This window comes from Paraburkholderia sacchari (genome assembly GCF_000785435.2).
In the GTDB taxonomy this organism is placed as follows: domain Bacteria; phylum Pseudomonadota; class Gammaproteobacteria; order Burkholderiales; family Burkholderiaceae; genus Paraburkholderia; species Paraburkholderia sacchari.
In genome coordinates this window covers 796,599-909,798 of the sequence record NZ_JTDB02000001.1, presented here as the reverse complement: position 1 = coordinate 909,798, position 113,200 = coordinate 796,599, and the positions used below count along the sequence as shown (strand labels likewise).

The 113,200-nt window shown below is 64.9% G+C and carries 109 protein-coding genes and 7 pseudogenes (1 of these 116 running past the window's edge); 62 read left to right on the top strand and 54 right to left on the bottom strand.

All coding sequences use genetic code 11. The features are described 5' to 3' along the window. The first annotated feature begins 179 nt into the window (after positions 1–179). The 3 genes from NH14_RS04170 (at position 180) to NH14_RS04160 (ending at position 4,538) form a co-directional block, all read left to right on the top strand. Entirely contained in the window at positions 180–1,817 is a 1,638-nt protein-coding gene (locus tag NH14_RS04170; RefSeq protein WP_052147738.1) for a benzoate-CoA ligase family protein, read from the top strand. Between the two features lie 316 nt (positions 1,818–2,133). Beyond that, the gene (locus NH14_RS04165; RefSeq protein ID WP_237179506.1) at positions 2,134–3,504 is read left to right on the top strand and encodes a sensor histidine kinase; all 1,371 of its coding nucleotides are present in this window, start codon (positions 2,134–2,136) and stop codon (positions 3,502–3,504) included. After that, positions 3,501–4,538, top strand: coding sequence for a response regulator (locus NH14_RS04160; RefSeq protein ID WP_035521307.1), 1,038 nt, complete (start codon positions 3,501–3,503; stop codon positions 4,536–4,538). The genes NH14_RS04165 and NH14_RS04160 overlap by 4 nt, the downstream gene beginning before the upstream one ends. 79 nt (positions 4,539–4,617) lie before the next feature. Here the strand turns inward: NH14_RS04160 and cqsA are convergent, their stop codons facing one another. Further along, positions 4,618–5,916 (bottom strand): alpha-hydroxyketone-type quorum-sensing autoinducer synthase, encoded by a 1,299-nt coding sequence (cqsA, locus tag NH14_RS04155; protein ID WP_052147739.1) that lies wholly within the window; start codon positions 5,914–5,916, stop codon positions 4,618–4,620. Between the two features lie 1,069 nt (positions 5,917–6,985). On the opposite strand from cqsA, the gene NH14_RS04150 reads away from it, so the two are divergent. From NH14_RS04150 to NH14_RS04140, 4 genes and pseudogenes are all read left to right on the top strand, one after another. Then, positions 6,986–7,336: a response regulator gene (locus tag NH14_RS04150; protein WP_035521309.1), complete on the top strand. Its 351-nt coding sequence runs from the start codon at positions 6,986–6,988 to the stop codon at positions 7,334–7,336. Between the two features lie 21 nt (positions 7,337–7,357). Continuing rightward, positions 7,358–7,489 (top strand): hypothetical protein, encoded by a 132-nt coding sequence (locus tag NH14_RS33830; protein WP_269151809.1) that lies wholly within the window; start codon positions 7,358–7,360, stop codon positions 7,487–7,489. A gap of 123 nt (positions 7,490–7,612) precedes the next feature. Continuing rightward, the gene (locus NH14_RS04145) at positions 7,613–8,407 is read left to right on the top strand and encodes an SDR family NAD(P)-dependent oxidoreductase (RefSeq protein ID WP_035521311.1); all 795 of its coding nucleotides are present in this window, start codon (positions 7,613–7,615) and stop codon (positions 8,405–8,407) included. Positions 8,408–8,479: 72 nt separating this feature from the next. Then, positions 8,480–8,736, top strand: a pseudogene (locus NH14_RS04140) (M20/M25/M40 family metallo-hydrolase); the annotation flags it as partial. Between the two features lie 27 nt (positions 8,737–8,763). On the opposite strand, the gene NH14_RS04135 reads toward NH14_RS04140, so the two are convergent. Continuing rightward, positions 8,764–9,645: an alpha/beta hydrolase gene (locus NH14_RS04135; protein WP_152617040.1), complete on the bottom strand. Its 882-nt coding sequence runs from the start codon at positions 9,643–9,645 to the stop codon at positions 8,764–8,766. Between the two features lie 314 nt (positions 9,646–9,959). On the opposite strand from NH14_RS04135, the gene NH14_RS04130 reads away from it, so the two are divergent. Beyond that, a complete protein-coding gene (locus NH14_RS04130) occupies positions 9,960–10,397 on the top strand; it encodes a hypothetical protein (RefSeq protein WP_035521313.1) in 438 nt (145 codons plus the stop codon). Between the two features lie 153 nt (positions 10,398–10,550). On the opposite strand, the gene NH14_RS04125 is transcribed toward NH14_RS04130, so the two are convergent. Further along, positions 10,551–11,213 carry a collagen-like triple helix repeat-containing protein gene (locus NH14_RS04125; protein ID WP_052147740.1) on the bottom strand — a complete coding sequence of 221 codons (663 nt, stop codon included), beginning with the start codon at positions 11,211–11,213 and terminating at the stop codon, positions 10,551–10,553. Between the two features lie 404 nt (positions 11,214–11,617). Here NH14_RS04125 and NH14_RS04120 point away from each other — a divergent pair, with 404 nt between their 5' ends. Beyond that, a complete protein-coding gene (locus NH14_RS04120; protein ID WP_035521315.1) occupies positions 11,618–12,409 on the top strand; it encodes a hypothetical protein in 792 nt (263 codons plus the stop codon). Between the two features lie 108 nt (positions 12,410–12,517). On the opposite strand, the gene NH14_RS04115 is transcribed toward NH14_RS04120, so the two are convergent. Then, positions 12,518–14,803 carry an NADP-dependent malic enzyme gene (locus NH14_RS04115; RefSeq protein ID WP_035521317.1) on the bottom strand — a complete coding sequence of 762 codons (2,286 nt, stop codon included), beginning with the start codon at positions 14,801–14,803 and terminating at the stop codon, positions 12,518–12,520. Between the two features lie 103 nt (positions 14,804–14,906). Between NH14_RS04115 and NH14_RS04110 the strand changes: the two genes are divergently transcribed. After that, entirely contained in the window at positions 14,907–15,908 is a 1,002-nt protein-coding gene (locus NH14_RS04110) for a LysR family transcriptional regulator (protein WP_202031567.1), read from the top strand. 28 nt (positions 15,909–15,936) lie between these two features. On the opposite strand, the gene NH14_RS04105 is transcribed toward NH14_RS04110, so the two are convergent. Next, entirely contained in the window at positions 15,937–17,259 is a 1,323-nt protein-coding gene (locus tag NH14_RS04105) for an MFS transporter (protein WP_035521829.1), read from the bottom strand. Positions 17,260–17,583: 324 nt separating this feature from the next. Here NH14_RS04105 and NH14_RS04100 point away from each other — a divergent pair, with 324 nt between their 5' ends. The 6 genes from NH14_RS04100 to catC all read left to right on the top strand — a co-directional run bounded on the left by NH14_RS04100 (position 17,584) and on the right by catC (position 22,940). Further along, positions 17,584–18,327, top strand: a complete 744-nt coding sequence (locus NH14_RS04100) for an IclR family transcriptional regulator (protein ID WP_035521322.1) — start codon at positions 17,584–17,586, stop codon at positions 18,325–18,327. 61 nt (positions 18,328–18,388) lie between these two features. Continuing rightward, positions 18,389–19,441, top strand: a complete 1,053-nt coding sequence (locus NH14_RS04095; RefSeq protein ID WP_035521324.1) for a cyclase family protein — start codon at positions 18,389–18,391, stop codon at positions 19,439–19,441. Positions 19,442–19,484: 43 nt separating this feature from the next. Continuing rightward, entirely contained in the window at positions 19,485–20,186 is a 702-nt protein-coding gene (locus NH14_RS04090; RefSeq protein ID WP_035521327.1) for an SDR family oxidoreductase, read from the top strand. After that, a complete protein-coding gene (locus NH14_RS04085; protein ID WP_152617041.1) occupies positions 20,186–21,202 on the top strand; it encodes a 3-hydroxyacyl-CoA dehydrogenase in 1,017 nt (338 codons plus the stop codon). Before NH14_RS04090 ends, NH14_RS04085 begins: the two co-directional genes overlap by 1 nt. A 75-nt stretch (positions 21,203–21,277) precedes the next feature. After that, a complete protein-coding gene (locus NH14_RS04080) occupies positions 21,278–22,606 on the top strand; it encodes a short-chain fatty acid transporter (RefSeq protein WP_035521329.1) in 1,329 nt (442 codons plus the stop codon). Positions 22,607–22,655: 49 nt separating this feature from the next. Continuing rightward, a complete protein-coding gene (gene catC / locus NH14_RS04075) occupies positions 22,656–22,940 on the top strand; it encodes a muconolactone Delta-isomerase (protein ID WP_035521331.1) in 285 nt (94 codons plus the stop codon). A 115-nt stretch (positions 22,941–23,055) separates the two neighbouring features. On the opposite strand, the gene NH14_RS04070 is transcribed toward catC, so the two are convergent. Then, positions 23,056–24,216, bottom strand: coding sequence for a porin (locus NH14_RS04070; RefSeq protein WP_035521333.1), 1,161 nt, complete (start codon positions 24,214–24,216; stop codon positions 23,056–23,058). An 806-nt stretch (positions 24,217–25,022) separates the two neighbouring features. Between NH14_RS04070 and NH14_RS04065 the strand changes: the two genes are divergently transcribed. Next, a complete protein-coding gene (locus NH14_RS04065; protein ID WP_167556468.1) occupies positions 25,023–25,163 on the top strand; it encodes a hypothetical protein in 141 nt (46 codons plus the stop codon). A gap of 49 nt (positions 25,164–25,212) precedes the next feature. Next, positions 25,213–26,871 (top strand): NRAMP family divalent metal transporter, encoded by a 1,659-nt coding sequence (locus tag NH14_RS04060; protein WP_035521335.1) that lies wholly within the window; start codon positions 25,213–25,215, stop codon positions 26,869–26,871. Positions 26,872–26,913: 42 nt separating this feature from the next. Here NH14_RS04060 and NH14_RS04055 read toward each other — a convergent pair whose 3' ends face one another. Further along, positions 26,914–27,867 carry a LysR family transcriptional regulator gene (locus tag NH14_RS04055; RefSeq protein ID WP_035521337.1) on the bottom strand — a complete coding sequence of 318 codons (954 nt, stop codon included), beginning with the start codon at positions 27,865–27,867 and terminating at the stop codon, positions 26,914–26,916. 192 nt (positions 27,868–28,059) lie between these two features. Here NH14_RS04055 and NH14_RS04050 point away from each other — a divergent pair, with 192 nt between their 5' ends. Then, on the top strand, positions 28,060–29,265 hold the full coding sequence (locus tag NH14_RS04050; RefSeq protein WP_035521339.1) for a sugar transporter: 1,206 nt from the start codon (positions 28,060–28,062) through the stop codon (positions 29,263–29,265). Between the two features lie 21 nt (positions 29,266–29,286). Here the strand turns inward: NH14_RS04050 and NH14_RS04045 are convergent, their stop codons facing one another. From NH14_RS04045 to NH14_RS04020, 6 genes are all read right to left on the bottom strand, one after another. Further along, positions 29,287–30,459, bottom strand: coding sequence for an NAD(P)/FAD-dependent oxidoreductase (locus NH14_RS04045; protein ID WP_035521341.1), 1,173 nt, complete (start codon positions 30,457–30,459; stop codon positions 29,287–29,289). Positions 30,460–30,482: 23 nt separating this feature from the next. Beyond that, the gene (gene amaB / locus NH14_RS04040; protein WP_035521343.1) at positions 30,483–31,982 is read right to left on the bottom strand and encodes an L-piperidine-6-carboxylate dehydrogenase; all 1,500 of its coding nucleotides are present in this window, start codon (positions 31,980–31,982) and stop codon (positions 30,483–30,485) included. Between the two features lie 401 nt (positions 31,983–32,383). Further along, positions 32,384–32,683, bottom strand: a complete 300-nt coding sequence (gene fliT, locus NH14_RS04035) for a flagellar protein FliT (RefSeq protein ID WP_035521345.1) — start codon at positions 32,681–32,683, stop codon at positions 32,384–32,386. A gap of 14 nt (positions 32,684–32,697) precedes the next feature. After that, positions 32,698–34,287: a flagellar filament capping protein FliD gene (gene fliD / locus NH14_RS04030; RefSeq protein WP_035521347.1), complete on the bottom strand. Its 1,590-nt coding sequence runs from the start codon at positions 34,285–34,287 to the stop codon at positions 32,698–32,700. Between the two features lie 165 nt (positions 34,288–34,452). Next, positions 34,453–35,994, bottom strand: a complete 1,542-nt coding sequence (locus tag NH14_RS04025; RefSeq protein WP_035521349.1) for a flagellin N-terminal helical domain-containing protein — start codon at positions 35,992–35,994, stop codon at positions 34,453–34,455. A 359-nt stretch (positions 35,995–36,353) separates the two neighbouring features. After that, entirely contained in the window at positions 36,354–37,796 is a 1,443-nt protein-coding gene (locus NH14_RS04020) for a sialidase family protein (RefSeq protein WP_035521350.1), read from the bottom strand. On the opposite strand from NH14_RS04020, the gene NH14_RS04015 reads away from it, so the two are divergent. The 4 genes from NH14_RS04015 (at position 37,795) to NH14_RS04000 (ending at position 41,456) form a co-directional block, all read left to right on the top strand. Beyond that, on the top strand, positions 37,795–38,058 hold the full coding sequence (locus tag NH14_RS04015; protein WP_152617042.1) for a hypothetical protein: 264 nt from the start codon (positions 37,795–37,797) through the stop codon (positions 38,056–38,058). The two genes, NH14_RS04020 and NH14_RS04015, sit on opposite strands and share 2 nt — an antisense overlap. Before the next feature lie 144 nt (positions 38,059–38,202). Beyond that, a complete protein-coding gene (locus NH14_RS04010; protein ID WP_035521352.1) occupies positions 38,203–38,421 on the top strand; it encodes a DUF4148 domain-containing protein in 219 nt (72 codons plus the stop codon). A gap of 111 nt (positions 38,422–38,532) precedes the next feature. Continuing rightward, the gene (locus NH14_RS04005; protein WP_035521353.1) at positions 38,533–39,774 is read left to right on the top strand and encodes a LysR family transcriptional regulator; all 1,242 of its coding nucleotides are present in this window, start codon (positions 38,533–38,535) and stop codon (positions 39,772–39,774) included. A 98-nt stretch (positions 39,775–39,872) separates the two neighbouring features. Then, complete coding sequence (locus tag NH14_RS04000; RefSeq protein ID WP_035521354.1) at positions 39,873–41,456, top strand: alpha/beta hydrolase family protein; 1,584 nt, start codon at positions 39,873–39,875, stop codon at positions 41,454–41,456. Positions 41,457–41,605: 149 nt separating this feature from the next. Here NH14_RS04000 and NH14_RS03995 read toward each other — a convergent pair. Both NH14_RS03995 and NH14_RS03990 read right to left on the bottom strand, forming a co-directional pair. Further along, positions 41,606–41,878: pseudogene (locus tag NH14_RS03995) on the bottom strand (penicillin acylase family protein); the annotation flags it as partial. A 188-nt stretch (positions 41,879–42,066) separates the two neighbouring features. Further along, positions 42,067–43,611, bottom strand: coding sequence for a methyl-accepting chemotaxis protein (locus tag NH14_RS03990; RefSeq protein ID WP_035521359.1), 1,545 nt, complete (start codon positions 43,609–43,611; stop codon positions 42,067–42,069). A gap of 331 nt (positions 43,612–43,942) precedes the next feature. Here NH14_RS03990 and NH14_RS03985 point away from each other — a divergent pair, with 331 nt between their 5' ends. Both NH14_RS03985 and NH14_RS33825 read left to right on the top strand, forming a co-directional pair. Then, the gene (locus NH14_RS03985) at positions 43,943–44,155 is read left to right on the top strand and encodes a hypothetical protein (RefSeq protein ID WP_244143455.1); all 213 of its coding nucleotides are present in this window, start codon (positions 43,943–43,945) and stop codon (positions 44,153–44,155) included. 38 nt (positions 44,156–44,193) lie between these two features. Then, the gene (locus tag NH14_RS33825; RefSeq protein ID WP_269151807.1) at positions 44,194–44,325 is read left to right on the top strand and encodes a hypothetical protein; all 132 of its coding nucleotides are present in this window, start codon (positions 44,194–44,196) and stop codon (positions 44,323–44,325) included. A 14-nt stretch (positions 44,326–44,339) separates the two neighbouring features. Here NH14_RS33825 and NH14_RS03980 read toward each other — a convergent pair whose 3' ends face one another. From NH14_RS03980 to NH14_RS03970, 3 genes are all read right to left on the bottom strand, one after another. Beyond that, positions 44,340–44,930: a lipid-binding SYLF domain-containing protein gene (locus NH14_RS03980; protein ID WP_035521361.1), complete on the bottom strand. Its 591-nt coding sequence runs from the start codon at positions 44,928–44,930 to the stop codon at positions 44,340–44,342. Between the two features lie 237 nt (positions 44,931–45,167). Continuing rightward, positions 45,168–46,457 carry an ATP-binding protein gene (locus tag NH14_RS03975; protein ID WP_035521363.1) on the bottom strand — a complete coding sequence of 430 codons (1,290 nt, stop codon included), beginning with the start codon at positions 46,455–46,457 and terminating at the stop codon, positions 45,168–45,170. 140 nt (positions 46,458–46,597) lie between these two features. After that, entirely contained in the window at positions 46,598–46,897 is a 300-nt protein-coding gene (locus tag NH14_RS03970) for a YXWGXW repeat-containing protein (RefSeq protein ID WP_035521365.1), read from the bottom strand. A 259-nt stretch (positions 46,898–47,156) separates the two neighbouring features. Between NH14_RS03970 and NH14_RS03965 the strand changes: the two genes are divergently transcribed. Continuing rightward, complete coding sequence (locus NH14_RS03965) at positions 47,157–47,516, top strand: hypothetical protein (RefSeq protein ID WP_035521367.1); 360 nt, start codon at positions 47,157–47,159, stop codon at positions 47,514–47,516. 185 nt (positions 47,517–47,701) lie between these two features. On the opposite strand, the gene NH14_RS03960 is transcribed toward NH14_RS03965, so the two are convergent. After that, the gene (locus NH14_RS03960) at positions 47,702–48,385 is read right to left on the bottom strand and encodes a response regulator (RefSeq protein WP_052147796.1); all 684 of its coding nucleotides are present in this window, start codon (positions 48,383–48,385) and stop codon (positions 47,702–47,704) included. A 433-nt stretch (positions 48,386–48,818) separates the two neighbouring features. Between NH14_RS03960 and NH14_RS03955 the strand changes: the two genes are divergently transcribed. Genes NH14_RS03955 through NH14_RS03945 form a run of 3 tightly spaced genes read left to right on the top strand, consistent with a single transcriptional unit; the run spans position 48,819 to position 51,668 of the window. Further along, positions 48,819–49,415: a TetR/AcrR family transcriptional regulator gene (locus NH14_RS03955; protein ID WP_035521370.1), complete on the top strand. Its 597-nt coding sequence runs from the start codon at positions 48,819–48,821 to the stop codon at positions 49,413–49,415. A gap of 41 nt (positions 49,416–49,456) precedes the next feature. Continuing rightward, entirely contained in the window at positions 49,457–50,776 is a 1,320-nt protein-coding gene (locus NH14_RS03950; RefSeq protein ID WP_052147742.1) for a nucleotide disphospho-sugar-binding domain-containing protein, read from the top strand. A gap of 19 nt (positions 50,777–50,795) precedes the next feature. Continuing rightward, positions 50,796–51,668, top strand: coding sequence for an arylamine N-acetyltransferase family protein (locus tag NH14_RS03945; protein WP_244143456.1), 873 nt, complete (start codon positions 50,796–50,798; stop codon positions 51,666–51,668). A gap of 11 nt (positions 51,669–51,679) precedes the next feature. On the opposite strand, the gene NH14_RS03940 is transcribed toward NH14_RS03945, so the two are convergent. After that, on the bottom strand, positions 51,680–52,792 hold the full coding sequence (locus tag NH14_RS03940; RefSeq protein WP_035521374.1) for an NAD(P)H-dependent flavin oxidoreductase: 1,113 nt from the start codon (positions 52,790–52,792) through the stop codon (positions 51,680–51,682). A gap of 178 nt (positions 52,793–52,970) precedes the next feature. On the opposite strand from NH14_RS03940, the gene NH14_RS03935 reads away from it, so the two are divergent. Then, entirely contained in the window at positions 52,971–53,123 is a 153-nt protein-coding gene (locus NH14_RS03935; RefSeq protein ID WP_167556470.1) for a hypothetical protein, read from the top strand. Here NH14_RS03935 and NH14_RS03930 read toward each other — a convergent pair. Further along, on the bottom strand, positions 53,111–54,088 hold the full coding sequence (locus NH14_RS03930; RefSeq protein WP_052147743.1) for an NADP-dependent oxidoreductase: 978 nt from the start codon (positions 54,086–54,088) through the stop codon (positions 53,111–53,113). The two genes, NH14_RS03935 and NH14_RS03930, sit on opposite strands and share 13 nt — an antisense overlap. Before the next feature lie 137 nt (positions 54,089–54,225). Between NH14_RS03930 and NH14_RS03925 the strand changes: the two genes are divergently transcribed. Continuing rightward, positions 54,226–54,432: a hypothetical protein gene (locus tag NH14_RS03925; protein WP_035521379.1), complete on the top strand. Its 207-nt coding sequence runs from the start codon at positions 54,226–54,228 to the stop codon at positions 54,430–54,432. A 21-nt stretch (positions 54,433–54,453) separates the two neighbouring features. Here NH14_RS03925 and NH14_RS03920 read toward each other — a convergent pair whose 3' ends face one another. After that, complete coding sequence (locus NH14_RS03920) at positions 54,454–54,744, bottom strand: hypothetical protein (protein ID WP_035521381.1); 291 nt, start codon at positions 54,742–54,744, stop codon at positions 54,454–54,456. A gap of 140 nt (positions 54,745–54,884) precedes the next feature. Here NH14_RS03920 and NH14_RS03915 point away from each other — a divergent pair, with 140 nt between their 5' ends. Both NH14_RS03915 and NH14_RS03910 read left to right on the top strand, forming a co-directional pair. Next, positions 54,885–55,136, top strand: a complete 252-nt coding sequence (locus NH14_RS03915) for a hypothetical protein (protein WP_035521383.1) — start codon at positions 54,885–54,887, stop codon at positions 55,134–55,136. Between the two features lie 150 nt (positions 55,137–55,286). Continuing rightward, on the top strand, positions 55,287–55,859 hold the full coding sequence (locus NH14_RS03910; RefSeq protein ID WP_035521385.1) for a DUF6496 domain-containing protein: 573 nt from the start codon (positions 55,287–55,289) through the stop codon (positions 55,857–55,859). 83 nt (positions 55,860–55,942) lie between these two features. Here the strand turns inward: NH14_RS03910 and NH14_RS03905 are convergent, their stop codons facing one another. Both NH14_RS03905 and ku read right to left on the bottom strand, forming a co-directional pair. Further along, positions 55,943–56,764 carry a CHAD domain-containing protein gene (locus NH14_RS03905; protein ID WP_035521386.1) on the bottom strand — a complete coding sequence of 274 codons (822 nt, stop codon included), beginning with the start codon at positions 56,762–56,764 and terminating at the stop codon, positions 55,943–55,945. Between the two features lie 71 nt (positions 56,765–56,835). Continuing rightward, positions 56,836–57,702, bottom strand: coding sequence for a non-homologous end joining protein Ku (gene ku, locus NH14_RS03900; protein WP_084225058.1), 867 nt, complete (start codon positions 57,700–57,702; stop codon positions 56,836–56,838). A 141-nt stretch (positions 57,703–57,843) separates the two neighbouring features. Here ku and NH14_RS03895 point away from each other — a divergent pair, with 141 nt between their 5' ends. Together NH14_RS03895 and NH14_RS03890 are read left to right on the top strand one after the other, a co-directional pair. Beyond that, a complete protein-coding gene (locus NH14_RS03895; RefSeq protein ID WP_035521388.1) occupies positions 57,844–58,227 on the top strand; it encodes a DUF3175 domain-containing protein in 384 nt (127 codons plus the stop codon). 109 nt (positions 58,228–58,336) lie between these two features. Next, positions 58,337–58,594 (top strand): CsbD family protein, encoded by a 258-nt coding sequence (locus NH14_RS03890; RefSeq protein WP_035521390.1) that lies wholly within the window; start codon positions 58,337–58,339, stop codon positions 58,592–58,594. 33 nt (positions 58,595–58,627) lie between these two features. On the opposite strand, the gene NH14_RS03885 is transcribed toward NH14_RS03890, so the two are convergent. The 3 genes from NH14_RS03885 to NH14_RS03875 form a co-directional block, all read right to left on the bottom strand. Beyond that, complete coding sequence (locus NH14_RS03885; protein WP_035521391.1) at positions 58,628–60,994, bottom strand: PAS domain S-box protein; 2,367 nt, start codon at positions 60,992–60,994, stop codon at positions 58,628–58,630. 57 nt (positions 60,995–61,051) lie between these two features. Then, complete coding sequence (locus NH14_RS03880) at positions 61,052–62,413, bottom strand: cation:proton antiporter (protein WP_052147746.1); 1,362 nt, start codon at positions 62,411–62,413, stop codon at positions 61,052–61,054. A 116-nt stretch (positions 62,414–62,529) separates the two neighbouring features. Beyond that, complete coding sequence (locus NH14_RS03875; protein ID WP_035521395.1) at positions 62,530–62,691, bottom strand: DUF1328 family protein; 162 nt, start codon at positions 62,689–62,691, stop codon at positions 62,530–62,532. A 274-nt stretch (positions 62,692–62,965) separates the two neighbouring features. Between NH14_RS03875 and NH14_RS03870 the strand changes: the two genes are divergently transcribed. The 12 genes and pseudogenes from NH14_RS03870 to phaP all read left to right on the top strand — a co-directional run bounded on the left by NH14_RS03870 (position 62,966) and on the right by phaP (position 70,277). Further along, positions 62,966–63,118 carry a hypothetical protein gene (locus NH14_RS03870; protein ID WP_161790825.1) on the top strand — a complete coding sequence of 51 codons (153 nt, stop codon included), beginning with the start codon at positions 62,966–62,968 and terminating at the stop codon, positions 63,116–63,118. A gap of 212 nt (positions 63,119–63,330) precedes the next feature. Beyond that, the gene (locus NH14_RS03865; protein ID WP_035521397.1) at positions 63,331–63,537 is read left to right on the top strand and encodes a hypothetical protein; all 207 of its coding nucleotides are present in this window, start codon (positions 63,331–63,333) and stop codon (positions 63,535–63,537) included. A 34-nt stretch (positions 63,538–63,571) separates the two neighbouring features. Further along, the gene (locus NH14_RS03860; RefSeq protein ID WP_035521399.1) at positions 63,572–64,201 is read left to right on the top strand and encodes a D-glycero-alpha-D-manno-heptose-1,7-bisphosphate 7-phosphatase; all 630 of its coding nucleotides are present in this window, start codon (positions 63,572–63,574) and stop codon (positions 64,199–64,201) included. Beyond that, a complete protein-coding gene (locus NH14_RS03855; RefSeq protein WP_035521401.1) occupies positions 64,198–64,530 on the top strand; it encodes a glycosyltransferase family 9 protein in 333 nt (110 codons plus the stop codon). Before NH14_RS03860 ends, NH14_RS03855 begins: the two co-directional genes overlap by 4 nt. Further along, a pseudogene (locus NH14_RS03850) lies at positions 64,521–64,676 on the top strand (NAD-dependent epimerase/dehydratase family protein); the annotation flags it as partial. The gene NH14_RS03855 and the pseudogene NH14_RS03850, both read left to right, overlap by 10 nt. A gap of 488 nt (positions 64,677–65,164) precedes the next feature. Next, positions 65,165–66,121, top strand: a complete 957-nt coding sequence (locus tag NH14_RS03845) for an alpha/beta fold hydrolase (RefSeq protein ID WP_244143457.1) — start codon at positions 65,165–65,167, stop codon at positions 66,119–66,121. Then, positions 66,118–67,587 (top strand): hypothetical protein, encoded by a 1,470-nt coding sequence (locus tag NH14_RS03840; RefSeq protein WP_084225004.1) that lies wholly within the window; start codon positions 66,118–66,120, stop codon positions 67,585–67,587. The genes NH14_RS03845 and NH14_RS03840 overlap by 4 nt, the downstream gene beginning before the upstream one ends. A gap of 9 nt (positions 67,588–67,596) precedes the next feature. Beyond that, positions 67,597–68,205 carry a DUF3005 domain-containing protein gene (locus NH14_RS03835; protein WP_084225006.1) on the top strand — a complete coding sequence of 203 codons (609 nt, stop codon included), beginning with the start codon at positions 67,597–67,599 and terminating at the stop codon, positions 68,203–68,205. Beyond that, the gene (locus NH14_RS03830; RefSeq protein WP_035521404.1) at positions 68,202–68,462 is read left to right on the top strand and encodes a DUF1488 family protein; all 261 of its coding nucleotides are present in this window, start codon (positions 68,202–68,204) and stop codon (positions 68,460–68,462) included. Before NH14_RS03835 ends, NH14_RS03830 begins: the two co-directional genes overlap by 4 nt. Positions 68,463–68,776: 314 nt before the next feature. Further along, the gene (locus NH14_RS03825) at positions 68,777–69,469 is read left to right on the top strand and encodes a hypothetical protein (RefSeq protein WP_152617043.1); all 693 of its coding nucleotides are present in this window, start codon (positions 68,777–68,779) and stop codon (positions 69,467–69,469) included. Between the two features lie 140 nt (positions 69,470–69,609). Then, on the top strand, positions 69,610–69,804 hold the full coding sequence (locus NH14_RS03820; RefSeq protein ID WP_035521849.1) for a hypothetical protein: 195 nt from the start codon (positions 69,610–69,612) through the stop codon (positions 69,802–69,804). A 20-nt stretch (positions 69,805–69,824) separates the two neighbouring features. Beyond that, a complete protein-coding gene (gene phaP / locus NH14_RS03815) occupies positions 69,825–70,277 on the top strand; it encodes a TIGR01841 family phasin (RefSeq protein WP_052147748.1) in 453 nt (150 codons plus the stop codon). Between the two features lie 76 nt (positions 70,278–70,353). Here the strand turns inward: phaP and NH14_RS03810 are convergent, their stop codons facing one another. The 3 genes from NH14_RS03810 to NH14_RS03800 all read right to left on the bottom strand — a co-directional run bounded on the left by NH14_RS03810 (position 70,354) and on the right by NH14_RS03800 (position 72,895). Next, positions 70,354–70,509, bottom strand: a complete 156-nt coding sequence (locus NH14_RS03810; protein WP_035521407.1) for a DUF3309 family protein — start codon at positions 70,507–70,509, stop codon at positions 70,354–70,356. 162 nt (positions 70,510–70,671) lie between these two features. Next, on the bottom strand, positions 70,672–71,688 hold the full coding sequence (locus tag NH14_RS03805; protein WP_237179505.1) for an MFS transporter: 1,017 nt from the start codon (positions 71,686–71,688) through the stop codon (positions 70,672–70,674). 169 nt (positions 71,689–71,857) lie between these two features. Further along, positions 71,858–72,895 (bottom strand): SDR family oxidoreductase, encoded by a 1,038-nt coding sequence (locus NH14_RS03800; protein WP_035521409.1) that lies wholly within the window; start codon positions 72,893–72,895, stop codon positions 71,858–71,860. Positions 72,896–73,309: 414 nt separating this feature from the next. On the opposite strand from NH14_RS03800, the pseudogene NH14_RS03795 reads away from it, so the two are divergent. Beyond that, positions 73,310–73,729, top strand: a pseudogene (locus NH14_RS03795) (enolase C-terminal domain-like protein); the annotation flags it as partial. Positions 73,730–73,761: 32 nt separating this feature from the next. On the opposite strand, the pseudogene NH14_RS03790 reads toward NH14_RS03795, so the two are convergent. The 4 genes and pseudogenes from NH14_RS03790 to NH14_RS03775 all read right to left on the bottom strand — a co-directional run bounded on the left by NH14_RS03790 (position 73,762) and on the right by NH14_RS03775 (position 79,537). Next, positions 73,762–77,848 (bottom strand): annotated as a pseudogene (locus NH14_RS03790) (CheR family methyltransferase). Between the two features lie 240 nt (positions 77,849–78,088). Further along, a complete protein-coding gene (locus NH14_RS03785) occupies positions 78,089–78,661 on the bottom strand; it encodes a chemotaxis protein CheB (RefSeq protein WP_052147750.1) in 573 nt (190 codons plus the stop codon). A 99-nt stretch (positions 78,662–78,760) separates the two neighbouring features. Next, positions 78,761–79,042, bottom strand: a complete 282-nt coding sequence (locus NH14_RS03780) for a hypothetical protein (protein ID WP_035521411.1) — start codon at positions 79,040–79,042, stop codon at positions 78,761–78,763. Positions 79,043–79,174: 132 nt separating this feature from the next. Next, positions 79,175–79,537, bottom strand: coding sequence for a DUF3564 family protein (locus NH14_RS03775; protein ID WP_035521412.1), 363 nt, complete (start codon positions 79,535–79,537; stop codon positions 79,175–79,177). Positions 79,538–79,862: 325 nt separating this feature from the next. Between NH14_RS03775 and NH14_RS03770 the strand changes: the two genes are divergently transcribed. Beyond that, entirely contained in the window at positions 79,863–80,132 is a 270-nt protein-coding gene (locus tag NH14_RS03770; RefSeq protein ID WP_052147751.1) for a hypothetical protein, read from the top strand. Positions 80,133–80,182: 50 nt separating this feature from the next. On the opposite strand, the gene NH14_RS03765 is transcribed toward NH14_RS03770, so the two are convergent. Then, complete coding sequence (locus tag NH14_RS03765) at positions 80,183–80,464, bottom strand: hypothetical protein (RefSeq protein ID WP_035521414.1); 282 nt, start codon at positions 80,462–80,464, stop codon at positions 80,183–80,185. A 300-nt stretch (positions 80,465–80,764) separates the two neighbouring features. Between NH14_RS03765 and NH14_RS03760 the strand changes: the two genes are divergently transcribed. The 3 genes from NH14_RS03760 to NH14_RS03750 all read left to right on the top strand — a co-directional run bounded on the left by NH14_RS03760 (position 80,765) and on the right by NH14_RS03750 (position 83,611). Continuing rightward, the gene (locus tag NH14_RS03760; protein WP_035521416.1) at positions 80,765–81,019 is read left to right on the top strand and encodes a hypothetical protein; all 255 of its coding nucleotides are present in this window, start codon (positions 80,765–80,767) and stop codon (positions 81,017–81,019) included. Between the two features lie 45 nt (positions 81,020–81,064). Continuing rightward, positions 81,065–83,101, top strand: a complete 2,037-nt coding sequence (locus NH14_RS03755; RefSeq protein WP_035521418.1) for an ATP-binding response regulator — start codon at positions 81,065–81,067, stop codon at positions 83,099–83,101. 90 nt (positions 83,102–83,191) lie between these two features. Then, positions 83,192–83,611 (top strand): hypothetical protein, encoded by a 420-nt coding sequence (locus NH14_RS03750; RefSeq protein WP_152617044.1) that lies wholly within the window; start codon positions 83,192–83,194, stop codon positions 83,609–83,611. 31 nt (positions 83,612–83,642) lie between these two features. On the opposite strand, the gene NH14_RS03745 is transcribed toward NH14_RS03750, so the two are convergent. After that, on the bottom strand, positions 83,643–84,254 hold the full coding sequence (locus NH14_RS03745) for a recombinase family protein (RefSeq protein WP_035521422.1): 612 nt from the start codon (positions 84,252–84,254) through the stop codon (positions 83,643–83,645). Positions 84,255–84,866: 612 nt separating this feature from the next. On the opposite strand from NH14_RS03745, the gene NH14_RS03740 reads away from it, so the two are divergent. After that, on the top strand, positions 84,867–85,793 hold the full coding sequence (locus NH14_RS03740) for a glycosyltransferase family 2 protein (RefSeq protein ID WP_237179504.1): 927 nt from the start codon (positions 84,867–84,869) through the stop codon (positions 85,791–85,793). Here NH14_RS03740 and NH14_RS03735 read toward each other — a convergent pair. Both NH14_RS03735 and NH14_RS03730 read right to left on the bottom strand, forming a co-directional pair. Continuing rightward, positions 85,790–86,515, bottom strand: a complete 726-nt coding sequence (locus NH14_RS03735; RefSeq protein WP_052147752.1) for a PIG-L deacetylase family protein — start codon at positions 86,513–86,515, stop codon at positions 85,790–85,792. The two genes, NH14_RS03740 and NH14_RS03735, sit on opposite strands and share 4 nt — an antisense overlap. Before the next feature lie 110 nt (positions 86,516–86,625). Then, the gene (locus NH14_RS03730; RefSeq protein WP_052147753.1) at positions 86,626–86,970 is read right to left on the bottom strand and encodes a GNAT family N-acetyltransferase; all 345 of its coding nucleotides are present in this window, start codon (positions 86,968–86,970) and stop codon (positions 86,626–86,628) included. Positions 86,971–87,082: 112 nt separating this feature from the next. Here NH14_RS03730 and NH14_RS03725 point away from each other — a divergent pair, with 112 nt between their 5' ends. The 6 genes from NH14_RS03725 (at position 87,083) to NH14_RS03700 (ending at position 93,711) form a co-directional block, all read left to right on the top strand. Next, positions 87,083–87,610 (top strand): PRC-barrel domain-containing protein, encoded by a 528-nt coding sequence (locus NH14_RS03725; RefSeq protein ID WP_052147754.1) that lies wholly within the window; start codon positions 87,083–87,085, stop codon positions 87,608–87,610. Positions 87,611–87,676: 66 nt separating this feature from the next. Beyond that, positions 87,677–87,829: a DUF6496 domain-containing protein gene (locus tag NH14_RS03720; protein ID WP_167556472.1), complete on the top strand. Its 153-nt coding sequence runs from the start codon at positions 87,677–87,679 to the stop codon at positions 87,827–87,829. A 382-nt stretch (positions 87,830–88,211) separates the two neighbouring features. Then, positions 88,212–89,342 carry a cytochrome c oxidase subunit II gene (gene coxB / locus NH14_RS03715; protein ID WP_407947116.1) on the top strand — a complete coding sequence of 377 codons (1,131 nt, stop codon included), beginning with the start codon at positions 88,212–88,214 and terminating at the stop codon, positions 89,340–89,342. Between the two features lie 12 nt (positions 89,343–89,354). Then, positions 89,355–91,997 (top strand): cytochrome c oxidase subunit I, encoded by a 2,643-nt coding sequence (ctaD, locus tag NH14_RS03710; protein WP_084225010.1) that lies wholly within the window; start codon positions 89,355–89,357, stop codon positions 91,995–91,997. Next, positions 91,994–92,410, top strand: coding sequence for a hypothetical protein (locus tag NH14_RS03705; protein ID WP_152617046.1), 417 nt, complete (start codon positions 91,994–91,996; stop codon positions 92,408–92,410). Before ctaD ends, NH14_RS03705 begins: the two co-directional genes overlap by 4 nt. Next, positions 92,404–93,711 (top strand): c-type cytochrome, encoded by a 1,308-nt coding sequence (locus NH14_RS03700; RefSeq protein ID WP_084225012.1) that lies wholly within the window; start codon positions 92,404–92,406, stop codon positions 93,709–93,711. Before NH14_RS03705 ends, NH14_RS03700 begins: the two co-directional genes overlap by 7 nt. 77 nt (positions 93,712–93,788) lie before the next feature. On the opposite strand, the gene NH14_RS33165 is transcribed toward NH14_RS03700, so the two are convergent. Then, positions 93,789–94,208 (bottom strand): hypothetical protein, encoded by a 420-nt coding sequence (locus NH14_RS33165; protein WP_052147755.1) that lies wholly within the window; start codon positions 94,206–94,208, stop codon positions 93,789–93,791. 223 nt (positions 94,209–94,431) lie between these two features. On the opposite strand from NH14_RS33165, the gene NH14_RS03690 reads away from it, so the two are divergent. Beyond that, positions 94,432–95,151, top strand: a complete 720-nt coding sequence (locus NH14_RS03690) for an MgtC/SapB family protein (RefSeq protein WP_035521428.1) — start codon at positions 94,432–94,434, stop codon at positions 95,149–95,151. 114 nt (positions 95,152–95,265) lie between these two features. Here NH14_RS03690 and NH14_RS03685 read toward each other — a convergent pair. From NH14_RS03685 to NH14_RS03670, 3 genes and pseudogenes are all read right to left on the bottom strand, one after another. Further along, positions 95,266–96,550: pseudogene (locus tag NH14_RS03685) on the bottom strand (catalase); the annotation flags it as partial. Positions 96,551–96,776: 226 nt separating this feature from the next. After that, positions 96,777–97,154: pseudogene (locus NH14_RS33345) on the bottom strand (DJ-1/PfpI family protein); the annotation flags it as partial. Positions 97,155–97,256: 102 nt separating this feature from the next. After that, entirely contained in the window at positions 97,257–97,691 is a 435-nt protein-coding gene (locus tag NH14_RS03670; protein ID WP_152617047.1) for a hypothetical protein, read from the bottom strand. 103 nt (positions 97,692–97,794) lie between these two features. Here NH14_RS03670 and NH14_RS03665 point away from each other — a divergent pair, with 103 nt between their 5' ends. Next, positions 97,795–98,289 carry a PRC-barrel domain-containing protein gene (locus tag NH14_RS03665; RefSeq protein ID WP_035521434.1) on the top strand — a complete coding sequence of 165 codons (495 nt, stop codon included), beginning with the start codon at positions 97,795–97,797 and terminating at the stop codon, positions 98,287–98,289. 64 nt (positions 98,290–98,353) lie between these two features. On the opposite strand, the gene NH14_RS03660 is transcribed toward NH14_RS03665, so the two are convergent. The 4 genes from NH14_RS03660 to NH14_RS03645 all read right to left on the bottom strand — a co-directional run bounded on the left by NH14_RS03660 (position 98,354) and on the right by NH14_RS03645 (position 102,206). Continuing rightward, entirely contained in the window at positions 98,354–98,629 is a 276-nt protein-coding gene (locus NH14_RS03660) for a hypothetical protein (protein ID WP_052147757.1), read from the bottom strand. 16 nt (positions 98,630–98,645) lie between these two features. Continuing rightward, entirely contained in the window at positions 98,646–99,197 is a 552-nt protein-coding gene (locus tag NH14_RS03655; RefSeq protein WP_035521439.1) for a ferritin-like domain-containing protein, read from the bottom strand. Between the two features lie 91 nt (positions 99,198–99,288). Beyond that, a complete protein-coding gene (locus NH14_RS03650) occupies positions 99,289–100,014 on the bottom strand; it encodes an endonuclease/exonuclease/phosphatase family protein (RefSeq protein WP_035521441.1) in 726 nt (241 codons plus the stop codon). Continuing rightward, the gene (locus NH14_RS03645) at positions 100,011–102,206 is read right to left on the bottom strand and encodes a VTT domain-containing protein (protein WP_035521443.1); all 2,196 of its coding nucleotides are present in this window, start codon (positions 102,204–102,206) and stop codon (positions 100,011–100,013) included. Before NH14_RS03645 ends, NH14_RS03650 begins: the two co-directional genes overlap by 4 nt. Positions 102,207–102,396: 190 nt before the next feature. Between NH14_RS03645 and NH14_RS03640 the strand changes: the two genes are divergently transcribed. Further along, positions 102,397–102,849, top strand: a complete 453-nt coding sequence (locus NH14_RS03640; protein ID WP_152617048.1) for a cation diffusion facilitator family transporter — start codon at positions 102,397–102,399, stop codon at positions 102,847–102,849. 14 nt (positions 102,850–102,863) lie between these two features. Here NH14_RS03640 and ligD read toward each other — a convergent pair whose 3' ends face one another. From ligD to NH14_RS03600, 8 genes are all read right to left on the bottom strand, one after another. Next, positions 102,864–105,452, bottom strand: coding sequence for a DNA ligase D (gene ligD / locus NH14_RS03635; RefSeq protein ID WP_035521445.1), 2,589 nt, complete (start codon positions 105,450–105,452; stop codon positions 102,864–102,866). 77 nt (positions 105,453–105,529) lie between these two features. Next, a complete protein-coding gene (locus tag NH14_RS03630) occupies positions 105,530–106,399 on the bottom strand; it encodes an alpha/beta fold hydrolase (RefSeq protein ID WP_035521874.1) in 870 nt (289 codons plus the stop codon). A gap of 64 nt (positions 106,400–106,463) precedes the next feature. Further along, the gene (mhpT, locus tag NH14_RS03625; RefSeq protein ID WP_035521447.1) at positions 106,464–107,711 is read right to left on the bottom strand and encodes a 3-(3-hydroxy-phenyl)propionate transporter MhpT; all 1,248 of its coding nucleotides are present in this window, start codon (positions 107,709–107,711) and stop codon (positions 106,464–106,466) included. Between the two features lie 93 nt (positions 107,712–107,804). Beyond that, positions 107,805–108,839 carry a 4-hydroxy-2-oxovalerate aldolase gene (dmpG, locus tag NH14_RS03620; protein ID WP_035521449.1) on the bottom strand — a complete coding sequence of 345 codons (1,035 nt, stop codon included), beginning with the start codon at positions 108,837–108,839 and terminating at the stop codon, positions 107,805–107,807. Positions 108,840–108,843: 4 nt separating this feature from the next. Continuing rightward, positions 108,844–109,794 (bottom strand): acetaldehyde dehydrogenase (acetylating), encoded by a 951-nt coding sequence (locus tag NH14_RS03615; RefSeq protein ID WP_035521451.1) that lies wholly within the window; start codon positions 109,792–109,794, stop codon positions 108,844–108,846. Between the two features lie 13 nt (positions 109,795–109,807). Beyond that, positions 109,808–110,596, bottom strand: a complete 789-nt coding sequence (gene mhpD, locus NH14_RS03610; RefSeq protein ID WP_035521453.1) for a 2-keto-4-pentenoate hydratase — start codon at positions 110,594–110,596, stop codon at positions 109,808–109,810. Positions 110,597–110,624: 28 nt separating this feature from the next. Next, entirely contained in the window at positions 110,625–111,569 is a 945-nt protein-coding gene (locus NH14_RS03605; protein ID WP_035521455.1) for a 3-carboxyethylcatechol 2,3-dioxygenase, read from the bottom strand. A gap of 2 nt (positions 111,570–111,571) precedes the next feature. Then, positions 111,572–113,200 carry the 3' portion of a bifunctional 3-(3-hydroxy-phenyl)propionate/3-hydroxycinnamic acid hydroxylase gene (locus NH14_RS03600; protein ID WP_035521457.1) on the bottom strand. The gene runs 231 nt beyond the window's last position, so only the last 1,629 of its 1,860 coding nucleotides appear in the window; its start codon lies off the right edge, out of view; its stop codon occupies positions 111,572–111,574.

Genomic DNA, 113,200 nt, shown 5'->3' with positions numbered 1-113,200 from the left:
CTTCATAACGACCGAAGATCGCCGGGGCCGTGCGCCCGCGAGGCCCATCGCCTGCAAGGCCACGCGATCGAGGCAGACAGAGCGGAGACAGCATCGTGGATACCCAAGCAGCGTCGCCGGCCCTTACCGTAGCATCGGCGGCCACCGCGGCCCCGCCGACATCGAGTGCGCCGGCCGCCATGCCGCCGCCCGCGCAACTGAACTTCGCGGCGCATCTGTTCGCGCTCAATGCGGCGCGCGCCGGCAAGCCCGCTTATATCGACGACACCTGCACGCTTGCTTACGGCGAACTCGAAACTCGCGCGCGGCGCTTCAGTACCGCGCTGCATGCGCTGGGCGTGCGCGCCGAAGAACGCATCCTGCTCGTGATGCTCGACACCGTCGATCTGCCCGTGGTTTTTCTCGGCGCGCTCTATGCGGGCGTCGTGCCCGTGATCGTCAATACGCTGCTCACCTCCGCCGACTATGCCTATATGCTCGCGCATAGCCGCGCACGGCTCGCAATTGCGTCGGGCGCGGTGCTGCCCGCCGTGAGCGACGCGCTGGAGCCGGTACATGCCCCTTCCCCGGCCGACGGCGAAACCCGCGGCGAGCATTGCGCGCTCGTGGTTTCAGCGCCGCTCGCCGACGCGCTTCAAGGCACGCAGGGCACGCGCGGCACACAGGGTGCCCGAATTCTCCATGACCTGATCGACCACGCCGGGCCCGCCGCGCACGCAGCGCAAACGAGCGCCGACGACATCGCCTTCTGGCTCTATTCATCGGGATCGACAGGCAAGCCCAAGGGCACAGTGCATACCCACGCCAATCTCTATTGGACCGTGGAAACCTATGCGAAATCCGTGCTCGGCATCCGCGAAAGCGACGTGGTGTTTTCCGCCGCCAAGCTGTTCTTTGCCTACGGCCTGGGCAATGCGCTGACGTTTCCGCTCTCGGTGGGCGCGACCACCGTGCTGATGGCCGAGCGCCCCACCGCCAACGCCGTGTTCGCGCGCCTCGTCAAGCATCGCCCCACAATCTTCTACGGCGTGCCCACGCTGTACGCGAGCATGATGGCTTCGCCCGGGCTGCCCGAGCGTGCGGACGTCGCGCTGCGCATTTGCACGTCGGCGGGCGAGGCGCTGCCGCGCGAGACCGGAGAGCGCTTCAAGCGTCATTTCGGCAGCGACATTCTCGATGGCATCGGATCCACCGAAATGCTGCACATTTTTCTCTCGAACCGTCCTGGCGAGGTCGAATACGGCACCACGGGCCGCCCGGTGCCTGGCTACGACATCGCGCTGCGCGACGAGTCGGACCGGCCCGTGCCCGATGGAGAAATTGGCGACCTCTATATTCGCGGCCCGAGCGCGGCCTTGATGTACTGGAACAATCGCGATAAGTCGCGCGCGACGTTTCAGGGCGAGTGGGTCAAGAGCGGCGACAAATACCGGCGCCTGCCCAACGGCTGCTATGTCTATGCGGGCCGCAGCGACGACATGCTCAAAGTGAGCGGCCAATACGTCTCGCCCATCGAGGTGGAGATGGTGCTCGTGCAGCACGAAGCGGTACTCGAAGCGGCCGTGATCGGCGTGGATCAGGACGGGCTCGTGAAGACCTGCGCGTTCGTCGTGCTCAAGCAGGAAGCACATGCGCAAGCGGACGCCGCGCCAGACGGCCACGCGGCGCTCGCCGCGGCGCTGAAGGCCTTCGTCAAGGCGCGGCTCGCGCCGCACAAGTATCCGCGCGAGATTGTTTTCGTCGACGACTTGCCGAAGACCGCAACGGGCAAGATCCAGCGCTTTCGTCTGCGCGAACAGTTCCAGTCTCTCGCGTAGCACCAGCGCCCCGCCATTGTTCCCGGCGCGCCGCCCGCGCGGCGCGCGCCAAGATCATCGCCCGGTTCGCTCCCACACCTCGCTCCCACACCTCGCTCCCACACCTCGCTCCCACACCTCATTCGCGCCGCCCCCGCTCGGCCGCATGTGATGATTGCCCCCCTGCCGGCCGCGTCGGCGCAGCCCATTGATGGTATTGTCTTTACTAGCTACGGAAGTCGCAACGTGCATGCCCTGGGACCGCTTCGCAGCAGGGCCTGCATGAGCCTGGAGACACATGCGCAGTCAAGGCCGGCGGTCAATCCGGCATCGAACAATGAGCGATTCCACCCTGATGAACGTATCGAGAATCACGATGCGCGCGCGCCGCGGATGGGCGGCGCTCAAGCCGCGCATGGTGCGGGCATTCGCGCCCGCCATGCGCAACCTCCAGTATGTGAAGCGCCGCATGCGGCCGCTCGCCGTGATCGCGGCCATTGGCTTTCCGCTTTACTACTATGTCTGGAAGGACCTCTTTCCGCAGCCTTATGAAAATCTCACGCTGCGCGTGATTGGCTCCGCGCTGTTCGTGCCGATCCTCGCATTCGAGCGCTGGCCCGCCTCCCTCAAAAAACTGCTGCCGTGGTACTGGTACATCGCCACGCTCTATGCGCTGCCGTTCTTCTTCACCTTCATGCTGCTCAAGAACAATGGCAATGAGGTCTGGGTCGAAAGCGCGCTGATCGCCGCGTTCGTCATGGTGCTGCTGCTCGACTGGCTCATGCTGGTGCTGCAGTTTCTCGTGGGCATCGGGCTCGCGCTGCTTGCCTATGTGCTCACCACCGACCCCATCGCCCTCGATTCCATCTATCTGACCCACCTTGCGATTTTCTCGTTCGCGGTGGCCATCGGCGCGTTGGCGAACTACGACCAGGACCGCATCCAGATCGAACAGGAGCGCGCCATGCTGGCCACGGCGGGCAGCGTCGCGCATGAACTGCGCACGCCGCTCGTTGCGATTCGCGTGGGTGCAGCCGGCCTCATGCGCTACTTGCCCGCCCTGCTCGACACCTATGCGCTTGCCCAGCGCAACCGGCTGCCGGTGCCGAAAATACGCACTGCGCATCTGTATTCGATGCAGGGCGTGGTGAGCCGCATCGAGCAGGAGGCGCTCCATTCGAACGCGATCATCGACATGCTGCTCGCCACCGCGCGCTTCTCGGGCACGAACATGCAAAACGCAACAACGTGCTCGATTGCGCATTGCGTGGAAACCGCGCTTGCGCGCTATCCATTTCGTGAAGGCGACCGTGCGCGCGTGCATTGCAATTTGCGCCCCGATTTCGAATTCATCGGTTCTGAAATGCTCACCGTGCACGTGCTGTTCAATCTGCTGAAAAATGCGTTTCGGCACATGGGCAGCATCGAAGGCGCGCATATTTCGATCCGGCTCGAACCGGCCAATCGCGAGAACCGTGCGCATCGCCTGATTTTCAGCGACACCGGCTCCGGTATTTCGCCTGAAGTCTTGCCGCACATCTTTACCCGCTTTTATACTTCATCCACCACCACCGATGACGTGTCGCTCGGAGCAGGAATCGGGCTGGCTTTTTGCCACGATGTCATGCAAGCGATGGGGGGAGCAATTGCCTGCTCTTCGGTGAAAGGCAAGTACACCGAGTTTGTTTTGACATTCCCAGCGCCATGACGAAAGCCACTCCAAAAGCCATTCAGCCGTTTTTCTGGCCGACCACCGCCGCGTTCGTCGACGACAGCGCGGCGTTTCTGTCGAATCTGAGCCTGCAGCTCGATCCCGAACTCGCGTTCCGGCTGTTCAGCTCACCCAACGAAGCCCTGAAATTCCTGAACGTGCGCGCGGCACAGGACCGGCCCGCCTCGCCCATTTTCAGCCCCTATCTCGACCGCACCGAAGAAAACGATGCGCATCAGGTCATTGCCATGCGCGTGGACGCCATTCGCTCGCTCGTGCACCGGCCGGAGCGCTTCGAATCGGTCTCGGTCGTGGTGGTCGACTACGACATGCCCGAGCTCAACGGCATCGAGTTCTGCCGCCGCCTCGCCAATCCTGCGCTCAAGAAAATCGTGCTCACCGGCAAGGCCGACGAGCATGTGGCCGTGAAGAGCTTCAACGAAGGGCTGATCGACCGTTTCATCCGCAAGCACGAAATCGAAGCAGTAGAAACCCTGAATCAGGCGATTCACGACATGCAGGCCGCGTATTTCGACAAGGCCAGCGGCTCGGTGCTCGACGCGCTCGCCGTTTCCGAGTATGCGTTTCTCAACGATCGCGCGCTCGCCGAGCATGTGCAGGGCATCTGCGAATCGCTCGGCATTGTCGAACGCTATCTCTCATATCAGCCGCACGGCCTGCTCATGCTCGATGCGCAGGGCACCGCCTACCTGCTCATCATCCACACCGATGAGACGCTGCGCGGCGTCCAGGAAATCGCGGTCGAGCAAGGCGCGCCCGCGTCGTTTCACGCCGAGCTCGACAGCCATCGCAGCCTGCCCTATTTCTGGCGCACCGAAGGCTACTATCCGGCGCAATGCGAGCAATGGCAGCCGTATATGCATCCGGCATCCGAATTCGTGGGCGAGCGCCGCTATATCTACGCCGTCGTCAAGCAGCCCGCAGGACTCTCACTCGACAACGTGCTGCCCTACGACACCTGGCTGCATCAGCTCGACCGTGAAGTCCAGGCGGCGTGGGATTCGCGCTGAATGTACTGAATCGCGCTGAATCGCGCACGCCGCTTGCTCCTCGCCCTCGCGCCACTTTCATGCAAGGCTCACGCCGTCGTCACGCCGCCACCTGCAGGTCGGCAAGCGCGCGCGGTTGACGCACGCGCATGCGCGTGGCGCCGCGCTCCATGAGGCGGCGCGTCGAGGGCCAGTTCCACATTTGCACTTCGTCGCGGATTGCTTCGCAGACCTCCACAATCCGTTCGAGCTCCGGTTCGCTGAGCATCGCGTTGATTGACAGGCGCACGAGCGAGCGATTCTGCGCCGTAGCGGGCGCACAGAACACCGACCCGAAAATGCCGCGCGCTTCGAGCGCATCGCGCAGCGCGATGGTTTGCGGCTCCGGCCCGGCCTCGAGAGCGATGATCTGCGTTTCGCTGCCGTTGAGGTTGTAGCCAAGCTCCGCGAGGCTCATGCGCAAATAGCGCGCATTCGCCGCCACCCGCGTGCGGCGCCAGTCGTCGCGCTCGATCACGTCGAGCGTGGCCGCGAGGCCCGAGGTTTCGTGCGGCAGCAGCGTCGAGCTGAAGATCGCCGGCAAGGCCTCGCACTTGAAATACTCCTGGAAGCGCCGCGAACAACTGATGATGCCCGCGCGGCCCGCAAACGCCTTCGCGAGGCTCGCGGTGCGAAAGTGCACGCGGTCGGTGAGACCCAGTTCCGCCACCAGCCCCGCGCCATGCGGACCGTGCGTGCCGAGCGAATGCGACTCGTCCACCACGAACACGCAATCGTGCTCGGCGCACACCTCCGCAAACGCCTGCAGCGGGCAGACGCTGCCATTCGTGCTGTACACCGAATCGACGATCACGATGCCCGGCCCGTAGCGCTGGATGCGTTGTTCGAGATGCTCGACGTCGTTGTGGAAAAAGCTGATGGCCTTGGCCCCGGCGGCGCGGATGCCTTCCCAGAGCGACATGTGCGCCATCATGTCCACATACACGGGCGTCTGTGCGTTCGCGATCGACTGGATCAGCCCCGTATTGGCCGCGAACCCCGACTGGCACAGCACGCTCGCCTCGGCGCCCATGAAGCGCGCGAAACGGTGTTCGAGATTCAATTGCGGGCAATCGTCTCCATGCAGGAACACACCCGACATCAGCAGGCCGTTTCCTTCGGAGCGGATGCTCATGCACATGGCATCGAGAATCTCGGGGTGACGGGCAATCGACAAATAGTCGTTGCTCGAAAGATGTAAAGCGTCGGCATCCGGAACGCGTCCCTTCATGATGTGACCTCCCGCCCAACTCTGCTGCACGCGCTCCGTGTAATAGCGGTCGACGCGTGCGGCCAGAAAGGCCGGCAGTGCGGCGTCGTTGTTTTGTGCATTCCGCCAATTGTTATTGCCAACTTTCATCTCGGACTCCCTATGGTTAATGGCAGCCGCCCGGTCTGAAAAGCGATTTCCCCCCGGAAATCCCGGGGCGGCTGACCGATGGTTGGCCCGTGCCGGAAAGCCATGCGCAAAGCGGCATGGGAATTCCGTTAGCGGACCTATGAATGCGATTACGAATACGGGTGGATCGAAGCCTGGCGAGCGCGCGCAGGACATGCCCGGCACGCGGTGCAAGGCGCGGGGCAAGGCGAGAGGCAATGCCACGGGCAAAACAAGGTGTACGGCAAGGGGCAAAACAAGGGGCAACGCGCAGACGGCGCGAACGCGCGTCGGGTTACCCGCGTCTTGCGATGCGAACCCGGCGGCACGACCCCGTATCGATGCGTCTGCCATGTGCTTGCCCGTGCAAAAGGGGCAGCGGATTCGAAGGCGGATGAAGGCGCACGGCGCCGTGAGCGGGCGCCTCGACATCCGCACATTTCCCGCCTGGCGTGATCGCCACTGGTTACCAAGGAAGAAACGCCTGCCCGAAGAAAGCCGTGTCTATTTCCCGCGGCGCGCGCACAGCGGCGCTGGGCCGGTGCAATGAACGGAATATGAACGCCTCCCTTCTGGGAGTGATTATCCTTTAAAAACATCGATGTGGCTTATCCGAATTGCATCGTGGCGCGTTATGCATGCCGAAATGACCGCGAATGTGCGACCTATCTCAAGGAAATATTTTCCAGATATTCAATACGCATAATCCCCGGTAAATGAGACACGGTGACGAATTAAATCCGGCGGGCACGAAGAAAGGAAACGTCACGGCTCGAAAGTGTTTTGCTGTGAATCGCTCCAGGAACGCCAACTGCGATCCTGGTGATAGGTCGTTCAAGCGGCTCCAAGGCACCTGCCCCGGTTCGAGGCCAAAGCCACCGGCACTGCTGGGCACGGGAAATGCGCGATCAAGCTCTTGACCAATGCAGGGGCAAGCGTCGGAGTACGCCTGCCCGGGCGGTGCAGGGGGCGGAGGACCGCGAAAACACGGGCGCACGGCGTGAGCGCCGTGCCAACACCAGCAAGTGCGCGTTGCACAGGCAAACGAAGTATGGCTACCGTATTACTCGTCGACGACGACATCAATGCACTGAACGCGCTCAAGGAGCTAGTCGGTCAGGATGGATATCGGGTCAAGACTGCCGGGGATGGGACGGATGCGCTCAAGACCGCGCTCGCCGATCCGCCCGATGTCGTGATTTCCGATTGTATGATGCCGCATATGGACGGCATCGCATTGATGCGGGAAATGCGCCGCAACCGCAAGCTTGCACGCGTGCCGATGGTGCTCGTCTCCGCGCTCGTCTCGCCGCCCGCCGATGCGGATCTGGTGGGCTTCCTGCGCAAGCCTTTCGCCGTCGCGCAGTTGCTCGACATCCTGCATCGCGTCGCCATGCCCTGAATACGGCCAACGTGGCATATCGTGATCTTCAGGCAGGAAAACCGCTCGTTCGACCTCTATCCCGGCGCCCTGCCCGGCCTGCGCCGCTTCGCTGGGCGAAGGGAAACCTGCAAGGACAGCATCAGCGACCCCGAAATGGGCATCGCGCGCTGACCGGCATGCGCGCAAGCGAGCAACCCATGCCCGCAGTACACTGCCGGTTCCTTCACGCCGGTCATCGCCCCGTGTGTCGACGCGGCGCGTTTCACCCACCCTTTGCATGAGACAGGAGCAACGATGAAAATCGATTTGTCAGGAAAGCTCGCGCTAATCACCGGATCGGCGGCGGGCATCGGACTCGCCACGGCAAAGGGGCTTGCTGACGCCGGCGCCAGCGTGATTGTGAGCAGCCGTCACGAGGACAACGTGCGGGACGCCGAAGCGGCAGTGCGCAAAGCCGTGCCGGGCGCGCAGGTGCAGGGTTTCGTCGGCGACCTCTCGAACGACGCGGGCTGCGAGGCGCTCGTGAAAGCGCATCCGCGGGTGGACATTCTCGTGAACAATCTCGGCGTTTTCGCGCAGGAAGACTTCTTCGAGATTCCCGACAGCGAATGGCTGCGCTTTTTCGAAACCAACGTGATGTCGGGCGTGCGGCTCTCGCGCGCTTACGCGGGCGCCATGGTCAAGCAGGGTTGGGGGCGCATTGTATTCATTTCGTCGGAGTCGGGCCTGAATATTCCCGCCGACATGATCCACTACGGCATGACCAAGACCGCCCAGATCGCCGTGGCGCGCGGCCTCGCAAAGCGGCTCGCCGGCACCGGCGTAACGGTGAATTCGGTACTGCCCGGCCCGACACTTTCGGAAGGCGTGGCAGCGATGCTCAAGGACGAAGTCGCGAAAACGGGCCAATCCATCGAGGAAGTCGCGGCGGCTTTCGTGCAGCAGCACCGCGCCTCGTCCATCATCCGCCGCGCTGCGAGCGTGGACGAAGTAGCGAACATGGTGGTTTACGCATGTTCGCAGCAGGCCTCCGCCACCACCGGTGCGGCCCTGCGCGTGGACGGCGGCGTGGTCGACACCATCGCCTGATATCGATCCTGCAACAGCCGCTCAGCCCTCGCCCTCGTCCAATGCGAGCGGTGCAAGAGGCATGAGCGGCATTTCCAGCCCGCCGAAGAGCATGGCCGTGGCGCGAAATCGATGATGGCGAACGGCCTGTTCGAGCGCTTTCCTGTAGACGCGATTTTCGGCGCGCACAATATGCCCGGAATGCACGCCGGCACCTTCGCCACGCGCGCGGGCGGCATCATGGCGATGCGATGATAATTTCGTTATCCATATCAAGTGGCACGCACGCGGCGCACCCGCACATGGGCGCGGGCCCCATCGTCATCGCCTCGCAAATCGTGCTCGCCTTGCTCGCTGAAGCGTGAGCCGAATCGGCATCAGACTTGCCGCGCGGGCGGGTGCCATCCGTTATGCCGGAACGACGTAGCGAAAAACAAAACCTGATAACGGATGGCATTCGACCAATACGGCCACGTATGTCCACCAGGGCGCTCGGCGTAATCGTGCGGCACGCCTAGCGCAATCAGCTTGTCGTGAAGCACGCGGTTCGATTGCACGAAATAATCGCTCACGCCGCAATCGATCGTGAGCGCGATATGCGCATGCTCGAAACCGCCCGCATCCTCCACGATGGCATTGCGGGTCCAGAAGTCGGCGTGGCGCGCGGGATTGCCGAATACGCGGTCGATGCCGGGCTCGTCCTCGCAGTTGCGCGGGTCGACCGCGCCGCTGATGCTGCCGGCCGCGCCAAATGTCTCGCGATGATCGAGCGCGATGCGCAGCGCGCCGAAACCGCCCATGCTCAGCCCCGTGATCGCACGCGTCTCGCGCGCGGCGAGCGTGCGGAAATGCGCGTCGATATACGACACCACCTCGGTGCCCACATAGGTTTCGTAGCGGCTCGCGGGATCGAACGGGCTGTCGATGTACCAGCTTTCACGGCCGCCGTCGGGCATCACGAGAATCACGTGATAGCGGTCCGCCAGCTTGCCGATATGCGTATTCGAGGTCCAGTCCGCGTGATTGCCGCCCGAGCCGTGCAGCACATAAATCACCGGATAGCGCGCCGCGCCGCTGCCGCGCGCGTAGTCGTCGGGCAGCACCACGGTGGCGCCGAATGCGCGATTCATCGCCGCGCTGGGGATCGAGACGATTCTCGTCTGGAAGGCCCAGCCGGACGCGCTCAGGCCCAGCGCGAAAAGCGAGGCCAGAAGTAGCGCGAGAGACTTGAAGGGCCGAAACGCGCGGGCTGTATGCATGAAGTGGTCGATCTGGTTCGGACTGCCACGGAAGGCACGACGCCTGAGACGACTCTAGCAGCGGTCACTTACAGCCATATTTCTGTGAACCCTACAACTCCATTCACAACGACGCTAATTTCAGCGCTTTCATCTGAGCAATACCGGCCTCAGTTTCAGCCTGATTATTTCGATGCGCGCAATGCCCTGTCGCTGCGTTACGAAAGCCGGGATTATTTTTGTTACACGTCTTACCCCGCGAACCCACGTTTGTTACAGAGGCCTTTCATGTTGATCGCTATACTCAGCACCGTCTTAAAACAAGTGGGTTATCCATGTCGAAAAAATTCATCCCGATGGTTGCGATTGCGGCGCTGGCCGCTGCGGTTTCGTTGCCCGCCACGGCTGGCGACATGAACAACGCGCTGGGCGGCGGGCTCGGCGGCCTGGCCGGCGCGGCAATCGGCGGCGCGGTGGGCGGTCCCACGGGCTCCGTGATCGGCGGCGCGGTGGGCGGCGGCGCAGGCGGCGCAGTCACGTCGAACCGCCGCGAGCGCACGGGCGCCATCATCGGCGGCGCGCTGGGCGGCGGTGCGGGCACGGCAGCGGGCAACGCCATGGGCGGGCGCGGAGGCGGCCTCGTTGGCGCGGCGTTGGGCGGCGGCGCCGGGGCAGCGCTCGGCGGCAACATCTCGCGCTCGAACTCCTATTCCAACGATTACCGCTACGGCGGCGGCCACCATCATCACGGCAAGCATCATCATTGGGATTAAGCCCGGAGGGGGATTAATCCCGTCATTGGAATCAGAGGGTTAATCCCCCGGTCGGCTTGAACGGCTCGCGGCTCATGCGAGCCTGAATACTCCCACCGCCTCACACGCGTTACTTCTTCGCGACACCTCCCAGCAGACCACCGGCCAGCGACGTCACCACGCCGAGCGGATTCGCCGTGGCATCCGTGCTTGCGCTCGCGCCATTACCAGCGCCATTACCAACACCATGTCCCGCAGCAGCCCCGTGAGCGGCGCAACCGGACTCGCCGGATTTGTCCGATTGGCACCCGAACCGCTCGCAAGCAAGCTGCCCGCAGTGGCAACCGTGGCAACCGTGGCGCCCGTCGACGAAACCACGCCGCCCAGCCCCGTTGTCACCGGATTGCTTCCCGTCGCGCCAATCGCCTTGCCGGTCTGGTTCAATGCGCCGCCCGCCGTGGTCAACAGGTTGTTGACCGGCGCGCCGAGACCTGTGGCAGTCCAAACCGTTTGGATCGTGCCCGCGAGCGTCGATGTGATCGGCGTGACCGCCGTGCTGAGCGATAGCGTGACCTGCTGCGCCGCTGTGCTGGCGAGCACGGAGCCGCTAGCCGCGCCCGCTTGCGTCACAGCGCTGCCGAGCTCAACGACGATGGCGCCCGCCGGCGTGGTCACGGCCGAGAGCGGCGCGAGCGGTCCGCTCTTGCCCAGACTCGTCACGAGGTTGACGGCACCGGTGACTGCGTTGCCGGCCCGGACCACCGTGGGAGCGACGCTCTGCAGGGTGACGCCCACCGGGTTCGACGTGGCGCCGAGTTTCCCGAGCCCTTGGGACAAGCGGGTTGCGGGACATGGCAATGCAACAGTAATGCCTGTTTCAACTCGGCATATTCGAGAGTCCCTTCAAATTACGCGGCGGCCACCGCGAATAAGGCGCTCGCGCTTTCCCGCGACGCGCGATAAAGCGTTTGAGAACATCTTGCGACGAACGCTAATGCGAGACGTAACGTAGCGCGCAATCGCATTGTTACGACGAAAACGCGTAACGCGGCAGAGGCTCGACGCAAAAGAAATGGCCGGATTTGCGGCAGCCAATGCGCGCTAATGAACAGTCGCCCCTCGTGGCAGACATGCAATATCCCGACACTACCGATGCATGGACGAAGAACGACTCAAAGCATCGCGAACGTACATCGATAAAACGTTAAGCGAACGCCGTCGAAACGGCGCAGGAGTCTGGAATGCAGACAATTTCTTTCGGGGAATGCGTCGCCGGGGCATGGCGCGATGCGTGGAACATGGCGCTGCAGCGGCCGCTATTCATTGCTGTATGCACCACTGCGATTTTTTTCACTCGCTTCATTCAGGTCTCGCTGGGCGACCTTCCCGCACCGCATTCGAGGCAGGTGATGCTAATGATCGGCGCATTGTGGCTGGTAAAGCTCCTGCTCACGAATGCCGTTGTCGTGCAGGCGATGCGCTACGTCGTACTCGGCAATGAAGCCGGCGCCATCGACGCATTTGCTGGCCGGGACTACTGGCGCTATTTGGGGCTCACCTATGGTCTGACGGCGGCAATGATCGTCGCGATAGTGGCCTGCGCCATGCTCGTTGCAATAGCATCGCGTTTCATTGGCATGCCCGGGCACGTGCGTGCGCTGGCCATGACAAGCGCTTGCGCCATGGCGATAGCCGCAATCTGGGTGAATGTGAGGCTATGCCTCCTGTCGAGTCACGTCGCGAGCGGCCGGCCGCTAAGCTGGCGCGCCGCCTGGCGCGACACTCACGGGCATGCCATGACCATCATCGGCACCTGGCTCACGATCGCCCTGACGGTATGCGTTGCCGCTGTCCTGGTCATGGGAATCGCCGCGTTAATCGCTCACGCCTTTCGCGACGGCCGACACGGCCCTATGATCCAGTTCGCGCAGATTCTGGTTCTGGTAGCCGCGTTGAGCATCTCCGGCGCCGGTTCGGGCTGGATCTACCGGCGCTACGCGATGGGCTTGATCACCCCGCCCCGAGGTCTGTGAACCGGTCCGTGCGACACAATCCTCGCCAAAGCAAAAAAGGCAGTAGCCCTTGCGGACCACTGCCTTTCTTCATCGATTGCGCCTGTTCAGTCGCGGGGCAGTCGCACTTCAGTCGCGATTGGCCTGAAGCACCGTCAACGCCGTCATATTGATGATGCGTCGCACCGTCGAGCTCGACGTGAGCACGTTCACCGGCGCATTCACGCCGAGCAGGAACGGCCCCACCGCCACATTGCTGCCCGCACCGGTCTTGAGCAGGTTGTACGCGATGTTCCCCGAGTCCACGTTCGGGCACACCAGCAGGTTCGCCGCGCCCTTGAGCTTCGAATGCGGGAGGATGCGCTGGCGCAGCGCTTCGTCGAGCGCGCAGTCGCCGTGCATCTCGCCGTCCACTTCCAGATCGGGGTTCTGCTCGGTCACGAGCTTGAGCACTTCGCGCATCTTCGCACCCGATGCCGAGCTGCCCGAGCCGAAGTTCGAGCGCGAGAGCAGCGCGACCTTCGGTGCGAGATTGAGCCATTCCATCTGGCGCGCCGCCGCGAGCGTGAACTCGGCAATCTGCTCGGCGTTCGGATTGTCGTTCACGTGCGTGTCCACGATGGCGACCGTGCGCTTGTCGAGCAGCAGGATGTTCATCGCCGCGTAGGTCTTCGCGCCGCGGCGCATGCCGATCGCTTCGTCGACGAAGCGCAGGTGATCGTGATACGCGCCCACCGTACCGCAGATCATGCCGTCCGCGTCGCCCAGGCGCACCATCATCGCGCCGATCAGCGTGAGGCGGCGGCGCATTTCCACGCGCGCCATCTCCTTCGAAATGCCGTCGCGGCAACGCAGTTCCCAATACGTGGTCCAGTACTGGTGGAAACGTTCGTCGTACTCAGGATTGGTCACTTCCACGTCTTCGCCGAGCTTCAGGCGCAGGCCGAACTTCTCGATGCGCGCCAGCAGCACTTCGGGGCGGCCAATCAGGATCGGACGCGCGAGCTTCTCGTCGACGATCACCTGCACCGCACGCAGCACGCGCTCTTCTTCGCCTTCCGCGAACACGATGCGCGCCTTCGCGCCATCGCGCACGAACTGCTTGGCCGCCGCGAAGATCGGCTTCATGAACGCGCCCGAGTGGTACACGAACTGCTGGAGCTCGTTTGTGTAGGCGCCGAAGTCGTCGATCGGACGCGTCGCCACGCCGTCTTCCATTGCGGCCTTCGCCACCGCCGGCGCGATACGCACGATGAGGCGCGAGTCGAACGGGCGCGGAATCAGATAGGTCGGACCGAAGCGCAGATCGTAAGCGCCGTAGGCCGCGGCCACCGAATCATTGACTTCTTCTTCGGCGAGCTTCGCGATCGCGTGCACCGCCGCGATTTCCATGTTGCGCGTGATGGTCGTTGCGCCCACATCGAGTGCGCCGCGGAAAATGTACGGGAAGCACAGAACGTTGTTGACCTGGTTCGGGAAGTCCGAGCGGCCCGTGGCGATCACCGCGTCCGGACGCGCTTCGAGCGCGACTTCGGGGAAGATTTCCGGCGTGGGGTTGGCAAGCGCGAGAATGAACGGCTGGTCCGCCATCTTCTTGACCATTTCCGGCTTGAGCACGCCGCCGGCGGAGAGGCCGAGGAACACGTCGGCGCCTTCGATCACTTCGGCCAGCGAGCGCGCGGACGTGTCCTGCGCGAAGCGCTCCTTGTCCGGATCCATCAGCTCGGTGCGGCCCTGATAAACCACGCCCGCGAGGTCGGTCACCCAGATGTTCTTGAGCGGCAGGCCCAGATCCACCATCAGGTCCAGACATGCAAGCGCCGCCGCGCCTGCGCCCGAGGCCACGACCTTGACCTTCGAAATATCCTTGCCCACCACTTTCAGGCCGTTCAGAAACGCGGCCGAAACGGTGATGGCGGTGCCGTGCTGATCGTCGTGGAAGACCGGAATCTTCATGCGCTCGCGCAGCTTGCGCTCGACCGTGAAGCAGTCCGGCGCCTTGATGTCTTCCAGATTGATGCCGCCGAAGGTCGCTTCGAGGCTCGCGACGATGTCCACGAGCTTGTCCGGATCGCTTTCGGTGACTTCGATGTCGAACACGTCGATGCCGGCGAACTTCTTGAACAGCACCGCCTTGCCTTCCATGACCGGCTTGGAAGCGAGCGCGCCGATATTGCCGAGGCCCAGCACGGCCGTGCCGTTCGTGATCACGCCCACCAGATTGCCGCGCGCCGTGTAGCGGAACGAGTTCTGCGGATTCTCGACGATCTCCTCACAGGCGACAGCCACGCCCGGCGTATAGGCGAGCGCGAGATCGCGCTGGGTGACCAGCGGCTTGCTGGCCGTGACCGAAATCTTGCCCGGGGTGGGGAATTCGTGGTACTCGAGGGCGGCCTGACGTTCGGTCTTGTTCATGTTCCTCACTCCAAGATGGTGCCGGTCGCCATGGCGGCGCGCCGGTTGTGTTCGAATGAGGGCATTCTAGAGAGCCGGCATAACGGCCCCATTTTGATTTAGTATGGGGCCATTATTTTTTCCTGATACCCCCCAGGCCGTGTCATTCAGTACCGAAGAAGTCACGAGGCGCCTGAACGCGCGCCTGAAAATGCGCCATCTGGTGCTGCTGCTGCAGATCCGCCAGCACGGCTCGCTCACGCGGGTGGCCGAGCACATGGCCACCAGCCAGCCGGCGGTAACCAACGCGCTGGCCGAGATGGAGAGCCTGTTCGGGGCGCCGCTGTTCGATCGCTCGCCGCGCGGCATGACGCCCACGGCGCTAGGCAATGTCGTGCTGGCCCGCGCGCAGGCCATGCTGCACGACCTCGACCACCTCGCGCGCGACATCGAAGCGGTGCATGCGGGCCATGCCACGCGCATGCATGTGGGCGTGATTCCGTTCATTTCGGGGCGCACGCTTGCCGCGGCCATCCGGCTCGCGCAGTCGCGCCTGCCGCAGCGCGTGACCATGACGATCCACGAAGGCACGACCGACACGCTGCTGCCGCGCCTGCGCGACCATACGCTCGACCTCGTGATCGGGCGCGCGTCGTCCACCGCCGATGTCAACCAGGTGCGCTTCGACGTGCTGTATCAGCAGACGCCGCGCTTGATTGCGAGCCGGCGACTCGCCGCGCGGCTCGGGCGCAGCAAGTCGAGCTGGCAGAAACTCGCGGAACTCGAATGGATTTTGGGCGCGCCGAACACGCCCATGCGCGAGCAGATCTCCGACCTCTTCCTGCACGCGGGCGTGGCGCCGCCGGTGCCGATCATGGAGAGCTACACGTCGCGGCTGATCGGCGAAATGATCGCGACAAACGAGAACGCGGTGTCGATCGTGCCCGCCGATATTGCCGAGGAACTCGTGCATATCGCGGGCGTGGCGATCGTGCCGTACACCTTCGACTGGACGCTGCCGCCCATCGCGCTGTTCACGCGCGCGGGCGTGCAGCGCGAGGTGGATACCGTGTTCGGGCAGGCGTTGCGCGAGCTTTATCTGGAGGTGGAGGCGGGGCGGCGGTGAGGTGCGCCTTGCGCCCCGCCCTTCACCGTCAAACCCGCTGCGCCACCGCGCTGCGCTCGGGCATCGCTTCCTGGCTGTGCATGCGCGACACCAGCATCAGTGCGCACACCAGCGTGATGATCACGTGCACGACGCCGAGCGCGACCACCGAAAGTATGCTTCCCGTGGCGCCCAGCAGGAACTGGCCGAGGATCGGCGTCGTGCCCGCGAACACCATGCCGCAGATCTGGTACGAGAGCGAGATGCCCGTGTAGCGCACCTGCGCCGGGAAGGCCTTCGCGAGCATGCCGGCCATGGCCGCGTAGTAGAGCGAATGCGGAATCGACGCCAGCGCCATGCCGAACATCGCGAGCTTGGTCGAGCCTGTGGCGATCAGCATGAACATGATCGGCAGCGCCACGATCTCGGGCACCAGCATGTAGATAATCGCCTTCCTGAGATCGAGCTTCGTGGCGAGCACCGCGCCGAACGGCTGCACGATCAATTGCACGACGATCGCGAACGTGATGACACTCAGGAATTGCGTGCGGTCGAACCCAATCGAGGTCACGGCCCACGACAGCGCGAACGTGGTCTTGAAGTAAGTGGCCGAAAGCGCGATCACGCACGCACCCACGCCCATCGCCACGAGCGACTTGTGGTGGCGCAGCACTTCGCCAATCGGCAGTTTCACCACCTTGTTCTTCGCCTGCAGCTCCTTCATGGCCGGCGATTCGTCCACGCTCATGCGGATGAACATGCCCACCACCACCAGCAGCGCCGACATCAGGAACGGCACGCGCCAGCCCCACGTCATGAACTGATGGTCAGGCAGCATCGAGATCACGAGAAATGCGACCGTCGCGAGCAGGTTGCCCGCGGGCGAGCCCTGTTGCGCGAAGGCCGAATAGAGAATCTCCTTGCCCTTGGGCGCGTGCTCGGATGAAAGCACCACCGCGCCGCCCCACTCTCCGCCCATTGCAATGCCCTGCAGCAGCCGCAGGAAGATGAGCAGCACCGGCGCGGCCACGCCCGCCTGCGCATAAGTGGGCAAAAAGCCCATGGCCGTGGTGCAAAAGCCCATCAGCATGAGCGTGATGATGAGGGTCTTCTTGCGGCCCACTTTGTCGCCAAGGTGACCGAACACGATGCCGCCGATCGGGCGCGCGAGAAAGCCCACCCAGAACGAAGCGAATGCCGCGAGCGTGCCGACCATCGGCGAGCTCGACGGGAAAAACAGCTTGCCGAGCACGAGCGCCGCCGCCGTGCTGTATGCGTAGAAGTCGTACCACTCGATCGTCGTGCCGACGAACGAGGCGATGCCGGCCTTGCGGGCCTGGTGATGCGGGTTGTCGAGAGAGGAAGCTGCCACGTTACGTCTCCAGAAATCGATTTCAGCCGCCGCGTTTCTGATGCGAAACGCGCCGAACCCGGGGCCTTTCCGATGCGAAACACGCCGCTTCGAGGCAGGTGGCAGGCGCATCATCAATGTTCGATTGACGTTCGATTAACGAACAACCTTTCATTTATCGAACAGCCGCCGAGCGGTGCGGACTATGAAGCGCTCGCTTTATAGCGTCAACCAAGGGATAACCCGAATCCGCGTCGTCCCCAGGCTGGGCCGCAAGTCGCGCGATTTAGGTGTTTACCCGTAATCATATTGTCAGCATATTATCGATATGCCGATAATGCTGTCATGGATGTGAAAACTGCAGTGCGCGTCTTCGACGTGATCAACCTCTTTGCCGAAGTCCGGCAACCGATGATCTACAGCGAGATTGCGCGTCGAACCGAGATCCCGCTATCGAGCTGCCACGCGCTATTGCAGACGATGGTGGCCAAGGGCTATCTCTACGCTCCGGGCGTGAAGGCCGGCTATTACCCCACGCAGCGCCTCTTGCATGTCGCGCGCGACATCTGCAGCGAAGACCCGCTGACGCTGATGTTCCAGCCGCTGCTCGCCACGCTGCGCGACACCACCGGCGAGACCGCCGCGCTCGCCACGCTCGCGGGCAACCGCGTCGTCTATCTCGAGGTGGTGGAGTCGCGCCAGAAGATCCGCTACAGCGACGAACCGGGCGGCTTCATGTCGGTCACGAGCGCGGCCGGCAAGGCGCTGCTCGGGGCGCTTGCGCCCGCGCCGCGGCGCAAGCTGCTCGACAGTTGCGAGCCGTTGACGATAGCGCCCGGCGGTTCGTTCGTTGATCGCGCAACCTTCGAGCGCGAGATCGAGCAAGGCGTGGCGGACGGCTGGCATCGCTCGACCGGCGAAAGCATCGAAGACGTGGCCGGTCTCGCGCGCGGTTTTCTGATTCACGGCGAAGCGTTCGCGCTCGTCATCGGCGCGCCCAAGGCGCGCCTCCTGAGCAATGAGCAGCACGCGGTGCAGGCGCTGCTCGAGGTATTCGCGCAAATCCCGCCGTCGCTGCTGGCCGCCTGAGGGCCCGGCGCCGGCGACAGCCATGGCGCAACCGTCCAGCAGGGACGGAGAGGAACAGAACATGCGTTGGAAGAACCGGCCGGAAGGCTCGAACTGGGGCGACTTCGGCCCCGACGATCAGTTGGGCCGCCCCAATCTCATTGGCGCTGAGCAAGTGCTCAAGGGCGCGCGCGAAATTCAGGCGGGGCTCAGCTTCACGCTCTCGCTGCCGCTCGACTTTCCCGGCGAGAGCAAGCTCAATGTGCGCCGCCATCCGCCCGTGCTGCGGCCGACCTTCCGCGACGGCCTGCCCTATGTGAACTTCCCGTTCGCGCGCAACCAGCCCGGCGCCACCGATGTCGTGAGCGACGACCAGGTGCTGCTCTCGCTACAGTATTCGACGCAATGGGATGCGCTCGCGCACGTGGGCGCGCGTTTCGACGCCGATGGTGACGGCGTGGCCGAAAGCGTCTATTACAACGGCTACCGCGCGAACCGGGACATCGTCGGCCCAATGCAATACCGCGCGGAAAACGGCTTCGCGCCGCACGCCTGCGGCGGCGAGCACAGTCACGCCGATATGCTCGGCATCGAAAATCTCGCGGTGAAGGGCATGCAAGGCCGTGGCGTGCTGATCGATCTGGCCGCGCATTTCGGACGCGAATGCCGCACGGTCGGCTACGACGATCTCATGCGCGTGATGCAGGCCGACCGGATCGAAGTCGAGCGCGGCGACATGCTCGTGCTGCGCACCGGCTTCGCCGAAATGGTGCTGGAGATGAACCGCCAGCCCGACGAAGCCGTGCTCGCGAGCCATTGCAGCGCGCTAGACGGCCGCGACGCACGCCTGTTGCAGTGGATCACCGACTCGGGCATTGCCGCGCTCGCCGCCGACAACTACGCGGTCGAGCGCTACCCCGCGCGCGAGCCCGCTACGGCTGGCGAGCACCCGCTCATGCCGCTGCATCACCACTGTCTCTTCAAGCTGGGCCTGCCGCTCGGCGAGCTTTGGTATTTGCGCGATCTCGCCGAATGGCTGCGCGAGCACCAGCGCTCGCGCTTCATGCTCACCGCGCCGCCGCTGCGGCTACCGGGCGCGATGGGCTCGCCGGTCACGCCGGTCGCCACCGTTTGAATTCAATCAGCAATCCAAAACTATCTCGATTCGTATTCCCGACATGGCTAAAAAACGAGTTTTGATCACCGGCGGCGCCGCCGGCATTGGCGCCGCCTGTGCAGCCCGCTGCGAGGCAGACGGCTACGAAGCGGTCGTGATCGACCGCGTGGGCGACGGCATCATCGCCGACCTCTCCGACGTCGAGGCCACGGCGCACGCGCTGTCGCGCGCGCTTGCGGACGGACCCATCACGCGCCTCATCAACAACGTGGGCATCGTGGTCCCGGCGGACGCCGAACACCAGACGCTCGAAGAGCTCGAACAAGCGTGGGCGCTCAATGTGCGCTGCGCACAGCAGTGCATGCAGGCGCTGCTGCCGGGCATGAAAGCCGCGGGCTTCGGGCGCATCGTGAACATGTCCTCGCGCGCGGCGCTCGGCAAGGAATTGCGCACCGCGTATTCGGCCACCAAGGCAGCGCTCATCGGCATGACGCGCGTCTGGGCGCTGGAGCTGGGCGCTTTCGGCATTACCGCCAACGCCATCGGACCGGGCCCGATCCGCACCGAGCTGTTCGATCGCGCCAACCCGCCTGGCGCGCCGCGCACGCAAGCCATCGTCAACGCGGTGCCGGTGAAGCGCGTGGGCACGCCCGACGACATCGCGCACGCCGCGTCGTATCTGCTCGACGCGCGCAGCGGCTTCGTCACGGGCCAGGTGCTCTATGTATGCGGCGGCATGACGGTCGGCGTCGCGGGAGTCTGATGATGCAACCCGCCGGCCAACTTGAAGCACATAGCGGCACGACTACAACGGTCCCCGGCGCGCGGCGCGCGGGCATCGTCGGCGTGGGCAGCATCGGCGTGGCGTTCGCGCTTCAGTTCGCACGCGCGGGCTGGGGCGTGCGCCTCTTCGACCCCGACGCAGCGCGACGCGCGGCAGCGCCCGCCGAACTCGCCGCGCGTCTCGCGGACCTCGCGCGGACCGGCCCGGGCCCGGAGCTGATCGACGAAAGCGCAGCGCTGATCGCCGCGCGCGTGGAAGTGGTCGCCACGCTGGAAGCCGCGGCCGCCAACGCCGATCTCGTGCAGGAATGCGCGCCGGAGCGCGCCGAGCTCAAGCGCGAACTCTTCGCCCAGATCGATCGCGCCGCGCCAGCGCATGCGATTCTTGCAAGCGCCTCGTCGTTTCTCGCGGCGTCGAAATTCGTCGATGAAACTTTGCCGGGCCATGCGCGCTGCCTCGTGGCGCATCCCGGCAATCCGCCTTATCTCGTGCCCGTGGTGGAGATCGTGCCTGCGCCGTTCACGTCGCCGGCCGCCATCGCGCGCGCCAACGCGCTCTACACCGAAGCGGGCCTGCTGCCCGTGCACGTGAAGAAGGAAGTGACCGGCTTCATCTTCAACCGGCTGCAAGGCGCGCTGCTGCGCGAAGCGTATTGCCTCGTGCGCGACGGCGTGGCCTCGGTCGACGACATCGACACGGTGGTGCGCGAAGGACTCGCGCCGCGCTGGTCCGTGATCGGCCCGTTCGAGACCGTCGACCTGAACACGCGCGGCGGCATCGCTTCGCATGCGCTGAAGATGGGGCCGTCCTATGAGCAGATGGGCGCCGAGCGCGGCCAGCACGACCCGTGGACGCCCGAGCTCGTCGCGCAAGTGGAAGCCGCGCGCCGCGCGGCGCTGCCGCTCGATCAATGGGAGGCGCGCGTGGCGTGGCGCGACCGCCAGCTCATGCGGCTCGCTAAACATCGCAAAAGCGCGCCGCCCAACGAAGATTGAAGCGAACGCTCGCGCAAGCGCGACGTCGCCGCAAGAGAGACCACACGACTATTACGACTGAGAAGAGACAGACCCATGCAACGAATCACCGCGTTTTTCACCGAGCTGATGCGCCGGTACTTGCCCGATCCCTTTGTCTTTGCGATCGGCCTCACCTTGCTCACGATGGTGCTGGCCGTAACCGTGCAAGGCCAGGCCATCAGCGCGCTCACCACGAGTTGGGGCAAAGGCTTCTGGGCGCTGCTCGCCTTCACGACGCAAATGGCCGTGATTCTCGCAATGGGCTACGTGCTCGCCACTGCGCCGCTCACCGACCGGTTTCTCGACCGCCTCGTTTCGCACGTGAACTCGCCGCGCACGGCGATTATCGTGGCCACGCTGGTGGGCGGCATCGGTAGCTGGCTCAACTGGGGCTTCGGCCTCGTGGTGGGCGGCATTGTCGCGCGCAAGCTCGCGCTGCGCGTGAAGGGCGTGCACTATCCGCTCATCATCGCGTCGGCATACAGCGGCTTCACGCTCTATGGCCTCGGACTTTCCGCCAGCATTCCCGTGCTGATTTCGACCAAGGGCCATCCGCTCGAAGCGCAGATGGGCATCGTTCCGCTCTCCGAAACGATTTTCTCCCCCACCATGCTGATCACGAGCCTCGTGACCATCGTGACTCTGCCGCTCCTGAACGCGTGGCTGCATCCGAAAGCGGGCCAACCGGTGAAGGAGATCGACCGAGCGCTCGACGCGGCACCCAAGGCCGCCGCTCCCGTGCTCGACACCGAAGAAAGCGGCACGCTCGCCCATCGCTTGAACAACAGCCGCTTGTTGAGCCTCGTGATCGGCGCAATCGGCATGGGTTATGTGGCGCTGCACTTCGTCAAGGGCGGCTCGATCGACCTGAATCTCATCAACTTCTTTATTCTGTTCCTCGGCATTCTGCTGCTGGGCACGCCCATCCGCTACGTCGAGAAACTCAATGAAGGCATTCGCACGATCAGCGGCATCATTCTTCAATATCCGTTCTATGCGGGCATCATGGCGATCATGGCGTCCTCGGGACTCGTCGAGACGCTTTCCGCGGCCTTCGTCAAGGTTGCCACGCCTGCCACGCTGCCGTTCTGGGGCTTGGTCAGCTCGTTCGTCATAAACTTCTTCGCGCCCTCGGGCGGCGGCCACTGGGTCATCCAGGGCCCGTTCATGATCGAGGCCGCCAAGACGATTGGCGCATCCGTGGGCCACACCTCCGTTGCCGTGATGCTCGGCAACGCCTGGAACGATCTCGTGCAGCCGTTCTGGATTCTGCCGGCGCTCGCGCTCTCGCGGCTCAAGCTCAAGGACATCATGGGCTATACGGTCATCATGATGTTCTGGATCGGCATCGTCTATTCGGTGGCGATTCTCATTTGGGGCTAATCCCGGCAACGCTTTAAAACCCACACTCACTATTAACCGGAGACCGAACGTGCTCTATCTAGTGCATATGCAGGTGCAAATTCCGCATGGCACCGACGCCGCCTGCGTCGATGCATTGAAGGCAGAAGAGAAAGCGTTCTCGCAAAGGCTGCAACGCGAAGGCAAGTGGCGTCACTTATGGCGCGTCGCGGGCGAGTACGCGAACTACAGCGTTTTCGACGTGGAGTCGAACGACGAACTGCACACGCTGCTTGCCGCGCTGCCGCTCTTCCCGTTCATGAAAATCGCGGTCACGCCGCTGGCCCAGCATCCCTCGGCCATCGCGCCGAATTGAACCGGCGCAGCCAGCCCGGGAAATACACACGGCCCGCTGGCGAAATGCACCTCATGAGCGCATTTCGCACAGCGGGCCGAATGTCCGATCGGATAACCGGACGATCAGGCTTCGATTAGAAGCGGTGACGCAGACCCACCGTTGCGGCGACCTGGTTCGGCGTGGTCGACGGCGACAGCGTGTTGATCATGGCAACGTTCGAAACGCCGTTCAGCTGGCCCGAAGCGTGTTGATAGACGCCTTCGACATAAACGTCGGTGCGCTTCGAGAGCGAGTAGTCGGCCTGCAGCGAAACCGTGTGCCACTTCGGATCGGCCGAACCCACGTTGCTCGTGAGCTTGCCGTCCGTGTAGGTGTACGAGGCGTCGAGGCTCAGTGCCGGCGTCAGCGCATAGCGGCCGTTCAGTTCGAAGTTGTCAAGGCGCAGGCCCGTGTTCGGTTGCGTGAACACGATTTGCGTATTGCCGCCCTGGCCGCCCGACATCAAGCCCTGGTATTGCGTGTGGGTCCACACGAAGCCCACCGTCGCCGGGCCATACGTGTAGTTCAGGCCAGCACCAAAGGTGCGCTGCGTTTCCGCCGCCAGGTTGAAGTTATTGCCAGCGCCCGCCGAGTTCGCGCCATTCGCGTTGCTGTTCGTGCGCGAGTTGTTCATCTGCAGGTAAGCCGCCGCGAAATTCAGCGGGCCATTACCGTACGATGCGCCAAGGCTCCATGCGCGGTTGTTCGCGAACTGGCCCGCGTCGTTGCTGAAGCCATACAGTCCGCCGAACTTGAAGCCTGCGTAGTTGGCGCTCGAATACTTGACCGAGTTCTTGATCGAGAACGAGTGATCGAGGTTGTCGTTATCGAACGGGTGAGCGGCCATGTTGTTGCCGTAGCCCGAGCCGGCTTCCGAAAGCGGCGACAGATAATCGACCATCGAATCGTACTGGCGGCCCAGCGTCAGTGCGCCGTACTGGTCGCTTTGCAGACCGACATAGGCCTGGCGGTTGAACATCGTGCCGGCTTCCGTGTCGCGGCCGTTGTTCAGGTTAAAGCCGTTTTCCAACCTGAAGATGGCATGCAAGCCGCCGCCCAGGTCCTCACTGCCCTTCAGGCCGAAGTACGTATCGGACAGCGCGCCGCTGCCCTGATTCCAGGCGGCGTGGCCGCCTGCGTTGTTCGCATAGACGATACCCGCGTCCAGTGCGCCGTACAGCGTAACGCTGCTTTGTGCGTGAGCCGAAACTGCGAATGCGCTCAGGACGCCCGCAATAATCAAAGTGTGCTTCATGACTTTCCTTTGTGACATTCAGACCGAGCTGAAGTGGCCCGGGTACTGGAACCACTCCGTCAATCCCGGAGCGAAGTTTAAGTGCGCATATCCGGGCAATGGCGCGCCCTCACGCTGGAACAGTCAATTGCGAAATATGGAAATATCGGAATTTCCGTGCTTAAAACCCTGTGCAATAAGGAAAATTTGATAATCGCACTGTCATCGGCGCGTCATGGCCGTGTGGCAATCGCGCGACGTTACGATCGAATCGGTGAATCAGATTATTGTGGAATTCGACTCCCTTTCTTTCAGTTACCTGTACAGCACGATGCCTTTTTGCTCCGCCTCGAAAAACGTGTTGACGCGCCGCAGGTCCGCTACCTAGAATTTGAAAATCGTCACAAAAGGGGCTAACGCCTTGGACACCAGCAGTTGTCGATCTTCGAATTGTTTCGCTGCCTGACCGGCAGGACGTCCGCGCTCCCCTTTCACAGCCGCCGTCCTGCCCGCAGGCAGACGGTGCGCGCCGCAGCAATACTCCCCGTGCACCCCAAAATTTAGCGCCGTATGGGCAGCGCTTTCGCGCGTCCGCACGGCAGACGTTGCGAGCCTGCGCTCGCAACGGCGCTCGTACGCGCCTCACGCATGAAGGAGCCGCCATGCCGGATAGTGACAGTCATCCCATACGTCCGACCATTTTGAATTTTCTATTTCTGAACACGGAAAGCGAGTAGACCTCCGCCGCCCTGCGCTCCGCGCGCATGGCCCGCCGGGCCTGCTGGCTTTTCGCCGAACGCGTCGAGCCAGACGCCCGGAGCAACACCATGTCATTCGCACTCCTGCTTTCCAGCCTGCCTCGAATCGAACTGGCGCGCAGCCATTACACCAGCCTGCTCGCGCTGCACGAACCCGCGCCGAGCCTGATCGCGCGCCTCTGGCAACGCCTCAAGCATCTCCGCTCGTAAACGGCACGCCCTCGCCATTTACCCAGACAACTCAAAAGACGAGAACGCCATGTCCACTCCGACCAACTTCACCCAGGCGAACGTATCGCCGCCACGCAGCGCGGTGCTCGACGAGGCCCACCTCGGCGACATCAAAGGTGCGCTCGGCACCATCTCCCACTACGACCTGGCCCCGCGCTCGGGGTGGTGGGCGCGCCTGCGCACGCTGCTTGCCATCCTCGGGCCCGGCCTCATCGTGATGGTGGGCGACAACGATGCGGGCGCCTTCGGCACCTATACGCAAGCCGGCCAGAATTACGGCACCACCCTGCTCTGGACGCTGCTGCTGCTCGTTCCCGTGCTCTACGTGAACCAGGAAATGGTGCTGCGCCTTGGCGCGGTCACCGGTGTGGGCCATGCACGCCTGATCTTCGAGCGCTTCGGCAAGTTCTGGGGCGCCTTCAGCGTGATCGACCTGTTCATCCTCAATGCGCTCACGATCGTGACCGAGTTCATCGGCATTACGTTCGTGCTCGATTTCTTCGGCATCCCGAAGATCATGGGCGTGTGTATTGCCGCGGCTCTAACCATGGCGGCGGTCAGCACGGGTGACTTCAGACGCTTCGAGCGATTCGCCGTCGTGCTGTGTGTGTTGAGTCTGCTGCTCGTGCCCGTGCTCGTGACGATTCATCCACCCGTCGGGCAGATGGCGCGCGACTTCTTTATCCCTGGCTGGCCGGCCCATTCGAAGCTTTCGGATGTGATGCTGCTCGTAATCGGCATCGTCGGCACTACCGTAGCGCCGTGGCAATTGTTCTTCCAGCAAAGCTACGTGATCGACAAGCGCATCACGCCGCGCTTCATGAAGTACGAAAAAGCCGATTTGTGGATCGGCATCTTCTTCGTGCTGATTGGCGCCGTGGCCATGATCGCGTTCTGCTCGCAGCTATTTGCCGGCAAGCCCGAGGTCGGCGGCTTCACCGACGCGGGCGGCGTGATCGCCGGCCTCGAAAAGTATGCGGGGCACACCTCGGCCGTGCTGTTCGCGATCGCGCTGTTCGATGCGGCCATTATCGGCGCGGCGGCGGTGTCGCTTTCGACGGCATACGCAATCGGCGACGTGTTCAAGATCCGCCACTCGCTGCATCGCGGCGTATCCGACGCGAAGGGCTTTTATCTGGTCTATTTCGGCATCGTGGCCGCCGCTGCCGCCATCGTGCTGATTCCGGGCAGCCCGTTGGGCCTCCTGACAGAAGCTGTGCAAACCCTCGCGGGCGTGCTGCTGCCGAGCGCCACCGTGTTTCTGCTGCTGTTGTGCAACGACCGTGCGGTGCTCGGCCCGTGGGTCAATTCGAAGGCGCTCAATCTGTTCACGGGCGCGGTCGTCTGGGTGCTGGTGATGCTGTCGATCATCCTCACCGCTTCGGTCATGTATCCCGACATGAGCGGCGAAACGATCATCGACATCCTCGCGGCCGGCACGCTGCTTGCCGTGGCCGGTCATGCCGTCGTGCTTGCGTGGCGCTGGCTGCGCGGCGAAAGCCCAGCCGCGGCCCAAAGCTGGCCCGCGGGCGCGCGCGATATGTGGCGCATGCCGCCGCTCGCCGAATTACCGCCGCCTAACCTCACGCTCGCCAAGCGCGTGTGGATGGGCGTGCTGCGCGGTTATCTGCTTATCGCGGTGATTCTGGTGATTGTGAAGGTCGTGCAAATGATGCTGATGCACTGAGCGCCAAGGTGGCCGCCTGAATAGCGGCCACCGCGATTCCCCCTACGCCGCCCGCGAGCAATGAGCCGGCATCTTCAGTGCCGCCTCGTCGGCCATGAGCGCCTGCGGAATGAACTCCTTGAGAAAGTCGACGAAGGTTCTGATCTTCGCGTCGAGATATTGCCGCGATGCATACATCGCGTACACCGTGAGCTTCTGCAGCAAATAATCGGGCAATACCCGCAGCAAGGAGCCGCTGCGCAGCGCGGGCACCGCGCTCGACATGGGCAGCGAGCCAATACCCACGCCCTCGCGCAACGCGCCGGCGAGTGCATCCGCAACGTTCACCTGAAACGTCGAGGGCGGCAATTCGAATGTTTCCGCGCCATCCGGCCCTTCGAGATGCCAGCGATCACGCGGGAAAACCGGCGTGATCAACTGAAGACACGCGTGGCCCACCAGTTCGGCGACACTGTGCGGCGCGCCGCGCTCGCTCAGATAACCGGGCGAAGCGCACAGCACGCTATGCACCCAGCCCAGCGTCTGCGAAACGAGCGCCGAATCGGGCAACTCCGCCGAACTCAGTTGAAGCGTCACGTCATACCCTTCGTCGAGCAAATCGGGAACGTGCTGCGAGAGCGTGAGTTCCACCGCAACCGAGGGGTAGCGCTTCTGGTACTGCATGATGGCGGGCACCAGATAGGCCTGCCCGAAACTCGTGGTGGCATGAACCCGCAGTCTCCCGGACGGCAGCGCTTGCGCATCGCCCGCCTCGGCTTCCGCCTGATCGATGTACGCGAGAATCTGCTCGCAGCGCCGCAAATAGCGCTCGCCGGCTTCGGTGAGCGCCACGCGGCGCGTGCTGCGGTTGAGCAAGCGTGCTTGCAGATGCGTTTCCAGGCTCGCCACTGCGCGCGACGCGAATGCGGTCGTAATGTCGAGGCGATGAGCGGCGGCCGTAAAGCCGCCTTCTTCGGCAACGCGGACGAAAATCCGCATGCAGTTGAGCGTATCCATCTGATGAAAGAAACAGGGTGGGCGTGGGCGCGGGACTGTCCGGACCCGGCGATCTGACACCGGCAAGCTTACCATTCATGCCCGCGCGACGTGCCAGATCGCTTCAGATCTCATCCCTGCGCGCGGCGGCACGAAGTAAACATCTAAATACGCGCGATAATTCGCCTTCGTCGTTTTTTTGCCGAGCCGGGTATGCCCAAGCCTGAACTGGCGCCTTCCGAACATGCCTGGTGGGGTGTGATCGCATTGGCGCTTTCCGCTTTCATTTTCAATACCACCGAATTCGTGCCCGTTGCGCTGCTCAGCGCGATTGGCGACAGCCTTCACATGCAGGCCACCAACGTCGGCCTCATGCTGACGATTTATGCGTGGACGGTGGCAGTGGTGTCGCTTCCGCTAACCGTGCTCACGCGCGCCGTCGAGCGCCGCAAATTGCTGATCGGCGTGTTCGTGCTGTTCATCGGCAGTCACATCGTCACTTCGGTCGCCTGGAACTTTCCCGCGTTGATAGCGGGCCGCCTGGGCATTGCCTGCGCGCACGCGATCTTCTGGTCGATCTCGGTCTCGCTTGTGGTGAGAATCGCGCCGCCGTCGAAGAAAGGCCAGGCGCTCGGCCTGCTCGCCATGGGCACCTCGATTGCGATGGTGGCCGGCATCCCGCTCGGGCGCGTGATTGGCGAAACGCTGGGCTGGCGCGTCACGTTCCTGGCGATCGCGGGCGCGGCGGCCGTCGTCTTGCTGATGCTGCGCGCCACCCTGCCCGAGCTTCAGAGCGTGCAATCGGGTTCGCTCAGGAACCTGCCCACGCTATTCAGAAAGCCGACGCTCGCCCTGCTCTACCTGATCACGATTCTCGTCGTCTCCGCGCACTTTACGTCGTACACGTATATCGAGCCCTTCATTCAGAGCGTCAATCACGCGAGCGAAAGCCGCATTACCTATATTCTGGTGTTGTTCGGCAGCGCCGGCATTCCCGCCGCAATTTGTTTTAACCGCATTTTCCCAAGGCATCCGAACCAATTTTTGCTGGCGTCGATCGTCACGCTGGCTTCGTGCCTGCTGGTCCTGTTTCCGTGCGCGCTCGGCATCGTCACGCTCTCCGTGCATACCGTGGTCTGGGGCGGCGCGATCGTGTGTTTCGGTCTGGCGATGCAGGCCTGGATCCTGAAACTCGCGCCCGAAGCAACGGATCTCGCCGTGTCGATCTATTCAGGCTTGTATAACGTGGGCATTGGCGCCGGCGCGCTGCTGGGCAACCATATCGCCCAGGATTTCGGGCTGCCGTGGACCGGCACGTTTGGCGGCCTCGTGGGCGGGCTGGGCGTGGGAATCTGCTGGCTGGCATTGCGCTTCAAGCACGAGGAAGCGTCAAGAAGCGCCAGCCAGCCGGTCCGGTAAGGAAGGGGAAATACGCCGGAATTACACGACGTTCTTTTCAACGATGGGACGGTTCTCCAGCACGCGGGCCCAGCTCAGCGAAGACAGATCGAGACTCGCATACTTGCCGCGGATAATGAGCTCGCTCACGCCGCGCCCCGTTGCCGGACCCTGCTGCAAGCCGTGGCCGCTATAGCCATTGGCGAACACGCAGTTTTCGATCGCCGGGTGATAGCCGATGATCGCGTTGTGGTCGAACACGTTGTATTCGTAGTAGCCGGACCAGCAATGCTCGACGCGCAGCGCTTCGAATCCCGGCACCCGGTGAGCCAGCGTGGGCCAGATGACTTCGTCGAACAGATTGTGATCGACTTCGTCGAGCGGCAAATCGTTCGGGTCGTTCTCTTCGCCCGGCGAGGTCCCGGTGATGTACGTCGCGCCTTCGGGCCGGAAATAGACGCCGGTGGGATCGATCAGCAGCGGGCTATTCGCAAGCCGCGCCGGCGACGACACATTGAAAATACTGCGTCGACGCGCGTACACGGGAATGTCGATGCCCATCATCTCGGCGATGCGGCGCGCCCACGCGCCCGCGGCGTTCACAAGCGTATCGCAGGCATAACGCTCGCCGTTGCTCGCCAGCACCTGTGTGACCTTGCGGCCATCGAGTTCGAGACCGTTCACGTCCGCAGCCACATAACGCGCGCCCAGCGACTGCGCCTTCTTGCGCAACGCCTGCACGAGCCCATAGCCGTCGAACCAGCCTTCGCCGCTAACGCCATAGGCGCCCGCAGCAATATCGTCCACGTTCAGCCACGGAAATTTTTGCTTCAGCGCGTCCGGCGAGAGCAACGCGATATCCGCGCCGAGGCGCGTTTGCAGCGCATGGTTCTCGCGCAGCGTGGCCTCGCCCGAGGGCGTGGCAAGAAACAGATAGCCGCCCTCGTGCAGGTCGATGGACGGCTTGTGGCCGTCCACCGCGAGCCGCTCGCCAATGTCGCGAAGAAATTCGATGCCGTACAGCGACATCTGAATCGACAGCGGCGTGGAGAACTGCTGCCGGATCGAGGCCGCCGACAACGCCGACGACGACCTCGCATAGCTCGGATCCCGTTCGATCACCGTCACGCCAATCGTCGGGTCCGTTGCGCGCAAGAAGTACGCAATAGAACTACCGATCACCCCGCCGCCAACGATTACGACTTTTGCGCTCACGACTCGCTCCAGATTGCGATTTTTTAGTCGATGTTGAAGTCGATGCCTTGCGCGAGCGGCAGCGCCGACGAGAAGTTCACCGTGTTCGTCGCGCGGCGCATATAGGCCTTCCATGCATCCGAGCCCGACTCGCGGCCGCCGCCGGTTTCCTTCTCGCCGCCGAATGCGCCGCCGATTTCCGCGCCGCTCGGGCCAATGTTCACATTGGCAATGCCGCAATCGCTGCCCGATGCCGAAAGGAAACGCTCGCTCTCGCGCAGGTCGGTCGTGAACACACACGACGACAGGCCGTGATGCGCGGCGTTGTTGGCTTCGATGGCGTCCTCGAAACGGCTGTACTTGAGCACGTAAAGAATGGGCGCAAAGGTCTCGGTGAGCACGACCTCGGTTTGCGCGGGCATCTCGACGATGGCCGGGCGCACATAGAAGCCCTTTTCGTTGCCCGCGACCACGTGGCGCTCGCCGCCGAAGACCTTGCCGCCTTCGCTGCGTGCCTTTTCCAGCGCAGCCTGCATGCGATTGAACGATTGCTCGTCGATGAGCGGTCCCATCAGCGTGCCCTGCTCCAGCGGGTTGCCGATCGACACCTTGCCGTAGAACGTCTTCAGGCGCTCCACGGTCTGCTCATAAACGCTCTCGTGCACGAACAGGCGGCGCAGCGACGTGCAGCGCTGGCCCGCGGTGCCGACCGCAGAGAACAGAATGCCGCGCAGCGCGAGCTCCATGTCCGCGGTGCCCGAAACAATACCCGCGTTGTTGCCGCCGAGTTCCAGAATCGTGCGGCCAAAGCGGCGCGCGACTTCCACGCCTACCGCGCGGCCCATTTCGGTGCTGCCCGTCGCGCTCACGATATTCGAACGCGGATCGGCCACCAGCTTCGCGCCCACGTCGCGCCCGCCGTTCACGAGGCTCGTGAGACCTTCTGGCGCGCCGCCGAACTCCTTGAGCGCGTCCTGCAGAATCTTGTCGACGGCCAGGGCGGTCAGCGGCGTCTTTTCCGAAGGCTTCCAGATCACCGCGTTGCCGCACACGAGCGCGAGCGCGGCATTCCACGACCACACGGCCGCCGGGAAATTGAATGCCGAGATCACCGTGCACACGCCCATCGGATGCCAGCTTTCGGCCATGCGGTGGCCCGGGCGCTCCGAAGCGATGGTCAAGCCATACAGCTGACGCGACAGGCCCACGGCGAAGTCGCAGATGTCGATCATCTCCTGCACTTCGCCCAGCCCTTCCTGAAGGATCTTGCCGGTTTCGAGCGTGATGATGGCGCCCAGCGCGGCCTTGCGCTCGCGCAGCTTGTTGCCGAGCACGCGCACCAGTTCTCCGCGGCGCGGCGCCGGCACGTTGCGCCAGACCTTGAATGCCTCGTGAGCCTTCGCCAGCGCGGCGTCGGCTTCAGCGACCGACTGGCTCGCCACGCGGCCAATCAGCTCGCCATTGATGGGCGAATGCACGGCGATGTCGCCGGCCTCGGCGAGATGGGAAATGCCAAGTTCCGAAAGGATGGTGGATGCGTTCACTGGGAGACCTCGTCGATGTTTCCGATAGGAAATTTTGTTGCTGAAACAGACTATACACGCAGACCGATGCCCGGGCAATGTTCCAGGCAAGGCAAGCCGCAGCCGCTGCTTTCCGGAAAATTTCGTATCGGAAACTGATGTGTTTTGAAGTTGCAGTGGCATTGTCGGCAGCCACTGGAGCGGCATCAACCGATATCTATGCACGACCTGATGCGCTTTAGTCATCAAGCCCAAGGAAATGGGGGATTCAACGAGGTGCTGCAGAGAGGGCGAGGTATCGGGAGATACCCCATTGGCGGGGGGCGTGCGGCGAATTGGGCGAATTCGGGAGACGAATCGATGGCGGCTGTAACCGATCGATACCGATCGGAGCCGATTGGGGCGACGGCCGCCGCCCGCGCTCAGAACTGAGCGATGCGCTGATACTGATTGGCGTTGCTGGTGGCCTGCATGGCCGTGCGGTATTCCGTGCTCAAGGATTCCTGCGCGGCTTGCGCGGCTTGTGCGACGCGCAGATCAATCGCCTGGATTTCCCTGAGCGTGGCGAGCGCGCCGGCCGATTGCTGCACAGGAAGCGACATAAGCAGCGGCGAGCGCTCGCTCGCGAGCTGCGCCGCGCGCTCCCATTCGCCCACGGCGGCCGCCTGCTCGATGTCTTTCGTGAACTGCCGGATGCGTTCGATCTGCGCCAGTGCTTGCATGACCCATGACCTCGTCAGTTCTTGTTGGTGGCCATCGCGCCCGCGCTGTTCTGGCCGCCGAATAGCTGGGTGAGATATTGCTGGTTATTGCTCATCGTCGCCATCAGCGTATTGAGCGCCGTGAATTGCGCGGTGTACATGCTCGTGAGCTGCGACCGATACGTCGCCAGCGACGACTGCTGCGTCGAGAGATTCGTCAGGTCTGTGTTGAGCGCCTTGGTGCGCGTCTGGATCGCGCCGCTGCTCGACAGATAGCTCGTGATATTGGTGTTCAACTGCGCGGCCACGCCGTTGGTCGAGCTGAACAACTTGGCCACCGTAGCCTGGTTGTTCTGCAGCGCGCTGCTCAATGTGCTGCTGTCGACCGCGAGCGAACCGTCGGCGTTCAGCGTCACGCCGATTGTCGCGAGACTCGTGGTGGTGTTGCCGTTCTTCACGCCGGTCGCGACGATCGAGGCCAACTGGTTGCGCACGAGGTTCAGCGTGGAGTCGCCGAGCAGCACGCCCTGCGAAGTCGCGGTCGAACTGTATGCGGTGAGAGTGCCCATGGTCGTCACGAGCGTGTTGTAGAGCGTGACGAAATTGTTGATCGCATTCGACTGCGAGCTCGTGTCCTGCGCGATCGTGAGCGTTTGCGGCGAAGAGCCCGTGGTGTCCACCGATGCGGCGCTCAGGCTCAGCGTGACGCCCGCGAGCGCGGAAGTCACCGAGTTCGTCGCGTTGGTCACGCCGGTGCCGTCGAGCGTGAAATAGGCGTCCTGCGCCGCGGTCGTCTGGGTCCAGTTGGGTGTGGCCGGCGAGCCGGAAGACTGCACGTTGCTGAGCGTCGACTGGTTGGCCTTGAGCTGCGCGCTGGTCGCGCTCGCGTTGCCGCTGAGCGACGTGCCGGGATTGCCGGTCACCGCCAGGCCGTTCAACGGGTCGCCCGAGGCCGTATCGCTGACCTGGATGCTGATGGCGTTCTGCGATCCGGTGGCGTTCGCGTGCAGCACGAGGTGCGCGCCATCGGCGCCATTCACGACCGTGGCCGTCACGCCGGGATTGTTGCTCGCGCTATTGATCGCCGCCGCAATGCCGGAAACCGTGCTATTGCTGCTGTTCAGCGAAATCGTGGTGCTCGCGCCGCCAATCGACAGCGTCATCGTGCTCGGCACCGAAGCGAGCGGCTGGCTCGCGCCATAGCCCCTCGACGTGAGGACCTGCGCGGTCGCGATCTGCGCGACGTCGATCGAATACGTCCCAGCCACCGCTCCGGTGGTCGCGGTGGCCGCGATGCCGGTGCCGCTCGTGCTCGCCTTGAAGGCGTTGACGGTCGTGCCGTCCGAGAGCGAGCTGAGGCCCGCCTGCAGCGCCGAAAGCGCGGCCGAGAGCGTGCCGTATGCGGAAATCTGCGTGTTGTCCAGTTGCGCCTGCGAGGACAGTGTCGCGGCCTGGCCCGCGATCTTGCTATTGACGAGCGCCGTGACGAGCGAGCTCACGTCCATCGACGAATTGCCGGTCGAGCCGCTGATGACCGACTGCGCGGCTTGCTGCAGCGCGCTGTTGGCCGATGCTGCGGCGCTGGAGGCCAGATTCGCGTTCGAGGTACCGGATACGGTGGACATGAAGGAGCTCCGTGCGTCGGCGATGCCGGGTGAATCGGTTCAAATACGGTTCGGGTTTAAAAACGCCAAACGGGAGGCGATCCTCCCGGTTGGCAAGCGCCGCGCGCCCCGGGTATGGCGGGCGGAACGCGCGGCGCGTACTGCTTGACTCACATGAAGCGCTTGTTACTGCAGGAGCTTCAGGATCTGCTGCGGCTGCGAGTTTGCTTGCGCGAGCACCGAGATGCCGGCTTGCTGGAGCACTTGGGCTTTGCTCAGGGCAGCGGTTTCCGCTGCGAAGTTGGCGTCCTGGATTTGCGACTGCGCTTGCGACAGGTCGGTCGACTGGGCTTGCTGCGTCGTGCTGATTGCCGAGAACCGGTTTTGCGCTGCGCCGAGGTTTGCCTGCATGTTGTTAACCGTGTTCAGCGCGCTGTCAATAGACTGGATGGCCTGGTTCGCGCCGGTCTGGGTGCTGATGTCGATGGTGGACACTTTGCTAACGGTATTGTTAGCGTCGATCGACGTCGTCGTAGTGGCATTGTTCTGGAAGCTTGCCGGAACGGAGAACGCACCTGCTTGGGCCAAGGTACCGCCCCCGGTGATTGACAAGAGGTCGCCATCGGTTGCGGTCCCGTTTGCCGTGTCGGTCAAGCCGAGCGTGGTTAGCACGCCGCTCGAAAGCTGGTTAGGCGTTTGCGTAACGTCAGAATTGTTCGCCGCAAAGCGGTAGCCACCGCTACCGTCGGTGTAGACCTGGATCGAAGTGATCGCTGCGCCCGATTGCGCGCCCGTATTGAGCGAACCGTCGGCGTTCAAGTTCAGGCCGGTCAACTGGCCGACCAACTGGTTCGGCGTGGTGAGACTTGTCTTTGCCTGGCCCGAATTCGTCGCGCTGATCGCGCCAATAGCCTGGTTAGCGGCCGTGACCTGGGCCGCCTGGTAGCTTGCGCCATTGTTCGCTGCGAGTGCGCCGCTGGTCGTCAGCGTCAGAGCGGTGCCGGTACCCGTAGTGACGCCGCTGAACAGGGTTGATTGTGCGCCCGCGCTCAGCGCCGTGTTGTTCTGGTCAGTGAACTGGAACCCACCGTTGCCGTCAGCGATAACGTTGATGGAGGTGACCGACGCGCCCGTGCCGCTGTAAGCGCCGCCCGAAGTGGGATCGAGACTCAGGCCAGTGTAGGTGCCGAGCACAGTGCCTTTCGCCGCGAGTCCACCGCCGAGCGAGGCAGCCGAAACGCTTTGCGAGAGATTCATGTTGATCGTCTGGCCGACGTTCGCGCCGACCTGAAACGAGACGTTGCCCAGCGAGCCGTTCAGCACGTTCATGCCGTTGTATGTCGTTTGCGACGCAATACGGTTGATTTCCGAAACCTGCTGCGAGACTTCCTGTTGCAGCGCTTGGCGGTCCGTATTGGTCATGCTGCCGTTCGACGCTTGCGTCGCCAACTGACGAATCCGCTGCAAGCTATTCGTCAGCGACGACAGGCCGCTCGATGCCGTTTGCACCATCGACACGCCGTCATTAGCGTTCGACACGCCCTGATTCAGACCGTTGATCTGGGTCTGCATGATGTTCGAGATCGCAAGACCCGCTGCATCGTCCGCTGCGCTGTTGATGCGCTTGCCAGACGACAGGCGCGTAATCGCTTGCGAAAGCGCGCTACCCGAGCTGGTCAGGTTCTGTTGCGCGACGAGCGAGTTGATATTGCTATTGATTCCGAGCATGGAAATTCTCCTGATTGGGACTGAGCCCGTTTGCGCCACGGCGACCGTGGCGTCGGCGGACTTTCAAACGCGTAGTTCCGACCGCCATGCTTGGGGTAACGACCGTCCACCAGGGAACTTTAGAGGGACGTATGCAAAAAATCTGATTTTATGCCAGTCGAGGGATGGAAAAGCGCTCTGGGAATGGCGCGCGAATTGCCGAAAAAAACATGCTAAATATTTGATTTTTATTAGCAATCTAGCCGGCGCCTCAGCCCGCGCCCTGCAAGCGATCGCAGGCGATCATAGGCGCGCGGATCCGCGCGCTCCAAAATGGTTTTGGGGTCTTGCGGATCCGCGTAATTGACCAGCCGAGCTATTTACGGCGCGGGCGCAACAAACACATCGGTGGGATTGTTTACATTGCCGGTCGTTTGCACGAAGAACGGCACGAACGCCGTATCGGTTGCACCCAACCCTTCATAGTCGCCGACAAAATACCCTTCGGCATAGGGCGCGGTTTTCATATCGAAGGACCCCGCGATATGCAACTCGTTGCCGAAATTCTGGCCCCCGCGCGGCGAGGTAGTACGCCAGTAATCGGTCGGCAGCGTGGTGTCCGTGGACTTGAGATTGCGGAAGTCGTAATACGTGACGGCCACCGTTCCAGCCGGGTTGACGCGCACAGCAGGATTAAACGCCGGCCGTCCCGAAGGCGTATTCACCCGGATAGGCGCGCTCCACGTCTTGCCGCCATCGGCGGACGTCGATAGCGCAACCTCGTCGTACTTCCCGCCATTGAAGCGCGAATCCTGCCAAACGACATAAAGCTGCCCCGTCGCCGGATCGATCGCGGGTTCGGGAATGATGTCCCCGGTGCGTACCGGCGTGCCGGAATTGGGATCAAAAACCGAGACCGTTTGCAGCGTCGAGATGATCTTCGGTTGGGTCCACGTGGCGCCATCGTCGGTGGATTTGATGAACGCTACCCTGCCTGCGCCTTTATTGAATGGCGGCGTGATCAAATCGAAAAAGTCGTAAAGCGTACCGTCCTGCTGATTAACCACGATCTGATTGCCGATCGTCTGTTGCCGCGAGGGTACCTTCACGATTTCTGCGGGAGAACTCCAGGTCTTGCCGCCATCCACGGTCTTCGAGAACAATGTCGGGCCCCTGTAAGCGGCCGTATGCAAATTCGCGTAGGGATTGCCGTTCGGCAGTTCGAGCCGGTCCCATACCGCATACGCCACGCCGGCCTTGATCGGATTCGCGGTCACCGACTCCTTGTCGTTGAAGAACTGCAAGGTAGGCTCGTTGTTGGCGATGATCACGCTGAGGTTGCCCCAGGTCTGACCGCCATCGCTGGAAACCGCTGCGGCCACGGCATTGCTGTTATTCGAGTTGTTGAACGAGATGGAAACGGCATAGGCGGTGCCGTCCGGACCGATGGACACCCATGGGTCGGAGGCGCGCTCGTACCCGAGCCCGTTCGCGCATGCGCTAAACGGCAGAGACGTTTGCCCCCATGTGTGGCCGCCGTCGAAGGAGAAGCCGGCAACGAGCCCATGAGAGCCGCCATCCGACCAGCGGTCCTGCTGCCAGGCGCCGATGAGGTTGGAAGTGTTTGTCGGGTTCACTGCCACCCACGGCTCGACCTCGCTATTGACAAAGACCGTACTGCTCGGTGATCCGCCAATGGTGCAAGTGGCAAAAGGGCTTGGACCCGAGACCAGTGTGGGGCCGGCCGAGGCCGGTGAGCTAACCGCGAGCGTGGCAGCCGCCGAGACTCCAAGCAGCATGACCCGAGATTTGTTGCGTCGCATGGAAGGATTCCTTATCAATATGCGGCCCGCAACAGCCATGGGCCGTCAGCACGGGTATCGCCAGCGCGACGGTCACGCAATTGCACGACTTGCTATCAGCCTTTTCCGCTGGCTACCTGGTCACACCAATTTGATAACGCCGTACTCCGGCTCCGTCGATCGGCAGGGAGTGCATTTGAATTTAGATCACACGAAAGCACTTGAACTGAAATTTTTTGTAACAAACCTGCCCAGGCGTTCACTCATTCCTGAACGTTTGTGAATTAGCAGCTCGGGCATTTTTACTCCACCGGGAAAAGTGAATTGAGCCGGAGGGCATTTATTACCTCGCCGTCCGATCCTAAGCTTCACTCAACGACCGCAATACAGGCCGGTCGTTTCGCTCCATGTTCCCGAGGTAGTCGTCATGAAAACCCTGATTCAAGCCATTGCCGTCGCTTCGGCTCTCGCTGTGCCGGCGCTCAGTTTCGCCGCGCAAAACCAGCCTTTGACCCGCGCGCAGGTTCGTAACGAGTATGTCCAGCTCAAGCAGGCCGGGTACGAAGCAACGGACTACAACTACGAGGCCAGCATGCGGGCCGCCGAAGCGAAACTTGCGCATAAGTCGGAAGCCCCGGCACATTGAGGGCTTTTCCCCGGCCACGTGCCGATAAATAAAATCGATGCCCGCGTAAACACCTCGCAAGCTTGAGTATTGGCGTTCCGGTAAAGTCGACGTCCATGGAACACCGCTGACATGGACGACAACGACCTTCCCAATCTCGCGTGTCTGTATGCGGTACTGCGCGTGGCCGAAATGGGCAGCGTGAGCCGCGCGGCCACGGCCCTCTTTCGTGCCCAGTCGGCCATTACGCGGGCCGTGCAGCAGGTAGAAACCACGCTGGACGCGCCGCTGTTCGACCGCAAGCCATCGGGCATGGTCGCGACGCCCGTGGGCCGGGCGGTGCTCAAGCGCAGCGAGCGCGTGTTCACCGAACTCAACGAGCTGGCAAGCTGGTGTGCGATGCGCCAATCGCGCAAGCGCGCCACGCCGCAAGGCGGCTTGCCGGCCTACCTGCTCAACACCCGCCGGCTGCAGTTGTTTTCAACGCTCGCGCGCTACCGGCACATGCCCAGTGCGGCGCGCGCGCTGAACGTCACGCAGCCCGCGGTCAGCAGCGCAGTGCGCATACTCGAAACCGGCGCGGGGTTTCCGCTGTTCCATCGTCATCCGCGCGGCCTGCTGCTGACGACCGACGGCGAAACCTTCCTGCTGCACGTGCGCCGCGCGTTGAACGACTTGCGCCACGTCCCCGATGATGTCGCCGCGCTGCATGGCAGCGTTCAGGGCGTCGTCACGGTGGGTGCGCTGCCGCTCGGCCGCACGCTGATCCTGCCGGAAGCGGTCGCGCGCGTCGTCACGCGGTTTCCCAAGGTGCGCGTGATCACCGACGAGAGCGCCTATGAAGCGCTGGTCGCGGGCGTGCGCGCGGGCGACATCGACTTCATCCTCGGCGCGCTGCGCGCGAACGACGCCACGAGCGGCCTGGAAAACGAAAAGCTGATGTCGGAGAATCTGGTCATCCTCGCGCGGCACGACCATCCGCTCGCCAAGGTGAAAGATCTCTCCATCAAAAATCTCGGCGACGCGCAGTGGGTGCTGCCAAGCAGCCACTCGCCCACGCGGCGGCTGTTCGAGGCGCTGTTTCGCCGCGCGAAAATCAAGCCGCCGATGCCCACTGTCGAAACGGCGGACCTCGCCATTATTCGGGGGCTGCTGCTGCATACCGACATGATTGCTGTGCTCGGCGCGCAGCAGCTGCATTACGAGTGCGCTTCCGGCATGCTGGCCGTGCTCGATGTGCCCATGCGCGACACGACCCGCGATATTGGCTTGACCACGCGCACCGGCAGCCCGCCCTCTCCGGCCGCGCACGAGCTCATCAACGCGATACGCCTCGTCTCGACCGAGATCGCCCGCACGCCGCGCCCGCAATAAAAAATTGGCTGCTCGCGCGTTTAATTTGGTTCACCCATACTCGTTTCACTCTGAAAAGCAGCCCCGTTTTCCGAACACCAACAAAGATGGAGCGTGCGATGCCAAGGGTCATGCGAAACGCGGGTCTGGCACTGCTGACGTTTTATTTGGCGAGCGCCAGTGTTCTCGTCCAGGCCGGTTCGGCCTGCAATGGCGCGAACTGCTCTTCCCGGGGCCAGTTGATCGAGCAGCGCACAACCTTGCGCCTGAGCGCGAACGACTTCACGAAGCTGCTGGCCGCCAACGCGACGGGCCAGCAATTGCTGCAGGTGGCCAGCATGCCGCGTTGCGATATCGAAATCCGGTATTTCCGTTACGCCACGATCGGCGGCGCGGGCGAACCCACGATGTCGAGCGCGGCCCTCATGATTCCCGGCGGCGGCGCGTCCTGCACCGGCCCGCGTCCGCTCATGCTATACGCCCACGGAACCACGACGTACCGCCACTACAACATCGCCGACATTACCCAGACCGACAAGGCCAATGGCGACGGCGCCGGCGAAGGCATTAGCGTGGCGGCAATCTACGCCGCGCAAGGTTATATCGTGGTGGCGAGCAACTATGCGGGTTACTCTGGCTCGCCATTGCCGTACCACCCGTATCTGAACGGCGACCAGCAATCGGGCGATGTCATCGATTCATTGCGCGCGGCCCGCACCGCGATGGCCCTTCCGGGCCTGGGAAGCGCGACGCGCGAAAACGGCAAACTGTTCGTCACCGGCTATTCGCAGGGCGGCTATGTGGCGCTCGCCGCGCACCGCGCACTGCAGGCGGCGGGCGTCAGCGTCACCGCCTCCGCGCCCGGTTCGGGCCCCTACGCACTGGGCGCCATGGCCGACGCGCTAGTCCAGGGCGAAGTCGACCTCGGCTCCACGATCTTTACGACCCTGGTGACCACGAGCTACCAGCGCGCGTATGGAAACATCTATAACCGGCCCGGCGATTTTTACGAGGCGGCTTATGCGCCCGGCATCGACAATTTGCTGCCGAACATGGTGCCAATCGATGCGCTGATCGCCAAAGGAAAATTGCCCGAGACGCAGCTCTTCAGCAGCACTCCGCCCGCGCCGCAATTCGCGTCGCTGACGCCGCCTCAAACACCGCATTTCGCGCCGGCTCAATTGACGCCGCTATTCGCGTCGGGATTCGGCACATCGAATCTGGTGCGTAATGCCTATCGTCTGAACATGCTTCAGGACCAGATTGCCAATCCCGATGGCGCTTACCCGACGCCAACCGTTGCGATGGCGCCCGCTGCCCACCCGGCTCAACCGTTGCGCCAGGCATTCATGCGCAACGATCTGCGCAACTGGGTGCCGCGCGCACCGGTGCTGCTCTGCGGCGGCCACCTCGACCCAACCGTGTACTTCGCCAACGCGACGATCGAACAGGCTTATTGGAGCAACGCCCATATCGCGCCGGGTCTGACGAGCGTCCTCGATGTCGATTCCGCGGCTGGCGTGAATGATCCGTTTGCCTCGGTCAAAACGGGCTTCGCGCAGGCAGAAGCGCAGGTCGCCCAGCAGGCGATTCAGGCCGGTGCGACCGATAACGGTTCCAATGCCATCATGCAGGCTTACCACGCTGAACTCGTCGCGCCGTTCTGCATGGTCGCGGCGCGCGGCTTCTTCGGCAACTTCTGATTCAATGTTCGCGGCGCTGAATATACGAACACCTGCGCGCAGGGCTCCAAGGCGCTCTGCGCGTTTCGCTTTCTTCCGCAGCCATCGAGCCACATTTGCGCGAGGTCGCGATAATGCGGACTGTCCGGGTCGCCTGATTCGCCGGACAGCGTGGCCTTGTCCTGCTCCACGTAGGCCGGGCCGAATACTTCGCCGAGCTGGCCGAGGCCGCGCCGCCGCCACAGATCGATCTGGAACAGCCGGTCGCGCGCGGCGTTGAAACCCTGCACGAAAAAGGCGTCGCTTTCGTTGTCCGCGAAAATATGCGGTACGCCCCAATGATCGATCAGAATATCGACCGGATGCGCGAGGCCTTCGACTGTGATCGATTCCATCGGCGCATCGGTTGCGTGCGCAACGACACTGCCGAATGCGGCGAACACCGCAACTGCGGCGCACGTGATGCAGAGTAAAAGCTTGCGAGATCTGAATGCGGGCACGGCTTGTCTCCTCCGGGGCTTTCACTGGGCGGTGATACCTGGCGGCGCACCGGTGCCGTGAGGCCCGGTGCAAGTGGAGTCATTAAGCGATTACTTTCAATCGGGCAAGCACGGCATGCCCGAGCCAGCCGCTAGCGGAACACGCTCACGGCTTCTACGAGGCGCGCGGCTTGCTGCTTGAGACTGTCCGACGCCGCCGTGCTTTGCTCGACTAGCGCGGCGTTTTGCTGGGTGATCGTATCGAGGTCGCTCACCGCGCGGTCGACCTGCGTAACGCCGCTGCTTTGCTCCTCGGTAGCAAAGCGGATTTCGGCAATCAGGTCGGACACCCGTTTGACCTGCGCGACGATATCGTCCATCGTGCGCGCGGCTTCATCGACCATTTTTGAACCGGCTTCGACTTTTCCGACGCTTTCACCGATGAGATCCTTGATCTCCCTGGCCGCATTCGAGCTGCGCTGTGCGAGCGCGCGAACTTCCCCCGCGACGACAGCGAATCCGCGCCCCTGCTCGCCCGCGCGCGCGGCCTCCACGGCTGCGTTCAGAGCCAGGATATTGGTTTGAAACGCAATCCCGTCTATGACGCCGATGATATCGGCGATCTTTTTCGAACTGCCGGTGATCTCGTTCATCGTCGTGATCACATGCGATACGGCCTCTCCGCCCTTCGCGGCGGCGTCACTGGCCGACGACGACAAGGTGTTGGCTTGCAGGGTCGTCTCGGCATTGCTCTTGACGGTGGCCGTCATCTGCGTCATCGAGGTCGCGGTCTGTTGAACGTTGGCGGCCGCCTGCTCGGTGCGCTTGCTCAGGTCGTCGGTACCCTGTGCAATTTCGTTGATGGACTGCTGTACGTTGATGACCTGTTCGCTGACATCGTCGATCAGCCAGCGGAACATCAGCCCAAGCTGACTGACCGTGCGCAGCGTCATGCCGATTTCATCGACGCGATCCATGTGGACGGCCTTCTGACTTTCCCCCGATGCAACGCGCAGCGCTTGCTCGAGCACCTTCTCGAGCGGACGCGAAATCTGGCTTTCGAGCCAGAACGCCACCAGCAGCGAGGCCAGCAAAGCCGCCCCCGTAATGCCGCCGAGCGCGTAGGTCCGCAAACCGAGCAGCCAGGCCGCCACGCCCATCAACGGCACGAGCGTCAACAACGCAGAGCGGATACGCCAGCGCACGCGCATGGTCTTGAATGCGCTGGTCCAGCCCATGAGGCCGCTGCGCACGATAAGTCCCTTGTGGAAGCGGCGGCTACCGGCCTTGCCTTCCCTGAACTCGCGATACAGCGCTTCCGCAGATGCGATCTCTTCACGCGACGCCTTGGTGCGCACCGACATGTAGCCCACCGGCTGACCATTGCGCACGACAGGAGTCGCGTTCGCCCTCACCCAGTAATGATCGCCGTTCTTGCGTCTGTTCTTGACCAGCGCGCTCCAGGGCTCACCGCCTTTGAGCGTCGCCCACATGTCCGCAAAGGCTTCCTTCGGCATGTCGGGATGCCGCACCAGATTATGGGGATGCCCCTGAATTTCCGCGTGCGAAAAACCGCTGACATGGATGAAAGCCGCATTGGCATACGTGACGTAACTTTGCGTGTCGGTCGTCGACATCAAGGTTGCGTCGTCGGGAAATTCGTATTCGTTTTGCGTGACAGGCTGGTTGTTGCGCATGGACCTTCCTCTTGATGCAAGATGAATATTCGCAGTGCAATCCATGCGGGCGGTCACAACATCGAAGTGGCATTGCGACAGAGCACGACACTGCGGACACGACCGGCACAACAACCACGATGTCGGCAATCTCGGGCCAAAACTTTAGCGGCATCGCTTGCGTGGCCGATGTGTCCAGGCCATTGCGTCTTCATGCAATAGAAGAAGGTCCCCCTAAAGAAATCATGGACAGCGCCGTAATACCTCGCCAGATGACTTGTTCGTTACGGCCAGGCTGTTGCCCAAGCATGGACATGAAAGCGCAAACGTTTGCGCCAACCAGGAGGTGCATGTGGACATCGTGAAAACAGAAATCGGGCAACTGGAAAAGGTGCTGGACGCCCTGATTCGCCGCCCCCGGCTGATCCGTCGTGAGTACTGGATCTCGCAGATCGAGAATCTGCTCGAAAAACCGAGACTGTCGCCGCTGGACCGGCAGCGACTGCACGCGCTGCGCGACCTGCTCGGCGACTCGCCAGCGGACAGCGGTTCCACATACGCCTGATATGCCTGATGCATCTAATGCGGTAAAGAAGAGGCCTTGTGAGCGCCTTCGAATTGTTTCGAGAGCTTCATAAGACGGCCGATTCCGCCGCTGCAAAGGTCGTTCCAGATGCCGTTGCGGTGCACGGCTCAATCGTGTTCCGAAAATTGGCATGGCTCGTGATCCTGTGATGCCGGGTTGCGCGTCACGAACCGAGCCGCGTGATTTTCTGGCCCTGCACGCCCAGGCCCGCCATGAGCCCGGTCTGCCCGAAGATGAACGCATAAACATCCGGACGCAGGGTCGTCGTGGAAAGGTCCCGCCCCATGCCAGAGTCCGCGAGAACCACGCTCGGGCCGCCGCCAATCGACCAGCCAGCGCTGCTATCGAGGTAGCGCATTGCATCAGCCTTCGTGAGGAACATCGCTTCGGAAAAGCTCTGCGCGCCGGCTTGAAGCCCATACGAAAGTGCGCTCGTGTTGTAGTAACCGAGCACCTTTCCCGCGCGTGAAAACAGCACGCCATTGCCGCCTGCGCCGCCGAACATCAGCCCCGCTTTCAGGATGTCCGGAAAGACCAGGATTGCAACGGAATGGGCACCCAACGCTTTGGCGCGAGGCGTGCTCGAATATAGCCGCGCCAGCGCCGCGCGCGCATCTTGCTCGAGCTTCGCGTGAGACGCGTCACTGGCCGAAGATGATGAAGAGGAGGAAGCGGCCTGCGCACCCAAACTGAAATAACCACCCACGAACAGGCCCGAAAGCACTGCGGCCAGGCGCATGACTTTAAAAGACATCTTTGATTCTGACTTCGATGAACACGGTAAAGAGTGGCGCTCGTTGCACGCGGAACAACGCGGCTGGCAGCGCCTTCGAACTCAATTTACCGGCATGCGGCATTACAAGCTGCTCAAAACTTGTTTCAACGCATGTCAGAATCGTGCGGCGCGGTTTGTGATTGGACCCGCGCCCGATTTGCCTGGCAGTACAAATTAATTGATGGAGACGTTGCGCAACACCGCTACGTCACGCGTTCAGCGAAGCGGCAAGCGCACGCGCGCCACGAGGCCATGCGGCCGGTTCGGCAACAGATCGAGCGCACCGTCATGCTGCGTCGCAATCCGGTCCGCAATAGCCAGACCGAGCCCCGAACCGCCGCGCTGATCGCTCTGCGGCCCCCGCCTGAACGGCTGCTTCATCAACGGCAACAGTTCCACCGGCACGCCGGGGCCCTGGTCCTCCACGTCGATGATCACGTATCCGCCCGCCATCCGCGTCCTGACCGCAAGCCCGACTCGGCCGTGTACGGCTGCGTTATGCATCAGGTTCATCAACAAGCGCTGCATCCCGGTGGGCCGGAACGAAAACTCGGGCAGCGCCTCCAGCGACAAATCGAAGACATACTCGAGCCCGACATAGTCGGCAGCGAGACGCTCGATCAACGCATTGAGGTCGCCGCGCCGCGCGGGTTCGCTGTCCCAACCGCGCGCGAAGTCGATGAACTGCTGCACGATCAAGTCGATTTCCTCGACGTAACGTTCGGCGCTGTCGGCCGGCGCTTCGACGGACTCGGGCGCCAGCAGCACCATGCGCAGCTTCGTGAGCGGCGTGCGGATGTCGTGAGAGATGCCCGCCAGCATCTGCGCGCGAGTCGTCTCCAGTTCCTGAAGCGACGCAGCCATGCGATTGAATGCATCCGCAACCATCGCCAGCTCGTGCGCGCCTCCTACGGGCACCGCCTCGGGCCACGCGCCCTGCTCGATCGTCTCGGCCGAACGCGCGAGACGCATCAGCAGCCGTTCGACCGGACGGTGTATCAGGAACGCCACGAGAGGCGGCACCGTGGCGATACACAGCAGCAGACTGATCAACGTCCACGGCAGGCCCGGAATCGCGTGCGGCGCCCCCGCCAGCAGCATCCAATAATACGCGTCATCCACCTGCAGGCGGACCCAGACGCGTTGCGCGCCGCCGCGCTCGAAGCGCATCTGCTCGCCCGCGCCCAGTTCGCTCGCCATCCGCGCAACGAAATACCGGGCCGCCAGGCCCTGCGGCTGCGAGTCGGTGGCGCTCGCGCGAGGCACCTCGCTTTGCGAAACACCGTTGATCGCCAGAAGCTGCTGCTCCCGCACCGCCGGCGGCAGCGTGGCGAGCAGCCGGCTCACCGTGCGGATTTGCGTCGCGACGAGCGAAGCCGCTTCGTCGATGCGCGGACGCTGAACGAAGAACACATACACGGTGCCCGCAAAGATCTGACTGGCCAGCACCAGCACGATCAGCGCCAGCACGTTACGCACCAGTAACGAGCGATACCAGCCGAACATGGTCCTCCCCAATGAATGCCAGGCGGTGAACCAAGACCCGATGCAATGCCGCCAGCCGGGTCGTGGATTGATCCGAGGTTATACAACGCAGCGAGGCCATTATCCATGGCGGCCATTGCAACAATCATTGCACCGCGCGCTCAAGCCCAGTGACCGGGCACCCAGTACCAGGTCCCGCGCTGCGCGACCCAGTGCCCCGGAATCCAGCGATAACCGGTCCGCACGACCAGCCAATGCCCGGGCACCCAGGCATACGCACCCGCCCGCCATATCCAGTGGCCGGGGTCCCAGACATAGCCGGGCCGCGCAACCGGCACCGCTTCGTAGCGAAGCGGCGGAGGGGGCGCAGTCGCAATCACGACCGTCTGTGAGAATACTGCCGCCGCGTAAAGCACCGCCAGCACCGCCGCGCCCGCGCGAATGAAATCCAGTTTTTTCATGCGAAGTTACTCTTTCTTCGATCAAGACCGGCACGCAATATAAGCGCTCGCATCAATACAGCGTGCAACGAGTCATGTCATCCGGTTACATCGCGCGGATTGCAACTTCGTGACACAAGTTTCCAACAGATCGTCATCCAATGGCCGGTTAGAGTGCCATGCATGTTTCGCCGGCCTGGTGTGCTTCGTTTGACGCGCCGGCCGCTCGAAACCGTGTCGAGCCGTACGGACGACATGCCTCGAAACACCAGGTCTTCCGATGCAATACGCCTTTGAAATCGTGACTCGCCAGATCTCCCGTGCGTTGGCAATCGCCGCCGCAGCAGCGATGCTCGCTGGCTGTGCGCCGCCGCAAGCCCCGTGGTCTATCACCGCGAAGCCATCGCCCTTGCTTGTGCCGGCCCTGCCCGACCTGCCCGCGCCAACCGAAGCGTTGCCGTCGCAATGCGCCCCAACCTATGCGGGTCTGCTGGATCTTGCCTTGCTCGCAAAACGGTATGGCCGATCGTCCGGCATCTTCATCGACGCATTGGGCAATATGGCTAGCCAGTTGGGTGCGTGCCTCGATAAATACCCGCCCCGCAGTGCGGCCATCCTGCGCGCAACCGAGCAGATCTGAGCGTGGGTGGCATAGCGCGGCGGCGCGGGCAAAAAAAGACCCGCGCGATGCGGGTCCGGTCGTGCGGCAACCAATTAGATTGAGATTCAGATTGAGATTCACAATGCGCACCGACGCAATATGAACAAGAAACCCTTCATTTGAAAATGATTGGTAAAAGTAATTGATACCCAACAATAACGCCTTCACACCTCAAGCTTCGCAACAAGCATATAACCGACACCCCACACCGTGCGGATATGGCGAGGCGAAGAAGCATCCGCCTCGATAATCTTGCGCAGACGCAGCACCTGTACATCAATGCTGCGCGCGTTCGCCTCATAGTGCCGCCCGTGCGCGCGCTCGATCAGATTCTCGCGGCTGACCGGCCGGTTCGGCGTTTCGGCCAGCGCGCACAGCAGCCGCATTTCCGCCGCGCCAACTTCGACCTGCGCGCCCGCCAGCATCAGCTCCTGAAGATGAGGCTTGAGCAGATAGTCCCCAATGCGGAGCACAGGCTTTTCATCATCGCCCGCCATACTGCCCAACGCGCCATGCTGGCGCGCAAACACCTGCTGGCGACGCAGCATCGCGCGCACGCGCGCGACCAGCTCGCTCGGCAAAAACGGCTTGCCGAGATAATCGTCGGCGCCCATTTCCAGTCCGACAACGCGGTCGATCGGGTCGCCGCGCGCGGTCAGCATCAGAATGGGGATCATCTGCCCCTGGCTGCGCAGGCGTCTGCAAATAGACAGTCCGTCTTCGCCGGGCATCATGATGTCGAGAATCACCAGGTCGAACGGATGCCGCTCCAAAAACGTATCGAACTGGTTGCTGTCCCTCGCCGCGCGCACGTCGAAACCTTGCGCGGTCAAGAAGCGCTGCAGCATATTGCGGATCTCGAGATCGTCGTCGAGCACGAGAATACGGCCTCGGGGTGCCTGATTCAGCGCCGGATTCTGTGCATCTTTGTCGGCCGGGTCGTGTGGTGGCATGTTCGGGACGCTTTCAATATCGGAGATGAATTCGAGTGTAGATCTCGACGCCGCGCGGTGTCGCACGCGCGTACGCGGAAGCAGCCATCAATGCGGCGGCCAACATCAGACAAATGCGTTTCATCTTCTCTTCACGAATGACGAGGCCACGATTCAGGCCCCGCCGGGAACGCAAGTGTAGGCGCTGGCTCCGGCTGGCAGGTTACGGAATCGTTAGAAATAGATGTCAAGTTATGTCATGCCGACTGCCCGGCTCCATCGTAAACCCGTGGTGACATCTCCTCAATTTCGCGTTACCGTGAGTAACATCAAATTGAGGAACAACGCCATGTCTCCGCGAGCCTATCGCCAATCGGCGCGCGCCAACGCGGTTCAGGATACCGAGCAGCAGATCGTCGACGCCTTGTTCGCGCTTCTCGCAGCGCGCTGGTTCGACGAGATCACGCTCGACGACATCGCCGCAGCGGCCGGCACCACGCGCCAAACCGTGATACGGCGTTTCGGCAGCAAGACCGGCGTGCTCAGCGCCATGGCGGCACAGATGGATGCTTCGATCCGCGCCCAGCGCTGGGGCGCGCCCGTAGCAAGCGTGGCCGACATCGTCGCGCTCCTCACGGCCGACTATGAACGCACTGGCGACATCATCGTGCGCACGCTCGGGCAGGAGGCGCGCATTCCCGAATTCGCGGCTGTCCTCGATCGCGGACGCAAAGGTCACCGCGAATGGATCGAGGACATGTTCGGGCCCTGGCTCGACAAGCTCGACGGCCAGGCCCGCAAGGACCGGCTCGCGCAGTTGCTGGCCCAGACCGATGTCTGGATCTGGCATCTGCTGCGGCGGGCACAGGGGCATTCGGCGGCAAAGACTCACCGGCTGATGACGCAGGCGATCGAGCGCCTGCTGCGCGAGGACAACGCGAACTGATCCGGTCTCCATCCGCTCTCCTGCGAGAAAGGAACAAGGCGATGATAAAGACGACCCATGCGGGGCCGCATCTGCGCATCCTGGCAGTCTGCTGGGAAGGCGGCGGCAACGTGCCGCCGACGCTCGCGGCCGTGCGCGCCCTCGCCGGCCGGGGCCACGACGTGCGCCTGATCGCCGACGACACCATGAGCGCGGAAGCGATCGAGGCCGGCGCCCGATTCCTGCCATGGAAGCGCGCCCCGAACCGTCCGGACCGCTCATCCGAAAGCTGCTTCTTGCGCGACTGGGAAAACGCCGATCCGCTGACCTGCTTCCAGCGAGCGTGCGAACGGATCTTCGTCGGGCCCGCGCAATCCTATGCCGAGGATATTCTCGATGCGCTGGCAACCGAGCCGGCCGATATCCTGCTCGGCTCGGATCTGCTGTTCGGCAGCATGCTCGCAGGAGAAGTGGCGAAGATTCCAACGGCCCTGCTCGCAAGCAACATCTCGCTCTGGCCGCTTCCCGGACATCCGCCGTTCGGTCCGGGCTTTCAACCCGCGCGCTCGGCGGCGGACAGAGCGCGCGACGCAGAGGCTTGCGCCATGGCCGAGCAAGGATGGGATGTTTTCCTGCCTCGCCTTAATGCCGCCCGCGCGCATTTCGGCCTCGCACCGCTGGCCCATGTCCCCGAACAGCGCTTGAGCGCCGGCCGCCATCTCCTTGCCACCAGCAGCCGCTTCGATTTCCCCGCCGAGCGCCTGCCGGATCCTGTGCGCTACGTCGGACCGCTGCTGGAGATGCCGGGTTGGGCCCGCGAACGCTGGACGATCCCGCCAGCGCGCGGGATGCGGCCGCTCGTGCTCGTATCGTTCAGCACAACCAATCAGGGGCAAGCCGATGTGCTCCAGCGGGTGATAGCCGGCGTGGCCGGAGAACCGGTGGAGATGGTCGTCACTCTCGGCAAAGCACTCGAGGGGCTCCGCCTTCAAGCGCCGGCGAATGTCACCATTCTTCCCAACGCAGCGCACGATGACATCCTGATCCAGGCCCGCGCCGTCGTCACCCACGGCGGGCACGGCACGATCATGCGAGCGCTGCACTATGGCGTCCCTCTCGTCGTTCTCCCGATGGGGCGTGACCAGAACGACAATGCCGCGCGGGTGGACTATCACGGTGCGGGCCTGCGCCTCGATCCTTCAGCACCGCCGCGAATGGTCGGCGAGGCCGTGCGGCGCGTCCTGTCCGAGCCCGGCTTCGCCGAGCGGGCGACGGCGCTCGGGCGTGCCATCGCTGCAGAAGGCCCGGGGCCTGCGCGGCTCGTCGCCGAAATTGAGGACTTCGTACTGAAGTCCTCCCAAAGCGCCCTTTCCATCACGTGATCGGCATCCGTTGATCGCGGTGGGAACCGTCGAAAACCGTCCATCAGCAGGAGACCGAAAAATGGCAAACGCCTTTTCAAGCGACAATGGCATGGCCCTGACGCCCGGCCAACTGGACGCGTGGCTCGCGAAAATCGGTGTCGACCGGCCGGTTTCCCTCGACCTCGAGAGCCTGTCGAAACTTCACCGCGCTCATCTGATGACGTTCACCTGGGAGGCGCTCGATGCGTTCATGGGATGGCCATCGTCGATCGCCCCAGCCTCCGCCTTCGCCAAAATGGTGGAAGGCCGGCGCGGCGGCTGGTGCTATGAAATGAACGGCCTGTTCGGCGCGGCGCTCGCCGCGCTCGGCTTTCGCGTGACTCGCCTGTGCAGCGGCGTCAATCGGGAGATCATGGGCGACATCGCCATCGGCAACCATCTGACGCTGCGTGTCGATCTCGACAGGCCGTACCTTGCCGAGGTGGGCCTCGCGGACGCCATCGTCGAACCGGTACCGCTTGCCCCAGGGCCGATCAGCCAGCGCGGGTTCGATTTTTCGATCCTGCCGACCGACGACGGCTGGCTGCGCTTCAACAACCATGCGAACGGCCTTGCGCACAGCTTCGATTTCCGGCCCGATCACAGCGACGAGGCCGCCATAGCCGCTACGCTTGGCTGGCTGATGCAGGATCCCGGCTCGCCGTTCACCAACGCGCTGGCGATCCTGCGGCATACCGCGGATGGCTATGTCGCCCTGAAGAACGATTGCCTGTGCAGCGTGACGGCAGACAGCGTCAGCGAACAGCGCATCACGAGCGCGGACCATCTCGCGGACACGTTCGACACGATTTTCCAGCTCGACATTCCCGAGGCCGGCCGCGTCTGGGAGAAGATCCAGATGTGCAACTGATCACAGCCGCATCAAAACGAAAGCGCCTGCATCCGCTCGATGCTCTCTCGCGTTTCGCGCTCCAGTTGCGCGAACAATTCGGCGGCCGGCAGCGAGCGTGCGAGCGCCGCGGCCTGCCCCGCCCATTGCGCGCCGAAGCCAAACTCGCCCTGCGCCTTCGCCGCGGCGTGCAGCGCCTTGCCGGCGTCGTAGGTGATCGGATACGCGGGTATTTGCGGCGCGCGCGGATCGTCGCCGAGCGCGGTGAATTTATTTGCCATTGCACGCGCGGTCCGTCCGGAAATCGCGGCGGTGAACGTCGTGTGACGCGCGGCTGCGCCAAGCAGCGCACGTCGATAGCCGTCGTCGATCGACGTTTCCGGGCACGCGACAAACGCGGTACCGAGCTGCACGGCCTGCGCGCCCAGTGCGAGCGCCGCCGCAATGCCCGCGCCATCCATGATCCCGCCTGCCGCGATAACGGGCAGCCGCCCTTCGCTGACGATGAGACGCGTGAGCGCGAACGTGCCGAGGCGATCGTCGCCGGCATCGGGATCGAACACGCCGCGATGGCCGCCCGCCTCGATCCCCTGCGCCACGATCGCATCGACGCCCGCGTCCGCGAGCTGGGTGGCTTCCTCGAGATTCGTGGCGCTCGCGAGCAGCGTGATGCCGGCGCGCTTCAGGTCGGAGATGACTTCCGCCGGCGGCAACCCGAAATGGAAACTGACGACGGCCGGCTTTTCTTCGACGAGCATCTGCTGCATGGCCTCGTCGACGACGAAGCTCGTATAGATCTCCGAGAGCGTTTCGGGCGGCGTCGCGCCGTACTGCGCGAACACCGGCGCGAGCCAGTCGAGCCACGCGCGTTCGACCGCCGCATTCGCCACGGCCGGGCGATGGCAGAACACGTTGATGTTGAACGGCTTGCCGGTCAATGCGCGCGTGTCGCGGATCATCTTGCGCGCGCCGCCGGCGTTCGTCGCGCCAACGCCCAGCGAGCCGAGCCCGCCTGCGTTCGATACGGCGGCCGCCAGCGCGGGCGTGCTGACGCCGGCCATCGGCGCCTGAATGATGGGCGTGCGCACGCCGAGCAGGCGCAGCAATGCGCGATGGTCCGCGTGGTGGTTCGATTGAGTGCTCATGTCGTTTTCCCCCAGCGTGGAGGTCCTCCGGTCGGCAGCGAAACAGCGCCCATGCTACGCGAAGTACCGCGAAAGCGCCGGCATCGATGCAACCCAAACCGTTTCAAGCCGGCACGGCCGATGCGGCCACCTTGACTGACCCGGCGCACGATCCAGCCGGAATTCGCGAGGAAACGCCATGACCAGGACGCCATCATTCCATCTGCCGCCAACCGACCCGGTGGACGACCCCGAACGCTCGCCCCCGCCGCCGCCGCGCCCGGACGACGAACCACCGCCGCTGCCAGAAGGCGACCCGCCCTCGAAGGCGGCGCGCCTTCACACCGGCTGATGCCACTCGACCATAACGACCACCTTGCCGTGCGGATGCCCGCGCTCGACCTGCTCGAACGCATCGCGCGCGTCGCCGAAATTGAAGCGCGACACGACCTCAACCTTGATCGCCCCCTGATCGAGCAGCGCAACGATATGTTCGAGCTGCGCGCCATCGGGGCGCGCCGTAAACCGCGTGGCGCACGCGCCGCGCGCAGCGGCGTCGATCTGCGAAGGCTCGTCGAGCGCCGACACCATCGTGCCGCCGTGCTTCAAAACGCTCCACGAACGCACCTGCACCACGCCGCCCACAAGATCGAACACGAGATCGACCTCGCCCGCGCGGTCCTCGAAATCCTCGTACTGGTAATCGATCGTCTCGGCCGCGCCCATTGCGCGCAATACCCCGTGCGTAGAAGCCGATGCCGTCGCGATCACGTGCGCGCCGCAGTGCCGCGCGAACTGCACCGCGAAGCGCCCCACCGCGCCGCTCGCGCCGTGGATCAGCACGCGTTCGCCGCGCTCCAGCTTGCCGTAATCGAAGAGCCCCTGCCACGCCGTGAGCGCGGCGAGCGGCAAGGCCGCCGCCGTATCGACGCCGGCGCGCGGCGCGTTCGCAAGCGCGCTTGCGCTAACCGCCACATAGTCGGCCAGTGCGCCCGGCCCCTGCCCCACGAATGCGCACACGCGCATGCCGGGTTCCCAACCCGCCGCGCGCCGCGAGCCTTGCGCGATCACGCCAGCAACGTCGCGCCCCAGCGTGAACGGCAAGTCGTGCTGCGCGACGGCCGGGTAGCGCCCGTGCAGCGTCTTGAGGTCCACGGGATTCAGCGCGGCGGCCTGCACTTCGACCAGCACTTCGTCGCCGTATAGCAGCGGCACCGGCGCGCTCTCGCATGCGAGCGCGTCAAGCCCGCCAAAGCGCGTGGCGCGCCACGCGCGCATCGTTTCGGGTAACCCTAACCCATTTCGCACCGGTTCCATGGCTCCTCCAGACGTTCGGAAAGCAAGCGCATGCCGCGGGCGCATCGGGCATGCCCATTCCCGCCGCGTCCGCCGCATGCCGGGTACGCGCGATGCGGTATCCAGACCTATGTCAACGCCACCCATGGAGGCACGCTATGAGTGAATACGCTGGACGCTCGCAGGACGAACGCGTGGCGATACGCAAGCGCTCGAGGCAACGTTCGCAGGAACCGCCCGGTGGCGAGATGGCCGTGCCCGATACCGAACCGGACCGCAGCCATAGCAGCGGCGAACTCTCCCAGCGCGGCAAGGAAGTCTGGCGCAAGGGCGCGGGGCTGGACGGCGGAGGAAAAACGCGCTGAGCCCGCGCGAAGCCTGGTCCGCTATTCCGTGTACGCCGCCATCACGATCCACATGTCGTTTTCGCCGTCGCCCACTTCGGCTGCGAGAGCATAGGAATCGTCGGGGCGGCAGGCGTTCTGCAACGCTTTGCGCGCCTGCTCGGCGTCTTCGTAGCGTCGTTTCGACAGCAGATGAACCGCGTCGCGTCCCTCGAACATCGTATGTCCCGGGCGATAAACGAGCGGTTCATGCTTCCATTCGAGAAAGCGTTCGCAGACGCGCCGGAAATCACCTCGGCAGATGTTGAGCTGGTAATGTGGCCGAGCGTTCATGGCAGACCTCCTCTTCCCCAAGATGGTTGTCCGATGCACCGGCTCGTGCGCACGCCTCGTGCCGAACCGGATTGGACGCCTGGCCGCCCGGGCACGCGATTCGCGCATCAAGCGTGCGGAATGCCGAAGCGGAGAAACGTATGAGCACGCCCCTTGCCCGGGCATGGGCCGCAATCACGCTTGCATTGCTGAGCGCCGCAGGTTTTTCCCCACTGACGCAGGCGCAGACGAAGGACCAGCGACAGCCCCCGTCGATGGTGAAACCGCCCGCCGGTGCATCAGGCGCCGCGAGCACGACCAACCCCGACAACATGCCCATTAAAAAACCCACGAAGCCCACGCACGACAACATGTCCCGCGAGGTGCCCGCGAGCGCGGCGAAGGCGAAATAAATTCACTGCGCGAGTCAGCTTTTCCTTCAGCCCGAATGAGGCCGAATGCCCCCGCTAATGGCCCGCGCTAATGCCCCACCAATGCCCCACCAATGCCCGGCATAAACGTTGCGCGGATGAAAGTGGATGCATTTACACAGGAGAGCGACCATGCCCGAACGGAAAACCATCGAGCGAGCGCAGGCTGACAAGCGCGCCGGCAAATCTCCCAGCACGCAGGCGGGTGAATTCGTCAAGGAAGAGGTCGATCGTGTCCGCGCCGGCAAGCATGGCGTGCGCTCCGCGAAGCAGGCGATTGCAATCGGCTTGTCGAAGGCGCGGCGAGCCGGCGTCGATCTGCCGCCGCCCGCAAAAGGCAAGACGAGCGAGGCAACCCGCAAGAAGGCCAGGCAGGACATCGCACGCGGCGAAAATAAAGTGACCCGCGTCAGCACCGAATCGAAATCCCGGCGCTCGCGTACCACGACGGCCGTGTTGCAGCGCGAAAGTAGTGAGGGCGCATCGCCGCAAGCCATGTCCAAGCAGGCGAAGAACGCGGCATCGCGGCGCTCGCCAGCGAGCCGGTCCGCGGCTGCTCGCCAAGCCGCCCAGACCAAGGGCGCGAGGAGCCGCTCGGAAGCGGCGAAGAAGGCGGCGCAAACGAAGGGCGCAGCCGGGCGCTCGGCAGCGGCCAAAAAAGCGGCGCAAACGCGCGCGGCAAGGGCGCGGCACGCGCAACGCTAGTGCGTTTTGTGCGGGCGCCGCCACCTCATCCCTGTGCGGCGCCACGCGGACGGCGGCACATCCCGGCGCTCACGCAAGCACGCTCACGCTAGCAGTTTCATTGCCGCGCGCCGGCGGCGCTTGCGCGCCTTTGCGAGCGACGCCAGCGCGGCATCCGCGCTCCCGTCCGCCTCGAAAATCTCACGATGGTGTGCGAGCAGTTGTTCGGCGCTCACGACATCGTTGAGAATACCGAACCGATCCTGAATTTTCTTCAATTGCTTCATGCGCCTGCACCGGCGGCGCGGCAAGTCGGGGCCGAAAAATTCGATCAGATAGCGCAACCGTTTTGCGCGCTTGCGCACGGTATGCAAGGCAGCGTAATCGCGCCGCCCGGACTTTTTCGCGCGACGCATGCGTTTGTCCAGCGTGCGATCAGCCGATTCGACGCGCCCGCGCACGAAACGCTTCATGGGAACACCGCGCGGCGACGCGTTCAGCAACCGGTTCGCGCGCCGCAGCGTTTCAAGCAGCGTGTGCCGGAAGGCGCTCCCGGCGAGGACCCGGCGCGCCGCCTCGCGCGCCTCGTCGCGCGCCGCCGCAAGGCGGTCGGCGGTCTTGCCCTCGCAGCGCTGCCCAAGCAGGCCCGCTGCAATATCCCAGTTGCGCGCCTCGCCCGCCACGGCCGCCATGCGCTTGAGCGAGGCGGGCCCGGGTTCGTCGAGGTCGCGTCCGAACAGCGGCCGCCACGCCCACAACAACGTGCGAAGCCTGCGCAATGCGACCCTCAGCTCGTGATAGTCGTCCTGGTTCTCATCGAGCCGCGCCGCGCGCGTGAGCGCCTCGCTGACGAGCGGTTTGGCGTATCCCGAGAAGCGCGGCTGGGCGGCATCGAGGACTTTCCATTTACGGGGTTTGCCTGTCATCGTCGATTTCCATGGGTGCTCCGATATTGAACCTGCCTTGAACCTGCGCGGCGCGCGCAGCCGTCGCGGCTCTACGCGGCCCGGCGGCCGCGCTTCGCAGGCGGCTTGCCCGGCTTTGCTCCAACGTTGTTGCTCGTGCCCGTGCGTTTGCCGAGGCTGCGCTTGAGCAGATCTGCAAGATCCACGATATCGGCGCCGCGCCGTTCGGGCTCGGGCGCTTCGATACGCGTGAGCTCGCGCGCCTTCCCTTCGCTCACCTTGCGTTGGGCCAGTTCGACCAGCGCGCTGCGGAATGTGTCGCGATAGCTGTCCGGCTCCCACTCGGCGCTCATGTCGTCGATGAGCTTGCGCGCCATCTCCAGTTCGCCCGCGCTCACGCCCGCGCTTTTCGCGCTCGGCGGAAACGGATGCGACTTGTCGAGCTCACGGACCTCCGTGGACCATCGCAAGGTCTCCAGTGCGAGAGCCGGCCCCGCCGCCACCACGGCGGCGAGATGCTGCCGGCTGTGCATCACCACGCTGGCGATGCCGAGCTTGCCGCTCTCGGCCAGCGCATCGCGCAGTAGCGCGTAGCTTTTTTCCGCGCGCCGCTCGGGCATCAGCCAATAGGGCGTATCCAGATAGACGAACGACATCTTCCCGGCGTCGACGAAGGCGAGAATGTCCACCGTCTGCGTCGCTTCCGGCCTCGCTGCGCGAATCTCCTCGTCCGACATCACGACATAGGCGCCCTTCTCGTACTCGTAGCCGCGCACGATATTCTCGCGACCGATCGGCTTGCCCGTGCGCTTGTTGATCTGCTGATAGCCGACCGGGTCGAAGGTGCGCCGGTCGAGCAGGTTGAAGCCGGTGTGCTCGCTCTGGGTAGCTGGGTAAAGCTCCACCGGGATGTAAACGAGCCCGAAGCTGATGGCGCCCTTCCATATCGCACGCGGCATGATCGCCCCTCCCACGAGTCCGGTGTCCTGCATCGGGTTCGCAAACGCGATGCCCACTCTCTGCCCGCCCTGCCAGCCGCGGGCATGATGCCTGCGCGCCCGTCATGCAGTGAAAGACAAACGCAAGACAGGACGCAAGCCATGGCCACGAAACCGCACCCCTCTACCCGAACCCGCAACGGCAAGCCCGCGCGCCAGCGGCACGCACACGCGAGCGCCGCGAAGAAGGCCACGAGCACCTCGAGCGGCTCGGGCCGGCGCTGGTCGCATCGCGTTGCCGAAACGAGCGATGCCATGGACCTCGATTCGGGCGTCTTCAAACTCGACGATCCGGCAGCGATCGCGCGCTCCTTGAAGCAATCGTCCGAGCGCAGCCGCCGGCGCAAGGGCACGCCGTTTCAATCGGCCATGTCGATGCTGAACTTCTATATCAATCGCGCCGGCAAGAACCTGCCGAAGTCGCGCCGCGATACGCTGCAACGTGCGAAAGGCAAGCTGCGCGAGGCGTTCGGGCGCAAACCTTGAGAGGCCGAAATCGACTGTAGCGCGCTCAAGCGCTGGAGATTCACGCTGCCGCGCACAGGCATGAAGCCTGCTGCTTCACTGCATCATCCACACCATCAGGAGCACGATCATGGCAAGGACACACGCAAGCGACGCCGTACATGAAGCGGCCGGCCATGCACAGGCGTTCGCCGGCGACCTGTTCGGCGACACGGACATGCGGGTCGCCGGCCGCATCAAGGCACTGTGCGGGAAATCACAGCGGCTCGCGAGCAACGCCACAGTCGCCACCCGGGAGACCATCGCCGAAAATCCGCTCGCTGCGCTGGGCGTTGCCATTGGCCTTGGCATCGCATGCGGCGCGTGGTGGGCAGCAAGGCGCGAGTGAGCGCCCGCGGCCGCGGGTGGACCGCTCGCGGTCTCAGCAAGCGCGCGGCGCGACGCGAACCTGTTCGATGAGCGCGCCGAGCTGCGCGGCGGTAAACGGCTTGCGCAGGGCCGCGCATTCGAACCCGATTTCCTCCGCGTCCGGCGCTTCGTTGCCCGAAGCAAATATCACGTTCAACCACGGATACCGCTGCAGCGAGGTCCTCGCGAGGTCGATGCCCGAGCCGTCCCGCAAGGCGATGTCGGTAATGAGCACCTGCACCGCGTGCTCTTCCAGTACGCACCGCGCCTCGTGCTCGTCGCCCGCGTGCCGCGCGTCGTAGCCCATTTCCGAAAGCAGCTCGCTCAAGGCTTCGCGAGAAGAGGCGTCGTCGTCGACCACGAGGACCGATACCGGCGTCGATAGCGGCGTCGCGTCGGCCGATGCATCCCGTTGCGCGGCGGCAGGCTTATTCGCCTCGCGCTGGCCGTCCAGCACCTGCCGGATCTTGCCTGCGAGTTGCGCGCGTCCATACGGCTTGCTCAGCAGATGCACGCCTTCATCGAGGCGGCCGCCGTGCACGATGGCGTTTTCCACGTACCCCGAAGTAAAGAGCACCTTGAGCCCCGGCACCTCGCGCACCGCGATGCTGGCCAGCTCCGTGCTGCGCATCGGGCCCGGCATCACGACGTCGGAAAACAGCAGATCGATCTTCGCCCCGCTTTTCACGATCGCGAGAGCGCTTTGCGCATCGCCCGCCGCGAGCACGCTATAGCCGAGTTCGCCCAGAATTTCGGCCACCGCCGATCGAATCGCCGCGTCGTCCTCGACAACGAGAATGGTTTCCGTCCCGCCTTCGATATGCGCGGGCGGCGACGCCACGAGATCCGACGCGCGAGCACTAGACCTCGGCAGCCAGACCTTGACCGTTGTCCCTTGCCCCGGCTCGCTGTAGATGCGCATGTCGCCGCCGCTTTGCTTGATGAAGCCGTAGGCCATGCTCAGGCCGAGTCCAGTGCCCTCGCCTTCGGGCTTGGTGCTGAAGTACGGCTCGAGCGCGCGTTCGAGCACCTCGCGCTGCATGCCGGCGCCGGTATCGGTGATCGCGAGCTGCACGTAGTGCCCTTCGGCAAGATCGGCGGCGAACGCGCTGTTGCGGGCGTCGAACGTCGCGTTGGAAAGCGCCATCGTCAGCTCACCGCCTTCGGGCATGGCGTCGCGCGCGTTGATGGCGAGATTGAGCACGACGCTCTCCAGCTGATTGGGATCGACGAGCGTATTCCAGAGATCGCCGGCCACGCTGATCCGCACGTCGATCAGTTCCCCAAGTGCGTGCCGCAACATGTCCTCCATCTTGGCCAGCATGGCCGAGAGGTTCACCACGCGCGGCTCGAGCGGCTGGCGGCGGCCGAATGCGAGCAGTTGCGAGGCGAGCAGCGCGCCGTGCTCCACGGCGTCGATGGCTCTATAGAGCCGCTCGCGCGACACGGAGTCGTGGCCGTGGCGGCGTTCGAGCAACTCCAGATTCGCGCGCAGCACCTGCAGCACGTTGTTGAAATTGTGGGCCACGCCGCCAGTGAGCTTGCCGAGCGCCTCCATCTTCTGCGCTTGCAGCAGCGCGGCGCGCGCGTGTTCGAGTTGCTCCTGAGCGGCCTTGCGCTCGCTGATGTCGCGCGTGATCTTCGCATAGCCCACAAGTCGGCCGTGCTCGTCGCGAATCGCGTCGAGCACGACGTTGGCCCAGAAGCGGCTGCCGTCCTTGCGCACGCGCCAGCCCTCGGTCTCGAAGCGCCCTTCCCGTGCGGCGATCCTCAAGCCGCGCTCCGGCAATCCCCGCTCGATATCCTCGGGGGTGTAAAAACGCCGGAAATGCGTGCCGATGATTTCGCTCGCCTCATAGCCCTTGATGCGCGCCGCCCCCAGATTCCAGTTCGTCACCTCGCCCTCGGGCGAAAGCATGAAGATCGAATAGTCCGTGACGCCCTGCACCAGCAGCCGGAATTTGCGCTCGTTCTCGTGCAGCGCATCGTAGGCGAGCCGCTTGGCGGTCTCGTCGCGCACGATCTTGGCGAATCCCGTGAGCGTGCCGTCCCGCGCATGCAACGGCGTGATCAAAATGCTGGCCCAGAAGCGCTCGCCGTTCTTGCGGATGCGCCACGCCTCGGTGGCGAACTGGCCTTCGTCGTGCGCCTTTTGCAACGCCGCGGCGGGCAAGCCTGCCTCCCGGTCCTCGCGCGGATAGAAAATCGAAAAGTGCCGCCCGATGATTTCGGACGCGCTATAACCCTTGATACGCGCGGCCCCCGCGTTCCAGCTCGCGATCTCGCCGGTTTCCGTCAAGCGAAATATCGCATACTCGCTGACGCGCGAAACCAGCTCTTTCTCCCAATCGTCGTCCCGCTCGGGCCGTATCTGATCCATGCGATCCTCCTGAATGAAGAGGCCCGAGCAATTGCCGTTCCACCCCGCCGCAAACGGCTATCGCGCTTGCCCGGCACGGCTGCGCCGCTGCGCGCGCGAAGGTTGCGCCCTCTGCGTGCGGCGCAGATAGCGGCCCAGCGCAAAGCCCGCCGTCGCGCCGTGCAGCACCACCGAAATGACGATCGCATCGAGCGCGGCGGGCAGCACCGGGCGCAGCGCGTCGCCCGCCTGGCCGATCCCCCACAGCGCATAATAGAACGCTCCCACGCCGCGTATGCCCATCCATGCCATGAGACGGCGCTGCTGGCCGTCCGCGTGCGCGCCGGTCATGGCGAGCAGCACGGCCGCCGGCCGCGCGACAAACACGAGCACGAGCGCGCAAAGCACCGCATACGGCGCGAGCATCTCGCGCCAGTGCGCGGACACCACGCAGCCGATGATCAGCAGAACGGAGCACTCGGCAAAGTGCTCGATCTCGCGCGTGAAGTCGGTCATGCCGGTGGCGAGCCAGGCGTGCGCGCGGCCAGGGTCTTTCGCGACCTCGGCGCGCTCGCGAAGCTGCACGTTTTCGAGCGCCTCGGCGGGGCGCTGCGCGCCGGTGGCGCGCAATTCCTCGTGCCGCAGCGCAACGCCCGCCGCGAACACCGCCACGAACGCGTAGGTATGCAGCAGCAGCGCCACGCCATAGGCCACCGACATCAGGCCGATCGCGATGAAGCCGTCGAGCCCCAGCGCCTCGCCGTATTGGGTGCGCAGATGCAGCACGAGCCGCACGCAGAGCATGGCGAGAGCGACGCCGCTCAACAGCGCGCCGGCCACGCCCCACACGAGCGAGCCGGCAAACGCCAGGGCGCTTTGGGTGCCGCTCACCGGCACGCCGCTCAGCGCGAGGCCGAGCATGGCGAACGGCATGGCCGCGCCGTCGTTCAGGCCGCCCTCGCCAGAAAGCGCGAAGCGCACGGGCTCGTCGTCGCCGGCTTCGCGCACGCGCAGTTCATTGGCCAGCACCGGGTCGGTGGGCGCGAGCACGGCGGCAAGGAACAGCGCGACGCCAGGCGGCAAGCCCGTGGCCCAGCCGAACGCGAACATCAGCGCCACCGTGAACACCATGGCCGGCACGCCGAGCCGCAGCGGCAAACGCCAGAGCCGGTCGCGCAGCGGCACGCGCAGATGCATCCCCACGGAGAACAGGGAAATGACGAGTCCGGCCTCGGCGATCACGGCAATGACGACGAGCGTATTCGGGCTCCCCGCGAGGTCGGCGTGAACGAGGCCGAGGCAGCCCGGCCCCACGGCCACGCCCACGGCGAGATAGATCATGGCGCCTGTGAGCGGCAGCCGTCCAATCGGGCCGCGCGCGAGCGCCACGAACATCAGCAGCACCCCGACGAGCAGGAACCACAGCGCCTGTTCCGTCATCGGGCTGAACTAGACCCGCCTGGCTTGCCGGCTGGCGCGCCATGGGCGGGGGCGGTCATGCAGGCGCGCCCGGGTCCAGCCGGGCGCGCCGCCATGCATGAAATGAGCGTGCTTCATCAACGCCGCAAAGCGCCGAACAGCAGACTGGCAATAAACAGGACAATGAAGACAATAAACAGGATCTTGGCGATGCTCGCCGCGCCAGCAGCGATGCCGCCAAACCCGAAGATAGCCGCAACCACGGCAATAATGAAAAACACGACGGCGTAATAAAGCATTGTCGGCTCCTGAATGGCGCGAGCCCCGGCGCACTGGGCGGAAAAAGCATCGCCGCGGCGCACGAGCTCGCGCTCGACACGGTCACGCCTGCCGTCATGCAATGCCCGTGCCGGACCGTTGCCCGAAGATCGCGCCGCCGCACCAGCGCGGCCCCGTGCGCCGCATGCCGCGCCATGGCCGTGCATGCGCAAATGCCGCGTTTTAAATGGCACGTTTCAAGCATTACGCGTAACGGCTACAAATTGGGTCCGGCGCGCGCATGCACGCCGGTTCATGGCATCGCGCGCGAATCCAGCGGTGATCGTCAACGCATGCGAAGCGTCGCCGTACGACGTGCGCGACAACTGCCAACTGCACGAGCGCTTCTGTCGCGACGATGTTGCGCCGCTCAAGGTCAACACGAAACTCGCGCTAGCCGGGGTCTGAGTTTGGCAAGCATTCGCCAATGCATCCGGCAAGCGCCTCGCGTGCACGCGCGGCGCATAAGGAAGGCTTGCGTAATGCTCGCGGCACAGCCGTCGGCTCGCGGCACAGCCGTTGCGATCCCCTGGTACATCACCCGAACACCACCCGACTCCGGAAGGACGCGCCATGCCAGAAAGCCGCCCCACTCCGCCACTGCCCGGGCAGCGCCGCCGATGTGTTCGTCACCACGCCCCGGGCGGCTGCGCGATATCCATGCCGATCCCGCCCGCGCGCGCGCCCAGGCGCATTTCACGTGGCGGCGGATCGGCCAGCAACTCGAAGCGCTTTACGCCCGGCTGGCCGGCGCGCCTGCCGCGCAAGGCGACCAGGAGCGCATGGTGGCGAACGCGCGCGCCGCGAGCCTGCGCGCGTTCGTCTAAATACCGGACTGAACGGCAACAAGAGGAGACGCCCATGCCAGCCCGCTCACGTCACCCGCTGCGGCCCGCGGTCTTTCTCGACAAGGACGGTCCGCTGCTCGAAAACGTGCCCTACAACGTCGATCCGAAAGCGATGCGCTTCGCGCCCGGCGCGGCCGAGGCGCTCACCCTCTTTGGCCGCACGCGCTTGCGGCTGATCGTCGTGAGCAACCAGCGCGGCGTCGCGCTCGGGCATTTCCCGCGCGCGGCGCTGTTGCGCGTGGAAACGCATCTGCGCCACATGTTCGCCAGCTGCGGAGCGGTGCTGGACGCCGCCTACTGGTGCCCGCACGATCCGCAGGGCAGCGTTGCGCCCTATGCGTGCCGCTGCGATTGCCACAAGCCCGAGCCCGGGCTGCTGCTGCGCGCGAGCAGCGAGTACCGCATCGACCTCGAACGCAGCTGGATGGTCGGCGACATCCTCGACGACGTGGAAGCGGGCAACCGCGCCGGCTGCCGCTCGATTCTCGCCGATTGCGGCAACGAAACCGAATGGCACAGCGCGCCCGAGCGGCAGCCCTTCGCGATCGTCAGGAACCTGCACGAGGCGGCGCACATCATCGTCGAGCGCCATGCACGCGAAACCGGCAACGCGCGCAACCGGCAACCGGCGGCGCAGCCATGAACGGCACCGTTTTCGCCATTGCGCCGCGCGAAGCGCACGCCCATACCCCGTGCGCGCGCGCCACCTGCGGGCCGTGGCACGGCGAGGTACAGCGCATTCTCGCCGTGCGTCTCGATCATCTCGGCGACGTGCTGATGACCACGCCTGCATTGCGCGCACTGCGCAGCGGCGCCAGCGCGCGGCACATCACACTGCTCGCGTCTCCGGCGGGCGCCGCCATCGCGCGCCATCTGCCCGACGTGGACGAGGTGATCGAATACGACGCGCCGTGGACGATCGATGAGCGCACAACGACCGTGGCCGGTGCCTCCGATGAAGCGGGCACGTGAATCCGGTTGGACTGCGCGCATGCTACGACGAGGGCAAGCGTTGCGCCGAAGCGCTGTGCATGGATTACCGCCGCCAGCATGGGCTCGATGTTCGCATTGCGAGAATCTTCAACACGTATGGGCCGAGGATGCATCCGCGCGACGGCCTGCTCGATAGCGCTGCCTCGCCTCGCGAGCGCTTGACATCCGCTTCGGCTCCATGACCACAGCGTCCGATGCACAGCCCGCCGCCATTCCAGAATCGATACGGAGTGCTAGCCGATGTTGAAGACCCCGCCGCCATCACACGCACGCGGCGCCAACGACGTCGATCCCCCCGTCTTACGTGCTGCGCGCGCCCACCCCCGACGCCAGGGAAAACGCACGCGCGCAGATGGTGCGGACCCTGCGCCGGGCCCACGCGCTCCTGATTCGCGACTAGCGCGGCCACGCCGGCGCTCACTCCCCGTTACATGATCTACGCGTAGGCCATGAACCAGGGCATGCCCCAATAAACGCGCGCTCGCGGCAGCGGCGGAACGACGCTTGCTGGATGAATAGCTATACGAGGGCGATGGCCCCAATGCTTCGTCACGCTCATGCGCACGTCTCGTGTTGCCGGCCGTCTCCATCGCCTTCGCAGGAGACGCCCACCGTGCCGACCGCTTTCTACGTGAGCGCAAGCGCCTGCGCCATCATGCTCGCCTGGTCCGGCGCGCAATGGCGCAGGCTCAAGCGCACGCCCGCCATCGACGATTCGAGCAGCCGCAGGGGCATTGAAGCAGCCAGCGTGCAGGCAGGTCCTTACCGGATGTTTTTCCGCTTCGCGAGGCCCGCCTCGCGCCCGGCCCGGCAGCCCGCGCCGCCGCCCGTCGTCCTCGTGCATGGCCTTGTCGTTTCCAGCCGGTACATGGAACCGCTCGCGCAGATCCTGGCCCGCGACTTCGACGTGTTCGCCCCAGACCTGCCGGGCTTCGGCGAGAGCCGGCTCGCGCGTTCGCGCGACGCGTTGAGCGTCCCCGAACTCGCCGACGCGCTGCGTCTATGGCTCGCCGCATGCGAGATCGAATGCGCGACGTTCGTCGGTAATTCGTTCGGCTGCCAGGTGCTCGCCGACTTCGCGAGCCGCTATCCACGGGCGGTCGCGCGTCTCGTGCTCCCGGCGCCCACGCCCGACCCGCGCGCGCCCTCGCTGCGTGAGCAGGCGTGGCGCGCTTTCGTCAATGGGCGCCGCGAGCAGCCGCGCTCGCCGGCCGCCGTGGGCCGCATCGACTACGCGAAAGCGGGCCTCTGGCGCGCGTTCGCGACGATGCGCATGCTGGTGCGCGACCCGTTCAGCGAACGTCTCGCGCGCACTGCGGCGCCCACGCTTGTGGTGGCGGGCACGCGCGACCCCGTCTCGCCGCCGGACTGGGCCGCGCACGTGGCGCAACAAATCCCCCATGCATCGCTGACGACGATCGAAGGCGGCACGCATACGCTTAATTACGCGTACCCGCATGCATTCGCCTTCGCCATCGCGCCGTTCCTGCAAGCCAGGCCGCAGGCGGTTCAAGCAGACGAATGTATGAAGACACAATCCAGCACACAAACTCAGGAGAACCAAAGATGAGCAAACCACCACCCGGCATAGCCCGTTTCGATTCCGCTGCCGCGATGGCGCAGGCGCTCGCCAGCGCCCTGCGCGGCGAACCCTTCGCAAGCCCGAGCCAGTCGCCGCTGCTCGACCGGCTCATGCCCGCCATCAACGCGCTGCCCAAGCGCCAGCGCGAATGGACCTACATCGTCGGCGGCATGAGCGAGGGCATCGGCCCGGGCGACGCCGGGCGGCTCGACATCGAGCGCATAGCCGAGTGGATCACCGGCCTTTATCCGCGCGGGAGCGCGGGTTGTGCCTTCGTGGGCTCCTCCAACGGCGCGATGATCCATCTCGCCGCTGCGCTGGGCGCGCCCTGGTTGCCGCAGACGTTCCTGTGCCCGGTACGCGCCCCGTTCAGCGACCCGGACGACGTCGAGCACAGCTTCAAAGCCGGCGGCCGCATCGTGGAGGCGATGCTCGCGGCGGACAGCCGGATCGCCGTGCATCAGATGCATGATCCCAACCAGGACCGCCTGATGTTGCATTCGATCCGCTACTTCCGCATCAAGCATCGCCGCCTGCCGCTCGCGTACCGCGAATTCCTGCTTGGCACTCTCGAACGCGGCGCAACGCTATATGTCGTGAACTGCACGCGCGATTGGCCCGTCACGAGCACCGGCGATCGTTCGTATTTCCAGTTCGGCGCCACGGGCGGCGCCACCGAAAGCGAGTATCTACAGGGCGGCGAACGGGTGCGCGCCTTCCTCGAACGCGAAGGCAGCGCGCGCATGCGCTGGGAGCCGCCGCCGCCGGACACGCGCGCGCCGGAAGCCGAATGGGGGTTCGACGCGGCGCTGTACGAGGAACTCGAACGCCTCGCAGCCGGGATGGACTGGCGCATCGTGGAGATTCGCTTCCGCGAGCCCGAGGCGCTCAGCTTTGCCGCCGCACGCGTGTATCGGCGCTGGTATGAGGACGCGGACATCGAACCGCGTCATCTGCTGGTCGATTCCTTCATGCTGATGGACCCGCTCACGACCCTGAAATTGCAAGCGCTGCCGTTCTGGCTGCTATTCAACGTCGAGCCTTCCGCGGATGCGCTGCAGCGCTTTCTGGAGGACGAGCCCGCGTTCGAAACCATCGACATGATGCTGTTTTCGCACGGAGTGCAAAGCATCGGGCTCGCGCCCATTTCGCGCTGGCGCGCGCTGCTCGACTACGCGGCAGGCACGGGACGCTTCGCTGGCGTCGATCCCGAGCGCTACCCGCGCGACTTCGCCACGTTTTCGCGCTTCGGGCAAGCGCTCGCGCAGTTGGGCTCGCATATGGACTCGCAAACGGGCCCGCAGTGGGGTCCGCACTTGCCCCCACAAACGCCGCTGCCCGCATTGGATCAGGATCGCTTCGAAACGTGGCTCGCCAGGTATGGAGAAAGCGTGGGCGTGCAATGCGCGGAACGCGCGATGCGGCATCTCGGGCACAACCACGATCATGTATAGGAGGCCCGCATGCAAAATGGCGAGCGCAACCCCACTCAATCTCAACAGAAGGACTTGGCGGCGCGCAGTCCAGCAAAGACGCCCGCAGCCGGCGCGGCGGCTCCCGATGCCGCTACCCATGCAAAGGAAATCGGTTCCACCCAGTCGGCAGGATTGGCGCAGCCACGCAACGTGCGCGGCACAGGGAAGACGCCTGACGACAACCCCAAGCCCGAGGCACGCGCGTCCGACCCCGTGGCCGACGCAAGCCGCAGGATTCGCAGCGTCGAGGTCGCCGGAACGGCAGCGAGCGGCAACACGGTCGACGCCGACGGCAAGACGCTCGAAGCGCGACGCGACACGCAGGGGCGCAGGGACAACATCATTACCTCCAACGCGACACTGGAAAATCACGTGGCGGTTCAGTCGGACGGGCTAGGCGGCTTCGACAGCCGCACCGTGGGCGCTGTGCCGCGTATCGGCACCTTGCCTGGCTATCGCGTCGAGATACGCGGCCATGTGCATGTTCCCGACCCCAACGGCGGGCACACCGATGTCATCGTGAGCCTGGAGCCGCAAAGCCCACAAAGTCCCCAAAGCCCGATCAGCGCGCGTGAAAATCAGGGAGGAAAGCGATGAAGATCGAATTCACGAATCGCCGTCATGCCGTCTCGGCTTCGCGGGTCGCATTCGAAGCCGTGGTGGACGGCCGCGCCGTATGGTGCAGCGTGTCGTTCGATGCGCTCAGCGACCGCTTTGGCAACTCGGACGTTTCGGCGCACGCGCTGGTGAGCACGTTCGACGCCAATCGTCTGAGGATCGAGCGAGCGACACGTGAGGTGCTCGAGAAAAACCACGCTCAGTCCGTCGAACTGGAAACGCGCGATTTCAAGTAGACGTGAAGCGAATGCTTTCGCCATACCAAGGCGGAGCCCGGCACTCCATGTTCGAAATCTGTTCGTTACGGACAACGGCCCGCGGCATGCCGGCTCCTATACTGCATATGCTGCATATGCCGGCTGAATAGGTCGGTTGCACACATCTGCTGCACTCAAGTGCGGTTGCAGAGGTCTATCTCCGGAGCGTTCCCATGTTCAATGCAATGCGCCGGGGTAACCTCGGCTCACTGTCATGCCCCTCTTGTGGGACCCCGTTAAGCGAGTCCGCGGATTGCTGCCCCGTGTGCGGCGCGAGCCAGATTGCGGCGAGCTTGCAGGAAGCCGCCGCGTATCGTTCGGGAACACCCTACTATGCGTTCGCATGCGCGGCGGTGTTTGCACTGCTGTTCACCGCCCTGGGGCTTTCATTGCGCTATCGACACGAACGGGTTCCGGAAGTGACGGCAGTACCGCTGCCCGCAGATCCGCGCGTGTTTTCCGTTCCGGCACCAGGCACATCGGACGGCGCCGAATACGCCCTGCCCGCATCGGTGCTGCACGAGCGTCCGGTAACGGAATCATCCGAAGCCGCACATGCGAGCGTCGTCGAGCATTCCACCGGCCCGCAAGGTGAGCAATCAGTGATGCGCAAAGCCCAAACAGACCCGCGCCTGCGTCTTGCCGATAGTCTTCGCCACGGGCATCAACATCTCGCCAGGAACAATCTCTGGGCGGCGCGCAGGGACATTGCGGCAGCGCTTGCCGTGCAGCCCGGCAATCACGAGGCGCAGCAGATGCGGTCAGATCTCGTCTCGCGGGAACACCGGCGCGCCTACCTGCTGGCCTATGCCCAGCTATGCGCACGCGCGGGAGAGTGGAACTGCGCGAGGGATAACGCGGCCTCCGCCCTGAGAGTCGATGCATCGAGCCGTACCGCAGGGAAATTACTCTCGCGCGCGAGCGCCGCGCAGCAGGCGGATTTCATCAACACTGACCGGTCCGACGCATGGGGCAGTATGCGATGACGGTCTGTTGCAGAATCGTGAACCGCGGGTGTCCGTAACGATCGCCATACGGGCATTTTTCAACGTCAAATGCCATTGCATAATGTGCATCCTGGTCATGAACCAGGATCGAAAAAACAGTTCGAATATTGGAGACAGACATGCTTAGCCCCCATGAATTCGCTACTCTCATGCTAGTCAAGGATGCACCGGACCAGATCGATCTCGGCCGTGAGGACCTGGCCGCCCTGCTCGAACGTCAACTGGTCGCAATGGAGCAACTCGCGTCGGGCATCCATCGTCTTTGGCTGACCAACGACGGAGACTCGCTGCTCCAATCGATCAAGCAAGCGTAGACAAGCTAGTACACCTTAACATGCAGGCGATACGCTCCCTGCTGTCCGCCACCCAAGACTTCTCGCAGCAAGCGGTGTCCGCCAAAGAGCCTTCCGAATGGATGACGCTGCACGATGCTTTCGCCGCCCCCGCCGCGCAGCACGTACAGGACTACAACCGCCAGTGGCTCGATATCGCGGCCGCGACGCAAGGCGTTTATGCGCGCTGCGCGCAGGCGCAACTGGAGGAATACGGCGAGCGGACGCGAACATGGCTGCGATACGTCGCCGAAACCACGCCACAGAGCTCCGGGCCGATCGTGGCCGCGCTGGATTCGGCCATTAGCGCCGTCAACGGGCTCTACGGGTCGCTCCAGCAAACCGGGCAGCAGGCGCTCGAAGCCGCGCGCACCAACGTCGACATGGCCGCAAATGCAGCAGCGAAGTCGGCTAAACGCACCGCAGAGCTGACGGAGCAGGCAACGAAGCGATGAGAGCCTTGCCGGCGGCCTTGGACCATTCCCAGCCGCTTGCCGCCGGCAATTTCGATCGACTGCGTTTCGTGCGGCGCTAGATCGTTCCCATCAGCACGAGCACCAGCACAACGACGAGTACGATTCCCAACGTGCCGGATGGCGCATAGCCCCATGAGCGGCTATAAGGCCATGCGGGAAACGCGCCAATCAGCAACAGGATGACGAGTACCAGAAGCAAGGTGCTGAGCATAGTGCCTCCTCGATCTATCGAACGATGACACCCTACTGTAAGCAATACAGGTGCCCAATAATCGGGGACGCGTTGCGCGCCCGCTGCGTTCTCATGGATCGTTATCCTTACGATTCAGCGCCGCTTCATCGGGATCCTCGCTCACGCCAACAATAAGCGCAATCAAGGCAAGCACGGCGGCGAAGGCCGCGAACGCCAAGCGCCGTTGCGACGCCGCACAGCGCGGTTGCCGCGACCAGCAGCGCGAGCGATCCGGCTACCTGTGCCCACAGCAGCATGGCGAGGCTCGGCGGCAGCAGCCCCAAACCAGAGGACATGGTGACATGCGCGGCAGAACGCGGCGCCAGCACGACGGGAGCCCCCCGCTGCGAAGAGTTCGGCGACCACCAGCCCGCTCCACGCGGGGCTGCTCGAGTGCAGGTCGCGCGCAAGCAGATTGGGCAACAGCGCGGCGTAGAAGCCGAGCAGCGCGAAGGTGGCGAACGCGGTCACGGCTGGCGCGACGAACGCCGCCCATAATGCGCGCCGCACGGCGATACGCGGCTTGAGCACACCCGGCGAAGGTGCATGCGATGCTCGGTCATGCTTGCGCTGCACGGTTTCGCACGCATGCGCGACCCAGACCACCATGCAGGCGAGCGTGAGCAGGTAGACCATGAACACCGTATGAAGCGGCCAGGGCGCAAAGCGCGCAAGCAAGCCCGATATCAGCACGCCTGCCGCGAGGCCCGCCAGATTGACCGCGGCCGCAAGCCGGCTCGCGCCGGCCTTGTCGTACGAGGGATGCAGTTCGGCGATCCATGCCGTCGCGGTGGCCGCGCCAACGCCTATGCCGAGTCCACTCGCTGCGCGCGCAACGAACAGCAGCGCCGGATCCACGGCGCACAGGAACAGCACGGTGCTGAGCCCCGCCATCGCGAGGACGGCCAGGCTCACGCGGCGGCGGCCCGCCTGGTCGGATATGCCGCCGAAGAACAACAGCGCGCCCAGGTTGCCAATCACGTAAGTCGCGTAAATGAGCGTGGCGGTCAGATCGGCGAGACCGAACGCGCGCTGATAAAGCGGGTAAAGCGGCGTGACGAGCGTGCTGCCCGCGTACAGCACACCCAGCAGAGCGGCCGCTGCGACAAGCGAGGCGCGACGGTCGAGCGTCGCGGAATAGTGCAAGCGCATATGCATCGGCATCTCCCTCTATGCTCTGCCATGCGGTCGCGCAAGGACTGTTCCGCCTTTCATTTGTGGATGGATTGTTCGCAAGCGCAAAAGAGGGATCGAAACACCGGAACATCCGCGAACAGCTTCAAGCATTACACGTAATCGCTACACACCGGTCGATGCGGCCTGCCCGTCACGATCGCGGCCCTGCGGGCCGGAGCGCACCCAGCAGCGCCATGCCGAACAGACCGAGCAGGCCAAGCGCCACGCCGCCCTTGAACGCCCGCGCGTGTCGCTCCGTAAAAAGCGGCACGCCCGCGCTGCGCGCTTCGTTGTCGAAACGCCCGTGTGCGCCGAAATCGCCGGGAACCGGCGCATGAAGGTTATCGGGCGCATCGTTCGCGCGCGGCTCATCGGTCAGTTGTCCGCAATAGCCGGCGCGCGCCAGATAGCGGTCGACGAGGCCCGGCGCCAGCAGATCCGCCGCAATCGCGCGCGCCGTGGACCAACCGAGCCACAGCGTGCGCCGCCGGTGCTCGGCCGCAAAGCGAATCGCGCGCGCCGCGACTTCGGGCTGATAGACCGGCGCAACCGGGCGCGCGCGCTTGCCCGTGCGATTGGCCGACCAGTCGAACTGCGGCGTGTTGATGGCAGGCAGATCGACGAGCGAGAGATGCACGTCGAGTCCGTCGTGCAGGATCTCGGAGCGCAGCGAGTCGGTGAAGCCGCGCACCGCGAACTTCGCGCCGCAGTAGGCGGCCTGCAGCGGCACCGAGCGCGACGCGAGCGCGGACCCCACGTTGACGATCGCGCCGCCATGGTGCCGGCGCATGCGCGAAAGCGCGGCCATGGTCCCGTAGACCTGGCCCAGATACGTGACCTGGGTGGCCCGCTCCACGTCGCGCGCGCACAGCGCCGAGACCGGCGCAAATACCGTTGCCATCGCAACGTTCACCCAGACGCCTATCGGGCCAAGCTCGTTTTCCACGCGCGCCGCCGCGGCCTCGACTGCCTGTGCGTCGGCCACGTCGGTCGGGATCGCGAGCACGCGCACACCGTATCCGCGCAATTGCGCGGCGGCACGCGAGAGGCGGTCCGGTTCGCGCGAGAGCATCGCGACGTCGTAACCCGCGCGCGCGAATTCGTCGGCGACGGCGCGACCCACGCCCGCGCCGGCTCCCGTCACCACGACTATCCTGCCCGTTTTTTCGTCTGGCGCTCTACTCGTCATGACATGGCACTCCTGATGGTTTATGGAGGACTTTCGCAATAGCCATGCCATACCCGCTCCGCCGCGCGAGCGCGCAGGCCTGCACGGCACGCGGCTTGCGGCTGCGCTGCAATGGCGCACCTGGAGCGCCGCCCGGGAGCCTGTCATGACACAAGCGACACGCGTCGCCAACGGGATCGCCAGCGTTGCGGCCGGCACGGCCTTCGCGCTCTGGATCACGCGCGACCTGCGCCACGCCCGCCATGAAGGCGCGCCGGGCAAGCACGTGGCCGCCGCGCGCGCGTTCAATCACGGCGCCGCGCTGCTCGCGCTTTCGACCCTCGCCGATAGCGCGATGGAGCACTACCGCGGCGGCTTCGAGAACCGCGCGATGTATGTCGCGCCCAGCGTCGCGCTCTGCTCGCTGGGCGCGACCTTGCGGCGCTGCGCGCCGTGCTGCCGCCCGCGATGGCGCTGGCCGCGGGCGGATACGCCTATAGCGCCGACGATTTTCGCGCGCTGCTCGAAACGCACGCGGTGGACGTGCTGCAAGCCGACGCCTCGCGCTGCTGCGGCATCAGCGGCTTTCTTCAAGCCGATGCGCTCTGCGACGCGTGGCATCTGCCGCTCTCGGCGCATTGCGCGCCCGCGCTGCATCTGCACGCGGCTTGCGCGGCGAAGCGCGTGCAGCATATCGAGTGGTTCCACGATCACGCGCGCATCGAAGCGATGCTGTTCGACGGCGCGCCGCGCGTGCGCGACGGCAGGATCGCGCCCGATCCCGGCAGGCCCGGCTGCGGACTCGCGTTGCGCCACGCCGACGCGCAGCGCTACGCGGTGCCCTCTGCCGGGTGAGCGAGGTGAGCGCCGCCAGCCGTCAAGCGGCGTCAACCGTTGCCATTGCGCAAGCGCGTCACGACCGCCAGCAGGTCGTCGAGCAGCACGGGCTTTTTCAGGTGGGCGTTGAAGCCCGCCTGTTCGGCCTGGCGGACTTCCTCCTCGTGGCCATAGCCGCTCAGCGCGATGCAGATCACCGATTTCATCGCCGGCTCCCGGCGCAGCTTTTCGACGAACTCGACGCCATCCATGCCCGGCATGCCGGGGTCGGACAGCACGATATCGGGCGCGTGCCCGTCGAGCATTGCCAGCGCCTGCGCGCCGCTCGTGGCCGTTTGCACCGTCGCGCCCTCGCCTTCGAGCAGGAGCCGGAACGTTTCGACGGTGCTCGGGTCGTCGTCCACCATCAGGATGCGCAGCCCGTGCAGCGATTCGGCGGCCACGTCGTCGGCCTGCGTCTGTTCGATGCCCCGATGCGTGGGCAGCGTCACCGTAAAGGTCGTGCCGCGCCCGACGCCCGCGGACTCCGCGCGCACCGCGCCGCCGTGCAGCGTCACGAGATCCCGCACCAGCGCGAGACCAATGCCGAGCCCCGCACGGCGCATGGTCGCGTCGCGGCTTTGCTGATACATCTCGAAGATGTGCGGCAACAGCGCGGGCTCGATTCCGCTGCCCGTATCGGCCACCTGCAACACCGCTTCCGCATGTTCGTTGACATGCAGCGAAACGTTCACGGCGCCGCGCGGCGTAAATTTCAGCGCGTTGCTGATCAGGTTCCAGACGATCTGCTCCACGCGCGTGAGGTCGGCGTGAACGATCACGGGCGCCTCGCTCACCGTGACGTTGAGCGCAATGCCGCGCTCCTGCGCTTCCTCGCGCACGGCGCCGCACACGCGCTGCACGATCTCGCGCATGTCCACGGCCGTGCGCACCACCGAGAGCTTGCCGGTGCGCACGCGCGAGATGTCGAGCAGGTCGTCGATGATCTGCGCCTGGCCGATCACGGTGCGCCGGATCGTGTCGGTGGCGCGCGAGAGATTGAGGTTGCGCCGCGTCTCGGGCGCGCGCGCGATCAGTTCCGCGCTGGCCGAAATCAGATTGAGCGGATGCTTGAGTTCGTGCGAGACCACGGCGAGAAATTCGTCGCGGCGGCGCTGGGCATCGCGCTCGCCGGCCTCTCGCGCCGCTTCGACGCGCGCGCCGCGCGACTTCGAGCCGGTCGCGTGAAACTCGCTCAGGTCGCGTGCGATCTTCGCAAAACCGTTCACGCCCGGCTCGTCCAGACGCGACAGCACGCCGCTCGCAAAGAAGCGGCTGCCGTCCTTGCGGACGTGCCAGCGCTCTTCCTCGGTGCGGCCATTCAGGCGCGCCTCGGCGAATTCGCGCTGCGCGACGTTATTGGCGCGGTCCTCCTCGGTCGAGAGCAGATCTGCGGAGCGGCCGATCATCTCCGCCTCGGTGTAGCCGAAAATGCGCTCTGCGCCCGCGTTCCAGCTCGTGATGATGCCCTCGTCGTCGAACGTGATGATCGCGTAGTCGCGCGTGCCCTCGGCCACGATGCGCATGCGCCGCTCGCCTTCGCGCAGCCGGTCCTCGGCCTGGCGGCGGTCCGTGATGTCGATGAACGAGAGCACCGCGCCGTCGATGCGGTCTTCGGTCGTGCGGTACGGAACGAAGCGCGCGAGGTACCAGCGCCCGTCGTTGCTTTTCAGCTCCCGCTCGATGAGGCGCAGCGAGTCGAATGCCTCGGCTGCGTCGTCGGCGAGCTTGTCGTATTCGAGCCGGTGCGTGATGTCGAGCAGCGAGCGTCCGATATCGGACGGAATGATGCTGAACACGTCGATGGCGCGCGGCGTATAGCGCTTGATGCAGATATTGCGGTCTACGAAGATTGTGCCGATATCGTTGGCGGCAATCAGGTTCTGCAAGTCGTCGTTGATCTTGCCGGTTTCCTCGACCTTCGACTTGAGTTCCGCGTTAACGGTGGTCAACTCCTCGTTGATCGATTGCAGCTCTTCCTTGCTGGTTTCGAGCTCCTCGGTGGCCGAGCGCAGTTCCTCGTTGATCGCCTGAAGCTCCTCGTTGGACGCCTTCAGTTCCTCGGTCGAGGTTTCCGACTGCTCGATGGTCGATTGCAGCTGCTCTTTCGTGCGCTGCAGTTCGCGCTCGAGCTGGCTGATGATCGGGTCCTTCTGGCCATCGGCCGGCGCGGATTCCGACCCGCTCATGCTGTCTTCCACTTCGTCGAACAGCACCAGCACGAAGTCGGCGTTGGCCTCGGGATCGTGCACGGGACGCGTCGTCATGTTGACGATATACGAGCGCCCGTCGCGCACGATGCGCACGCGCCGCGCCTCCACGCTGCGGTTCGTGTGCAAGGCCTGGTAGATAGCGGTGCGCAGCTCCACGCGCAGTTCGGGACGCACCGCGGCCACGATGTTGTGCGAGGGCTCGCCGCCGGAATACTGCAGGAAGCGCCCGGCGCGGTCGGACAGATGCACGATTTCCGATTCGCGGCTTACCAGCACGCTGGGCGGCGCGTGCTGTTCGACGAGGCGCTGGTGCAGATCGCCGAACGAGAAGCGCCGGCGGCCCGGCGGCTGCACCGTCGTCACGATAGGCCGCGTATTGAGCGGCCCGGAAAGCGAAACCGGCACCGGCGTGTCGCCGCGCACCGCCATGTTGGCGCGGTAGATGCGGTTGCGTTTGTCCACGACGCTGAACATGGAGCTGACGCTATCCGCGGACTCCGAGCTGCCGAGAAACAGAATGCCGCCCGGACGCAGGGCGAAATGAAACATCTTGAGAATCTCGATCTGCGCTTCGCGGTCGAGATAGATCAGCAGGTTGCGGCAGCAGATCAGGTCGAGGCGCGAGAACGGCGGGTCGCTCAGCACGTTGTGATGCGCGAACAACATATGCTCGCGCAATTCCTTCTTGATGCGATAGTGCGCGCCGTCTTTCGAAAAGAACTGGCGCACCCGGCCAGGCGTGAGATCGTTCAGGATGACATCGGTATAGAGGCCGGTGCGCGCCTGGGTGATCGCCCGCTCGTCGATGTCGGTGGCGAAGATCTGGAAGGAGGCACCCTCGGACACCTTGAGCGCGCGCTCCTGCAGCAGCATCGCCAGCGAATAGGCCTCTTCGCCGGTCGCGCAGCCGACCGACCACACCCGGATGCGGTCCTCCTCGTTGCGCCCTTCGAATATCGACGGCAGCACATCGCGCTCGAGCACATCGAACGCTTCCTTGTCGCGGAAGAAGTTCGTCACGCTGATCAGCATGTCCTGCAGCAGCGCCTGGGTTTCGTCCGGATGCAGGTGGAGGAAGTCGCGATACGACTGAAGGTCGGTGATGCCGTTCACCTGCAGGCGGCGCTCGATCCGGCGCATGATGGTCGCGCGCTTGTAATGCCGGAAATCGTGTGCCGTGCGCGTGCGCAGGATCACCATGATCTCGCGCAGCGCACGCTCGGCGGATTCGTTGGCGAGATCTTCCTCGCGCTCATCCGATTCGAGATTCGGCAGATGAATCTCTTTCGCGGTCAGCCACAGGTCCATCAGCCGCTGCGGCATCTCCGCCGCGGGGAGCACGAAGTCCACCATGCCGGTGGCAATCGCGCTGCGCGGCATGCTGTCGTATTCCGCTTCGGCGGGATCCTGCGCGAACGTGATGCCGCCCATCTCCTTGATTCGCGCAAGGCCCGCCGCGCCGTCCGAGCCCGCGCCGGACAGCACGATGCCGAACGCGCGCTCGCGGTGCGCCTCCGCCAGCGTGCGGAAGAACACGTCGATGGCGGCCCTGCGCCCTTCTTCCGGCTTGCTCGGCTCGACCCGCAAAAAATCGTCGACCATCGTCAGGTCGAGCGACGGTGCAATCACGTAAACATGATCGATCTCGATGGGCGTGGGCTTGGTCACCGCCAGCACGGGCATGGCGGTCGCCCTATGCAACAGATCCGGCAGATCGCTGACATGGTCGCGCGCCAGGTGGACCACTACAACGAACGCCATCGAGGTATGAGCGGGCAACGCTTCAAAAAACCAGAAGCGCATTCAACCCGCCAGCCGACGCACCGATACCGACGATCGGGTGCTTCGCCTGCCCAGGCAGATTGGGCCCACGCTTTTTCGCCATGGCTGGCTCGTCCTTTGAAAGATAATCGTGTCCACCGCGGCACGGGTGCGAGCCCGGCGCGGTAGCCAGCCCTTTGCCCGCCCGGCTCCCTGTCCGGTTCCCCTGCTCGGGCGCAGGCGGCATAGAACGCTATTATCCCTCCAGGCATGGCCGGAACGAAAGGAGAGTAATACCGGTTTATTGTGCGCGCCCTCGCCCGCGCGGCACGCCTTGGGGCGAGCTTCGGGCCAACAGGGGAAATCACACCGCGCACGTCCCGCCGCGCGTGAGCGCCTCGAGCCTGCCCGCCAGTTGCGCGATCGGCAGGACGTAGTCCGCATAGGGAATCGCGCGCGCGGGCATGTCGGGGGCGGGCGCGTCGGCCGGATCCTGGACGATCGTGACCCCGCCACACGCGCGAACGGCGGCCAGACCCGTCATACCGTCCATCAGGAAACCGGTCAGTATCACGCCGACCACGCGCGTGCCCAGCTCCGTTGCCGCGCTCTCGAAAAGCGGGTCGATGGCGGGACGCGCGAAGTTGCGTTTGGGACCCGCGTCGAGCCGCACATGCCCGCATTCCACCAGCATGTGCCGGTCGGGCGGCGCCACGTAGATTCTGCCGTGCACGAAGGGTTCACCGTCTGCCGCATGCGCGGCGCACAACGGGCCGGCGTCGTCGAGTAGCTTGGGCAGGATGCTTGGGTACGCGCCGACGTGCTGCACGATCGCGATGGCGGCGCACAGGTCGGCGGGAAGCTGCGATACCAGCTTGCGCAGAACATCGACCCCGCCCGACGACGCGCCAATCGCTATGAAGTCACGGCAAGTCAAAGTAGCTCCATGAGGGCAAGCATATTGGTGCGCAATTGCCGTGCCTCATTGGGATTCTTCTTTGTCGTGCCTCTCGCGCCCTCGTGCCCGTTGTGCCGCTCAAAAGTGCGCGAGCGCCGTGTAGATCGCCACGAGACCCGCAAACATCACGACCGATGGCATCAGACCGGAAAGCATGCTCTGCCTCGTGCGGCAGACCGCGTCCCAGAGACTCAGGGCGCCGCCGCCAAGACCGAGCACACCCGCGAGCAGGCCGTCGACGCGATGCTGCGCCCAGGCATCCGGGGCCACGCAGAAGTACCATGCAAGCGCAGCGAAGGCCAAGGCCATCAGGACGATCGAGCCTGTCATCAAGCGCAGATCCTTACCCGAAATGTTCATCGTCGTGTCCCGGCGCGTTGGCGAACCCGGTCCATCGGCTGACATCGGCTCACTGCGCGGCTCACTGCGCGGCCCGCGCGGCCCGCGCGGCCCATTGCGTCCCGCGGATCAATGCCGCCACGTGCGCCGCCTCTAGTGGCCCGCAAACAGCGCATCCTCGGCATTGATCGGCCCGCGCTCCACTGCCTGCAAACGCCAGCAGCCCAGCGTCTTCGTCTGCGCCGGGTCGGAGGGCCATGTTGCCTGCCCCTGCGCGGCGCTGATTCCGCGCTTGCGCGTCACATTGAGACCCCGAATCTCGCATAGGGGCCGTTGACCTTCGGGCGCGCAGAGCGCCAGTTCGCCGTCGATTTCCCGGATGTCGCCCCACGCCGGCAGTCTCACGCCCTGGTGCGATTCACGCGACCAGCGCTTTTGCTCCATGTCGAGCCACACCACGGCAAAGTCGTGGTTGATGGTCGGGTCCGAACCGTTGATTAGAATAGTCAGCCGCATTGACGACTCCTGCGAACGTATTAGAGATCCGGCCGGTCGGGCACTGCGCGAAGAACGCATTGAGGCTGCAAAACAGGCTGGCAAAAGAGCCTGCAAAACGCAGCCTGCAAAACGCTTGTTCGCGCCGCCTCCGGCAGAGCAATTCAGTATATGAGCGCGCTTCAGCCCACGGAATGTCCGTAACGTATGCATATCGGACGCAGTTTTGCCCCGGTCCAAAACGGGCACCTTACGGACACGCTTCCCGTATGTACTTTTATTAACGAAGCGACCACGATTACCCACGTTCAACCCGCCGAATGTAAAACAGCAACGTGGGGATGCCATGCGCGCGCACGATGAAGCGATGCTTGAACTGGTGCATATCCGCACCATGGTGCTGCGGTTGGAGCACATCATTGAACATGAGAATATCGGCCACCACACGACGGCCGTGATGTCGCCTGACTACTGGCGCGCCCGCGTGAAGGCCATCGCTTGCGGTGCGCCGTTGTTGCAGCCGCAGGCCGGTACGCTGCTCGCACGGCTCGACGCGATCGATGCCGCGCTCTCGAATCGCTGCCCGGGCAAGGATCGACCGGGCTTGGGAACGTAGCGGATTCACCAGAGGATTCAGCAAGGCGTTCGCGCCCGGTTTCGCATCAGTCAGCCAAAAGGCACGTGCCGGCTGGTGCGCGCCGAGCCGCCCGAATTCCCCGAGCCGGCGGAGCGGTTTGCGAGCACGGCGTTGAGCTTGCGTAGTTGTTCTTCGCGGCGCGCCCGGAGCCGGGCCACGTCGTTGCGCAAGATGATGCGCGCTTCGTTGAGCCAGGGCTCCATGGGATCTTCGGCGCCGCGCTCCATCTCGATCAGGCGGTGAATGCGGACCTTGATCTCCGCGTCGATGTTCAGGACCGTCACCAGCGTATCTTCGGCCAGCTCGTTCATTTTTGTGCTCCGAATTATCGTTATGGACGTCGTTATCCCTGCTTTCCGGACGCGTTCGCGGGCGGGCGACGCATCGTCCGGCAGCGCTGGGAACGTCAGTATAAATAGCGGCTCAAGCAATGAATTCGTCCGTAATGCGTGCTTTACGAACATCGTCATGGGGGGTGCCATTCAATACGCATTGCTATACCATTCAATATGCATTGCTCTATGCTCGAAACGGGTTTCCCGGCTAATTTCCGGCTAATTTCCGGCTAACAACTCGCAGCAAGGGGACATCACGTGATCATGCAAAGGTTAATGATCCGCGCCACCCACGGCCGGCTCCAGGTCATTCCGGTCTGGCAATGCCTCTCCAGGAATGGCGCGAAGGTGTGCCGCTGGAGTGTGCGCGTCGATCGCAAAACGGGCGTGGAATCGATGACCGTCGACATCGCCATTGCGGGGCCGTACTGCACAGCCACTATCATCGCCACGCTCGGCGAGGCTCCGTTGAACATGTCGGTCACCCCGCTTCCCTCCGCGGCGGTTCCCGATCATCAAGCTCTGGCATGACGCTGCGTTCGAAGCAGCCGGTTCGTCCGCACAGATTAGACGACGATGAACAACGCCCAGGAGACGAACGCCCGTGTCGCGGCCTGGCTTCGCGCGCGCCGGCGGCAACTGACGCGGCACTGGCTGCGCGAGGTGCGCAAACAGATCCGCATCAAGCCGGTCAGCCATGATGCGGTCATAGGCCTGTTCGATCAGCTACCGGAGCTTTTTGACGAACTGTGCGCGATGCTGGAGCAAAACGGATCGCCGCGGACGACCGCGATGCGCGCGGCAAGCGACGCCCGCCAGCATGCACAGGAACGCTGGAAACAGGGGTTTGCGCTCGACGAGCTGTACGCCGAGCTTGACGTATTGCATCGGTGCGTTCAGGCGTACGTCCGGAAATATTTCCTCAGCATCCCGTCACGCCAGCATCAACCGGCCACGCACGCAACGATCGAAGCGTTTTTCAGCGACGCGATCCGGACCGGCATTGCCCAGTTTCAGTCCCAGGCGGACCGGCGCGTCAGCGAGGCAATCGGCGAACGCGACCGCGCCCTGGCCGGGCAGCACCGCAGCGAGGAACGGCTGCGCATCGCGACCGAAGCAGCGGGTCTCGGCATCTTCGAGTGGGATCCCGAGACGGATGGCGCCGTGTGGGAGAACGAGCGGATGTACGAGATTACCGGCCAGCCGACGAAACTCGGACCGCTCAGCGCACGCGAATTCACGCGCATTCTTGCGAGGCCCGAGGATGCGGCGCGGCTAGGCGAAGCGCTGGATGCGGCATCGGCCGGTCATCACGAGATGCATGCCACGTTTGAAATCTGCAGGCTGACGACCGGGGAGCGCCGCCATGTGGAAATCTGCGCCCGCTGCCTGCCCGATGCAACCGGCGCGCGGCAGGTCGTGGCCGGAACCCTGGCCGACATCACCGACCGTGTACTCGTGGAAGAAAAGCTCAAGGAGGCGGACCGGCGCAAGGATGTGTTTCTCGCGACGCTGGCGCACGAGTTGCGCAACCCGCTCGCCCCCATCCTGAACGCGGCGAGCCTTCTGAGGCGACGCGATATTTCGGCGCTGCAGCTGCGCTGGTTGCAGGGCGTGGTCGAGCGCCAGGCGAAGCACCTTGCAACCCTGATCGACGACCTGCTCGATCTTTCGCGCATTTCGGCAGGGAAGATTCGCCTGCGGCGCGAAGTGTTCGACATCAGGACCGCCATCGAGCGCGCGATCGAAATCAACGCGCCGGCAGCGGCGCGCCATGGTCACCGGCTGGAGATCAACGGCATTGCCCACGGCTCCTCGATCTATGTGCGCGGCGACCCCACGCGCCTCACGCAAGTGCTGTCCAACCTGCTCGACAACGCCAATAAATACACGGCCGACGGCGGCCATATCCGGCTGAGCCTCGACGCGACGGACCGGGAGGTGCGCGTGAGCGTGGAGGATAACGGCATCGGGATGGAGCCCTCCACAATCGCTTCGATGTTCGAAATGTTCGAGCAGGCCGCCGAAGTCAGCTCAAAGGGGACATCCGGGCTGGGCATTGGCCTGTCGGTGGCCCGGTCGCTGGTGGCGATGCATGGCGGAACCATCCAGGCAACCAGCGACGGCCGGGGCAAAGGCAGCCGCTTCGTCGTCACGCTGCCGGTCTGCCACGCACCCGCGCGCATCGCGGTGCAAGCTCCGCGGGCCGGCAACGGACCGGCCGCGCGCCTTCGCGTCCTGATCGTGGACGACAACGACGACGCTTCGGCCTCGCTGGCCGCGGTGCTGGAGGATCACGACGTTCATACCGCAAGCTGCGGCAAAGCAGCCCTGGAAATGGTGGACCGGCTCAAACCGCAGGTCGTCATCCTCGACCTGGGCCTGCCGGACGTCAGCGGCTATGAAGTTGCCGAGCGGATTTCGGGCCGCGCGGGGGCCAACGGGAGCGTCGGTCCGGTCCTCGTGGCGCTGACCGGATACGGCCTCGCCGAGGATGTCGAGCGCACCCGGCAGGTGGGCTTCGATCATCACATCGTCAAGCCGGCGCGACCGGAGCAAATCGCCACGCTGCTCGCGGAGATCGGCAAAACGGCAGCGGTGCGGGAACAGTGACGGTAGAGGGCGGCGCGGGCACATCGCCTGCGCGTCATGGGCCGTGACGGAGCGGCCTCACGCCGCTCCCATTTCCCGCGGAGACCGACGATGGACACCGCTCATTCTCGCTACCCCCGGCACCCCCTGCGCATGCAAAGCGCCACCGCATGGACCGCACTCTTCGCCGTGCCGCTCATCTGGATGCTGCATCTCGTCGTGTGCCTCGAACTCGTGTCGACGGCCTGCGCAGGCGGCATCACCCAGAGCGGCGAACTTCCGTGGGACGAAGTCGAGCGCTTCATCGCCTTCGCTTCCGCGCTGGCATTCGCCGTTTGCCTCGCGCTCGCGATTGCCACCGGGCGCGCCTGGCGGCGCATCGCCTCGCAGGTGAGCAGCAAGACCAATTCGGCGTGCTTCGTTGCCTGGTGCAGCGCCACTGCGGCTGTGGCCTTTACAGGCGCGCTGGCGCTCACCTCGTGTGTGCTGATTGCCGCCCCTTTCGACAGCATCTGCGCACCGTTCCACTAAACGCCGCGCCCTATGATTTCAACGGCGGTTATCAATCGCCGCTCTTTCCGTCTTCTGTGGCGGGCACCGCCGTTGACGCGCGAATGCGCATGATGGTTTGACGCGAGGTGCCAAAACGGCGCGCGATCTCGCTGATCGAGACGTCCTTCGCGAGCAGTTCGATGACCTCCTCCCGGTCTTGCGGCGAAAGCGAGCCTGGCCGGCCCGTGGGGCGCCCGCTCTCTTGCGCGCGCTTCAGGCTCGTGCTGCTGCGCTCGCTTCGGGTTTGCGCTTCCAGGCGAACGACGGCCTCGAGCATCTTGATCGCCTGAGACTCCGGATGGCTGGCCAGATCCATCTGACCAAACTCGATGCAGCGCACGGCAATCTTTTCCTTGCGGCATTTTTGCAGTGTCGCCAGCACGTCTCGGGCGCCGCTGCCGAGAGACGAGAGGTCGAGCACGACCAGTTCGTCGCCGGGCGCGGCGCGCCGCAACAGGCCGTTGAGCGCCGTGCGCTCCTCCGTGCCGACGCACTGCTGTACATGGTCGATCGCTACGCGGCTGAGCGCGACGGTATAACCGGCCTGGTCGAGGCGAATCAGCTCCTGCTCCGGGAAATAGGGGTCGCTCGGGCCATTGAGGTAGAAGTAAGTCTGTGGCAATTGACTCTCCGATCCGGTTTTAGCAGCAAGCAGCAACGCGTTAGTCCTGCCGCAAGCGGGCCACGACCGCCAGCGGGGTTGCGTCAGCAGCGCAGTTTTTTACAGGTGGACGTTTTGTAGCCGGCATTCTCGGCCAGCGGGATTGCCGCCTTGTGACCAAGGCCATGTTAATGCAGGCAGCATTTACCGTGCCTGCCCTGTCGTCAAAGCCAGCAGCGGCATCGGCACGGCTAGCGCGACCAGGCCGAGGCGCTGCTAGCCCGGCGCGCCGCTGAGATTGCTTGTCATCACGGTGGTCGGCGTGCCGATACAAGACGCACAACGCGCCGCTCTTGCAGCATAGTTCGATTGGGAAAGATCGGGAAACGCAAAACCGGCGCGAATGCGCGAACGCGAACAATCATGGCCTGCGTGTGCTACGAGGCCTCGGGAATGCTGAGTCATGGTCGTTACCTCGCTCTGGTTGCGTTGACGTTGCGTTGCGTTGTGTCCGGCAATGCGCAACGGATGTGCCAGCGCGCTCGCATGCGCTGCTGCAGGCATGATCGTTGCGAAGCGAAGCGGATTCATGCATGCCGGTGACCCATGGAGGCGAAGGTGCGGCGCAGTTTCTTGAATCCCTTGATCAGCGTGGTCGTGCTCACCCGCAACCGGCGCACGGAGGCCATGCGCACCGTGACGGCTTTGCTGCATCTGCCGGAACGGCCCGAGGTCATCGTGGTCGACAACGGCTCGACCGACGGCACGCCGCAACTGCTCGCCCATGCCTTTCCCGGACTGCGCATGCTGCGCTGCGAGTCCAACCTCGGGGCCGCCGGGCGCAATATTGGCGCAGCCCAGGTGGGCACGCGCTACGTCGCGTTCAGCGACGACGACACCGTCTGGCAGCCCGGCGCCCTCGCCGACGCGGTCAAACTGCTCGAACAGCATCCACGCATCGGCGCGCTCAGTGCGCGCGTGGTGGTCGGCGAGGCGCGCACGCTCGACCCCACCTGCGCGCGCATGGCCGCGAGCCCGCTCGCGGCCCCCGACCATCCGCTGCGCCGTCTGACCGGATTCATGGCGGGCGCCGTGGTGTTCCGCACCGCCCTCTTTCGCGAACTGGGCGGATACGAGCCGCGGCTTTTCATCGGCGGAGAGGAAGCGCTGCTCGCGCTCGACATGCTGCAGGCCGGCTACGACATTGCCTATGCGCCGTCGCTCGAAGCGCATCACCTCCCTTCGCCGGCGCGTGACAGCGCGCTGCGGCGGTGCGTGATCGCGCGCAACGCCGCGCTCGTCGCGTGGCTGCGGCTGCCGCGCCGCGAGGTTATCGCCGCAACATGGCGCGCGCTGACAACCGCATGCAAGGCGGCTCATCCCGGCGAGGATCTGCGCGCGCTCGTGCACGGCATTCGTTGGGCCGCGCGCCAGCGCAGCCCCGTCGCCACGCGCGTGCTGCGCATGCGCGAAGCCGTGTGGAACGCCGAGCGCGGGCATGCCGCGTCGTCGTCCATGTCGTCTTCGTCATCGCCGTCATGCGATCTGAAGCATAACTAACTGCGAGGCGCCAGGCGCCAGTAGCGCTCCGCGCGCGCCACATCAGGCGGATAGTGGCCGAACGCGCGCAACTGGCTCGGGTACGCGCCAACGGCACGGCGCTTGAGCGCCGCAAGCTGTCGACCGGGCGAGGCGTCCAACGCGTGCGGATGCCATGGGCTCGCGCACAGCAGCGCCGCTTCGATGCGGGCCAGGCCTTCGTCGAGCGCGCCCGGGATCGCGCGAAAGATGGCGTCCTCGTAGGCGATGCATTCGGCGATGCGCCGCGTGCGCAGCAGCAGCCTGCACGCCGCACCCACGCATTCGTGATCGCGATGCCAGAGCCCGAGCGGGAACACGGGCAGAAAGCGTCCATGCTGGCCAACGCGCTCGAATACTTCGGCCAACGCCGCTGCGATTGTTTCGGGCGGCTCCTCTGCACCGTACTGCGCGTCCACAAATTTCAGCCGCAGCGGCTTCGCGCCGCAACACGCGAGCGCGCATTCGTCTTCGCGGGGGCGTGCGCGCATCGCTTCGTGCGAATCGCGAAAGCCGCTTGCTTCGTCCCACGGCGTTCGCCTCGCAACGGCTGGCTCGCCCGCGAACACGGTGCAGACCACCGAGCCGCCGAAGCTCGCGAGCAGGCTGCCGCAACCGAGCACCGCATCGTCGAGATGCGGCGAGACGACGACGAGATGCGGTATGCGCCGCGGCGCGGCCAGCGCCGCAAAATGCGGTTTCATGGCTTACACGTAGGTTCTACAAGCAAGCTTCCACGAGCGCCGATGCACGAATCGGTCCGCATCGGGCATGCCAAAACCGGCGGCTTGCTGCGCGTTCAGGCGGCGCGCGATCACGAACGCCGTGCGCTCGCGAGCGCTTTGCCGAAGCAGTGAGCGTCATCGGCGCCGATGTACTCGCCGAACGGCTCGATGGTCTGGAAGCCATGCCGCTGATAGAAGGCCACCGCGCGGCGATTCGCGGCGCGGGTTTCCAGAATGACGCGCCGGTAGCCCATCAAAGCGGCCACGTCTTCGAGAAAATGCAGTATCACGGCGCCCGCGCCCGGCCATTGCGGGCGCCGGTAGATGCGCTTGAACTCCGCGATCTCGAACGAATAGTGCCGCAAGGCGCCGCAGCCGATTGCCTGGCCGTCGATCGTGCGCGCCACCGCAAAGGCGCTGCGCGAGCGCTGCACGTCCTCGATGTTGAAACAGCTTCGGGTCCGATCGTTGCATGAGTTCGAATGCCACGTCCGGCGAACCGCCGATTCTTGCGGGGCATCTACCCATCCAATTGAGGAGCACATCATGGCTTTGAAACCCGAATCGCAGCAAACCGGCGCACGCATCGTCGGCCAGGGCAACGAAACCGCGGCCGGTCCCGGTCCCTATGTCATGGCGGCAAGCACGCTGGAAGGCGACCGCGTGTTCAGTTCGGATAACCAGGAGATTGGCAAGATCAAGGAGATCATGCTGGAAGTCGACAGCGGACGCGTCGCCTATGCCGTGATGTCGAGCGGCGGGTTTCTCGGCATCGGCGACAAGCTGCTCGCGCTGCCCTGGTCCGCGCTTACGCTCGACACGACCAACAAGTGCTTCCTGCTGAACGTGAGCGCGGAACGCGTCAAGCACGCGCCCGGTTTCGACAAGGACCACTGGCCCGCCATGGCCGATCTCGAGTGGCGCACGACCGTGCACGAGTATTACGGCACGCCCGGGTACTGGGAAAACGGCTTGCTCGCCGAGCGCGGCGAAGACCTGCCGCCCGAAGAGCCTGGTTCGCTCGGTTCCCCGCAAGCGCGCGGAACGGTTGGACGCGGCGGCCGCGAACTCTGACTCTCGGCGGCCATCGCCGGCACGCGTGATGCATCAATAGGAGTGTTTCTTAAAAGGAGATCCATCATGCCGCTCAGCAAAGGAAAAACCCGCGAAGCCATTTCGAAGAACGTCAAGACAGAGATGAAGCACGGCAAATCGCAGAAGCAGGCGGTGGCCATCGCCCTGAATCAGGCCCGCAAGTCGGGCGCCAAGATTCCCAAGAAGCATTCGAAATAGCGTCGTTCGGTCAACCTCGAACCATTCGGCGTGGGCGCGTCCGGCAGGGCGCCCCCACGCCCTTCCTGCCCTACCCTGTGCGATCGATATCTTCTACAACGCAACGAAATTTCGATTCTTCACGGAGAACTTGCAACGCTTACCTGGCCGCCGTTGTATTCACGCCCACCTTCTGCGCGAGCGACTGCGCCATGCGTAATGGCATGCCGCCCTCTCAATTACGCAACCGGCTTGCCGATAACCAACCCTCCGCCGGTCCCACCGCGCGCTCGTCCGCCAGCCGCATCAGGCACGCGCTCTGCGGTCTCAGCAAGGCCGCAAAGCCCCGCCCAGGAGAACCGCCCATGCATCTCGCACAGCCGGCCCTGCTATCGGAGCAGCCGTGATCTCGGAATGGCTGCATCGTGGCACGTGGGCGCGCGCAGGGACGGCGGCCGGTTGCGCGCTTGGCTGCGCCATGGCGGCGAACGCTTGCCGCGCTGCCACGCCGCTTGCGTACTTTCTGCATAGCGCCGGACCGGCTTCCGCGCCGGTGAGGCTGCTGGGCTGGGGGCTCGCGGCGCTGTGCGTGGCCGTCTGCGTGGCGATCGCCGTGCTGCTGGCGATGGCGCTGCGCGCCACGCGCTCGGCGTGGGATGCGTCGCGGGCTCCGGACCAGGCCCTTACGGCGGAACAGCGAACCGCGGAACAAAAAGCAGAACAACAGGCAGAACAACAGGCAGAACAACGGGCAGAACAACGGGCAGAACAAACCGCAAACCGCTTCGTGGCCATCGGCACCGCCATTTCGACCGTGCTCCTGCTCGGCGCGCTCGTGGGCATGTTGCGGGTGCTGGCCATGGTCGCGGACCCGCCGCGCGAGAGCGCGCTCACCGTGCATGTGACGGCTTACGACTGGTGGTGGAAAGTGACCTATACGACGTCATCCGGCGCCGCTTTCGCAACGGCCAACGAGATTCACATCCCCACCGGCGCGCCGGTGCGGGTCGAGCTTGAAAGCGCCGATGTCGTCCACGCGTTCTGGGTGCCCGCGCTCGCGGGCAAGACCCAGGCGATCCCGGGGCAGATCAACCGGCAATGGATCCAGGCGGATCGCCCCGGCGTCTGGCGCGGCCAGTGCACGCAATTCTGCGGCCCTCAGCATGCGCACATGGCGCTCGAAGTCGTGGCGCAAGCGCCCGACGCCTTCGAGCAGTGGGCGAGCGCCCAGGCACGGCCCGCCGCCGCGCCTGGCAGTCCCGCCGCGCAGCGCGGCGCCAGCGTTTTCGCGGAGCACTGCGCGGCCTGCCACGCCGTGCGCGGCACCGATGCCAACGGCGCGCAGGGCCCCGACCTCACGCATCTCGCGTCGCGCCGGCTGATCGCCGCGGGCGCACTCGCCAACACCGCGGCCAACCGGCTCGACTGGATCGCCCATGCGCAGCAAATCAAGCCGGGCTCGCTGATGCCGTCCATCGCCCTCACGCCCGCCGAGGCCAGCGACCTGGGCGCCTGGCTCGACACGCTCCAGTGACAGCGCCACGACATGAACAATACTTCGGCATCCTCTTCACCAGGCCGCGCCACGGTGCCCTCCCGCCCGCGCGCGGCGCGCTTTTCGCGCGTGCCCGAAACCGGCACGGCGCCGCTCGACGAGCCCACCGTACGCCGCCTCGAAGCCATCTGGGAAACGCGCCCCGGCTGGCGCGGCTGGCTTTCCACGGTCGATCACAAGACCATCGGCATCCGTTACCTCGTCACCGCGTTCGTGTTCCTTCTGCTGGGCGGCGCGGAGGCGCTCGTCATGCGCGCCCAGCTCGCTCGGCCCAACGAAACGCTGCTCACGCCGCAGCAATACGACCAGCTCTTCACGATGCATGGCGTGACGATGATCTTCCTCTACGCGCTGCCCGTGCTGAGCGGCTTTTCCAACTATCTGTGGCCGCTCGTGCTCGGCTCGCGCGACATGGCGTTCCCGCGCCTGAACGCGCTTTCGTACTGGGTCTTTCTGGGCGCGGGCATCTTGCTCTACGCGAGCTTTCCGCGCGGCCAGGGCGCCGATGCGGGCTGGTTCAACTACGTGCCGCTCTCCTCGGCCGCCTACGATCCGGGGCCGAACATCGACGTCTACGCGCTCGGCATGGTGCTGCTCGGCATTTCCACGACGGTGGGCGCGGCCAACTTCATCATCACATTTTTGCGCATGCGCGCGAACGGCATGTCGATCGCGCGGCTGCCGATCCTCGTCTGGGGCACCTTCACGGCGTCGTGCGCCAATCTGCTCGCGGTGCCGTCCGTGAGCCTCGCGTTTTTCATGCTCTGGCTCGACCGCAACGTGGGCACGCACTTCTTCGACACCAGCGCGGACGGCCGTGCGCTGCTCTGGCAGCATCTGTTCTGGATCTTCGCGCATCCGTGGGTCTACGTAGTCGTGCTGCCGGCCATGGGCATCGTCTCCGAAGCCCTGCCGACTTTCTGCCGACGGCCGATCGCCGCCTACGCCGCCGTCGCGCTCTCGACGGTGGCGACCATGCTCGTGGGCTTCGAGGTCTGGCTGCACCACATGTTCGCGACCGGCCTGCCGCCGCTCGCGCTCGCGTTCTTCGGCGCGGCGAGCATGCTGATCTCGGTGCCGAGCACGATTGCCGTGTTCGCGTGGATCGCCACCATCTGGACCGGCAAGCCCGTATTCAAGACGCCGTTCCTCTACTTCGCGGGCTTCGTGCTGATGTTCACCGTGGGCGGCGTCTCGGGGGTCATGACGGCCGCCGTGCCGCTCGACTGGCAGCTCACCGACACCTACTTCGTGGTCGCGCATCTGCACTACGTGCTGCTCGGCATCAACGTGTTTCCGGTGCTGGGCGGGCTCGTCTACTGGTTCCCGAAGTTCACGGGGCGGCTGATGCACGAGCGCTTCGGGCAATGGACGTTCTGGGTGCTGTTCGCGGGCTTCAACCTCGGCTTCTTTCCGATGCACATCTCGGGGCTGCTCGGCATGCCGCGGCGCGTCTACACCTATCCCGAGGGCATGGGCTGGGACACCGCGAACCTCGTGACCACCATTGGCGCATTCGTGTTCGCCATCGGCATCGCCATGTTCATCGGCAACGCGCTCGCGAGCCTGCGGCGCGGCGAGCGCGCGGGGCCGAACCCGTGGCGCGCGGCGGGACTCGAATGGTCCACCTCTTCTCCGCCGCCGCCGTACAACTTCGCGGTCCTGCCGAGCGTGCGCTCGCGCGATCCGCTCTGGGCCAGCGACGCGCACCTCGCGCGCCCCGGCTATCTGCTGCATCGCGGCCGCGAGGCGCTCGGCATCACGCCGCTGGGCGGCGAGCCCGACGTCATCCTCAAGATGCCCGACGATGCGTATTCGCCGTTCGTACTCGGTGTGTCCGCAACGTTCGTGTTCGTCGGGCTGCTGCTGCACTCTGAGGCGCTCACGGCGCTCGCCGCGCTCGCGTGCGCCGCCGCGCTGCTCGCGTGGCTGTGGCCGCGCAAGGAACTCGGCCAGCGCGAGCCGTTCGTCCCTGAGCCCGCGCCGCCCGTCGATCCCGAACTCGACCCCGGATTCGACCCCGAAGCCCCCGGCAGCGACGACGAAAGCCTCGCGCTGCCCGTGGGCAGCGCCGGCGAGCACGCGGGCGGCTGGTGGGGCGTGCTCACGCTCGTGGTCACGGAAGCGGCGCTGTTCGGCTATCTGATCTTCTCGTACCTCTACCTCGCCTCGCAGAGCGCGCAGCCCTGGCCGCCCGAAGGCCTGCCCAAGCTCGGCGTGAGCGGCCTGAACACCGCGATCCTGCTCGCGAGCAGCGGGTTAGTCTGGCTCGCCGGCGCCTGCGTGCGGCGCGCCCGCACGCGGCCCGCGTTCTGGTCGATGGCGGCGGCCGTCGTGCTTGGCAGCGCATTCGTGGGCATCCAGTTTTTTGAATGGCATGCGCGGCCGTACGGGATCGCGTCGAATCTCTATGGTTCGCTCTACTTCACGATTACGGGCTTTCATATGGCCCACGTGATGGCCGGCGTCGTGATGCTGGTCTGGCTCGCCGTCTGGATCGCGCGCGGCTATTTCGACGGCCGGCGCGATGCCGCGCTCAATATCGGCGGCCTCTACTGGCACTTCGTCGATGTCGTGTGGCTCTTTATTTTCAGCGTGCTTTATCTCTCGCCTTACTGGTTCAGGAGCCGATGATGGAACCTGCCGCCGCTTCCGCCCACCCTGCGCCAACGCGCCTCCACCTCGCCGCCTGGTATGGTCTGCTTGGCGTGCCATTCGTCTGGATGGGGCACGTGCTGCTGTGCATGAGCCTCGTGGCCACGGCCTGCGTGGGCGGCATCGCACAGCGCAACGCCTTGCCGTGGAGTATCGTGCACTGGCTGCTCGCGCTGGCTTCGGTCGCCGCGTTCGCGCTCGCGCTGGCCGGCGTGATCGCGGCGCGCCGCGCGCTGCGCGGCTCGCTCGCGCTTCGCGGCCCCCAGCGCAATACGCTCCACTTCGTGGCCTGGTGCGGCGAGGCCATTTCCATCGCGTTCACCATCGGCCTCGTGTTCACGATATCGGTGCTGGTGGTGTTGCCGCTGCAGCATCTGTGTGAAGCATGGTGATTAACCGCCTTCGGCTTGCCGTGCTGCTGTGCGCCGCCGCGCTGTGCGCCGCCTGTCACGAAGAAGGCAGCGCGGCTAACGACGCCCGCAAGCCGCCGCCCGACGCGGCGCAGATCGCGCGCGGCAAGCAACTCGCGGAGGCCGGCGACTGCGCCTCGTGTCATGACTCCCCGCAACACCAGCCGTTCGCTGGCGGCGCCGCCGTGAATTCGCCGTTCGGCCCGATCTACGCGAGCAACATCACGCCCGATCCCGCGCATGGCATCGGCCGCTACACCCCGGCGCAATTCGCGGCGGCGCTGCAACGAGGCGCCGCGCCAGACGGCAAGCAGCTTTATCCGGCCATGCCCTACCCCTCGTTTGCCGCGCTCGCCTCGCGCGACGTGGACGCGCTCTACCAGTACTTCATGTACGGCGTCGCCCCGGTGGCGAACGAAGTGCAGCCGACGCGCCTGCCGTTTCCGTTCAACCAGCGCTGGGTGCTGCGGTTCTGGCGCCTCGCGTTCTCGCGCCATGGCCGCTACGAAGCGCAGCCGGGACAAACAGCGCAATGGAACCGCGGCGCATGGCTCGTGCAGGGGCTCGGCCATTGCGGCGCATGCCACACGCCGCGCGGCCCCGCCTATAACGAAATGGGCTACGACGAAGGCAGCCCTCTCTATCTCACCGGCGGCGTGACCGACAACTGGTTCGCACCGAACCTCACGGCCGACCCGGGCAGCGGCCTCGGGCGCTGGAGCGCCGACGACATCGCCGCGTTTCTGCGCAACGGGCACAACGCGCGCGCGTACGCATTCGGCGCGATGGCGCCCGTGGTGAGCGCAAGCACGCAACACCTGAGCGACGACGATCTGCAGGCCATCGCGATCTATCTGAAGTCGCTGCCCGCCCGTGCGCGCCATGGCGCCTACCACGACAGCGAGACGGCGCGCGCCGCGACCCGGCAAGTGTTGCAGGAAGGCTTGCCCGAGCGGCCCGGCGCGGGCGTGTATCTCGCGTACTGCGCGAAATGCCATGGCGCCGATGGGCGCGGCAAGCCCGGCAAGGCGCCGCCGCTCGCGGGCAGCACGCTCACACTGGCGGCGAATCCCACGAGCGCACTGCGCATCGTGATCGAGGGCAGCAAGAGCCCCGGGACCGCCGGCGGCGGCGCGCCGGTCGAGATGCCCGGCTTCCGCGCGAAATTGACCGACCGCGAAGTTGCCGAGGTTCTGAGCTTCGTGCGCGGCGCGTGGGGCAACAACGCCGCGCCGGTCGCGCCCGCCGACGCGACGCGTTTGCGCGAGGCGATTCATCGGTAGCGCCGGCCTCGCGCATCGCGGCGGGCGGCGCGCGCCCTTCATGCACCGCGCGCCGCCCGGCCAGGCAGGTCAGTCGACTAGTCGCCGTTGTTCCGGTTGGGGTCCGTCACGGCGGGGGGGCTGCCCGCATCGCCCGCATCGTTGGGGTTGCTGGAACGGCTCATGTCCGTCGACCGCTTGGTGTGCTTCTTCGAGTGCATTTTGGAGCCGTTCGTGTTCATTGAATTCGACGAGGAACCGGTGATGGCCGGAGCCTGCTCGACGCCCTGCGTGTTCGGCGGATAGACGCCCGTCGACTGGCCTCCCGCCGACCCTCCGGCTCCGCCGCCCATACCCGCGCCGGCAGCGCCGCCGCCTGCACCCGCCCCGCCGCCCGCGCCCGCACCGGCTGCTCCGGCACTGCCACCCGCGCTGCCTGCGCCCTGCGCGAGCGTGGCGCCGGACGCGGCCAGAACCGCGCTCAGTATCGCTGAAACGATCAATCGATTTCGCATCATGATTTGTGCTCCTTATCAATGTAGATGAGAAAAACAGATCCGCACGGTAGAAGCCGTGCGCCGCTGCCATCTTTAGCGCACGCGGTGTTCCTCCACCCGTTGCGCGCCGCGCAGGCGAATCGCCGGCAACGCGCTCCGGCGCGCACAATCCACGCGATCCATGCGGACGGCACGGCCTTTGCGCGCCGACCTGCATGGCCTCGCCTTGCCTGGAGACCCATCGATGAACCCCATGCCGATCGTGCTCACCTGGCCCGATTTCGCTGGCCGGATTGCCGTGGCCGTAGTCGCGGGTGCGCTGATCGGGTGGAATCGCGGCGAGTCCGGCAACGCCGCCGGCCTGCGCACAACCTTGCTCGTGTGCATCGCCGCCTGTCTCGCGATGCTTCAGGTGAACGTGCTCCTGCTTCAGCATGGCAAAGCCCCGGATTCCTTCGTCACGCTCGACTTGATGCGGCTGCCGCTCGGCATTCTTTCCGGGATGGGTTTTATCGGCGCGGGCTCGATTCTGCACAAGGACGGCCTCGTGCAAGGCGTCACCACGGCAGCCACGATGTGGTACGTCACGGTGATCGGTCTGTGCGCGGGCGGCGGCCAGTACGTGCTCGCGCTGGCGGGCACGGTGCTCGGCCTGATCGTCCTGCAGACCCTCCAACGGGTCGAGCGCCGCTTGCCGCGCGGCCGCCGCGCTCACGTCACGCTGGGCCACGATGCCGGCGAAAACCCGCGCGAGCGGCTCGAAGCGGCGCTGCACGGCCACCGCTGTCTCGTGGTGCCGCTGGGCGTGGCGCGCGAGGTCGGCGAAGGCATTGCGCACGGACGCCTCAATGCGTCGTTCGAAGTGCGCTGGCAAGCGAGCCCCAACAACGATGCCATCGAAAACGCGCTTTCGGAGCTCGTCGCGCGCTTGCATGACGAAGCGTCGTGGTCCATCGAGCGCTGAGCGGTGCGTTTTATCGTTGCCTCGCCATCGCATGAAGCAATTACGCGTAATGCCTGAACCAGGGCATCTGACGCCGCGCGCCGCTGGCCAGCGCCAATGCGCAGGCGACTGCGCTCAAGCCGCCACCGACTCCGCTTGCGCCGCGCGCGACCAGATGCGATGCTGCCCCGCCGCGTCGATAAACGCCCGCAGCACGTTGGCCACGTCGGCGGCATCGCCGTGCGCCACCCCATCGGATGGATCGGGCAACTGCGCCGCGTTCAGCACGACCCGGCCCGTGTCCACCGCGCCTATCGCCTTCAGATGCTTGAACGCCTCGCTCACGAAGTGGCGTGCGTCGCCCGATTGCGCGAGCGTCTGCGCAGCCTGTTCGCCGCCGGGCAGAAACACCGCGTCGAACATCACCGAGGGCATGCCCACAATCGTCGCGTCCGGCACGAGGCCGTCGAACGCTTCGAACGTGGGCGCCACCAGCAACGCCTGCGCGCCCGCCTTTGCCAACGCGTCGCGCAGTTGCCGGATCATCGCGCCGTCGCCGCCTGGCGCGCTCAGCAACGCGATCTTGCGCGTCGCAATGCCCGGCTTCACGCGATTGAGCAGGCTCAGCGCCGGCGATGCGGACGGCTGCGGCATGCCCGCGCTTTTGCCTGCGCTTTTGCCTTGCTGGTTGCCAGGCTTCGGCGCGGCCAGCCCGAGCGCGCTCGCGACGCGCGCGGCAAGATCGGCGTCGATGTTCGCGAGAATCTCGTTGACGGTGCGCTCGCGTATCTCCGGCTTCGTGACCTTGCCCAGCTCGAACGTGTACGCGGCCGCGATATGCGCCTGCTCGGGCGCGGACATGCTCCGGTAGAACATGGTGGCCTGCGAGAAGTGATCGGCGAACGAGTCGCTGCGCACGCGGATTTTCGCGCCCTCCATGCGTTCCTGGTAGCTTTCGAAGCCGCCCGCATCGGGAGGCGTCTCCTTCGGCCAGCCCCCGCTCACCGAATTGGGGCAATAGCGGGTCGTTCGTGAAATCGATGCCCGGCACGATATGGCCCGGATGAAACGCCACCTGCTCGGTCTCGGCGAAAAAATTGTCGGGGTTGCGGTTGAGCGTCATCTTGCCGATGAGCTTCACGGGCACGAGTTCCTCGGGCACGAGCTTGGTGGGGTCGAGCAAATCGAAGCCGAACTTGTGCTCGTCCTCTTCTTCGATCATCTGCACGCCCAGCTCGAACTCGGGGTAATCGCCGCGCTCGATCGCCTCCCACAAATCGCGCCGATGAAAGTCGGGGTCCTTGCCGGCGATCTTTTGCGCCTCGTCCCAGACGAGCGAGTACGAACCCAGCACGGGACGCCAGTGCCACTTGATGAAGCGCGCCTTGCCCGCCTGGTTGATGAGCCTGAAGGTGTGCACGAAGTCGGGAAACTTGATCGCGTCCTCGCAACGATCAAGGACATGGCAAACCTCCCTCGATTTCATTGCGTTACGATCGGCGCCGGCTCAGTCATCCTCCGCGCGAAAGTAACCGCTGTGCAGCACCACCGCGCCGTGGGCCTGGCCGATCGCTTCTGTGCACGCGGCATGGATGCGCGTCTCCCCCCGCGCGAACGCTCGGCGCAGCGACTCTTCGAGTGCCGAATCAGCACCGAAATGGTCTTCGAGCGCCTCGGCGGTAATGGCGCAGTCGAGCGGCACGCCGTCCACGTCGGCCACGAAGCGCATCAGGAGATTCGTGCCGTCGAAGCGCGGGGGGTCGTTCCGGTATCGAATATGCATTTCCGAATCCTCCCTGGTCCTCAAAAGGTTTCTGGTGCGGCGCCGACGACTGCAGCCACGCGATCAGTTCCGCGTTGAACGCCGGCAGGTCGTCGGGCTTGCGGCTCGTTACGAAATGCCTGTCGCGCACCACGCGCTCGTCCACCCAGGTGCCGTCCGCGTTGCGTATGTCGTCCTGCAGCGAGGGCCAGCTCGTCATGGTGCGCCCGCTCACGATGCCCGCCGAGACCGGCAGCCATCCGCGGCGTAGCCGCGTTGCCTTTAGTTCTTCCGTTCTTCGCAACCGGCGTGCCGCGCGCGCACGCAATCGAGCGGCAGCGCGCCCTCGCGGCCTGCCGCGATATCACCGTTGAGCAACCTTCAGGTCCCCGGCCCAGCGTGGCGCGTCGCCGTCGAGGCACACCGTCCCCTCGGGCGGATGGTTGAACAGGTCGTCTCGCGTGGCTTGGCCAATCGCGTCTCGCACCACGTCGGCGTGGTTGATGTAGTGATGGGCGTGGGCGATGTGGCGAGGAACGTCGAAGGCAATCCGCGCCTGCGCTTTTCCATCGGCTCTGAAGATCACGACGACTGGCAGGGCAAGCGTGCCGATAAACATGGCGCGGTGCTCCACTTCGCCATGGTCGAACCCGATAGCGAAAAAAGTGAACTCAACGGAATCGAGCAGCAGTTCGTCCACGACACATCGCCCATAAAGACGGGTGACCCGCTCATCGCCGCGATGCATGAAGCGGTTCCTCAACGGGCACACGCACACCTTCGCGAGCGCATCGCGCATGCCCGCTCGCATCAGGAATAGCCGATGCGGCATCAGGAGATGTGGCGACGCGAATCCTGGAGGCCCGCGTTGCACACCCATTCGATCACTTCAGGAGTCCATTATGGCAATAACCACCTCCCGAACCGGCGCACACATCGTTGGCAAAGGCAGTGAAACCGCATCCGGCCCCGGACCGTACATCATGGCGTCGAGCACGCTCGAAGGCGACCGTGTATTCAGTTCGGATAACGAAGATGTCGGCAAGATCAAGGAGGTTATGCTTGACGTGGAGTGCGGGAAAATCGCCTACGCTGTCATGTCGTGCGGCGGCATTCTCGGCATCGGCGACAAGCTGCTGGCGCTGCCCTGGGCTGCGCTCACGCTCGATACGACCCATAAATGCTTCGTCCTCAACGTGACGAGCAAACACATCAAGAACGCGCCGGGATTCGACAAGGACCACTGGCCGGCCATGGCCGACATCGGCTGGGCCACGACACTGCATGAGTATTACGGCGCGCGTGCGCACTGGGAAGACGAGCCCGTTGCGCAAACCGGCCCGGCGCAGTCGCCGAGGCGACCCGAACCGCCGGAAGCAGGCGGCGTAAAGCTCTAGCAGAGCGGCGCGCGGCGCCGCACCGGTGCGACGCCGCGCATTTGGCACACGGGATTGCCCCGGCCTACCTCCGCTTGCTGCCCCTGCGCCTGGCGGAGTTGGTATTCGCAATGGCATCGTTCTGCGTGCTCCGCTGATAATCTTCGCCGCCCCACCGGTCGGTATCCTTGAGTCCGCGCCGGATATCGTGGTACCCCTGCTTGCCGACGTGACGCGGCTCCTCTTCTTCTTGCGACTTGGGTTCCTGGTCGACTTCATGCGGCAGCAAGGGACCGGTGCTGTGAGCGTCGGTTGGCTTCTTCTTGCTGCCAATCGTCGATGTCTGACGAGAGAGCTTCATACTGGTCTCCGGTTGGCTACGCACGCTTCCCGGCGGGCAGTCCTGCCAGAAGCTCCGCCATTTCGTCGGCGTGCTCTTCTTCCTTGGCAAGAATGGTTTCCATCACGCGACGCGAGGTCGGGTCCCGATCGGAAAGGTACTGAATGATCTCGCGATAGCTGTCGATGGCGATGCGCTCCGCCACCAGGTCTTCGCGAACCATGGAGACCAGCGTATCGCCCTCGACGTATTCCGCGTGACTGCGTGTGCTCAGATCGTCGGGTGAAAAATTCGGCTCGCCGCCGAGTTGCACGATACGTGCCGCAATCTGGTCCGCATGCTCCCGCTCTTCGTTCGAATGCTCGAGGAACTCGTCGGCAATGCTCTTCGACTCGAGACCGGTGGCCATGAAATGATGCCTGCGGTAGCGCAGCATGCAGATCAGTTCGGTTGCGAGCGCATTGTTCAGCAATTCGAGCACGGCATCGCGGTCGGCGTGGTAACCAGGGGTGACTGCGCCCTGCGCAATATTTTCGCGTGCCCGTTTGCGGATCACTTCGAAGTCGGTCATGGATGGCTTCTGTGACATGGAGTTCTCCATCGGGGTTGGATTAAAAGCGCGTCGGGGGGCCGCCCGCCAGTGCGTAAAGCCGGCGGCCTCCACGTCGATAACGCGCGCATCATCCGTGCCCGAGCGGAAAATGATCGGCCGAGATTCGCGCCACCAGCGGCAGATGATCGGACGCAACGCGCGCTTCGCCGGTGCGATGCACGCGCACGCTCATGAGCCGCCTTACCGGGTGCATCCAGATGCGGTCCAGCGCGAACACCGGCCACCATGAAGGAAACGTGGCGGGCGCGGGCGCGGCGCGAAAGTGCTCGGTCAGCAGGCGCAGCGCGTGCCGCCACAGAAACCACTCGTTGATGTCGCCCGCAAGAATCACCGGCAGCGAAGGCCGGTCGAACGCGGCAAGCAGCTGGGCGATCTGCGCGTACCGCTCGCGCCGGCTCAAGCCGAGATGCGTCGCGACGACTCGCAACGGCTCGCCGCGATACCGGATATCGACGTCGAGCGCGCCGCGCGGTTCGCGGCTGCCAAACGAAAGATCGATCGCGCGCGTCTCCGTAATGGGGCAGCGCGTGAGCACCGCGTTGCCGAAGCGCCGCGCGGGCATGTCCAGCGTCGGTCCGGCCACCGCCTGCCAGCCTGTTGCGACGCTCAGGACGGCCAGCACGTCGAAGTGGGAAGCGCCGCCCAGCGGCACTTCCTGCAAGGCGACCACGTCCGCATCGATCTCCTTCAACACCCGGGCGATACGATCGGGCGCGTATCTGCAATCCGTGCCCACCGCGCCGTGAATGTTCCAGGTGACGAGGCTCAGCGGGGCTTGCGCGGGCGCGTTCATTCGCGCGGCCCCAACAGACGCTGCAGCGCCAGCGCAAGCCCAACGAGCAGCGCGCCGATGGCGGCCAGCAACGCGATCGTGGCCGGCCCCGGATGACGCACGGCGGCGGCAAGCTGGTGCGCGAACAGGGTGCCCAGCACGATGCCGGGCGTCATGCCGATCAGCGTGCCGAGCAGGTAGTCGCCGGGCGCGATATGCGAGGCGCCCGCCGCGAGATTGACGAGCGAGAACGGGGCGAGCGGCACGACGCGCAGCACGACCACGGCGGCAATGCCTTGACGCGCGAGGCGTTTGGAGAGCCGGTCCAGCCGCGAGCCCGCATGCCGCCGCACCGCGTCCCGGCCCGCCCAGCGGCCGATGGCGTAAGTGACGAGCGCGGCGAGCAACGAGCCCGACAACGCATAAAGGCTTCCCGCGAACGCGCCGAACAAGAGCCCCGCGCAGACGATCAGCACGGTAACCGGTACCGACGCGACCGCCGCCAGCGCATAGGCGCCAATCACGAGCAAGGAACCGAAGGGCGCCGCCGCGAGCGAGCGCGCCGCCTCGCCGATGCGCGCAAGGCTCACGAAGCGCGCGAGCGGTGTGTAGTGCCAGGCAAGCGCCATTGCGGTTGCCAGCAGCGCGCACAAGCCGAGCACCAGCAGGCGCGCGGTAATCGAACGGCCGCCGCTGCCCGGCACGAACTCGCGCACCACTTCGTCGGGCACCGCAGGCCGTTCGGGATCGACCACCGCGCTCTCCGGGACCCACTGATCCAGTGCGGGCGAGACGCGCGGCTCGAGCATGCGCAAGCTGCGCTCGCCCTCGGAAAAGCTCGCGACAACGCGATGAATATCGCCGTCGAACTGCGCGAACGCTCGCTCCACTTGCGAGCGTTGCGCGCCCAGATGCTCGGCGAGCAGACCGTTGCGCACCGCTGCGATGACCGCGCGCACGCGCTCATCGCCGGCGGCCTCCAGCGCGATGTTGCATTCGGTATCGAGCACCATCGAGCGGTTGTTGAGGTTGGCGCTGCCGATCACCAGCAATTCGTCGTCGACCGTCATCAGCTTGCTATGGACGTTGATGAACGCGTTGCCGAGACCAGCGGCCCATGGCGCGTAGAATCGTAAGCGATCCTGACGGTCTGCCTCACGCAGCCGTTGATACAGGCGCGCTCGCAGCGTGCCCATGGTGGCCGATTGCAGCCACCCCGTTTGCCGGCGGGGCAGCACGGCGGCGACGGCGGGCGCGTCGGGCTGTACGAGCCGTTGCGCGAGCGCGTCGCCAATCGTGCTCGACGTGAAATACTGGTTCTCGATATAGATCGTCTTGCGCGCGCTGCCGATCGCGGCCCGATAGAGCGCGCGGATGTGCTGGCAGCCCGCGTGCCCTGCATGCGGCGCGGCCGTGAGCGCGATGCCGAGCCAGACGTCCTCGATGTCCGCGGCGAAGCCCGGCGGCCACGGGTCCGCTGCGTCCTGCGCGCAAGGCCCGGCGGCGTTGCCCGCCGTCGTCCGATGGGCCGGTGCATGGCGCGCCGCAGCGTTCGCGAGGACCCAGCGCTCCTGCGCGAGCACGCTCACGATGCGCGCGGCGTCGCCATCGAACATGGCCTGCACATCGTGAACAGGGCCATACGGCTGTCGCAGCCCATTGCAGCGGCGCGGCTCGCAAGGTGCGTGCGCGCGCGTGTCCCAGCGCGAGCGCGTGAGGTCGATCCCGCCCACGAATGCGAGCCGCTCGTCCACGACCACGACCTTCTGATGATGCGACGCACCCGGCGGATGCTGCCCGTCGAGCCGGAATTTCAGGCGTCCGCCGCTGCGCCAGTCAAGCTTGTAAGCGGGCAGCCATTCGCGCTCGAACGCATAGAGCATCGCGAAGTCCCAAGCGAGAATGCGCACCCGCAACGCGGGGCGCGCAGCCACCACGGCCGCGAGAAGTTCGCCCAGCGCGTCCGGATAGCCATCGCCCGCCCCACCCGGCACCAGTTTGACGCGGCTGTCGATGTCCCAGCCCACGATGGTCACGCTGCGCTGCGCGCGCACGATGGCCGCGCGAACGGCGGCGAAATAATCCTCCGCGTCGACCAGCAGCCGCATGCGTGATGCGTGACGAATCGAGTGACACGTCTCGCCAGGACGCAGCAGCCGCGAATGCGAGGCGGGCCCGGCCGTGGCGCCGGTCGCCTTCGCGTCCTGTTTCATCGGGTACTCCTCGTGTACGGACGCGGCAGCGGACAACGCCAGTCATCCGGCCACGTCGTGCAAGCGTTTTCCGCAACAACCGTGCCCGTCGATAGCATGGAACATGGGAATAGGCATTGCGCCCTCCTCTCTCACAGCGCGTCGACGAGGAACTTGCGATGTCGGGATCAAAGCAAAGACGCGGGCATAAGTGATGCTCTCGATAGGCGAGGACACCGCGGCGCTCGCTGGCGCGCTGATCTCGTTCGCCGGCATTGGCCTCGCAATGCTGACTGGCCTCGCCGTATTCGATTCGCTCGCCAGCATCGGCGTGGGCATCGTGATGATGATGACGGCCACCGTGTCGCTGCGGGAGATCAAGTCGCTGATCGTCGGCGAGGCCGCACGCGCGCACGATCGCAAAGCGATACGCAGGTGGCTCGAAAAGTGTCCCGAGATCGAGCATGTCGTGAGCCTCGTCGTGCTGCGCTGGTCGGACAGCTTCGTGGTCGCCGTGCAAGCCACGCTCGTCGAACACCGTAGCGCCGACGACCTCGTGCGCACCATCGACCGGATCGAGACCGCGCTGCACGAGACCTTTCCTGCCGCGCGGTGGATTTTTTTCGAGCCCGAATTGAGCGAGCCAGGCGAGCATCCGGTTTAACCAGGCCCGGCGCGTCAACTACCGCGCAAGCGTCGCAGCATCGCCGCGCCAAGGCGTTGCCGCGCGTTTGCGTAGCCCTCCCAGGGATCGCCCTCGAGCGCATCGAGCCGCTCGTGCAGGTTCGCGACGGTCCATTGAGCGCCTCCGGTGGTGGCGTCGAGCTCGTCCCAGCGCAATGGCACCGAAACGCCAAGCCCCGGCCGCGCTCTCGGCGCGTATGCCGCAATCGTGCTGGCGCCGCGCGAGTTGCGCAGATAGTCCACGAAAATGCGTTTCTTGCGGTTCGCTTCCCCCATCTTCGCGCTGAAACGATCGGGCAGCATCGCGGCCATATGATCCGCGACGGCGCGGGCAAACTCGCGCGCCTCGTCCCAGCCCGAATGGCGTGAGAGCGGCACGACCACGTGCAGGCCTTTGCCGCCGCTTGTCTTGCACCACGCCCGCAAGCCGAGTTCTTCGAGCAGTTCGTGCGTCAAGCGCGCCGCCTCGATCATCCGGCTCCAGTCAAGCGCGGGATCGGGGTCGAGGTCGAACACGATGCGATCAGGCCTTTCCATCGCTGTAGTCAGCGCGTTCCACGTATGCAATTCGACCGCGTCCATTTGCGCCGCCCCCACCAGTGCTTGCGCGGTGTCGAGCGTCAGCAGCGGCGCATGACCGGGATCGAGATCCGCGTGCTGCGTGGCGTGAGGAATCTGCATGGACGTAGCATGCTTTTGAAAGAATTGCTCGCCGCCTACGCCCTTGGGCGCGCGGACGATCGCCACTGGCCGCTTGTGCAGATGCGGCAACAGCCAGGGCGAAATCGCCTCGAAATAGCGCACGAGATCGATTTTGCGCAGGCCGCTTTGCGCGTCGATCACGCGCTCCGGATGCGTGATCCGGACGCCGGCCACTTCCGTCTCATCGCGCGTAGCGTGTCTGCCGCCCCGCGCCGACGACGACGACGCAAGCGCCGGTGCATCCGCCTTGCTCGCCCCCCGGCGCGAGGCGGAGGCGGCTTTCACGGGCTGCGATTGCGGTTCGCGCACGATCGATTCAGGCGGCTTGTCGCGGCGCAGCCCGACAAACGATGCCTGGCGCACCACGCCCGCGCTCGTCCAGGTCTTGAAGCGCACTTCGGCGACCAGTTCCGGACGCACCCAGTGCACGGTGGCGCGCCGCTCCGCCGGGGGCACGCCCGCGAACGGCGAGGTTTTGCTCGAATGCGCCTGCAATTCGCGCGTGAGCGACTCGAGAATCCTGGTGTCGAAGCCGGTTCCCACGCGCCCGGCGTATCGCAAGGCGCCATCCTCGTAGACGCCGATGAGCAGCGCGCCGAACCCCACCCTGCTGCCCGACGGTTCCGAATAGCCCCCGATCACGAATTCCTGACGCCGCGAGCAACGCAGCTTGAGCCACGCGGCGCTGCGCGTGGACGTGTAAGGGCTGTCACGCCGCTTGGCGACGAGCCCTTCGAGATTCGCTTCGCAGGCCGCTTGCAGAAGCGACTGTGGATCGCCTTCGAACGCCTCGGAAAAGCGCAACGCCGGTTGAGCGGCGTCGTTCAGCAGCGCGGCAAGCTGCGCGCGGCGCGTTTCGAGCGGCTCCTTGCGAAGGTCCGCGCCGTTCAGCCAGGGCACGTCGAAAAACCGGAACTCGATGGCGTCCGCGCGCCCCGCTTCGAATGCGTTCTGCAGCGCCTGAAAATTGGGCACGCCGTGCTCGTCGAGCACCATGGCCTCGCCGTCGAGCCAGGCCGATTGAAGATCCAGCGCGTGTAGCGCCTCGACCTGCTTCGGGAACTTCGCGGTCCAGTCGAGACCGGCGCGCGTGAAGACGCGCACGTCCGGCTTGCCATGCGCATCCTGCTCGATGCGAGCGAGGACGCGATAGCCGTCGAATTTCAGTTCGTAGAGCCAATCGTCTCCGTTCGGCGGCGCATCGGCCGGTGTGGCGAGCTGCGGCGCAAGCTCTGCCGGCAGCGCGGCCCGCGCGCCTGGCTTCGTTGCGCGTGACCGGGCATCGGGTTTGCTGGCTTTTTTGCTCTGGCCGTCTGCGGTTATGCTGAATTCCGCTTCACTGACCGCCTCATCGTCTCTGCGCTTGATAAGCAGCCATTGATCCTGCTTCGCATTGCCACTCGGGCGGCGCACCAGCGTCCAGTTGCCGTGCAGCTTTTGGCCGTCGAGACTGAAGTTGAGCTTGCCGTGCTCATAGCCATCGCGCGCGGCGCGCAGTCCGCCTTCGGGCCGCCATGTGCCGCGATCCCAGATCTCGACGGTTCCGGCGCCGTAGTTGCCTTCGGGAATGCGCCCCTCGAAGCTGCCATAGGCGAGCGGATGATCCTCCACATGGACCGCAAGCCGCTTCACGGACGGATCGAGGCTCGGCCCCTTGGGCACCGCCCAGGACTTGAGCGTGCCGTCGAGTTCCAGACGAAAGTCGTAATGCAATTGCCGCGCGTCATGGCGCTGAATCACGAACGAAGCCGCGCCGCTCCGGCCGCTCGCCGCCTTCCCGGCCCGGCCGCCTTGCGTCTTGCGCGGCTTCGCGCGGCCCGGCGGCTCCGGCGTGGTCTCGAAGCGGCGCTTCGCTTCATAGTCCTCCAGTTTGTGCTTCATTGGCTTGCCCCTGTTGGATCCCTCAAACGACGGTGGGTCCAGGGCATTGCGCACGACTCGTGCCAGGCGCCGCGCCTTCAGTGCTTCAAAAAGTCGATCACCATGCGATTGAACGCGTGCGCATGCTCCCATTGCGCCCAGTGGCCACAACGGTTGAACACGTGCAGTTGCGCGTTCTGCATGCCAGCCAGCAGGCGCAGGCCGATATCCATCGGCACGAAACGGTCGTCGCGGCCCCAGATCACCAGCGCAGGCGCAGCAATTTCGCCAAGGCGCGGGCCATAGTCGCTGAACTGTTTCGGGAACGCGGCGAGGCTCTTCACGAAGTTTTCCAGGTGGTCGCGACGCGCGAGCATGTTTTCGAGGCGGGTCTGCATCAGCTCGTCGGTGAGCGCGCTCGTGTCGTAGACGAACACGTTCATCATGCGCTTCAAGTTTTCGATCGTGGGCTCGCGATAGAGACCTTGCAGCAGCTTGATGCCTTCGGTGGGCATTGGCGTGAAACTGCTCGGGCCGCCGGTGCCGCCGCCCATCAGCACGAGCTTGCCCACGCGCTGCGGGTTCGCGAGTGCGAAGGCCACCGCGCTGTGCCCACCCATCGAATTGCCGAGAATATGCACGCGCTCGATGCCGATTGCGTCGAGCAAGCCCTGGAGCACGCGTGCGTTCAGGTCCGAGCGCGAACTCGTGCAAACGACCGGGTCGCTCTTGCTCCAGCCCGGGCAGTCCATCAGGATCACGCGGTACCCGGCCGCGACCAGCGGCTCGACATTGCGATTGAAATTGGCCCAGCCGCTCGCGCCCGGCCCCGAGCCGTGCAGCATCACGACCGTTTCAGCGCCCTCGCCCGCGTCGTTGTAGTGAATCTGGAACTCGACCTCGCCGTCCTTCACGCGAGCGAACTTGCTTGTCGAGGCTTCCGTGATTGTTTGTGCAGTACCCGTCATGATGACCATCCTCTAAAACGTCATAACCACGCAGGAGAAGGCCCATGCCTTCTCCCCTTCGATTTCAGGCGCCTTGTGTGCCTGGCGCGCCGTGCTGCTTGAATGCGCCCACCACGCTGAGCGCGGCCAGCGCCGCGATCACGACGAGCGGAATGCTCGAGCCCACGAGCATCGACGGGCTCTGGCCAAGCGCGAACAACTGGCCCGCCACGAGCGGCCCGAGAATCGAGCCGAGGCGTCCCACCGCCACGGCGGCGCCCACGCCCGTGCCGCGCACTTCCGTGGGATACGCATGGCCGGCAAGCGCGTAAAGCACCGACTGGCTACCCACGATAAAGAAGCCGCACAGCAGACCGCCGAGCGCCGTGGCGCTTGCGCCCGCCGCACTCGCGAGCACGGTGAGCGCGGCCACGATGCCCACATACATGCCGATTACCGCGCCACGGCGGCCAAAACGATCCATGATGGTTGCGATCGCAATGGCACCGATGCCGCCGCCGATGTTGAACAGCATCAGCACGAGATTCGACTCCACGCGCGTCAGGCCGCGCGCGAGCACCATCGAGGGCAGCCAGTTCATCAGGAAGTACAGCACGATCAGCGTGCCGAGGTAGCTGATCCACAATGCGATGGTTGTGCGTGCGCGGCCCTGATGCCAGAGCGCTTGCGCTACGCCTGGCGTGCCCTGCTTCGCGACGGCGGACGCCTTCGCGGCCACGAACTGCTGCGATTCGCGCAGGAACAAGCCGAGCAGCGGCACCATCACGATCGGGCCGAGGCCGCCGACATAGAACACATGGCGCCAGCTCGTATCGCCCGTCCCCAACATGCCGATCACGGCTGCGATAGCCGCGCCAAACGGCATGCCGCAGTACATCGCGCCGACCGCCGTGCTGCGCTGCTGCGGGCCTGCCGCCTCCGAGCACAGCGCAATCAGGTTCGGCATGGCCGCACCGAGACCCAGGCCCGTGAGCAGACGCGCGACCAGCAGGCTCTCGAAGCTCCACACCATCGTCGTGGCCAGCGAGAAGAGCCCGAACAGTGTGACCGACCACATGAGCACGCGCTTGCGGCCAAAGCGGTCGGCCAGCCGGCCGCCCAGCGCCGCGCCCGGCAACAGGCCAATCGCGCCCGCGCTGAACGCCCAGCCCATTTGCGCCACGGCGAGATGAAACTCCTTCGCCATGCGCGGCCCGGCTACGCCCGCCGATTGCAGGTCCAATCCTTCGAGCAGCGCAATCGCCAGGCACAGGGCAATCGTTGCGCGGCCGCTCGAACCACTGCCTCCAGCATTACTGTTTCGCGACGTCATAAAAGTCTCCGTATGTATAAGCGAGCCGCTCTTTCCGGCGGCTATCCATGACAACGCCGCGTACCGCTCGCAGGCGGTGCGCGGCGCACCTGATCAGGACTGCAATGCTCCGAGGCGATGTTTCAGATCGAGCGCCACATCCACGATCATGTCTTCCTGCCCGCCCACCATCCGGCGCTTGCCCAGTTCGACGAGAATATCCACCGTCTTCAGGTCGTACTTTTTCGCGGCCACTTCCGAGTGGCGCAGGAAGCTCGAATAGACGCCTGCATAACCGAGCGCGAGCGTCTCGCGGTCCACGCGAACGGGGCGGTCCTGCAGCGGGCGCACGATATCGTCGGCGGCGTCCATCAGCGTGTAAAGGTCAGTGCCGTGGTTCCAGCCCATGCGCTCCGCCGCGCCGATGAACACCTCGAGCGGCGCATTGCCCGCACCCGCGCCCATGCCCGCAAGCGAGGCATCGATGCGGTCGCAACCTTCTTCCACCGCAACTATCGAGTTCGCCACGCCGAGCGACAGATTGTGGTGCGCGTGCATGCCCGTTTGCGTTTCGGGCTTGAGCACCGCCTTCACCGCGCGAAAGCGATCGCGCACGTCGTTCATCGTGAGCGCGCCGCCCGAGTCGACCACATAGATGCAGGTCGCGCCATAGCTTTCCATCTTCTTTGCTTCGACGGCGAGGTTTTCCGGCGTCGTCATGTGGCTCATCATCAGGAAGCCCACTGTGTCCATGCCCAGTTCGCGCGCGTATTCGATGTGCTGCTTCGAGATGTCGGCTTCCGTGCAGTGCGTGGCGATGCGCACCACGCGAGCGCCCGCGTTGTACGCGGCCTTCAGGTCATGAATCGTGCCGATGCCGGGCAGCAGCAGCGTGGCGATCTGCGCATGCGTGACCACGTCGGCCACGGCCTCGATCCATTCGAGATCGCTATGCGCACCGAAGCCGTAGTTGAAGCTCGAGCCCTGCAGGCCGTCGCCGTGAGCGACTTCGATGCTGTCCACCTTTGCCTTGTCGAGCGCGCGGGCGATGTCCTGCACGTTCTGGATCGCGTACTGGTGCCGAACGGCGTGGCTGCCGTCGCGCAGCGTCACGTCGGAGATATAGAGTTTCTTGCCTGGATTGTTCATCGCCTTAGGCTCCTTGCACGCTCAAGAGCGTCTGCGCCATGCGTTCGGCGGTGGCGAGCGCGGCGGAAGTCATGATGTCGAGATTGCCTGCATACGCGGGCAGATAGTGCGCGGCGCCTTCCACTTCGAGGAACACCGACGTTTTCAGACCGCTGAATTTGCCAAGGCCTGGAATGTTGAGCGGCGCGTTCGCGGGAATTTCGTCGAACTGCACCGTCTGCTTGAGGCGATAGCCCGGCACGTAGGCGTGAACCCTGGCCACCGTCTCTTCTATCGACCGCTCGACCTTCTCTCGGTCAACCATTTCGGATAACGTATAAACCGTGTCGCGCATCATGACCGGCGGCTCCGCCGGGTTCAGCACGATGATCGCCTTGCCCTTCGCCGCGCCGCCCACCACTTCGATGGCCTTCGAGGTCGTTTCGGTGAACTCGTCGATGTTCGCGCGCGTGCCGGGGCCCGCCGACTTGCTGCTGATCGATGCGACGATCTCCGCGTAATGGACCTTCGCCACGCGCGACACCGCGGCAACGACCGGAATCGTGGCTTGGCCGCCGCAGGTGACCATGTTGACGTTGAGCGCGTCGATATGCGCGTCGATGTTCACGACCGGCACGCAGTACGGGCCAATCGCGGCGGGCGTGAGGTCGATCACGCGAATGCCCGGCTTGAGCGCGCGCAGCAGCGCATCGTTCTTCACGTGCGCGCCAGCGGAAGTCGCGTCGAACACGAAGTCGATGTCGTTGAACACCGGCAGGCGCGTGAGGCCGACCGCACCTTCATGCGTGGTCGCCACGCCAAGGCGCGCGGCGCGCGCGAGGCCATCGGAGTTCGGGTCGATGCCGACCATCGCCGCCATCTCCAGATGCCGGCTGTTGCGCATGATCTTGATCATCAGGTCCGTGCCGATGTTGCCGGAGCCGATGATCGCGGCCTTGAGTTTTTCGGAAGCCATGTGAATTCCTGTATCAGGCGGAGAAAGTTGCGCGAACGCTGCCGAGGCCGTCGATCTGCGCGGTATAGGTGCCGGGTTCCTTCACGGCGGCCATGGGCCCGAGCGCGCCCGTGAGCACCACGTCGCCCGCACGCAGCGGCGTGCCGAGCTGGACCATGCGGTCCGCGAGCCACACGGCGGCGTTGAGCGGATTGCCGAGGCACGCTGCGCCGTTGCCGCGCGAAAGCACTTCGCCCTCGCGCGAAAGCTCCATCGCGCAGGCCGCGAGATCGATCTGCGAGAGCGGCACCGGGCGGCTGCCCACCACGAAGCGGGCGCTCGAGGCGTTGTCGGCCACGGTGTCGACGAAGCGGATGTCCCAGTTCTGGATGCGGCTATCCACCACTTCAATCGCTGCGAGCGCATACGCACTGGCGCGCAGAATATCGACGAACGTGTGTTTCTCGTGCGTGAGGTCGTGCTCCAGCACGAGCGCGATTTCCGCTTCCACCTTCGGCTGGATCAACTGCGAAAGCGGAATCGCTTCGGCGTCGCCATAGGCCATCGAAGCAAAGAGTGCGCCGAAGTCGGGTTGATCGACGCCAAGCTGTTTTTGCACCGCGAGCGACGTGAGGCCGATCTTGCGGCCCACGATGCGCTCGCCATTCGCTACGCGCAAATCGACGTTGGCCTGCTGTACTGCATAGGCCGTGGCGATATCGTCTATTGCGATCTCGCCGCGCACCGGCTCGATTGCGTTGCGCGACGCTTCGGCTTCGCGCAGGCGCGCGGCCAGCGTGGCAACCCGTTTCGAATCTGACATGATGTTGCTCCGGAGTCCGTATGTTCTGTCAAGCCGCGTCTGGCGCGGCATGCATGGTGGCGAAACCCGCGATCCATTCGGGAATCTCGCGGTAGTAGTCAAGCGTCGCGCGATACGGGCCATAAGCGGCCAGCGCCCCGAACGCCGCAACCCACGTGCGAATCTCGTGCGCCGACTTGCCGCCATCGCGCGTGATAGCCGCGTTGGTCATGCCGTCCACGGCGGTGAGTTCACCCGAGGCGAGCTGCTCGAGAAATGCGCGGTCCCATGCGGGATTGAGCGGATGCAACGGGCTGTCGCCGGCCGTGAACGACTTTGCGGCGGCAACGGTGCGCGCCTGGCGTGCGGCGCGCGAATCGGGTGAGGGGTTGCGTCCAGCGATCAGGCGTTCGGCCACATCAGGCGTCGCGCCAAACAGTTCCGGCACCGGCGGCTCGTGCGATATGCCGCCCGAGCCCACCACGAGCACGCGCTTGTCGTTGCGCGAGAAGAAGCGGCCTATCGCATCACCCAGCAAACGCGCGCGGCGCAGCGTCGCCATGGGCGGCGCCACGGAGTTGATGAACACCGGAATCACAGGGTACCGGTCAAGGCCGCCGGTGAGGACTTCGAGCGCCTGCGCGCAGCCATGATCGACCTGCATGCGGTACGAAAGCGACACGTCGATATCGGCATCGAGGACGTTTTCCGCGAGCGTATGTGCGAGCGCTTCGGGTACCGGCAGCGTACCCGCCATGCTGTTGAAGTCGCCGATGGCCTCGGCGCGCGCGCCGATGCAGAACGGCGGCATCACGTCGTAGAAGAAGCCGTTGAAGTGATCGGGTGCGAACGCAACGATCAGATCGGGTTTGAACGCTTCCACGCGTTCGCGCGCGGCGCCGCACACGCGCTCGACCTCGGCCACGACTTCGGGCGCGGGATCGAAATAGCCGTGCAGCGGCGTATGCGACAGACATTCGAGGTGAATCGGCATGCTCATGCTCCTGCGGCGCGCGCGACGGCAACGCCGCGCGCGGGACGGTTTTGCGGCGCGGCTGCGCCAGCTTCGCGCAGCGCCGATCCAGCGGCGTCGGTCATGCCGAGCTTGTCCGCAAGCTCGACAATCGCGCCGGAGACCTGCTGCGGCGTGCAAACGCCCGCGACAAAGCGGTCCGGACGCAGCAGCACGACCGACTCCGGCAGACAGCTGAACCACGCTTTCAAACGCCCCTGCACGTCGCCGAGCGCGAGCACGCCCTCGGGCACGTCGTCGGCGTATTCGAGTTGCACGTCGGGCTTCGCGAAGACGAAACGGGCGCCCAGCCGCTCGCACAGCGCGCGTGCTTGCGGCGTGAGGCCGAAGGTCGGGTCCGCGCCCCAGGCGAGCACCGCAAAGCCGTTGCCGATCGCATCGTCGAGGCGCACCACGCGGCCATCGGCGAGACGCACGCGCGGCTGGATGAACATGCGGCCCACCGGCGAAGCGGCGAGGCGGTCGCGGCCATACGCGAGACGGCCGATCAGCGAGTCGCGCTTCTGGCTCATCAAGCCGAGCAGGCGGCCCGGCGCCGAATTGCCCGAGCGCTCCAGCATGCGCGCGAACCAGCCGCCGGTTTTTTGCGGCGGCGGCAGCAGCACGACGCCCGCTTCATAACGCGGCATCGGCTTGAAGCGCATTTCCACGAAGTAGCGCTTCACCGATGGGAACACGTTCATCGAGCGCACGAAGGCGTCGCGAAAGCGCGCGCCAAAGCGCGTGGTCGGCGCGAAGATGTCGCCCGCGACTTCGGAGAGGTGGATCATCGAGCGCGCATGCGCGCGGCGCTCCACGGTGTAACTGTCGAGCAGGCGGCCGTCGGCCTGGCCCTTCGCGACCATCGCGAGCTTCCAGCCCAGGTTGTTCGCGTCGCGAATGCCGCTGTTGTAGCCCTGCCCCTGCCACACGGGCATGATGTGCGCCGCGTCGCCGGCGAGCAGCACGCGGTCCACGCGGAACGTTTCGGCCAGGCGCGCGTTGTGCGTGTACACGCGCTTGCGGATGTAGTCGACCTTGTCAGGGTCGGCGACCACCTTGCGGATCAGCGCAGCCATGTTTTCGGGCTTCGAAAGCGCCTCTTCGGTCTCGCCCGGCATCACCATGAATTCGAAGCGGCGAATGCCGTGCGGCAGCGCAGCCGATACATAGGGACGCCGATGATCGCAATGCATGTAGACGTGCGGCGAGCCTATCGGGTCGTTGCGCACATCCACCACGATCCACTGATTCGGCTTCGTGCGGCCTTCGAAGGGCACGTTCAGCGCGCGGCGCACGAAGCTGTTGCCGCCGTCGGCGCCCACCATGTACGCCGCGCGAATCGTACGACGCTCGCCGTTCGCGTCGCTCACATCGATCGTCACGCCCTGCGCGTCCTGTTCGAACGCATCGACGGAGTGGCCGAACAGCACTTCCACGTTCTCGAACCGGTCGAGGCCGTCGTAAAGCACACGGTCCGCGAGCGGCTGGATGAAGGCGTTTCGACGCGACCAGCCGAACTCGTCGGTGCGCGGCTCGATCGAGGCGAAGCAGTGACCGTCCTTCGTGACGAAGCGCATCCAGTGGTCGGGCGTGGTGTGCGGCAGCAGCGC

Coding starts and splice junctions, on each gene's coding strand:
- NH14_RS04170 (WP_052147738.1), top strand. CDS start 180: ATGCCGCCGCCCGCGCAACTGAACTTCGCGGCGCATCTGTTCGCGCTC.
- NH14_RS04165 (WP_237179506.1), top strand. CDS start 2,134: ATGAGCGATTCCACCCTGATGAACGTATCGAGAATCACGATGCGCGCG.
- NH14_RS04160 (WP_035521307.1), top strand. CDS start 3,501: ATGACGAAAGCCACTCCAAAAGCCATTCAGCCGTTTTTCTGGCCGACC.
- cqsA (WP_052147739.1), bottom strand. CDS start 5,916: ATGAAAGTTGGCAATAACAATTGGCGGAATGCACAAAACAACGACGCC.
- NH14_RS04150 (WP_035521309.1), top strand. CDS start 6,986: ATGGCTACCGTATTACTCGTCGACGACGACATCAATGCACTGAACGCG.
- NH14_RS04145 (WP_035521311.1), top strand. CDS start 7,613: ATGAAAATCGATTTGTCAGGAAAGCTCGCGCTAATCACCGGATCGGCG.
- NH14_RS04135 (WP_152617040.1), bottom strand. CDS start 9,645: ATGCATACAGCCCGCGCGTTTCGGCCCTTCAAGTCTCTCGCGCTACTT.
- NH14_RS04130 (WP_035521313.1), top strand. CDS start 9,960: ATGTCGAAAAAATTCATCCCGATGGTTGCGATTGCGGCGCTGGCCGCT.
- NH14_RS04120 (WP_035521315.1), top strand. CDS start 11,618: ATGCAGACAATTTCTTTCGGGGAATGCGTCGCCGGGGCATGGCGCGAT.
- NH14_RS04115 (WP_035521317.1), bottom strand. CDS start 14,803: ATGAACAAGACCGAACGTCAGGCCGCCCTCGAGTACCACGAATTCCCC.
- NH14_RS04110 (WP_202031567.1), top strand. CDS start 14,907: ATGGGGCCATTATTTTTTCCTGATACCCCCCAGGCCGTGTCATTCAGT.
- NH14_RS04100 (WP_035521322.1), top strand. CDS start 17,584: ATGGATGTGAAAACTGCAGTGCGCGTCTTCGACGTGATCAACCTCTTT.
- NH14_RS04095 (WP_035521324.1), top strand. CDS start 18,389: ATGCGTTGGAAGAACCGGCCGGAAGGCTCGAACTGGGGCGACTTCGGC.
- NH14_RS04090 (WP_035521327.1), top strand. CDS start 19,485: ATGGCTAAAAAACGAGTTTTGATCACCGGCGGCGCCGCCGGCATTGGC.
- NH14_RS04085 (WP_152617041.1), top strand. CDS start 20,186: ATGATGCAACCCGCCGGCCAACTTGAAGCACATAGCGGCACGACTACA.
- NH14_RS04080 (WP_035521329.1), top strand. CDS start 21,278: ATGCAACGAATCACCGCGTTTTTCACCGAGCTGATGCGCCGGTACTTG.
- NH14_RS04070 (WP_035521333.1), bottom strand. CDS start 24,216: ATGAAGCACACTTTGATTATTGCGGGCGTCCTGAGCGCATTCGCAGTT.
- NH14_RS04065 (WP_167556468.1), top strand. CDS start 25,023: ATGTCATTCGCACTCCTGCTTTCCAGCCTGCCTCGAATCGAACTGGCG.
- NH14_RS04060 (WP_035521335.1), top strand. CDS start 25,213: ATGTCCACTCCGACCAACTTCACCCAGGCGAACGTATCGCCGCCACGC.
- NH14_RS04055 (WP_035521337.1), bottom strand. CDS start 27,867: ATGGATACGCTCAACTGCATGCGGATTTTCGTCCGCGTTGCCGAAGAA.
- NH14_RS04050 (WP_035521339.1), top strand. CDS start 28,060: ATGCCCAAGCCTGAACTGGCGCCTTCCGAACATGCCTGGTGGGGTGTG.
- fliT (WP_035521345.1), bottom strand. CDS start 32,683: ATGCAAGCACTGGCGCAGATCGAACGCATCCGGCAGTTCACGAAAGAC.
- fliD (WP_035521347.1), bottom strand. CDS start 34,287: ATGTCCACCGTATCCGGTACCTCGAACGCGAATCTGGCCTCCAGCGCC.
- NH14_RS04025 (WP_035521349.1), bottom strand. CDS start 35,994: ATGCTCGGAATCAATAGCAATATCAACTCGCTCGTCGCGCAACAGAAC.
- NH14_RS04015 (WP_152617042.1), top strand. CDS start 37,795: ATGGAAGGATTCCTTATCAATATGCGGCCCGCAACAGCCATGGGCCGT.
- NH14_RS04020 (WP_035521350.1), bottom strand. CDS start 37,796: ATGCGACGCAACAAATCTCGGGTCATGCTGCTTGGAGTCTCGGCGGCT.
- NH14_RS04010 (WP_035521352.1), top strand. CDS start 38,203: ATGAAAACCCTGATTCAAGCCATTGCCGTCGCTTCGGCTCTCGCTGTG.
- NH14_RS04005 (WP_035521353.1), top strand. CDS start 38,533: ATGGACGACAACGACCTTCCCAATCTCGCGTGTCTGTATGCGGTACTG.
- NH14_RS04000 (WP_035521354.1), top strand. CDS start 39,873: ATGCCAAGGGTCATGCGAAACGCGGGTCTGGCACTGCTGACGTTTTAT.
- NH14_RS03990 (WP_035521359.1), bottom strand. CDS start 43,611: ATGCGCAACAACCAGCCTGTCACGCAAAACGAATACGAATTTCCCGAC.
- NH14_RS03980 (WP_035521361.1), bottom strand. CDS start 44,930: ATGTCTTTTAAAGTCATGCGCCTGGCCGCAGTGCTTTCGGGCCTGTTC.
- NH14_RS03975 (WP_035521363.1), bottom strand. CDS start 46,457: ATGTTCGGCTGGTATCGCTCGTTACTGGTGCGTAACGTGCTGGCGCTG.
- NH14_RS03970 (WP_035521365.1), bottom strand. CDS start 46,897: ATGAAAAAACTGGATTTCATTCGCGCGGGCGCGGCGGTGCTGGCGGTG.
- NH14_RS03965 (WP_035521367.1), top strand. CDS start 47,157: ATGCAATACGCCTTTGAAATCGTGACTCGCCAGATCTCCCGTGCGTTG.
- NH14_RS03960 (WP_052147796.1), bottom strand. CDS start 48,385: ATGCTGCAGCGCTTCTTGACCGCGCAAGGTTTCGACGTGCGCGCGGCG.
- NH14_RS03955 (WP_035521370.1), top strand. CDS start 48,819: ATGTCTCCGCGAGCCTATCGCCAATCGGCGCGCGCCAACGCGGTTCAG.
- NH14_RS03950 (WP_052147742.1), top strand. CDS start 49,457: ATGATAAAGACGACCCATGCGGGGCCGCATCTGCGCATCCTGGCAGTC.
- NH14_RS03940 (WP_035521374.1), bottom strand. CDS start 52,792: ATGAGCACTCAATCGAACCACCACGCGGACCATCGCGCATTGCTGCGC.
- NH14_RS03935 (WP_167556470.1), top strand. CDS start 52,971: ATGACCAGGACGCCATCATTCCATCTGCCGCCAACCGACCCGGTGGAC.
- NH14_RS03930 (WP_052147743.1), bottom strand. CDS start 54,088: ATGGAACCGGTGCGAAATGGGTTAGGGTTACCCGAAACGATGCGCGCG.
- NH14_RS03925 (WP_035521379.1), top strand. CDS start 54,226: ATGAGTGAATACGCTGGACGCTCGCAGGACGAACGCGTGGCGATACGC.
- NH14_RS03920 (WP_035521381.1), bottom strand. CDS start 54,744: ATGAACGCTCGGCCACATTACCAGCTCAACATCTGCCGAGGTGATTTC.
- NH14_RS03915 (WP_035521383.1), top strand. CDS start 54,885: ATGAGCACGCCCCTTGCCCGGGCATGGGCCGCAATCACGCTTGCATTG.
- NH14_RS03910 (WP_035521385.1), top strand. CDS start 55,287: ATGCCCGAACGGAAAACCATCGAGCGAGCGCAGGCTGACAAGCGCGCC.
- NH14_RS03905 (WP_035521386.1), bottom strand. CDS start 56,764: ATGACAGGCAAACCCCGTAAATGGAAAGTCCTCGATGCCGCCCAGCCG.
- ku (WP_084225058.1), bottom strand. CDS start 57,702: ATGCCGCGTGCGATATGGAAGGGCGCCATCAGCTTCGGGCTCGTTTAC.
- NH14_RS03895 (WP_035521388.1), top strand. CDS start 57,844: ATGGCCACGAAACCGCACCCCTCTACCCGAACCCGCAACGGCAAGCCC.
- NH14_RS03890 (WP_035521390.1), top strand. CDS start 58,337: ATGGCAAGGACACACGCAAGCGACGCCGTACATGAAGCGGCCGGCCAT.
- NH14_RS03885 (WP_035521391.1), bottom strand. CDS start 60,994: ATGGATCAGATACGGCCCGAGCGGGACGACGATTGGGAGAAAGAGCTG.
- NH14_RS03880 (WP_052147746.1), bottom strand. CDS start 62,413: ATGACGGAACAGGCGCTGTGGTTCCTGCTCGTCGGGGTGCTGCTGATG.
- NH14_RS03875 (WP_035521395.1), bottom strand. CDS start 62,691: ATGCTTTATTACGCCGTCGTGTTTTTCATTATTGCCGTGGTTGCGGCT.
- NH14_RS03870 (WP_161790825.1), top strand. CDS start 62,966: ATGGCATCGCGCGCGAATCCAGCGGTGATCGTCAACGCATGCGAAGCG.
- NH14_RS03865 (WP_035521397.1), top strand. CDS start 63,331: ATGTGTTCGTCACCACGCCCCGGGCGGCTGCGCGATATCCATGCCGAT.
- NH14_RS03860 (WP_035521399.1), top strand. CDS start 63,572: ATGCCAGCCCGCTCACGTCACCCGCTGCGGCCCGCGGTCTTTCTCGAC.
- NH14_RS03855 (WP_035521401.1), top strand. CDS start 64,198: ATGAACGGCACCGTTTTCGCCATTGCGCCGCGCGAAGCGCACGCCCAT.
- NH14_RS03840 (WP_084225004.1), top strand. CDS start 66,118: ATGAGCAAACCACCACCCGGCATAGCCCGTTTCGATTCCGCTGCCGCG.
- NH14_RS03835 (WP_084225006.1), top strand. CDS start 67,597: ATGCAAAATGGCGAGCGCAACCCCACTCAATCTCAACAGAAGGACTTG.
- NH14_RS03830 (WP_035521404.1), top strand. CDS start 68,202: ATGAAGATCGAATTCACGAATCGCCGTCATGCCGTCTCGGCTTCGCGG.
- NH14_RS03820 (WP_035521849.1), top strand. CDS start 69,610: ATGCTTAGCCCCCATGAATTCGCTACTCTCATGCTAGTCAAGGATGCA.
- phaP (WP_052147748.1), top strand. CDS start 69,825: ATGCAGGCGATACGCTCCCTGCTGTCCGCCACCCAAGACTTCTCGCAG.
- NH14_RS03810 (WP_035521407.1), bottom strand. CDS start 70,509: ATGCTCAGCACCTTGCTTCTGGTACTCGTCATCCTGTTGCTGATTGGC.
- NH14_RS03805 (WP_237179505.1), bottom strand. CDS start 71,688: ATGCATATGCGCTTGCACTATTCCGCGACGCTCGACCGTCGCGCCTCG.
- NH14_RS03800 (WP_035521409.1), bottom strand. CDS start 72,895: ATGACGAGTAGAGCGCCAGACGAAAAAACGGGCAGGATAGTCGTGGTG.
- NH14_RS03780 (WP_035521411.1), bottom strand. CDS start 79,042: ATGAACATTTCGGGTAAGGATCTGCGCTTGATGACAGGCTCGATCGTC.
- NH14_RS03775 (WP_035521412.1), bottom strand. CDS start 79,537: ATGCGGCTGACTATTCTAATCAACGGTTCGGACCCGACCATCAACCAC.
- NH14_RS03770 (WP_052147751.1), top strand. CDS start 79,863: ATGCGCGCGCACGATGAAGCGATGCTTGAACTGGTGCATATCCGCACC.
- NH14_RS03765 (WP_035521414.1), bottom strand. CDS start 80,464: ATGAACGAGCTGGCCGAAGATACGCTGGTGACGGTCCTGAACATCGAC.
- NH14_RS03760 (WP_035521416.1), top strand. CDS start 80,765: ATGATCCGCGCCACCCACGGCCGGCTCCAGGTCATTCCGGTCTGGCAA.
- NH14_RS03755 (WP_035521418.1), top strand. CDS start 81,065: ATGAACAACGCCCAGGAGACGAACGCCCGTGTCGCGGCCTGGCTTCGC.
- NH14_RS03750 (WP_152617044.1), top strand. CDS start 83,192: ATGGACACCGCTCATTCTCGCTACCCCCGGCACCCCCTGCGCATGCAA.
- NH14_RS03735 (WP_052147752.1), bottom strand. CDS start 86,515: ATGAAACCGCATTTTGCGGCGCTGGCCGCGCCGCGGCGCATACCGCAT.
- NH14_RS03725 (WP_052147754.1), top strand. CDS start 87,083: ATGGCTTTGAAACCCGAATCGCAGCAAACCGGCGCACGCATCGTCGGC.
- NH14_RS03720 (WP_167556472.1), top strand. CDS start 87,677: ATGCCGCTCAGCAAAGGAAAAACCCGCGAAGCCATTTCGAAGAACGTC.
- ctaD (WP_084225010.1), top strand. CDS start 89,355: ATGAACAATACTTCGGCATCCTCTTCACCAGGCCGCGCCACGGTGCCC.
- NH14_RS03705 (WP_152617046.1), top strand. CDS start 91,994: ATGATGGAACCTGCCGCCGCTTCCGCCCACCCTGCGCCAACGCGCCTC.
- NH14_RS03700 (WP_084225012.1), top strand. CDS start 92,404: ATGGTGATTAACCGCCTTCGGCTTGCCGTGCTGCTGTGCGCCGCCGCG.
- NH14_RS33165 (WP_052147755.1), bottom strand. CDS start 94,208: ATGATGCGAAATCGATTGATCGTTTCAGCGATACTGAGCGCGGTTCTG.
- NH14_RS03690 (WP_035521428.1), top strand. CDS start 94,432: ATGAACCCCATGCCGATCGTGCTCACCTGGCCCGATTTCGCTGGCCGG.
- NH14_RS03670 (WP_152617047.1), bottom strand. CDS start 97,691: ATGCGCGATGCGCTCGCGAAGGTGTGCGTGTGCCCGTTGAGGAACCGC.
- NH14_RS03665 (WP_035521434.1), top strand. CDS start 97,795: ATGGCAATAACCACCTCCCGAACCGGCGCACACATCGTTGGCAAAGGC.
- NH14_RS03660 (WP_052147757.1), bottom strand. CDS start 98,629: ATGAAGCTCTCTCGTCAGACATCGACGATTGGCAGCAAGAAGAAGCCA.
- NH14_RS03655 (WP_035521439.1), bottom strand. CDS start 99,197: ATGTCACAGAAGCCATCCATGACCGACTTCGAAGTGATCCGCAAACGG.
- NH14_RS03650 (WP_035521441.1), bottom strand. CDS start 100,014: ATGAACGCGCCCGCGCAAGCCCCGCTGAGCCTCGTCACCTGGAACATT.
- NH14_RS03645 (WP_035521443.1), bottom strand. CDS start 102,206: ATGAAACAGGACGCGAAGGCGACCGGCGCCACGGCCGGGCCCGCCTCG.
- ligD (WP_035521445.1), bottom strand. CDS start 105,452: ATGAAGCACAAACTGGAGGACTATGAAGCGAAGCGCCGCTTCGAGACC.
- NH14_RS03630 (WP_035521874.1), bottom strand. CDS start 106,399: ATGACGGGTACTGCACAAACAATCACGGAAGCCTCGACAAGCAAGTTC.
- mhpT (WP_035521447.1), bottom strand. CDS start 107,711: ATGACGTCGCGAAACAGTAATGCTGGAGGCAGTGGTTCGAGCGGCCGC.
- dmpG (WP_035521449.1), bottom strand. CDS start 108,839: ATGAACAATCCAGGCAAGAAACTCTATATCTCCGACGTGACGCTGCGC.
- NH14_RS03615 (WP_035521451.1), bottom strand. CDS start 109,794: ATGGCTTCCGAAAAACTCAAGGCCGCGATCATCGGCTCCGGCAACATC.
- mhpD (WP_035521453.1), bottom strand. CDS start 110,596: ATGTCAGATTCGAAACGGGTTGCCACGCTGGCCGCGCGCCTGCGCGAA.
- NH14_RS03605 (WP_035521455.1), bottom strand. CDS start 111,569: ATGCCGATTCACCTCGAATGTCTGTCGCATACGCCGCTGCACGGCTAT.